Here is a 115,343-nt window from a genome sequence, read left to right as displayed (position 1 = left end):
AAATGATACATTAATCTTTATAATTTAATGTATTGTTTTGTATAATAAGATCTTTGATATTAACAAATATAGGATATTATTCAAAAAGAATAATATCCTATATTTCTCATTAAATACTATAATAATTTCTTTACAAATTTATTATTAATATTTTTTATTGCAAATATAAATTATCAAGATTTATATTGAGGTTCTTGTTCCTCAATATATTTTTGTCTTCCTTTTAATACTTCTAGTGAACAATCAAGTTGTTCAGCTATTTGTTTGAAATCAGCTTTTGCTTGTTGATCTTCAGTTTCTAGAGAGAAAGTTTTCATTGTAGCAGCTGCACTTTGGATTCCGGCAATTGCTTTTTGCATTTGAGTTCCTACTGTCATATTTTTCACCTCCCTTCAAAGGTATCTTTATCAATTATATTAATAAATTCTTAGTTTGGTTCAGGCACATGAAAAGATGTATGGCAAATTGACTTGTTATTATTTTGAATGTGCCTTATATGTTTAACCTTTTGGTTTAAATATCATTGCAGCAATAAAGCCAAAGGTTACTGCCGCAGAAACACCTGGACTTACTGTTTTTAACATACCAGTAAATATTCCTATAAACCCTGTTTCTTCAGCACCATCTAATGCTGCTGTTACAAGAGTGTTTCCAAAACTACTTATAGGTATAAATGCACCAGCACCAGCAAATTTGACAAGTTTGTCATATAAACCAAATCCACCTAAGATTGCTCCGACTACTACTAATGTGCAAGTTGTATGAGCAGGTGTAATTTTTAATGTATCCATTATAAGCTGGCCAATAACACAAATTAAACCACCTATTATAAATGCAAAAATAATTTTTTCCATAAGTTAAATCATCCTTTTTTTACATTTCTATAGAAACAGCATGAGCGATACAAGGTATACTTTCTTTTTGTTGATAGGATATTGGAGACATTAAAGCACCTGTTGCTACAACTAATATTCTGCTTAATTCTCCTTTTCGCATTCGATTTAAAAGATGCCCATAAGTTACAGTTGCAGAACATCCGCAACCACTACCACCGCAAAAAGTGTGTTGTTCATCTTTATATATTAAAAGTCCACAATCTGTAAATATACGATGCGGCATTTTTATGCCATGTTTTTTTAATAAAGTATTAGCAAGTTCATGACCTAGCTTTCCTAAATCTCCAGTAGCAATAAGATCATAATGAGAAGCATTTATATTAAAATCTCTAAAATGAGCTTCAATTGTATCTACGGCAGCAGGTGCCATGGCAGCTCCGAAATTAGAAGGGTCTGAAATTCCCATGTCAACTACTTTCCCAATGGTAGCAGAAGTTACTTTAGGCCCATTACCATGTGCTCCTAGAACCACAGCACCAGCTCCTGTTACTGTCCATTGAGCAGTAGGTGGTCTTTGCACACCATAATCAGTTGGGTATCTAAATTGCCTTTCTGCAGCTGCATTATGACTGCTTGCAGCTGATAGTGTATATTTAGCACTGTTACTTTCGATTAGTTGTGCGGCAAGTGCTAAACCTTCCATTGAACTAGAGCAGGCTCCAAAGACTCCTAAGAATGGTATACCTAAAGTTCTTGCCGCAAAATTACTAGAAATGATTTGATTCATTAAATCTCCACTGAGAAAAAAGTTTATATCTTCTTTTTTTACTTTTGATTTTTGTATTGCTCGTTCACAAGCGTGCTCAAGGAGAACTTTTTCTGCTTTTTCGTAACTATCCTGCCCAAGCCATAAATCTTCATGAAGGATATCGAAATCATCAGCTAAGGCACCATTAGCTTCAAATGGACCTCCAACTGCAGCGGAACCTAATATTGTTGGTTTAGATTTAAAAATCCATGATTGATGTCCTTTAAGCATTTACATCGCCCCCAGCCATTTTATTGTCATTTTTATAGTAGCAATTACAAAAGCTGAAAAAATGCCATAAACAACAACTGCACCAGCAAGAGTAAACATATTTCCAGCTACACCAAGTACAAATCCTTCAGTTTTATGCTCAATTGAAGCAGAGGCTATTGAATTTGCAAAACCTGTTATTGGTACAGCAGTTCCAGCTCCAGCCCATTGGCTTATATGATCGTAAAATCCAAGTCCAGTAGATAAAGCTGCAACAAAAATTAAAACTATTGAAGTTGGTCCGACTGATGTTTTTTCATTAAAGTTAAAATAGTTCATAAATAAGAATTGTAGAATTTGACCAATAGCACATATAGTGCCTCCAGCCAAAAAAGCTCTAATACAATTTTTTAAAATAGGCCTTTTAGGCTCCATGCTAGTTGCCAATTTATTGTATTCAAGTTGAGCTTTGGTCATTTTTTTATTTTTCATATTTGACATTTATTCACCTTCTAACGCAATAAATATGGTTGTAATTTTTTCATGACATTTTTTAATTTTTCAGCATCTTTCAAGTACATATCTTTAGCTTCTTTATTTTCAGTTTCTAAAGAAAATGACATTAAATCGGCTTGAATTTTTTGAAGACTTGCATATAGCATTTCTTTAATCTGTGTTTTCGGAACTTGTATCATATCATCGAAAAGATCAACATATAAATCTCCAGAAGAATCTACCTGACCGACAAAAACATTTTGAAGATCAACACCTTTGATTTCTAATTGATCCTTAAGCCAGCGTTGATTTAATCCAGCATTGGTAAGTCCTTCGTTCAAAATATTACCGTCTAAGATAACTGTTATGCATTCAGCTTTAGATGCGACTTCTCTTCCTAAATCATGTGGTGTAATTGGTTTTTTATCAGCTTTTAGACTTACATTTATATCACCAGTTGTTTCCATGATTGCAAATTCAACATCAGCTAAATTAAATGCCTTTTTAGAACGTAATGCTTCTAAAAATTCTTGCCCAGTCATTCTTTCTTTTGACAAGTTATCTTCCATAATTTTGCCGCGTTTAATTAAAACTCTTTCTTTACCATGTATTAAGTTATAAATCCATTTACTTCTCATGCAAGCAAAGTCCAGAATTATAGGAGACGCCCCCCAAACAGCAAGTGTAATTAATCCGAAATAAATATTATCAAGTAAATTTAATGACATTAAAGCTATTATTATGGCAACAACGCAATAAGAAATAAAATCAAATGGGGTAGCCCTAGATAAAGTTTTCTTTTTCATATATCGAGATAAGACTAAAGCGACAAAAAATAAAAGTATTGAATTAAATAATAAAATTAACCAAGTATTCATAATCCACCTCACTTAGTTGCCTTTATATTGGGGTTCCTGAAACTCAATGAATCCTACTCTTTTTTCTAAATCTAGTTTTATTTTACCTATTTCTTTAAATGCTTCAGTATAAACATCTTTAGCTTTCTCATCACGTTCTTGCAATGAATACATTCTTAAAGTAGCCTCAGCCCCCTTTAAGGTGGCTAATGTTTGTTTTACCTTTGAGCCAACAGTCATAGTAAAATCTCCTTTATATTTTTTCTTAAATTGTTTACTCAGTTACTTTAACCAAGATGTTTAAATTTAATTCATTTTTTATAAAAGAAGTATTATCTTTTTCGTATGTTTAAAATATTTTTTACATGTAAGTAAAAGTGCAATATATTGGTTTGTGAAAAAATAGATAACGAGAATTAAAAATTGATAGGATACGTCATATTGAAATTTGCAAGAAAATTTTTTAAATATATAATTTAAGAGATTATATAGAAGATTAAGAAGTTAAAGATCAATAGTAATAGAAAACAAAAAAATAACATATTTCAAGAATAAAAGTAATTATTTATGATATAAAAATTAGCTAATTATGACGAGCATAGTCATCATAATTAGCTTTTTATTAATAAATACATAATTAAAATTTAAAAATTATCAATAAATATTTTTGAGATGTATGATAAACAATATAAACATTATTTTCCTAGATCATCCCAATGTTGACTAGCTTCACCTAACTCAACTAAGGCTGAAGTAGTATCTTTTGCAGCAATGGTAGCTTTTAATCTTGCTAAACTTACACTTAAATCGTTTATTTCACTTCTTTCACTGCTGTATTGAACTTTCTTAATAATAGATTTCCATGCTGTTTCTAATTCATTAGTGTCCTGTTCTGCTAATGTCCAATCACCTGATGATACTGCAGTTGTGATTGTATCTAAATGCATTGGAATGTTATCCCAATCTCCGGTACCTTTTTTAAAATAGGTACCACTAAGCATAATTAATATAGAAACTACTAAAATAGCAACAGGAGTAAAAATAACAAAAAATTTTCTCATGGCTATCCCTCCATTTATGAAATTTAAAATTAGATTTAAAAGTTGTTTTATATATAAATTTAAATTTTCATGTACCTAATATGGACCTTTAAAATCGCCCACAGCTACTGGCTCATGTATTTTATCTTTGAATTTATCTACGTAAAGAGAACCAGATGCTTCAAGAGTAGCTAAAAAGACTTCGGAATAATCTTTAATTCCTTGTTTTTTAAGTTCAGATTTTAACCACTTACGAGTACGCTTAACTTGTTTCAAATTAATGTCTACAATTATTCCGTCGTAAATTAAATCAATTCCTATGCCTGTATTAGTAGAAACGTTAATATTCATATCCTTTGGAGATAAAGGCTGTAATTCAGCTTTCTTTAGAACTGAAAGTTCTCCATTTGGTTCTAATACTGCAAATTGTACTTCGCTTAAATCAAATATATCTTTACTTCTTAATTGTTGTTGTAAATTTGTAGCATCATACCTTAGTTTGCGCATATTATCTTCTAAAATTTTGCCATTCATCATTATAATAGTAGGTTCTCCTTCTATATATCTTGATGCATATCTAGATTTAGTTGTAAGATAATCAATACCTAATCCAGCAGCTGCCCATGTAAGGAGTCCAACCCAATGAGGCCAAGCTCTACTTGATAAATCAGTTGTTAGAGTAGCTGCTATTGAGCCAATAGTAATTCCTAATGTATAGTCAAAAAGAGTAAGCTGACTTATTTGTTTCTTGCCTAAAAGTCGTGTAAATATTAATAATGATAAAAAACCAATAATCCCTCTTACAAATGCTACAATTCCTTCGTTCAATTAAATCACTCCCATTAAAAAATATAATAATGTTGTATTATTAGATGCTTCTTAGTTAGCATCTAGATTCTAATTATGTACTTTTTATTTTTATACTTACTAAATTGTTTACTAACATAATTTAACCAGGAGATTTAATTTTAATTCATTTTTTTATTAAAGAGCAAACAAAGAATATTTAATAAAAAATGGTTTATAAAGTTAGAATACTAAAGTTATCTAATGTAACTTTTAAATACTATTTTTGTTAACATTTGAATAGATTATATTTTAATATAATGGTTAATATAATAGTGTCCAATAAATTAATAACTAAAGGAGGATGATATATATGTCATCAAATAATAGTGGAAGAAACAGAACTTTAGTACCAGAAGCAAGACAAGGTTTAAACAGATTAAAAACTGAAGTTGCATCAGAAGTTGGATTAAACGATTATGAAAACCAAGATAAGGGCAACCTTACTTCAAGACAAAACGGAAGTGTTGGTGGTTATATGGTTAAGCACATGATAGAAAGTTATGAACAACAATTATAAGAAATATAAAATAATGAATATACTAAGTTTATTCTTAGGTATATGAAAGAAAATAACAAGTCCAAAATGTCATGATTATTTTTCATTAGGCAAGGAAGCAGATTAGTCTCATAGCGAGCTATTAGGACAATATGCTGACATGAGCAGTGAACCCAAATCTATGATTTGGTATGACTCGCTTACTCAACAAGCGCATGCGAGTCGAGCTTCCTATGATGAAGAATAGAATTGGCAGATGGACTTGTTATTTTTTGATTATGCCTTAGTGCATTTTAATTTGTAATTGAAATTTTTTTAAAGAAAATGAAAAAGTTTACAAAAATGTATTGACGAACAGAGAAAATGGAAGTAAAATTAACTTATCAAAACACATTTAAAAAGTCATTTTAAAACACAATATTGTAATTAATTATTTTAAAGTTAAGGGATAGATTTGAATTTAGGAGGTTTATTGATGAGGTATTTATTGGGATTAGATATTGGAACATCTGGAACTAAAACAGCTTTATTTGATGAAGATGGAAAGACAATACAAACTGCAACTTATGGGTATGAGTTATTTCAGCCACAAGTAGGCTGGGCAGAGCAAGATCCAGAAGATTGGTGGAAAGCTTGCGTTAAAGGAATAAAAGATGTTATTGAAAAAAGTGGTGTACAAGCCTCTGATATTAAAGGAATTGGATTAAGTGGTCAGATGCATGGGCTTGTTTTGGTAGATAAAGATCACAATGTTATTAGAAAATCTATAATTTGGTGTGATCAAAGGACAGAAAAAGAATGTGATTATATGACAAAGGTCATAGGAGCAAAAAGGTTAATTAAGATAACAGGAAACCCAGCTTTAACAGGATTCACTCTTTCAAAATTATTGTGGGTTAGAAATAATGAACCAAATAATTTTGAAAAAATATATAAAGTACTTCTTCCAAAGGATTATATAAGATTTAAACTAACAGATGTATTTGCAACCGAAGTTTCAGATGCTAGTGGTATGCAGATGTTAGATATAAATACTAGAAATTGGAGCGAAGAGCTACTTAATGATTTAAATATAGATAAAAATATATTACCTAATGTTTATGAGTCAGTTGTTGTAAGTGGACATGTAACAGAAGCAGCTGCAAAATTAACAAAATTACAAGTAAATACACCAGTGGTTGGTGGTGCAGGAGATCAAGCAGCCGGTGCAATAGGAAATGGAATAGTAAGTGAGGGAATAATATCAACTGTAATTGGTACATCAGGAGTTGTATTTGCAGCTACAGACACGCCAAGATTTGATGAAAAGGGCAGAGTCCATACTTTGTGCCATGCAGTACCTAACAAGTGGCATATAATGGGAGTTACCCAAGGTGCAGGTTTATCATTAAACTGGTTTAAGAGAACATTCTGCGCTAAAGAAGTAGAAGAAAGTGATAAAACAAAAGTTAATATATATGATATTTTAACTAAAAAAGCATCAAAATCAAAGCCTGGATCTAATGGAATAATTTATTTACCATATCTTATGGGAGAAAGAACACCTCATATTGATCCAAATGTAAAAGGAGCATTTTTAGGTGTATCTCTTATAAATAATCATGATGATTTTGTTCGCAGTATATTAGAAGGTGTTAGTTTTAGTTTAAAGAACTGCCTTGATATTATAGAAAATATGAATGTAAATATTAGTGAAATAAGAGTTAGTGGTGGTGGAGCAGAAAGTGATGTTTGGAGACAAATATTAGCTGATATTTTTCAACACTCATTAACTACAGTAAAAGCATCAGAGGGAGGAGCACTTGGAGTAGCAATACTCGCAGGAGTTGGAGCTGGTATATATGAATCTGTAGAGGATGCTTGTAATAGAATTGTAAAAGGAAAAGAAAAGGTAAATCCAAATACAGATTTAAAAGACTTATATTCAAAAATTTACGAAACATATAACTCAGCTTATCCTAGAATTAAAGATATCTAAAAATAATATAGATATTCAAATTAAGTCTTAGATTTGCATGTAAATAGCAAAATTCTCTGGAGTAACACTACACACATGCATGATATTTATTTTTAGTTTTGGGTATCATGCAAAGTGTAACTGTGATTTATAAATTGGATATCTATATTTGTTTACAATTTGATTTTTATATTGATAATACGCAGTTTAGAAAAAATATTTAGTAATGACTATTTAATTAATATAAGAAGTATTTATGTTATAGTAGAAATTCTTTAACTTAAATGATAATAATGGTATTATTTAAGAAAACAAATATTGTTCATATTATACATGAGAGGAGTATTATCAAATTTGATTGAGGTAAACCATAGTAAAATAAAAGAAACTAATAGAAAAAAGATAATAAAGTTATTACTAGAAAGAACTGAGATTACTAAATTAGATATCTCTAGAATATTAGGGATAAGTATAACTACTGTTTCCACCAATATTACTGAATTTAAAAGTGAAGGAATTGTAGAAGATGTGAGATCATTAGAGTCTACAGGTGGAAGAAAAGCAATTGCAATTAGGCTGAAAGAAGATTGTAAATTTTCAATTGGAATAGCATTGACACCAAATCATATTAAGATAGCGTTAGTTAATATAAAGAAAGAAATTATTGAAAATATACGAATTAGCCACAACAATGATGGAATAGAAAATTTAATAAGAATAATTAATGAAAAAATAGATTTCATGATGAAAAAATATAATCTAGACTCTGAAAAATTATTAGGAATAGGATTATCATTACCTGGAACTGTTGATTTTAAGGAAGGTATAATCAAATATTCATATCTACTTGGAGTTAAAGATTTTAATTTAAAGGAAAAATTTCAATATTTAAATGTACCTATATATGTAGATAATGAAGCCAATTTATCAGCTTATTATGAATTTTTAAGTAGAAAAGATGTATTAAAAAATTTACTTTATATATCAATAACGGATGGATTAGGTCTTGGAATAATTATAAATGGGAAGATATACAGAGGTGACAATAATTCATCGGGAGAATTTGGTCATATAAAAGTAGTTATAGATGGTAAAAAGTGCAAATGTGGAGCTAAAGGATGTTTAGAAGCATATGCATCTATGAATTCTTTAATAGAAAGTTACAATGAAGAAGTTTCAGAAAACATATTAGATATAGATGAATTTGAAAAATTATATATGCAAAATGATATAAAAACAAAAAAAGTATTAGATGATTATTTGAGAATTTTAGCAGTCGGTATATCTAATTTAATTATGATATTAGATCCTAATACAATAGTTATAGGTGGAGATATAAATAATTTATTAAATGATAAAATGGAAATTTTGAAAAAGAACATCTATAAAGATAATTTATTTACAGATGAAAGCAGTTGCAATATCAGCATAGCAGATTTTAAAGAATCATATATGTTAGGGGCAGCTATGATGCCTATAGAAGAATTTTTGGAAATTAAATAATGGAGTGGTGAAAGCTACTCTATTAATTTAAGACACAATCAAAAAAATAACAAGTCCATCTGTCAAGCCTATTTTCCAACATGCTGCGTCAGCAGATTGTCCTAATAGACTCGCTATGAGACCAATCTTCTTCCTTGCCTGATGAAAAATAATCTTGGCATTTTGGCTTTGTTATTTTATTTCATGTGTCTAAAAACTTGTTAAATAAATTTTAAAAACACATTTAATAAAGGAGAGGTTAGGAAAATGAGATTTTTTTTGGACACAGCAAATGTAGAACATATTAAAGAAGCAAATGAAATGGGAGTAATATGTGGTGTTACAACAAATCCATCATTAGTAGCTAAAGAAGGAAGAGATTTTAATGAAGTTATAAAAGAAATAACTGAAATAGTTGATGGACCAATAAGTGGAGAAGTAGTTGCAGAAGATGCAGCGGGAATGATAAAAGAAGGAAGAGAAATAGCAGCAATCCATAAGAATATGATTGTAAAAATTCCAATGACAGCAGAAGGACTTAAAGCAACTAAAGTATTATCTAAAGAAGGAATTAAAACAAATGTAACTTTAGTATTTTCAGCAACACAAGCATTACTTGCAGCAAATGCAGGAGCAACATATGTCAGTCCATTTTTAGGACGAGTAGATGATATATCAATGATAGGTATGGATCTAGTAAGGAGTATAGCAGAAATTTTTGCAATTCATGGAATACAAACTGAAATAATAGCAGCGAGTGTAAGAAATCCAATTCATGTGATAGAAGCAGCAAAAGCTGGAGCTAATATAGCAACAGTGCCTTATAACTTAGTTATGCAAATGGTAAAACATCCATTAACAGATCAAGGATTAGAAAAATTTAAAGCTGACTGGGCAGCAGCATTTGGAACATCTAAGAATTAATAGTTAAGAGTTAATAGTAATGTGACTTAAGCTATGATGCTAAAATTTTATTATGCAAAGCGAGGATGAACACATGAGTAGAGAATTAGATAAGTTATGTATAAATTCAATAAGAGTACTTTCAGCAGATGCTATTCAAAAAGCAAAGTCTGGACATCCAGGGTTACCACTTGGTTCAGCAACAATGGCATTTACATTATGGACAAAGATGAATCATAATGGAAAAAATCCAGCTTGGGAAAATAGAGATAGATTTATATTATCCGCAGGACATGGTTCAATGCTTGAATATTCATTATTACATTTATTTGGATATGGATTAACTGTAGAAGATATAAAGAATTTTAGACAAACTGGCAGTTTAACACCAGGACATCCTGAATATGGCCACACTAAAGGTGTTGAAATAACAACCGGTCCACTTGGACAAGGCATTAGTAATTCAGTAGGAATGGCTATTGCAGAGTCGTATCTTGCAGAAAGGTTTAATAAGCTAGATTACAATATAGTTGACCACTATACATATGCTATAGTTGGAGACGGATGTCTTATGGAAGGAATTTCAGGAGAAGCATCATCGCTTGCTGGAACATTAAAACTTGGAAAACTAATTGTGTTATATGATTCAAATAATATTTCAATTGAAGGAAATACAGATATTAGTTTTAGAGAAGATGTAGCAAAGAGATATGAAGCTTATGGATGGCAAGTATTAAAGGTTGCAGATGGAAATGATATAGATTCTATAGAAAAAGCAATAGATATAGCGAAATCAGAAGTATCTAAGCCATCAATTATAATAGTAAAAAATCAAATTGGATATGGATGCCCAGCAAAACAAGGAAAAGCTTCGGCTCATGGTGAACCTTTAGGGGATGAAAATATAAGAGCAATGAAGGAAAACTTAGGATGGAAGATGGAACCAAAATTTTATGTACCAAATGAAGTATATTCAAATATGAATCAATATATAGAAAAGGGAGTTTCAAAAGAGCACGATTGGAATGACTTATTTAATGAATATAAAAAAGCTTATCCAGATTTAGCACAAGAATATAATAAGTGGATGAGTGGTGAAATCGATAAAGAAAGTTTATTAAATAATGAAGAATTTTGGAGCTTTGATAAAGAAATGGCTACAAGACAATCTTCAGGAATAATGATAAATAGATTAGCCAAACTAATTCCTAATTTAATAGGAGGATCAGCAGATCTATCACCATCTAATAAAACATATATGAGTGATAGAGGGGATTTCTCAGCAGAAGACAGGAGTGGATCTAATCTTCACTTTGGAGTTAGAGAACATGCAATGGCAGCTATAGTTAATGGTATGTATGCACATGGTGGACTTAAGGTATTCTGTGGAACATTCTTTGTATTTAGTGATTATATGAAAGGTGCAATGAGATTATCAGCTTTAATGAAACTTCCTGTAACTTATGTATTGACTCATGATAGTATTGGAGTAGGAGAAGATGGGCCAACTCATCAACCTATTGAACAATTAGCATCACTTAGAAGTATGCCTAACATGACAGTGTTTAGACCAGCAGACTCAAAAGAAACAGCAGCCGCATGGTATTACGCTGTAACAAATGGAGCAACACCAACATCATTAGTTTTAACAAGACAAAGTTTACCACTATATGATGGATGTCCAAAGAGAGTATTAAAGGGTGGGTATATACTTAAAGATTCTAAGAAAGAAACTCCAGATGTATTACTAATGGCATCAGGTTCAGAAGTTGAATTGATCTTTAAGGCAGCAGATGAACTTGCAGCTAAAGGGATAGATGCAAGAGTAATAAGTATACCAAGTTTTGAATTATTTAACGCTCAAGATGAAGCATATAAAGAATCAGTTATGCCAAACAAAGTACGTGCAAGAGTTGCAGTTGAAGCATTAACATCATTTGGATGGCATAAATATGTAGGCCTTGATGGGGAAATAATCTCATTAGATACTTTTGGCGCATCAGGTAAAGCTGAAACATTATTCGAGAAATTTGGATTTACTGTAGAAAATGTTGTTAACAAGGCTGTTAAAGTATTAAATAAATAAAAAGTTTAATAATTAATCTATAAATATATTAAAACTAATACCTTAATACATTCTTAAAGTTATAAGAAGAAAATATGTATAAAGATGTGTGTAAAATAAAAGATTAATAAAAATAGAATAATAAGCAATTAGTTTGAAATATATTTATAGATTTTTAATATAAGCATATTTACAAATAAGGCACATGAAATTGTTATTTTTTTGAATGTGTCTAACATAAAGAAAGGAAGATCAAATTGGTTATTAAAAGTGTTACTGATAAGGAATTTAAAAAATATGGACAAGTGTTAAAAAACTACGACTGTTCAGAGATAATTGAAAAAATGAAAAATACACCATTACCAGAGGATGTAATATATGAACCATCAATAAAGGAGCTTGAAGAATTAACTATAGCAAAGCAATTAAGAGATAGAGAATTTGGAGAGTTGCCAATACAAATAGGATATTGTAATGGGAATAACTATATGTTAAATGCAGTTGAATATCATCGTTCATCTGAAATAAATATAGCAGTAACTGATCTTATATTACTTATAGGTTCTCAGCAAGACATTGAAGACGATTACTCATATGATACTTCTAAAATAGAAGGTTTCAAAGTTCCAGCTGGTACTATAATTGAAGTTTATGCGACAACTCTTCATTATGCACCTTGTAATGTAGAAAAAGAAGGATTTAAATGTGTTGTAGTTTTACCAAAGGATACAAATTTAAATTTAGAAAATAAGATTGAAAAGAATGGTGAAGATGCATTGTTATTTGCTAAAAATAAATGGTTAATTGGTCACAAGGATACTGATTTAGGTGAACAAGGAGCATTTATAGGATTAGTTGGAGAAAATATTTCAATAAAATAAGGTGATTAATTATATTAAATAAACTATAAGAAATAATTAATATATAAAAATAAATTAATAAAATTATAAAAAATGGGGGAATTTAAAATGAAAAATATGCCAGAAGTAAAATTAGGAATTGTTGCTGTAAGTAGAGATTGTTTTCCAATGGAATTATCAACAAATAGAAGAAAAGCAGTAGTAAAAGCTTATAAAGAATCTTATGGAGATATTTATGAATGTCCAACAGCTATAGAAAATGAAAAACACATGCAAAAAGCATTAGCAGAAGTAAAACAAGCAGGTGTAAATGCACTTGTAGTATACCTTGGAAATTTTGGACCAGAAACTCCAGAAACTTTACTTGCTAAAGAATTTGATGGACCAGTAATGTTTGCTGCAGCATCAGAAGAAAGCGGAGATAACTTAATTAATGGACGTGGAGATGCTTATTGTGGAATGCTTAACGCAAGTTATAATTTAGCACTTCGTAATATAAAAGCATATATTCCTGAATATCCAGTTGGGACTGCTAGTGAGGTTGCAGATATGATTTCAGAATTTGTACCAGTTGCTACAGCATTACTTGGATTAAAGAATTTAAAAATTATCTCATTTGGACCAAGACCTCAAGATTTCTTAGCTTGTAATGCACCTATCAAACAATTATACAATTTAGGTGTTGAGATAGAAGAAAATTCAGAACTAGATTTATATGCTGCATTTAATGAACATGCAGATGATAAGAGAATTCCAGAAGTAATTGCTAGCATGGAGAAAGAATTAGGCGAAGGAAATAAAATGCCTGGTATCTTACCAAAACTTGCTCAATATGAACTTACATTATTAGACTGGATGGAAGAGCATAAAGGATCAAGAGAATATGTCGTTTTTGCAAATAAATGCTGGCCATCATTCCAAACTCAATTTGGATTTGTACCATGTTATGTAAATAGCCGCTTGACTTCTATGGGAATTCCAGTATCATGTGAAGTTGATATTTATGGTGCATTAAGTGAATTTATAGGAACTTGCATTAGCAAAGATGTTGTAACATTACTTGATATAAACAATACAGTACCAGCTGATATGTATGACTCAAATATTAAAGGTAAATTCGATTATACATTAAAAGATACATTTATGGGATTCCATTGTGGTAATACAGCAGCCTGCAAATTAACTAGCGGAACTATGAAGAACCAAAAGATCATGGCTAGAGCATTAGAACCAAACCAAGAACCAAATATAACTAGAGGAACACTTGAAGGAGATATAGTTCCAGGAGATATTACATTCTTTAGATTGCAAAGTAATGCTGATGCAGAATTAACAGCATATGTGGCTGAAGGAGAAGTTTTACCAGTTGCAACACGTTCCTTTGGAGCTATTGGTGTATTTGCAATTCCTGAAATGGGTAGATTCTATCGCCATGTATTAGTAGAAAATAGATATCCACATCATGGAGCAGTTGCATTTGGACACTTTGGAAAAGCAATGTTCAATTTATTTAGATATTTAGGCGTAAAAGAGGTTGGATTTAATCAACCAAAAGGTATGCTTTATAAAACTGAAAATCCTTTTAAATAGTTTTTAGATATTTTAAAGGCTGAAAGCAGAATTTTTTCTAGCTTTCAGCCTTTATTTATAATTTCTCAATTATAGATAAATAACTTTGAGTTTGGAATTATGATGTAATTAACCGAAAGAAAGGGAACTATTTTACTCGGTTGCTAGATAATTTGGCTGTGGATTTCTAACAGCAGAAGTTGTCACCATTCCTGCATGCTCCCAAGGCAAGTGCTCACTGAGAAAGTTCGAAGAACGAAATGTAAAATTTCGATTCTCACTTTTGTGACAAGCAAGAGTGGAACAACTTCTACTGAAGAAATACCTACAGCAAAATTATCAACGCAACACTACGTAAAATAGTTCCCTTTCTTTCTAGTATTGAATATATTTTAAAGTTTGCTTATATATAGGAGGATGTGAAAAAGCCTATTTTATCCTTTAGGAAATTATAATGCAGTTAAATTGAGGACGACTTTTGGAAGCATTCTAATTATAACAGTAGTAAAGCTAATTTAAATATGAATAAAATGTTAACACAGAAAAGCATAGTCTGTGAAGCAGATTTTCTTGTTGCTTATTTATATGAAAAACAATATATTAAAGAACATTATATTTTAGAAGTTAAAAAATACTAGAATTTCTATATTTGATAGAATTTGTATTATGATTTTTCTTGGATTACATTGGAACAGAAGCTATAATAATCATTGAACGCGTTCATTTATTATGAAAATTATATAAGGGAGAAATGATAAATGAAAAATTACTTTAAAAAGTTTAGTATAATGTCATTATTTATATTTTTATTCTTATGCGCAATAGGAATATGTAATAGTAATAAAGCCTTCGCAGAGGAATATTTAATTACACCAACCAATATGACAGATAGTTCATCACCAAGTCCTTTTAGAGCAGATGCATCTAGCATTGATTACAGATATAAAGTTCAACCATGGGAAGCCTTTAATGGGACATCCGTTGATGCTTATGATACATGGCTTTCTCAAAGCGGTGAATCAAGTAATGTATGGTTGTCTATAGATATTGGTACGCGGAAGATACCTTCTTCTTATTCTTTTAGTACGTGGAATGACAGTGAAATGACAGCGGCTCCTAAGGATTGGAATTTTGAAGGTTCCAATGATGGAGTTAACTGGACAATATTAGATAAAAGAATTAACATTAGTGGTTGGAATAGAGGCGAAGAAAAAAAATTTAACATATCAAATAATAGTAGTTCATACTCAAGATTTAGAATCAATGTATTACAAAATAATGGAAGAAGCGATGTAGCGATTGATAATTTTAAAATATATTCTGATTCATCGTATGATTTAGAAAAAAATCTTTCATTAAATAAATATACAGATAACTTACAAGTAGGTCAAACTGACAATTTAGTCGTAACAACAATACCAGCAGCAATAGATGTAACATGGAAATCAAGTGATTCTTTAATAGCAACAGTAGATTCAAATGGTAAAGTTACAGGGATAAAAGAAGGACAAGCAGCAATTACAGCTACAACTGCTGATGGAGCAATTGCAACATGTACTGTAACAGTAACTAACAAATCTGGTACTAGTGGTGGAAATACTACACCAACTAATCCAACAGATAATACTGGTGGAACATCTACAGGAACAGATGAAACAAGCACTATAGTTAATATTGCTCATGCAAAAGGTGATAACACCAATAATGCTGGTGGCGAAGTTTCAATTATATTTCACGGAACAGCTGATACTACGTTAAGTGTTGTAAAAACAGCAGATGTAAAAGATGTATGGGTAGGAGATAAGTTTACGTATACTATAGTAGTTACTAATACTGGTTCAAAAACAGCAAAGGCAGTAGTAGTAAATGATAATGCTCCAAATCATATTCAATTTATACCTGGTGGAATAACAACAACTCAAGGTACAGTTGATTCAACTTCAACACCTTCAAATATTGTAGTTAATGTTGGTGATATTCCACCTTCAGGAACAGTTACAATTAAAGTACCTGTAACTGTAGTTCTTTAGATATAAAATAAATAAATTTGAAATAAGATAATAGAACATAAATATTTATTTAGGGCACTTGCAGAAATGTAGGTGTCTTTTGTTATACAAAAAATTTTAAACAAGGAAGGTGACTTATGAATGATAAATTAGTGAAGGTAAACTAGATATTAGGTAATTGAGAAACTCATTTATAAAACTGAATAAGAATTGATTAGAAATTGCAAAAACATCATTAATTGATGTAAAAGTTGCTTTTATGCAATTCCAATGGTTTGATTAGCTAAAAAGGGCGCACAAAATAAACAAAACGGGACTCTAGATAATTTTGTGTTATTAGTATATTTGTTATTTAAATATTACTGGAAATTTTATGGTCAGGTAATATTTTTAGTAAATACTGGAAAGATGGATAATATCCATTAGACATTTTTTATGTTGTATTTCCTGCCCTATTTGTTACCCAAGTATGAATATACCATGTTATACAATAAACATATACATATTAAAATGTTTATTGTTTTTTATTGATTTATTTTACTATCATGTATACAAGAGTATGTGATAGAGTGTATATATAAATGTATTTACAAGGTTACTAAATATTAAATAGAACTCAAAAATGTTTTTGTTTCATAGTGCTACGAAACAAAAACATTTTTGAGTTCAGTAAGTTACCACATCACTCTAAGGCATAAGTATGATTTATAGTTTGAATATCTATATCGATATTTAAATTATAAATTAGATTTAACCTTTGAAATGAACTCTAAACCAGAAAGTAAGGGTACTCTTTTGCGAGCATTGCATTTAGAATATGGCTATAGGTATCTCTTCAGTAAGAGTTGTTTAATTCTTGCTTGTAACCAGATTGTCTGGGGAACATGCAGGAATTGAGCAACTCTTACTGTTAGAAATCCATAGCCATGTTCTATAGCAATTGAGCAACAGAGTACCCTTACTTTCGGTTAGCCACTACATAAGTTTAAGCTAAATATCTATAATAGTATCGAAATTTTAAATTATAGTATTATCAGTATCCAATTTAGCATTTCTTTGAGCTAATAATTCAGGCAAAATAGATGAAAGCGAGCCAATAAGTATAAGTAAAATGCCCATAATCATATTAAATGGAATAATTTCATGCAATATAATTAACGCAAGAATTGGTGCTAATATTGGTTTGAAGAAGAATACTAATGAAGTAGTTTGAGCAGAAGTTTCTTCCATAGCTTTGAAATAACAAGCAAATCCAACTCCAGTGTTAATAATACAAATAAATGCAACTATAGGTAATGTATTCAAATTGTATCCTGTAAACAAAGGAATATTTGAGAAAGTCGCAAGTCCATTTGAATAAAACCAATTTGAAATCAAAGTAATATGGGTTAAGCCAATTAAAATCAACATTTCAAGACTGCCAAATATAAAACCAAAACAAGTTACAACTATTCCACCATATTTAGCACATTTCTTTTTACCAGAGACTCCATAAAGAGCAAAAGTTAAAGTTGATGCTATTGTAAGTATGACACCTAATACACTAAGTTTTGTGTTTAAAGGGTCTATAATTATTATTGTTCCAATAATTTCAAGAACTAAGGCGATAATATTGTTTTTAGTAATAGCTTCTTTTAAAAGAAAGAATGCTAAGATCGTAACAAAAACTGGATTGCAGCTAAATAACACAGCAACTACAGAAGCTTCAGTATTTTGTACTGCCAATTGATATAATCCCATACTTACAACAATGCCTAATAATCCTAATAAAGCAAAGTAGTATAAATCATTAATTGAAATAGAAAGATGTTTTTTATGAAGTGAACTTATAGCAAATGGTATTAAGCATAAGCCACCAATAAAGAATCTTGTAAAAGTAAGCTGTATTGGATTAAATGTTGTAGACACAAGTTTTAATGCAATTTCCATTGTACTAAAAATAACAGTTGTTAAAATAATATAAACATATCCTTTTTTCATAATAATTCCCCCAAACATATTTTATATTAGTCACATTCAAATAAATCACAAGTCCATTTGTCAGCTAATTTTCCATTATGAGAAGCTCGACTTGTATACATTCGCTGAGTAAGTGAGTTCATACAAAATCATAGATTGCACTGTGTGAAAGTTCTGATAGCCAAATATAAAATTTGGAGCATCACTTTTAGTTCACTTCGCATCGTCGAATTGGACTGGTTATTTATTTGCACGTGCATTAAAAGTAAGTAATTATTTTTTGCTTAACTTCAATTTATATACAGTTATAGTATATAATACTAATAAGTATGATGCTAATACATAATTTCTATGTTTTATATGCAGTAAAGCTATATTTTTGGAGGTATATTAAAATGGATTTCAAAGAATTACAATATGTTCTAAGTATTGCTAAAAATAACAGTATTTCGAAAGCTGCTAGAGAGTTATATATATCGCAGCCATCACTAAGTAAATATTTACAGAATCTTGAAAAAAATTTAGATATTAATATTTTTGAAAGGATAGGAAATAATTATAATTTAACTTATGCAGGAGAAAGATATATAAAATACGCAAGAGAAATACTAAGAATAAAGAAAGATTTAGATGATGAATTCTCTGACATTGTAAATAATAAAAAAGGAAGATTAAATGTAGCGTGTTCAATAATACGAAGTCCGTATCTTATTCCAGAAACCGTTCCGAAGTTTAAAGAGAAATATCCAAATGTTGATATAAATTTTTGGGAAGAAACAGGATCTAATAAGTTAGATGAACTTGTGACTAATGGGGATGTGGATATAGCAATATTTAATTATTCAGAAAATAATTCTATGCTATCTTGTGAACTTTTAAAAAATGAAGAAATTGCATTAGCGGTTAGTAAAAATCATCCATTAGCTAATGAAGGTAAGAAAATTGAAGGTTGTAAATTTCCTTGGATTGATATTAAAAGATTTAAAGATGATAATTTTATAATTAATTATACAGATCAAAAAAGTGGAGAGATAGAAGAAGATTTATTTGATAAGCTGAATATAAAGCCTAAAGTTATATTAAAAACAAGAAGTGTTGAGTGTGCTATTCGATTAGCAGCATGTGGATTTGGAGTTTCCTTTAGTTCAGAAACATACTTAAAATACGTGAACTTAGAAAAAAAACCAATATATTTTTCAATAGGAAATCCTAAAATAAAAGTTAAGCTTTTTGTTGTATACAGGAAGAATTGTTATTTGCCACAATATGTACAAGACTATATTAATATAGTAAAAGAAACAATATAAAAAATATATAGACAACTTGATTTATAGTATAGATGCTTCTTTAAGTTTAGTAAATATATATTCTAATTATATATAGATACAGTATAATGATTTTTAATAAATATATTCCGACTAGATATAAACTATTATGGTAAAATATATCTATAGGGGGGAGTGCATGAAAATTAAGAAGCAAACATATAACATGTCTAAAATAGTGTTAGTATCTATATTTTTAAATTTAATACAAGTAGTGTTTATAATTTTATTTGTTTATTATAAACATAAAAATCATTATATTATTGAAGGGAATTTTATTATTGATGTTATAGCGATAAGTATATGTATTAACAGTATTATTACAGGGGGGATATTTTATAATCTTTTATTTAAAAAGGGGAGTGATAATTTAATAGATACAATAAAATATCTTGAATCATTCAATAAAACTTTAAGAACTCAAAGACATGATTATTTGAATCATATTCAGGTTATTTATTCATTGATGGAACTTGAGGAGTTTGATGAAGCAAGAAATTATATAGAACCTGTCTATAAAGATATAGTAAGAGTTAGTAAAGCTTTAAAAACTTCGAAACCAGCAGTAAATGCACTGCTTCAAGCAAAACTTCAGATGGCAGAAAAAAATGAAATAGATATGGAATTAGAAATAAAAAGTAATTTAAAACATCTTAGTATGGAACCATGGGAGTTTTGCAGAGTGATAGGTAACATAATCGATAATGCTATATTTACTTTAAAATTAAAGCCTAATAATAGATATATGCTTGTTGAATTTGCAGAGGATTTACAAAATATAAAGATTAATATATCAAACAATGGTGAGAGCATACCAAAAGAAATTATATATAAGATATTTGAAGAGGGATTTACAACAAAAGAAGATAAAGGAGAAGGAATGGGGCTTGCTATAGTTAAAGAAATTGTTGAGTCATTTCATGGTACAGTGGGAGTTTCATCCAATGAACAAAGAACATCTTTTGAAATAATTATACCTAAAAAAGTTATTTAAGCACAATCAAAAAAATAACAAGTCAAAAGTTGAAATGAACATTTTTCATTTTTTTAATGTGCATAAATGACATTTGAACTTTAAAAATGTATAATTTAGAAATTTTGTGTTACTAAGTTTTATTATTAAGACTATTATATTTTTATAGTAAGGAGGGAGGGAGAAAAATATGAGTGTATTCTTACCAGATATAACAGTTCTAACAGTTTTACTTCTGATTATAGGCTTTGGACTGGTATTTTTGGAAATGCATATTCCAGGTTTTGGAGTGCCAGGTATTGCAGGAGCTATATCTTTAATATTAGCAGTAGTATTAACAGCTCAAAATTTTGCACAAGCATTAGTTATGACATTAGCAATCTTAGCTGTTTTAGGAATTATGCTCGGTGTGGTTTTAACGTTTTTCACAAAAGGAAAATTATTTAAGCCGCTGATATTATCAGATGAACAAAAAAAAGAGCATGGGTATATTAGTTCGTCAGATTTGGATTACTTGCTTGGGAAAAGAGGAATTGCAATTACTGACTTAAGACCAGCAGGGTCTGTAGATATAGACGGAGTCAAGTTTGATGTGATTTCTGATGGCGAGTACATTCCAGCTAATTCTAAAATTGAGATATTTAAGGTTAGCGGAGTAAAGTTAGTAGTAAAAAAAATTTAAATTTACAATTAGTATTTTGATTAAGAAATATAGTGTAGATGACTAAATGGTATTTAGAATATTCTATATAACAATTTACTATAGGAATATAACAATAAGGAGAGATTATTAATGATTATTAATTTAGTTATAGTAGCGATAGCAGTAGTATGTTTAATTTCAGTATTTATTACATTTGTGCCAATAGGGCTATGGGTATCATCATTAGCAGCCAATGTTCAAGTAAGTATATTTAATTTAATTGGAATGAGATTAAGAAGAGTTATACCTTCTAGAATAGTAATTCCACTTATAAAATCAACAAAGGCTGGTATGGGGCTTACTGTTAATCAATTAGAAGCTCACTATTTAGCAGGTGGTAATGTAGATAATGTAGTAAATGCATTAATTGCAGCACATAGAGCAGATATAGATTTACAATTCGAAAAAGCAGCTGCAATTGATTTAGCAGGTAGAGATGTTTTAGAAGCTGTTAAAATGAGTGTTAATCCAAGAGTAATTGAAACACCAAATGTTTCAGCTGTTGCAAAGGATGGTATAGAACTTTTAGTTAAAGCAAGAGTTACAGTTAGAGCTAATCTTGAAAGATTGGTAGGTGGTGCTGGAGAGGCAACCATTTTAGCGAGAGTTGGTGAAGGTATAGTAACTACAGTTGGTTCTTCTACTAGCCATAAGATAGTATTAGAAAATCCAGATGCCATTTCAAAAACAGTACTAAATAAAGGGTTAGATGCAGGTACAGCATTTGAAATTCTATCAATTGATATTGCAGATGTAGATGTTGGAAGAAATATAGGAGCTCAACTTCAAACTTTACAAGCAGAAGCTGATAAGAATATAGCACAAGCTAAGGCAGAAGAAAGAAGGGCAATGGCTGTAGCTAAAGAACATGAAATGAGAGCTGCTGTTGTAGAAGCAGAAGCAGAAGTGCCAAAAGCAATGGCTTACGCATTAAGAGAGGGAAAGCTTGGAATTATGGATTATTATGATATGCAAAATGTTATTGCAGATACAAGCATGAGAAGTTCAATTTCTAGTGCTGGAAAGAAGAACGAATCATTGACTGCTGGCGATAAAGAAAATAGTGATAAATAAATAGTATCACGGGAGAGTGAGAAATATGAAATATGATATTACTACTGATCCATTAAAGATTTTTGCAACTGCTATTTTTGAGTCTACATCATCGACAAGAAATAATAGAAAAAATCTAATTTCAAAAGATTCACGAAATGTTGATTTAGATATAAGTAATAGCACAAATAATAATATGAACAATAATAATTATACAGAATCAGAGGAAAGCAATGCAGAATCTAATGAAAGCAGCGATAAACAATGTAATGAAATTATTTCAAGTAAAGATAGTAAGCATAATAATAATAATAACAAAGTTAATGATTGCTATAATAAAAAACAAGATGTTTACTTGAATTCACAAGGCATGATAGATTCTATCGTTCAAGAGTTAACACCAGTTAAACTTCAGCAGACAATTCTACTTTCTGAAATAGTTGGAAAGCCAAGAAGTAAAACTAGGAGAAAAAGAAGATTTTAAAATTAGGAGAATTTTGCTATGAATATAAAAGTGCTTATAGTTGATGATGAAAAGGGAATTAGAACTATAATAAAAAAGATATTAGATAAGTCTGGTGGATTTGAAGTTATAGGGGATACAGATAATGGTGAAGATGCTATAGGCATATTCAAGGAAAAACGTCCTGAGGTGGTATTCTTTGATATTGAAATGCCTGGATGTAGTGGGATAGAATGTGCCAAAATATTAACAGACATAGATCCAAAGACTATAATTATTTTTGCAACAGCGCATCAGGAGTATATGTCAGATGCATTTCAGTTATATGCTTTTGATTATTTGATTAAACCATTTAAAGTCGAGAGAGTATTGCAAACTTTAGATAGAATAAAGAAGATAAATAAGCCTAGTTATGGAGATGGTATAGACAAGATAATAAAACATGAAAAAGGCTTAGATAAAATCGGCTTAGATAAAATCATGATAAAAAATAAAGAAGGAATAAGTTTTGTAGATACTAAGGAAATTGTTTTAGTTCAAAGAGAAGAAAGCAATACTGTTATATATACAAAAACAGATAGTTTTACTACATCTATTTCTTTATCTGATATAGAAGAAAAACTAGATAATGCTCAATTCTTTAGAAGCCATAAATCATATATTATTAATTTATCATTAATAACAAAAATCTATCCATATGGAAGATGGACGTATGTGGTTAAACTTAAGAATACAGAAAAAGATGCGTTATTAACTCATGAAAAGTATGAAGAAATTAAAAAACTTTTTAGTTTGTAAATAAGTTATTCATCTATAGAGATAAACAATTTGGGATTTAGATATAATTTACCGAAAGAAGCTGTATTCTTTTTCTCGGTTGCTATATAATTTAGCTGTGGATTTCTATCAGCATAAGTTGTCTAATTCATGCATGCTCCTCAAGCAAGTTGAGGACAGTCAAGAATTAGACAACTTATATTGAAGAAATTCCTACAACTAAATTATAAATGCAACACTCCGAAAAAGAATACAGCTTCTTTCTAGTATATAATATATTTCAAAGTTTAAGCCCAATTCATAGTTTGCTTATCTATAGGAAGATGTGATTAAACAAAATTTTACGGTTGGCAAATGAGTATAAAACAATATATTAAGCAATTAGTTTTTCCATAATTTATTCTATAAGATAGACTTTATTCAATAACTTATATAGGAAATAACCACTGACAATATTGATTTATAACAATTTACTCACTACAAAATTTTGTTCAATCATAATCTTATAAATATCCAATTTAAGAATTAGACTTATAATTAAAATTTGTTTCCATACTAGAAATTGCATACATTTTTGTGAAACAGGCATTGAAATTGAACTGTGAAGGTTCTTAGTACAAGGTTGTACCATTTTTGCTTGTCATAATTTCATATTAGGAACATGCAAAAATGGGCACAACCTTGTACTTAGAACCTTTTAGTGAAAATTTCATGGTCCTGTGGAACAAAAATGTATGCAATTTCGGTTATTCACCACATAATTATAAGCTAAAAGTTATTTTGTTATTTTAATGATGCAGCACTTTCAGAGAGTAATGTTAAATCATCATTTATTTTAGAAACTTTATCTTCGTTAGTAAGTACAATTAAATAATCACCAGGAAAAATGACAGTATCTCCTTTAGGAAGTATTTCATCATCTCCTCGTTTAACAGCTACTAATAAGCAACCAGCTGGCCATTTTATTTCTTTAATTTGTTTATTATCTAAATTTGATCCCATACATACTGCAAATTCTAATATAGACTTAATTCTTTTATTGCCTATACATATTTTTTTACCTTGATTTTGTAGAAACTTTTCTAATAGCGATTCATAAACCGGTTTTGAACCTAAAATATCTGCAATTATATATGAAACTATAGATACAACTGCCAAAGAAAGCAGATGATTAAAAGAGCCTGTCATTTCTGTAATTAATATTGTTCCTGTAATGGGAGACTTAACAACTGAAGCAAAATATCCAGCCATGCCAAGTATTATAAAATTGGTAATATACATGTTATCAAAATGAACGAAATTTACTAATATTAGTCCATACAAATTACCGATTAAAGCTCCAACTGTAAGTAGTGGAAGAAAAATTCCACCAGGAGCACCTGATCCAAAGCTTGCCATTGTAAATAAAAATTTTACAATAAGAACAATGATTAAGACTGCTAAAGAAAAATTTTCTATAGCCAATGAACTTATAAGTTCGTGTCCACCACCTAAAACTTGTGGTAATAGAATTCCAAGAATAACTGAAATTAATAGAGGAATAATGGTTCTGAATTCTTTTTTGAGCCAATTTTGTCTTGCATATAAATTTTGAGTTCCTAAAAGAGTTTTATTAAAAACTACTCCTAGAATTCCTAAAATAATACCTAATAAAATTATGTAAAGATAAAATTGAAGTGGTAATGAAGCAAGATTTCCAAAATTAAAAACTGGTTTTAAACCAAAGAAACCACTAGCTATAAAGTCAGCTGATAGTGCTGAAGATAATGCTGAAAGTAAAATTAAAGGTGAAAAATTCTTATGAACTTCTTCTAATGCAAACATTGCTCCAGCTAGAGGGGCGTTAAATGCAGCAGCTAATCCTGCACTAGCTCCACTTGTAATAAGATATTTCTCTTCAACGTTAATTCGTTTGAATATTTTACTAAATCCTTGTCCAATTGCAGAACCTAATTGAACTGATGGGCCTTCTCGTCCAAGTGAAAGTCCAGAACCTATTGAAAGTACTCCACCTAAGAATTTACCGGTTATTACTTTCCACCATGTCATATCAAGTTTTCTAAGTAAAACTCCCTCAACTTGAGGTATTCCACTTCCGCTAATCATTGGCTCAGCTTTTACCATCAATCCAACAATGTACCCAATAATAATTAAAGATATAATCCATGGAAGTATAAGTATAGGTTTTATAGATATAACACTATAAATGTAATTTAAAAGTAGTCCAGCTTTTTCTAGTGCAACACGGTATAACACAATTAATAAGCCAGTAGCAATACCTATACTTATACCTTCAAAAACAAGTTTTAATTTAAAACTATGCCAATGAAACAGGGTATTATATGTATTTTGTTTGCTTTTAGTTTTCACTTTTATGCCTCCAATCCTTTATGTAATAAAAATATAATGATTATGTTAACAATATATATGGTATCATACATAATAAATTATGTTAATATTTACGATTAATGTTAATGATTTAATGATAAAATTATCAAAAATAATAAATGTCTTTTGGAAACGCATTGAGAAAATGATTCATGAAATTCAGGTATAATAAAGTTTTTATAAAAAGAGAACCTATGTTAACTTCATGAAGAAAGAAATTAACATAGGTTAGTTATCATTTTGTAAAATTTAATAAGGACTAATTTAAAAAAATTTATGCTTAAGCTTATTTCATATTATTAGAGACACTACTTGAACTTGTCATCGTTCCTTGACCTGAAGTCCCCATTTGTTTATTATATTCTTTGGCTTTTTGTATATCACCATCAAAACCATTTTTGTATGAATTTTGTTCAGAAATGCTAGAAGAAACAGCAGGATTTGTCATAGTTGATTGGCCTGGAGTTCCCATTTGTTTATTATATTCTTTAGCCTTTTGAATATCGCCATCAAAACCATTTTTATATGAGTTTTGTTCTGAAATACTAGAAGAAACAGATGAATTTTTCATGTTTGTTTGATTTAAGGTTGTATTTACCATTCCTGAACTTTGCATAGTTTGATTGTTTGAATTCATAATTTTGTTCTCCTTTCAATTTTAATTATTATTAATATCTGAGAAGTTAGTTTTTCTAAGTTTGACTAACAAATATATTTTGTGCTCATTGACTATGTTTATTACAGGTAATTTATCACTTTAAATGATTATAATAGAATGATTAAATGAAGTTGTTAAGTAAAGATAAAAATTATAAATTACAAACTAGGAATTCGTAATTTGTAGTTTTTTACAAAAAGTTATGTATTGGGCTATTTAAATAAAATAATAAAGAACAAATTTTAAATGTGAGTATACTTATTAAATCTTGGGTATATTAATAGGGTAATATAAAAAAGTTGTAGAAACAGGAAACAAAGGAGGAGAAATATGAGCAGTGGAATGACTATTTCAGCAGAACATAAGTTACAGCATAAAGATAACAATGCGTTAATAACAAATTCTACAGCAGAAACTTTTATTGTATATGGTCCAAGGAGAGAAACAGATGGAGGAAATTATGAAAATTCATGGTATGTTCTTCATTCTGGAGAAACAATTCCAAGCGATTGGCAATGTGATGGACTTTTTATACCAAAGGATAGAGAATTGGTACAAATGAATGGCGAAATTATACAAGGACCAGCCGCTATAAAGTATGGAAGTCTAATGCATGTCACAATAGCACAAGATGGAAGCAAATATATAGAAAAAGATAATCATAATGAGGGGGTATTTCATAAAACTGACATAGCTTGGGATGTACCTGATTTTGATGCTGAATATTGCCAAAATATTAGTATGGAAAAATACCAAATTTCATAAGGTTTTGCTAAAGTTACTCTTAAAATATAAAATCCACAGCTTATTATTTTTAATAATCTGTGGATTTTATATTTTAAGAGTTTGTTCATCATAATTTAGCTTATGATATTAACATTGAATAAATTAACAGTATTATAATATTATTTTAAGCCAGCTTAATACTATAAGTTAGCATTCAATAAGAACGCCTCATGTTGAAAATAGCTTACAACAATGAGGCGTTCTTTATATTATTAAGATTCTATAACTATATTTTTGTATTCTATAAAAATATAGTAAACATGATTTAAGATGATAGAATTTGAATTATATTTGTAATAAACTTAGTTTGCAATTTATATAACGTATTTAAATAAGAAGCTTAGGATAAATTGTAAATTTGTATTTAAATATTAGGTTAAATCTTGTGAGTCATCATAATCCTTTTGAAGCTGATCTACTGGTTGATCTTGTGCTGGATACCAACCTTTGTTTATAACCATATCAGACAACTCAAAATGTTCAGTTAAGGCTTTATCTAATTGTTTACGTAACATTGCTCTTATTTCAGGGTTTACAGCTTCAGCTGCTGCAGCAGACAAAGAAGTTGCACTGAATTTTGAATCTTTAATCATATCTTGGGCAATGTCTTTCTCTGTTAATGAATTATTATTTCCTAATAAATTATCTAAAAAAGACATAATTACTACCTCCTATTGCATACTTATATTATTTTCAATAAAAGTTTGCATTGAATTTATATTTTCTTTTTTACAGTCTAGGCATTTTTCCATAAAAGATTTTAATTCATCGTCTTTTATCATTGGAATGCTGGCTTGCATTTTTTTAACACCTATAATATTATTATCCATCAATTCTCTTAATTCAAGAATTTCATGTGGTGTTAAGTTATTTTTTTTACTCATAATATTACCTCCGAGCCATTTTAAAATTAAATAAGTATAGTCTAAGATTTAAATAATTTTATTGAACTATTGAATTAATAGATGACAAATCTTGCTGAAGTTGTTGCTCAGGAGTTGCTTGTGCATTATACCAACCTTTATTAATTGATAAATCTGATAGTCTATAATGAGAATTAATACATGTAGTTAATTCACTTTTAAGGGTATCTCTTAGTTGTGGATTTGTTGTTTCTGTTAATACTTTTGTTAATGTTGCTATTGAAGCTTTTGAACTTGTTAATAGATCAAGAGCAATATCTTTTTCTGTTAATTGAGAATTTTGTACCATTAATCATTTCTCCTTTCTATAATGTTTGTAATGTAGATTGTATATTTCTTAAAGCATTTTTTTTAGAAGATAACGTATCTTGCATATAATTTTTTAATTCGCTATCATTAACCATATTTATACTTGCACTAACTTTTTTTATACCTAACATTTCCTGACTTATAAGTTCACGAACTTCAATAGTTTCATGTGGTGCCAACTTCATATGTATCACCTCCCAACCTTAATAGTATTAAACTAAAGAAGTTATTAATGTCTAGAAAATAAATCCATATACTTAAAGTTATTGTTAATTTAAATGTATGTTTTTAGTCAAATCTGCTTATATTAAAAATATTGTTTCATGTAAATATGCAATTAAAAATATATGAGAAGGAGCGATTAAATTGAAAATAACTTTGTTAAAAGATGGTATTGTGTATGATTTAGAAAAAGATAGATATGATAAAAAAGATATAATTATAAAAGAAGGAAAAATAGCAGAGATAGCTGAAAATCTATCAGACAAGTATGAAAACATGGAAATTATTGAGTTAAACGAGAAATTTGTATTTCCAGGATTTATTGATTGCCATACTCATCTTGGGATTATTGAAGAGTGTACTGGGAAAATAGGTGTTGATAATAATGAAACATCAGATCCTGTTACCCCTCATTTAAATGGTATAGATGCTATAAATCCGTTTGATATAGCATTTAAGGACGCCGTGAAATCTGGTATAACCTGTGTTATGAGTGGACCTGGAAGTAATAATGTTGTTGGAGGAAGAAATGTTGTTATAAAAACAGTTGGAACAATTATTGATAAAATGATAGTAAAGAATCCAGCAGGTTTTAAAGTTTCTCTTGGAGAAAATCCATTAAGTACATATGGAATTAATGATAAGTGTCCAGTAACAAGGATGGGCAGTGCAGCATTAATAAGAGAGTTATTTATGAGAACAGAGGATTATATAGTTCGTAAAGAAAATAATAATATCAAAGAAAGAGATATAAGATTAGAAGCGGTTATTCCTTTATTAAAAGGAGAAATTCCACTAAGAGTTCATGCTCATAGAGCGGATGATATAGTTACAGCCATAAGAATTGCTGATGAATTTAATATCAGTAAAATGGTAATTGAACATGGTACCGAGGCACATTTAGTAAAATCTTATTTAAAGGAAAAGAATGTTCCAGTAGCCTATGGCCCTCTTCTTACTCCACGAATAAAAATGGAGTTAAAGGGAAGAAGATATGCTTCTATTGTGGAGCTTTTTAAAGAAGGAGTTAAAACTGCTATTATAACAGACCATCCATATAATTCAATAGATTGTTTGAGAACAGTTGCAGCTATAGCTATGGCGCAAGGATTATCATTTAAAGATGCAATGAAATCAATTACAATAAACGCTGCAGAAATACTGAATTGTCAAGATAGAATAGGAAAGTTAGAAATTGGTTATGATGCAGATATTGTAGTATATGATGGTAATCCACTTGATATAAAATCTAAAGCTGATCTTACAATAATAGATGGTGAAATAGTATTTAAAAGAGAGTAAGTTAAATTATTTTTGTAACTTTCATGAAAAAAGCTCCTATTTAAAGGAGCTAATAATAAAGGTTTTGTATAAAAAAGTCACCAGTATTAATTATACAATAGTATTATTTGAAAATATATGAGGAAGTATTCAATGTATCATGTAGCAAGTTATACCAGGTTAACTTAATAATATATAGTTAAGGAAGTTTTATGAAACTTTTTACTGAATACATTATTTGTAATATACTAGTACATTGTTTAAGTACACTTTTTCAGAAAATTAGCATTATTAAAAATTAGGATAATTATATCAATCACATTATATGATAGGAGTTTGTGAAAGAAATATATTTAAAATTATTATTGAATGTATTAGAATTTATAGATATGTTAATTGATTTTTATGATAAATAATGTTATGGTATAATGGAAAAAAATTTAATAATAAAATGTAGGTTTAATCAATTTGATTATAATTTGTATATTAAAAATTGATTGATTAAAAGGGAAACAGGTGAGATTCCTGAACTATCCCGTAGCTGTATTAGAGGAGTTTAAATACATTATGCCACTTTTAAACAGGGAAGGCGCATTTAAATATCGATTCTTAAGTCAGAAGACCTGCCTATATTTTGCACTATAAGACACATTAAAAAGTAACAAGTCTAAGAGATAATTTACATTTATTAATGTGACTGAACTCTACGAGTGATGGAGTGGGCGTTTTAATGAACATTTATTTGCGGATTTTAAATTAATAAGTGGGTTTTATTATTATGTCTTTTTAACACTTTTGTTAAAAGGGCTTTTTTTAATGCCTAGGAGATTATAAAAATTTTGATTTTTAAACTTAGTGACATTAAATGCTTATCAGATTGTTAAATCGTAAAAAATAAATAATGAATAATGGAGGAAGAAAAGCTTAGGGCTTTTTAGAAAATAAAAATAATTAAATTTCAAGGGAGATGTTATATGGACAAAATTATTATTTTATGTGTTATGTTTTGGATGATTGTCTTTTTCTTTATATTGAAACATAAAAGTAAGCATACTCATAGGGATGGGGTACATCATCATAAACATAAAATAGGACATAAACATGGGGAAGGATATTCAATTGATTTTTATGCTTATGCCTCAAAAATCAGACAGTGGAATGCTGCCTTTAAAGTATACTTATCAGTTTTGACATTGATTCTCTGCATTGTATTGGACAATCCATATGTATCTGTTGCAGTAATAATTGCAATGGCGTATCTAACGGTTATCAAAGGAGGGATTCCATTAACTGAATACTTGTCAATACTGGCAATTCCAATTACTTTTATTTTGATTAGTACTTTTACTGTTGCAATTGATTTTTCTAAGCAGTCAATAGGACAGTATAACATGCATCTTGGTTTATTTTATATTTTTACATCTCAGGAACAGCTTAAGAAAATGGCATTTTTGATTTTAAAAATTTTTGCAGCAATTAGTGCTCTACAAATGATGACACTGTCAACTCCATCTTCGGAAATTATTTATGTGCTTCGAAATCTGCATGTGCCAAAGATTATCGTAGAATTGATGAGTCTTATTTATCGTTATATATTTATTTTAATGAATGTATGTACGAAAATGAAGAATTCCGCAAGATCACGCCAGGGCTACTGTGATTTTAAAACATCCTGCTATACATTTGGACGTATTGCAAGCAATATGCTTATTATTTCTCTTAAGAAAGCAAATGATTATTATGATGCTATGGAGGCTCGATGCTATGATGGAGATCTCGTATTTTTGGAGGAAGATAAAAAGATAAAAATGATACAGATTGCTTTTGCAGCAGCATTCATAATTTTTTTGATTTTTCTTTGGAACTTTACAAGATAAGGCACATTCAAAAAAATAACAAGTCAATTTGCCTCTTTGTGTGGAGAAAAATATTCATGGCAACTTTGAAATTGTTATTTATTTTCATATGCCAAGAAAGGAACGATTATGAAAAAATTAATATTAAAAATTGAGGATCTTCACTACATATATGGAAATGGAAAGTCTGCATTGAATGGAGTAAATGTAGATATTTATGAAGGTGAGAAAATCGCTGTCATTGGTTCTAATGGATCAGGGAAATCTACATTTTTCTTGAATGTGGATGGCGTGCTTACACCAGAACAAGGGAAAATTATTTATAGAGATAAAGTTATAAATAAAAAGAATTTAAAGGAACTTAGAAAAAACATTGGAATAGTATTTCAGGATGCTGATAATCAAATTATTGCATCAACAGTTATGGCAGAAGTTGGATTCGGACCTATGAATTTAAAGTTTCCCAAAGAAGAAGTATTGAAGCGTGTTGATGAAGCACTGGAATACATGAATATTTCACATTTGAAAGATCGCCCACCTCATTATTTGAGTGGTGGAGAAAAGAAACGCGTTAGTATTGCGGATATTATTGCGATGAAATCAGAGATTATAATATTTGATGAACCAACAGCAGCATTAGATCCGTTAAATGCAATGATGTTAGAAGAAGTTTTGATGAAGCTTGGATCTGAAGGAAAGACAATGCTTATTTCTACACATGATGTAGATTTTACATATAGATGGGCTGAAAGAGTTCTTGTGTTTAGTGAAGGAAAAATCATTGCAGATGGAACACCTCTAGAAATTTTTAAAAATAAAGAAATTTTAAAACAGGCAAATTTGAAACAGCCAACATTGTTAGAGGTTTATGAATCTCTTGTAGAAAAACATCTTCTAGAAGATATAAAATCTTATCCTAAAAGTATACAGGAATTTAAGAAAATACTTGGAGAATAAGAATTATATATATACCAATAAAAAAGTGCATACGCACAACCAAGAACTTATCGTTTATAAAAACGCAATCATGCTGCAAATAAGAAGTTAAATTATTAAATATTTATCATTAATTAAAGAAAATTTTGTTTGTTAAAAATCAACATAACGATTTATTTTATTTATTATTTAGCTTTTAAGGATGTAAATATCAAAGCTTATCGAGGGGGAGAAAAATGAATAAAAAAGAAAAGAAAATTATAACTTTTGCAATATCATTTGCTTTAGCTTTTGGAGTAGCTCCAGCAGCAAATGCAATGCACATTATGGAAGGATATCTTCCACCAAAATTTTGTATTATGTGGGGAGTTATTTGTCTTCCATTTATAATAGCAGGTTATTTATCAATTAAGAAAACATTGTCCGAGTACCGTAGATCAATCACTATTTTAGCTATGGCAGGCGCATTTGTTTTTGTACTTTCATCTTTAAAAATTCCATCAGTAACAGGAAGTTGTTCACACATGACAGGTACAGGACTTGGGGCAATTTTATTTGGACCAAGTCCAGTTAGTATATTGGGAATTATTGTACTTATTTTTCAAGCAATTTTACTTGCTCATGGAGGACTAACTACTCTTGGTGCAAATACATTTTCTATGGCTATTGCAGGTCCATTCGTCTCTTATGCAATATATAAATTGTGTAAAATTTTAAAAGTCAATAAATATTTAGGTATTTTCTTAGCAGCATCAATTGGTGATTTATTTACTTATTGTATAACAAGCATTCAGCTTGCACTTGCATATCCATCTGAAAATGGTGGGGTTATGGTATCTGCAATTAAATTTCTTGCAGTATTCGCACCTACGCAGGTTCCCTTAGCAATTATAGAAGGCATTTTGACAGTTGTTATTATAATTGGTCTTGAAACATATGCAAAACCTGAATTGAAAGGTCTTGGATTAATGAATGGAGGCGAAAATTAATGTCAAAAACAAAAAAGACAGTTGTAACTTTATTAATTATTGCTGCACTGATTGCTGTAATACCATTATTTACATTAAAAGGTGCTGAATTTGGTGGATCTGATGATGCAGGAAGTGAAGTAGTTTCTCAAATTACAGGCGGTGAGTATAAACCTTGGGTTAAGCCAGTTATGGAAACTTGGATTGGTGGAGAATTACCTGGAGAAGTAGAGAGCTTGATTTTCTGCGTGCAGACAGGTATTGGAGTTGGCGTTATTGCTTTTTTTATGGGAAGATTCGTAGAAAGAAAGAAAATAGAAAATGAAAAGAATAAAAACAAATAATATTTTTTACATGATTGAAGCATAAAAAAGAAACAGTGCTGAAAAAGCAGTGTGTAACTTAGAATTTTGTCCAGTATTAAACTGGACATTTTTTATATAGCAATTTAATATTAGCTTATTATGATAATATAATAAGTTAAGCGAAGATAAACAATACATAAGAAAATAAATAGAAATTATTTTGTGTTTATATTTTTAACTAATAAAAAATAAGAAAAAACAAATATATAAATTAGATTGAAGGTGAACATTAATGACATTACAACAATTAAAATATGCAGTTGAAATAGCTAGATGTGGATCTATTACAAAAGCAACAAGGCAACTTTTTATTAGCCAACCAAGTCTTTCTAATGCAATCATGGAACTTGAAACTGAAATTGGAATTACTATTTTTAATAGAACTAATAGAGGGATTACAGTTTCTGCTCACGGTGCTGAATTTTTAGGTTATGCAAAACAAGTAATTGAACAAGTTGAATTACTGGAAAGTCGTTATTCTAATAAAAAAATAACTAAACAAAGTTTTTCTGTTTCTACCCAACATTATGCATTTGCAGTTAGTGCTTTTGTAAATCTTATAAAGGGATATGATTTAGATGAATATGAATTTTCTTTACGTGAAACAAGAACTTATGAAATTATAGAAGATGTGAAAAATCTTCGAAGTGAAATAGGAATTCTTTATTTAAATGAATTTAATTCTAAAGTTCTCAATAAATTTTTAAGAGAAAATAATTTGATTTTTAAAGAATTATTCAAAGCAAATCCTCATATTTTTATTAGTTCTGAAAATCCACTTGCAAATAAAAAATATGTTACGTTAAAAGAATTAGAATCATATCCATACCTTTCCTTCGAACAAGGTGAATTTAATTCTTTTTATTTTTCAGAAGAAATTCAAAGTACTCTTACTCATAAGAAAAGTATTACTGTAAGTGATAGAGCAACATTATTCAATTTACTTATTGGATTAAATGGTTATACTATTTCAACTGGAGTTATTAGCCATGATTTAAATGGAAATAATATAATTTCTGTTCCTCTAGAATTGGAAGAAGAGATTACTATTGGATATATTATTCATGAGAATATATCTTTAAGTAAAATAGCTTTAGATTATGTTCAATTATTAAAAGAAACATTGATGGAAGAATTGAATCAGGTATAGTTTGAAACTATGTTTGGCCATACAATTTAGGAATTATTTTATACATAAAAAAATGTATTATACTTATCTCACTGAAGCACATTAAAAAATAAAAACTTTAATTAAATAAGCTAAAAATAAAAGGGGGATACAAGTATGATACAATTTGAAAATGCAAAGAAAAGAGGAGTAACACCATTTAGATATGATATTGTTGGAAGTTTTCTTCGTCCAAAAGCATTAAAAGAAGAAAGAGCAAAATTTGCAAAAGGAATAATTTCTAGTGAGGAATTAAAAAAAATTGAAGATATTGAAATTAAAAAATTAATTGAAAATCAAAAAAGAGTTGGATTAAAAGTAATAACAGATGGAGAATTCCGTCGCTCTTGGTGGCACCTTGATTTTATGTGGGGATTAAATGGTGTTGAAAAGGTAGAAATAGATAATGGATATAAATTTAATGGCTTGGAAACAAGACCAGAAACTGCGAGATTGTCAGGAAAAATTACTGGTGAAAATCATCCATTTATTAATCATTTTAAATTTATTCAACAATTTGCAGAGAATGGAATTACAGCTAGACAAACAATTCCAGCACCAGCACAATTTTTAGCAGAATTGCAACGTGCAGAAAATAAGGATGCTACTAATAAATTTTATAATAATATGAATGAATTAATAAACGATATTGCCAATGCATATCAAACTATAATTCAAGATTTATATGATGTTGGATGCAGAAGTTTACAACTTGATGATTGTACTTGGGGAATGTTTTGTGATAAAAAATACTGGGAAGCTCGCCAAGATGCTGGAGTTGATTTAAAAAAACTTGCAGAGACGTATTTAAAAGTTAATAATCTAGCAATTTCAAAGCATCCAGATGACATGATTGTTACAACCCATGTTTGCAGAGGAAATTATCATTCAACCTTTGCAGCTTCAGGTGGATATGAGCCAATTGCAGAAATTCTGTTTGGAAAAGAAAATGTAGATGGATTTTATCTTGAATTTGATACAGATAGAGCAGGCGATTTTTCACCACTTCGTTTCTTAGGTGATGGAAAACAAGTTGTTTTAGGACTTGTATCTTCAAAAATCGGAGAATTAGAAGATAAGACTGCTATAATTAATAGAATTAAAGAAGCTAATCAATATGTTAATATTAACAACATTTGTATTAGTCCACAATGTGGATTTGCTTCTACTGAAGAAGGGAATATTCTTACAGACGATGAACAGTGGAATAAAATTCTTTTCCTTAAAGAAATTGCGAATGAAATCTGGAAATAAAATAATATAAATTAAAACAATTAGAAAATATTTAAAAAAGTAAAATTAATGTATAAGCAATAAACATAATAAAGTAAAGAGAAGGTTTAAAGAAGAGCTGACAAACGTAAATTAGTCAGCTCTTTTATCAATTTATATTAATAAAAAAGTTGAATTGACATAAATTGATAAATAAAAAATCAATTATTATGCTATTATTAGGGGATGTAGCTAGATTTGTGTAAAACAAATCTACTACATTCTTTTTTTGTATTGTTTGATGGTAGATTTGGAATAATATACTTGAAAATAATAAGGGAGGATTCCAAATGAAAGTACCAGATATTAATTATCAAGAAGAAATTAAAAAGTGTAAAAGCATGGATGATGTTGTAGGTAAGAATGGATTGATGCAAAAGCTATTAAAAGATGTTATGCAACAATTGCTTGAAGCGGAAATGGATGAACATTTAGGCAGAGAGAAGTATGAAAGAGCCGATAACGAAAGTGAAAAGAATTATCGAAATGGTTATTCTAAAAAAGATGTTAGAAGTAGTTACGGGGAGGTACCTTTAGATATTCCACGAGACAGAAAATCAGAGTTTGAGCCAAGAGCAATTCGAAAGTATGAAACAGAATGTAGTGAACTGGATAAAAAAATAATTGGTTTGTATGCACGTGGAATGTCTACAAGAGATATTCAATCCGAACTCGAAGAGCTCTATGGTATAGATGTCTCTCCATCAATGATATCGAAAATAACAGATAAAGTGATGGACGCAGCAGCAGAATGGCAAAACAGAATGTTAGACCCAGTATATCCTATAGTATATATGGATGCGGTTCATTTTAAGGTAAGAGATGAACATAGAATTGTTTCTAAAGCAGCATATATTTGTATGGGAGTTGATATGAATGGCTATAAAGATATTTTAGGAATTTGGATAGGCGAAGCTGAAGGTGCAAAATTTTGGTTAAGTGTATGCAATGATTTAAATAATCGTGGCGTTAAAGACATCTTAATTGCATGTATGGATGGATTAAGAGGCTTACCAGACGCAATTAGAGCTGTTTTTCCAAAGGTATGTATTCAAAATTGTATAATACATCAAATAAGAAATTCGATAAAATATGTCTCTTATAAAAACAGAAAAGAATTTATGAAAGATTTGAAGCTTGTTTATAAAGCAGATACAGAGGAAATTGCGCTAGCGCAGCTCGATGAGTTGAAGAAAAAATGGGATAATCTTTATGATTCTGTAGTGGATTCATGGTATGAAAACTGGGATAAATTATCTACATATTTTTCTTATACTAAAGAAATTAGAAAGATGATTTATACTACCAATACACTTGAAGGTTTTAATAGGCAACTAAGAAAATTCACTAAGATTAGAACTGTATTTCCAACTGATGATTCATTACGAAAGTCATTGTATTTAGCAACAGATCAAGTTATGAAAAAATGGACTTCACCACTTCCAAACTGGGGTGTTACACTTTTAAAATTTGAAATAATGTTTAAAGAAAGAATCAACGAAGCGTTAGCTGTATAGTTTGTCCATTTTATGAAATTATGCATATATTATCTTTTTTGGCACAAACTAAAAATATAATAATATCCAGTTTTAGTATTTCAAAAGAAAGATAAAAATATAACTGGAAATAAAATTTCCAGTTATATAACATATCAAATATTCAATTTACACAAGTTATTCTACATTCTCTATTATTAACTTTTTTAAGTATTTATCAAATATATTTTACTGCCACTGTTTTAAAGCATTAATCATGAAATTTTTTACATCTATATTATATACATTTTTTAAGTTATCTTTTAGAAATACTTCTTTAGGTGTACCTTTGCTGATTATTTCACCTTTACTTAGTAATATAACTTTTTCACCAAATAAATTAACTAAGTTTAAATCATGTAATACAGCTATTATAATTTTATTATTTTCTTTTGCCCATAAACTCAAATATTCTAAAATTTCAATTTGGCACTTTAAATCAAGGTGGTTTGTTGGTTCATCTAATAGAATAACTTCTGGATTTTGAGCAAATGATTTTGCTAAGAATACACGTTGAAGCTGACCACCAGATAATTCATTTATAAGCTTATCTTTTAAATCTATAAGTCCAACACTTTTTATAGATTTCATTACAATTAAGTTATCTTCTTTACTTAATGAGGATAAAATTCCTTTTAAATAAGCATATCTTCCTAAAGCAACAGTTTCATAAACTGTGTAAGGAAAGTAGATATTGTTGCTTTGAGTCATTAGTGCAATGTTTTTAGCAAATTCTTTTACAGATAAATTTTTTATATCATTTGAATCTAATGCTATTTTTCCTTTATATTCAATGAGTTTACCTATTGCTTTTAAAAGCGTACTTTTTCCACATCCATTTGGACCAACTATACAAAGAACTTCGCCTCTTTTAGCTTGAAATGTAGCATCTTTTATAATATCTATTTTGTCATAGCCACAGGAAATATTCTTAACCTCTAACAATATTATCACCTACCTTGATTTTTTGAAATATATGTATGCAAAGAACGGGGCACCAATAAGAGCTGTAATAGCACCAACTGGTAATTCTGATGGTATTATAATGGTTCTTGCTACTAAATCAGTAATTACCATAAAACATCCTCCTAAAATTATGCAGAAGGGAATTACAAACTTATGTTTTGCTCCAATAATTTTTCTTACAAGATGAGGGATAATTAAATCAACAAAACCAATAATTCCACTCAATGCTACAGCAGATCCTGTTAATATAGCAGAGAAAATAAGAAGACGTATTTTTGTCATATTTGTATCTACTCCAACTGATTTTGCTTGATCTTCACCAAAAGATAATATATCCATTTCAGTACAGTAACGCATAATACCTATTACTCCGATTATAAAAAATGGAACTCCAATTTGTACATATGACCATCCCTTCATAGAAAAAGACCCCATCTGCCAAAGGGCTATACTTTTTATATCTTCGCTGTATAATGCTGCTATAGTTGTAAGTATTGCATTACAAAATAAAGAAAAAACCATACCACATAAAATTATAGTCGAAGTTGACATGCTTTTATCAACTCTGCATGCAAATTTAATAATAATCAGCACAGTTAAAAGTCCGCATAAAAATCCTGTTAAGGGAAGTGTAAGTCTGCCTAATACAGGCATTGATAATCCAGAGATTATAAGAAATCCAACTCCAAGAGAAGCACCGGAAGATACACCCAAGGTATATGGTGAAGCTAATGGATTTCTAAGTAATGATTGAACTACAGCACCACTAACTGATAATGAACCACCTACTATAAATGCTAAAAAAACCCTAGGTAATCTTAAATTCCAAATTATAGCTACAGCATTAGCATTTATATGTTTAGGTAATGGAATGCTAAAAGCCTTATATCCAATTATTGAAATAATATCGACAAAGCTGGTATCAGAACTTCCGATAGAAGTTCCAATACATAAAATTAAAAACGTTAATGGGATTAATAATATAACAGCTTTTTTATACATTTGAATATTCCTCAGGATAAATAGCTTTTGCCATTTGTTTAAGTGCTTTTATTATATTTTGTGATGGTCTGGAAGACGAATTGTTATCAATAGCAAAGACATTATTTTCTTTAACTGCAGTAACATCTTTAAAACCTTCACGATTCTTTATATTAATAACAGCATTGCCAGTAGGTTCATTTGTAAGTATCACGTCAGGATTAGCTTTAACTATATATTCAGGATTTGGAGATATCCATGAATTTTCATTTGCAAAGATATTCTTTGCACCTACAATTTCAATCATTTCATTTAAAAATGTATTATTGCCAAAACTATATAAAGATGAAGTTGATCCTATTTCAAAATATACATTTTTCTTATTAGTAATAGTATCTCCGATTTTCTTTATGGAGCTTATATCATCTTTCATATTAGTAATCATCTCATTACCTTTTTTTTCAGTTCCAGTGATTTTAGATATAAAGTCAATATCTTTATAAAGGTCTTCTATGCTTGAACTTGTAGGTATGTATACAACAGGTATTCCAGCTTCTTTAACAGCAGCAAATGGATCTTCACTTCCAGTTTTATTATGTCCTGAAGCTATTATTAAATCAGGCTTTAAGCTAACAAGAGTTTCAGCATCTGGATTTTTAAAATCAATTTTAGGTAAATCTTTATTAACACCATCTACATCTGTGGAATATTTATCTATAGCTGCTAACTTATCTGAAAGTCCGAGTCCAACTAATATTTCAGTATTTGAAGGTGCTGTAGATATTATAGTATTTATTTTTTGAGGCAGCTTAAAGCTGTTACCTTCTCTATCTGTCATTGTTTCAGTTTTATTACCACAACCTACTAGTGTACTAATAGCGAATATAACTATCAAAAAGAGTGATAAAAATTTGTTTTTTAGTTTCATGATGTCCTCCCAAAATATTGTATTTAGCCATATGAAAATAAATAACAAGTCCAAAGTTACCATGTATATTTTTCATCATGCAAGAATGTGAATCGCCATTATAGATGGTCTATTATGTCAATTTGCCGTTGTAGCATGATCGAAAATTGGATGGCAAATCGACTTGTTATTTTTTCAATGAGCCTTAGGGTAATAAAAAAAGGCATACCCCTTTGAGAGTATGCCATAGAAGCATAATAAACATATTTATAAAAATTAGACTAAAGCGTAAAAGTCTTATCTTCATTAAAATATGAATAATTATCTAATATCCCACCCTCAGAGGATATTAGTATTGCATAAAAATAAGGTATCCCGACTTAACTTCATCCTACTTTCAAGCCTTCCCAATTTCTCAGTGGCATATTAGGCACAATCAAAAAAATAACATTATTTCATGTGCATTAGATTTCGTCAGTTTCACGGTTACTGGGGTAGTTGAAGAATTTCACTCCATTCCCTTTTTATTAAAATGCAGATTAAATTATATATAATTTACATTTAACACAAAAAGATTATACTAGTCATAGTAATTTTTATCAATTGAATTTAAAGATATTATTTATTTATTACTTTTTTTAAAACATCTATCGTGATTACAATTCTTGTCACAAGATTCTAAGTGAATCATAATTTGAGTATAATGTAGCGATTTTTCTATATTATCTTCAATTTTATCACATATATCATGAGCTTCTTTGATTGTCATATTTTCTGGAAATACCAAATGCAAATCTACATATTTCATTCTTCCAGATTTTCTGGTTTTTAAATCATGATAATTACAATATACAGTTGAAAATTTATTTATATTATCTTTAATAATTTTAATTTCATCATTAGATAATTTAACATCTAAAAGTGGGTTAAATGCAGATATTAATAGCTCAATAGCTTCTTTTAATATAAAGATAGCAACAGAAATTGCAACAACGGGATCTAGATAATTTAATTTAGTAATCCATATAAGAAATAATCCAATTCCAACACCTAATGAGGTATAAACATCAGCCTTTAAATGTAATGCGTCAGCTTCTAATGCTATAGAATCTTCTTGTTTAGCTACTTTATACAACTTTTTTGAAACTATAAAATTTATTGCAGAAGAAATAAACATAACTATGAAACCAAGACCAATGGATTCTATTTCTCCAGGGGTTATTAATTTTTTTATTGCTTCAACTATTATCCAAATAGAAGCTGCTAATATAAGAAGTGCTTCAATTACACCAGAAATATTTTCTACTTTTCCATGTCCATAAGGATGTGCTTCATCAGCTGGTTTGTCAGATATTTTCACAGAAAAAAATGCTATTATAGCGGCTAATAAATCCATAGTTGAATGTATAGCTTCGGATAGGATACTTACTGAACCAGTAGTAAGTCCAACAAATAACTTAAGAATTATTAAAATGCTATTTGAAAGAACAGATAATCTAGCAACTTTAACTTTTGCATTCATATAAAATACCTCCATATTCAATCATTGTTTTATCATTTGAAAAAAATAAATTAACTCTATAATATAGATAAACATAATAAAAGTCAAAAAATAATAGTTTTAATTATATTATCAATTAATAATTAAATGTAGTTATTATTGTAAGTAATAAGAATTTATTAAGATTAAATATACTTGCTATTATTTAACGTTTTTAGTTTTTGCTAAATTTATTAAAATATTAAATGATTTTGTAAATATTGCACTAAGATTTTTTACATTATGTCGTGAATTATTAATTAAATACGTTTTTTTATTATAGTATAAATATCAGTTTTTATTTCATACAATTTTTACTGTTGAAAATGAATAAAGGCGTCATCAATCAATAGTATAAAATATCCTATCTTTGGGATATAATTTTATTAAAGATAAAATAGTCTAGCATGACGTGATTTTAGATTACGGATACTGTATTTGCGGGTGTAAATCATGTTGAAAAAACATCAATATATGAGTTTGCTTATTATTAAAAAAAATAAAAGCGAGAAAATTAATTTACATATGTTGCAGTATTAGGTAGAGGAATTTGAAAGGAGAAGAAATGAATTATTTAGCTCATGTATATCTTGCAGACAATAGCGAAGAAAATATGCTTGGAAATTTTCTGGGTGATTTTGTGAATAAGTCTTTGGAAAATGAATTTGAATACTCAATAAGACAGGGGATTTTTATGCATAAAAAACTTGATACTTTTACAGATTCACATCCAGATTTTTTAAACAGTAGAAAAAGAATTTCTAAAACAAATAGACGCCTTGCAGGTGTATTAATTGACATATTTTATGATCATTTCTTAGCTAAGAATTGGTATGAATATTCTTCAATATCCTTAGAAGAATATTCAGAAAACTTTTATAACATACTTAAAAAGTTTTCTTACTGTCTGCCAGATAAATTAATAAAAAGAATGCCTTTTATAATCGAAGAAAACTGGCTTGTTTCATATAGGAATATAAGTGGTATTGAAATAACAGTAGAGCGAATTGCTAAAAGATTTTCCAATACAAAACATCCCTTAGTAAATCCAATAGATGAATTAATTAATAATTATGAAAGTCTTGAAAATGACTTTAAATGTTTTTATCCCCATGCAATTGAGTATGCAAATGAAGTTAAAAGAATGCTTTAGTGGCATACTTACTGAAATATGAAACTCACGGTAATTTATTATTAGCGTGAGTTTATTTTTTAGGTAATGGACAGAAAATAATTAGGACTAGTTTGTATAAACACAATACTTTTTTGAATATAAATGTTATAATGTAATAAAAAATGGAATTAATGTAATTTTATATTATATATTGAAATGATTTGTTATATATAGGGAGAATTGTAAAATGCTTAAACTTAAGGAATTAATAAATATTGATTTATTGAAAAGAATTGCTGATAATATTTATGCAATTGCAGGAATTCATATGTCAATTTGCGATATAGATGGAAGTCTTGAATTTGCGGTAGGACAGGTAGATATATGCAGGAAGTTTCATAGGGTAAATCCAATCACTTGCAATCGCTGCAAAATTAGTGATAAATATTCTAATGAACATATTATGGAAGGTAAAGCTATAGCATATAAATGCCTAAACAATATATGGGATATCGCAATGCCCGTTGTTATCTCAGGGATGCATATTGCAACAATTTTTTTTGGACAATTTTTTTATGAAAATGAAATAGTAGATATAGAATATTTTCGTGCTCAAGCCTTAGAATTTGGATTCGATGAAAAGGAATATTTGGATTCTCTAAGTAGGATACCTGTTTTATCTAAAGAAAAGATTAACTATATAATGGAATACTATCAAGCACTTATTATGACACTCGCTGAAAGTGGATTAAGACAGTTAGAATATAAAAATTCTCAGAAGGAGCTTGAAAAGAATCGAAAATATTTAAATACAATTTTTAATTCAGTAAATGATGCTATATTAGTTCGAAATTTTGAGGGTAAGATATTAGATGTAAATGAAACTGCCATCTCTATGTTTGGATATTCTCGAAATGAATTTATAAATATGAATATGCAGGATATTATTTCTCCAAATTCACCTAAACATTATCTTCAAAAACAAGATTTATTAAATGAAATAAAGAAAACAGATCCACTTATTGTTGAAGCAATTTATATAGACAAGAATAATAATGAATTTTGGGGTGAAGCAAATATTCGCATTGCAAATATTGATGGAGATGAAAGGATTATAATGGTTTCACGTAACATTGAGGTAAGAAAACAAGCTGAACTAGCATTGCAAAATGAAGCTTTTGAATTAGAAAAATTAAGAACAGAGTTTTTTGCTAATATTTCTCATGAACTAAGAACTCCACTAAACATAATATTAGGTGTAATAAAAATTAACAGCATAAATCTTCAAAAAGAAAATATACAAAAAGAAAAAATTATTAATAATACTAATATAGAGAAACAAAATTGCTTAAGATTAATAAGGTTAGTTAATAATCTTATTGATTCTACTAAGTTAGATACAGAATATTTTGAGATGAATATGATTAATTGCAATATTATTAATGTAGTAGAGGAAATTACTTTATCGGCTGCTGAATATATAAATAGTAATAATTTAACTCTTACATTTGATACTGATATAGAAGAGAAGATAATAGCTTGTGATTTAGATAAAATTGAAAGGATAATGCTTAATATCCTATCTAATGCTGTAAAATTTACTGATCCTGGTGGGAATATATTTGTAAATATATTTGATGGTGAAGAATTTATAACCATATTAATTGAAGATACTGGCATAGGAATGCCAAAGGACAAGTTAGATACAATATTTGATAGGTTTAGACAGATTGATAAATCATTTACAAGAAATCATGAGGGAAGTGGAATTGGATTATCTCTTGTAAAATCATTTGTGGAAATGCAAGGAGGTAAGATATCTGTAGAAAGTAAATGCGGAGTTGGAACTAAGTTTTGTATAAAACTTCCGGTTAGAGTAGTAGATGATAATAATAGTGAACAAAATGTTAAGTTGCTTAATAGCAATTTAAGTAATTATGTAGAAAGAATAAAAGTTGAATTTTCAGATATATATAAGTTCTAATTTAGTAGTTTAATTTTGAAATCAAAATTAGTTTGACTAGGTATTTTGTTACACTATACTATTATGAATTGTTCTATAATATCATATATAAAAAAATTTACTGGGGGATTTTACATGTCTGGATACCAAAAGAAGATTCTGCAAACTATTATCGTATTATTTATTGCAGTAGTATTATACTTAACTAGCCTTTATGATTACTTGTTGTTTCATAGTTTTGCTGAACTATTTAGTATAACAATAGGATTTACTCTATTTGTAATAGCATGGAATTCAAGGAATTTTTCACAACAACATTTTGATTACCTAATATTTATAGGGATTGTATATATGTTTGGCTCATTTTTAGACTTATTACATACATTATCATACAATGGTATGAATATTTTTAAAGATTATAGGTTTTATGCTAATCAATTATGTACAGGAGCACGTTATCTTGAAAGTATTTCTCTATTAGTACCATTTATATGTATGCATTTCAAGAAACACTTAAGACCGTATTTGATTTTTATAATTTATACTATAATTACTTCAACTATTATAGCTTCAATCTTTTATTTTAAAGTGTTTCCAATATGTTTTATTGATGGAAAAGGACAAACACAATTTAAGATAATCAGTGAGTATTTGATATGCTTAATATTAATATTAGATGCTATATTATTGATAAAGAACAAGCATAAATTTGATGGTAAAGTTTATAAATATTTATTCTGGTCTCTTGTTTTTGCTATAGTCTCTGAGTTGGAGTTTACTTTATATATAAGTAGTTATGGCTTTTCAAATTTATTAGGTCATTATTTTAAAATATTATCATTTTACTTTATTTATAAAGCAGTTGTAGTAACTTGTATTACAGAACCATATCAAACCATATTTAAGGAACTAATATATAAAGAAAAATCTATCAATGATCAAAAGGAAGAATTAGAAGCTATTATGGAAAATATGTCTGATGAATTAATTATTTGTGATAAAAATGGAGAACCTACCATGATTAACAAAGCATTAAAGAAGCAACCTTTCTTTAATTGTACAGAATTAACAAATTTAAAGAACACCTTGAAAGAATTTAAGTATTTTGATATAGATGGCAATTTAATATCGTTTAAAAATTTACCATTACTAAGAGTTGGAAGGGGTGAAAGAATTTCAAACTATAGAATTGATTGTAAAACTAATAATTATATAGTTCACAGAGAAGTAAGTGGCACACCCATATATGATAATGAAGGTAATTTTATAGCTGGTGTAATGGTCGGTCGTGATATAGGCGACAGATTAAAAAATGAAGAAAACTTATTATTAAAAGCTCAATACGATTTGCTAAATAGAACAATAGAAAATCTTGACCTTAGCTATGAAATAATTTCATATCCTGATTTTAAAATTAAATATATGAACAGTAAATGTTATAATGATTTAAAGCAAATTAATCAGAATATAATATCACTATCCTGTAGTATAGGAAAAAATATTTTTGAAGTCTTTAAGTTTAATATGGATGAAAAAGCTGAAGTATTAAGTAACATCAAATATTTAATAGAGAAAAACCGTAATTACTATTTCTTAAATAGAAAACATATTATGGCGGGAGAAGAAAAGTTTTTTAGAGTTATATTTCAACCTTTGTTTGATATAAACAAGAAGATTAGTGAAATAGTTGTTATTGCAATAGATATAACTGAAGAAACGAAAGCCAAAAATAAAATAGAAGAAGTACTTAAGATTCAGGATGAAATATTTGCCAATGTATCACATGAGCTTAAAACTCCTTTAAATGTAATTTTCAGTACCAACCAATTAATGGAGCTCTACTCTAGAGATGACTCGCTTGAAGATAATAAAGAAAAGATTTCTAAAAGTATAAATATCATTAAGCAAAATTGTTACAGATTTACAAAACTTATTAACAACATAGTGGATATATCAAAAATGAATTCGGGATTTTTTAAATTAAATCTATCAAATGAGAATATAGTTGAGATTATAGAAGATATTGTTCAATCTGTATCAGAATATATTAAAGGGAAGGGGTTAAATATTATTTTTGATACAAATACAGAGGAAAAAATTATTGCCTTTGATCCTGAAAAGATTGAGAGAATTATACTAAATCTTATCTCGAATGCAATTAAGTTTACAAATCTAGGTGGTATGATATTCATAGAATTAATTGATAAAGGTGACACTATTGAAATATTAGTAAAAGATACGGGTATAGGAATGGACAAAAAACACCTAAATAATATTTTTAAAAGGTTTCATCAGATAGATAAGTCCCTTTCACGTAATGCTGAAGGAAGTGGAATTGGATTGTCTTTGGTAAAATCCTTAGTTAAGCTTCATGGAGGGAAAATAAGTGTTGATAGTGAAGTTGGTAAGGGGAGTACATTTAAAATAGAATTGCCTGCAAAGACTATAGAAGATGTAGAAGTTATTGATAAAATTAAACCTACGAATAATAAAATTGAAATGATTAACATTGAGTTTTCTGATATATATTCAATATAAATTGTTGAATTATTTAATGTTACTGAGCACAATCAAAAGATATTAATTAGTTCAAGCTGAAAGAAATATAGGAGAGGGAAAAAGTTTATTAAATGTAACTCTTAAAATGTAGATTTTCTTTTGCTTGAAGTATATTAATATCTTTCTTTTAAAAAATACAAATAAATTTAAAGGCGATAAACACTTAAAATGAAATGTTTATCGCCTTTTCTCAAGCTATTTTATGAAAAATCCTCATTTATGTAGATTAAGATTTTTTGACAATATGTATATTCATTTGATAAAAATGTGAAATTATGTACAATATATCTTATTAAACAATTTAGGGGGAAAATAAAATGAAAAACTTTAAAAAACTTATTGCTAGTTTTGTTACATTAATAACATTTTTAGCAATTACTCCGGTAGCAGCACATGCAGAATGGAGACAATCAGGCAATAGTTGGTGGTATGCAGAAGGAAGTTCTTATGCTACAGGATGGACGCAAATTGATGCACAATGGTATTATTTTGATTCAAACGGTTATATGAAAACTGGCTGGTTATGTGATGGTGGAAATTGGTACTATTTTTATGGTGATGGTACTATGGCTCATGACTGTTATATAGGCAATTATTATTTAAACAGTGCAGGATCATGGACAACTAGTGTTCCAAGTACTAGTGGAAGTAGTAGTTCAAATTATAGTACTTATGGTACAAGTTCAACAAATGATCAAAGTCAAACAGTATATGTATCAAATAATGGAATATATCATTCAAGTCCACACGCACATGGAATGAAATATTATACTGCTATGTCATTAACTGAAGCTAAAGAAAAAGGATATAAAGCTTGTAAAAAATGTTAATAACAAAATGGTAAAAAATATATAAGACCTTAGAAATATAATAATAAATATTGGGACTATTTTATTATGGATAGTCCTTTTATTATGTTGCAAAACAGAATAATTAAGATTTTAGGTATTAAGGATAAAACTTTATGTATGCAGATAGAAGACAAAGATCATTATACATAGGTGAGAATCCTTTTAATACTTAATCCAATAATAGTGTGGGAAAATAATAAAAACATCAAGGTTTTAAATATAATAATTTTAGGATATAATTTTATTAAAGATAAAACTGTTTAATATGAGGTGAATTTATATGGAATTAAAAAAAGAAAATGCAAATTTATATGATCAATTTTTAAAATATTCATATACAGAATTAAAGGAATTATTTGATAAGGCAAAAACAAAAGATGAACAAGATTTCTATATGAATATGGCTAATCTAGTTCTTCAAAGAGAACAAAAAAGAGTTATAAAGGAAATGCCAGTGTAATGAAGCAATATACATTGTTTGCTGGAGTGAATGGCGCAGGAAAAACATCAATATATAAATCTGTATTCTATAATGAAGAATACATTGGAAAAAGAATTAATACTGATGAAATGGTTGCAAGAATTGGATCATGGAAGGATAATAATCTTCAAATTAAAGCTGGTAGAGAGGCTGTTAAAATGATTGATTATTATATAAAAAATGATATTTAATTTCATCAAGAAACTACTTTATCTGGTAAGAGTATAATAAAAAATATAAAGAAGGCTAAAGAAAAGGGCTTTTTTGTAGTTATGAATTATATAGGACTTGAAAATTCTCAAATAGCAAAAGAAAGAGTTAAGTTTAGGGTATCTAAAGGCGGTCATGGCATACCGGATGAAGTAATAGAAAAGAGATATACTGAATCATTATTAAATTTAAAAGATGTTATTAATATTTGTGATGAAGTTAATATTTATGATAATACCAATGAATTTATACAACTTATAAGTATTAAGAATGGAATATTGATTTGGAGAGATAAGATTATGCCTCAATGGGCAAACACAATATTACAACAATTACAATTTTAAAGCAATAAAAAGGCTGTATTATTCACAAAAATGGATTGGTATAGCCTTTTTATTGAGCTAATTTGAAAATGAATTATGGTTGACTGATTATGTTCCAATAAAATATTTTAATAAAGAGTTAGGTGAAAAATAAATTTTTAGGAGAATGTTATGAGTTTTGTTGAGCAAATTGAAGTAAATAGACTGGCAGTCTTGTGTGGGATTTTTTCAAAAGAAGAACTGATTAAATTTCTTGATAAAATTATAGCTAATCTAGATGAACCGCCTTATGAAATTATTGAAGCATCTTTAGTTTTTAATAGTAATATGCAGGATGCTTTGCATATTTTAAGAGACTATTTTTATAGAAGAAATGGTGATGATTTAAATATACACAAAGAATTACTGCATATTATATCCGATAAATATCAAGCAAATGAAATAAACATAAATGATTCTATATACTATTTAGATAATCTAATGAAAGAAGCAAATTTAGATAATGAAATAACATCTATAATAAACTATTTATCAGATGGATTATACTTAGCAGAACAAAAGATTTATGGAGATTTAGAAACTATTGAAGATGAATTTATTAAATTTATATTGAAGTATTGATAGATGAAGCGCAGCAACAGAAAATTATCTCAAGTAGTTGTGCTGATATTGGATTAAAAAGTTTTAAGATAGATTTTGGTGAAATTGATCCAAATGAAAGAGTTAATGGGCCATTAGGATTAGATTTTCTAAGGGAAGCAAAAATAACTTTAGATTTAGCTGAATTAATTATATATACCCAATAAAGTTAAATAAAATATATAAAAAACTTAGTCGGGAAAAAATCGGGAAAATAGAAAAAACACCAACAATTTAGAAGTTTAAATGCTGATGTTTCCTTGATTGGTGACCCATACGGGAATCGAACCCATGATTTCACCGTGAGAGGGTGGCGTCTTAACCGCTTGACCAATGGGCCATGTAACAAAATAAAGTATACGCTTATTTTACTATTATGTCAATATATTCATTTGAAAAAATTAAAAAAATTTCATAAGTCAAAGTTTCTGTTTAAATTGTAAGTTGCTTATAGCGTTCATAATTGAGAATTTAATATATCACAAACAGAGAAATTGGACACATGTTTGTGTAATAGACCTTTGAAAATACGACAACTTTAGCGAAATTTTCATGATACTATGGAACAAATATGTATCTAATTTCGGCTAGGATTCACTAAGATTTATTCTTATTGCGTAACACTATATTTATATTGTTTAATAAATTTAACAAATCATAATTTTCTAAATATTTAAAAAATACTCTTGTTTTTAAATGAAAATCTGTTAAACTATTATGTAGTAAGTAATTTTTAAAAGAGGTTTATATTTTTAATATACTCATCGCGCCTCTTATGTAACTTATAGTTATATAAAAATTACGACTCCTTTTTAATATTTTGTGGGATATCCATTGAGATTTGAGTAACAATTAGCTTGAATTTTAATGGATATTATTTTTTTGCTTAAATATAAAAAGATTATAACAGTAGAACAGAAAAGTAATTTATAGTTGAATTTATTAAGTTATAAAAATAAATTAACATATAGGTAATTTTGTATAACTTTATAGAATATATAATTAAGAGGAAGATTAAGTTAAAGAGGTGTTGCTCTTATGGATAATAATGCATTGTTTGCATTAATGCTTTCTTTTTTAGCAGGAATATCTACGGTATTTGGAGCTGTTGTTGTACTTGTTTCAAAAAGAAAGAATGAAAAGGCTATTACAGCTGCATTAGGGTTTTCGGCAGGAGTTATGATTTGCGTATCATTTACAGATTTATTTCCTTATGCTGAAACAACTTTAATGAATTGTTATGGAAAGCTATATGGTGTATTGTTGACCATGTTTTATATGTTAACAGGCATGATATTTGCGATGCTAATTGATAAATTGATACCACATGAATCACATAAGATAAATACAACAGATAAGAAACATTCAAGATTATTTAGAGTAGGAATTGTATCTATGATTGCAATTACACTACATAATTTCCCAGAGGGAGTGGCAACATTTATGTCTAGTTATCAAAATGTAAAGTTAGGAGCATCGATAGCGTTGGCTATTGCAATGCATAATATACCAGAAGGAATAGCAGTAGCCATGCCTATATATTATTCAACAGGTAAAAAATTTAAAGCATTAAGATATACATTGTATTCAGGTCTATCAGAACCATTAGGTGCGATTTTAGCATATTTTATTTTAAAACCATTTATAAATGAATTTTTACTTGGATTAATATTTTCATTTGTTATGGGAATAATGCTTTATATATCTTTTGAAGAACTAATTCCTACATCGAGAGAGTATGGATATAAAACCTTATCTTTATATTCTATTTTTTTAGGAATATGTTTGATGCCGTTAACTCATGTATTTATGTAGTAACATCTAATTAATAAAATTCATAATTAGTAATCTTGCTAATTGAATATTTATAAAAGTAGCAATTCAGGTTTGATGAATAATATTTTTTACAACTTATGTAATATATTTGGATTAAGAAAAATTTGATATCACACATTAAAAAATAATAGATCAGAATTTTGGTCTATTATTTTTTATGCCTATAATAATACAGAACCAATCTTAAATGAAAATAACATAAAATAATTTATTTATTTTAACAAAAATGTAATAAAATATTTACATTTACATAAAATGGTGATAATATTTTAATATAGAGTTCTTAAAATACATTTAAAAAGTCCTTGTATAATGGCTGCTTTAAAAGATTTTAAAACGAAGGGAGAGAAATAATAAATTATAGGGGTATTTGAAAACGTATACTAAAAGGGAATTCTATAATAATGAAATTAGGGGAGGGGAAACATAATGAAAAAAAAGTATCTATCAATTCTTATTGCAACTTTTTTTAGTATTACTACTGTATTAGGTTATTGTGGTGCGTCAGCAAGTGAAATCGGAGGTGATGATGCATATACTTTAAATGTAAATACAGACCAAAAATTGTTTGATGTAAGTGATGTATTGACAGGATTATTTTTTGAAGATATTAATCATGGTGCGGATGGAGGGCTGTATGCTGAGCTAGTTGAAAACCGCTCATTTGAATATGAGAAATCCTTAGATTCTTGGAAAATAGAAAAAAGCAATACAACTGGTCCAGCTGTTGAGATTAGGGAAGAGAGCACTACTGATTCACAAGTAAAAGTATGTAGTGATAATCCTTTAAATAGCAACAATCCAAATTATGTTGAATTAAATAGTAAAGATAAAAATGAAACATTAAAGTTAGTGAATGATGGATATAAAGGCATAACTGTTAAAGAAGGCGATAAGTATGATTTTTCATTTTGGGCACGTAGTACAGAAAAAAGAAACAAAGTAACAGTGCAAATAGAAGATGAGGATGGGAATGTTATTTCAGAAGCTAAAACAGTAGATAAAATCGGAAATGAGTGGAAAAAGTATGAAGGTCATTTAAGAGCTGAAAAGAGTACTTCTAATGCTAAGTTTGCAGTATCTGTAAAAGGTGAGGAAAAAATAGATTTAGATATGATTTCCTTATTTCCACAAGATACTTGGAAAAACAGAAAATATGGTTTAAGAGAGGACTTAGTAAAAAGGATTTCAGATTTAAAACCAAAATTTTTAAGATTTCCGGGTGGATGTGTTATTGAAGGTGCTAATAAAGAAGGAATGTATAACTGGAAAGATACTATAGGAAATGTGGAAGAAAGAAAAGAAATTAGGAACGTATGGGGATATGATCAATCTTATGGACTTGGATTTTATGAATATTTTCAATTATGTGAGGATATTGGAGCGGTTCCAGTACCAGTTTTAAATTGTGGAATGACTTGCCAATTTAGAGGCCCCAAAAGTGGAGTATCAACTTATATGGCAGATGTTGGAGGAGACCTTGATTCATATATTCAAGATGCAGTTGATTTAGTTGAATATGCGAATGGTGATGAATCTACTACTTGGGGGAAGAAGAGAGTAGAGGCGGGACATAAGAAGCCATTTAACTTAAAATATTTAGCTATAGGTAATGAACAATGGGGAAATGAGTATCATAAAAGATTTGAAGCGTTCCAGAAAGTTTTAAATGAAAAGTGTCCAGGCATAACATTAATATCAACATCAGGTCCATCTGCTGATGGCTCTCAGTTTGATGATGCTTGGAAATGGATAAATGAAAAGGCAAAAAATACAATGGTAGATGAACATTATTATATGAATCCAGACTGGTTTTTAAAGAATACTGATAGATATAGTAAATATGATAGAAATGGACCTAAAGTATTTGTTGGTGAATATGCATCAAAAAGTAATACTTTAAAATCAGCATTAGCAGAAGGTGCTTATTTAACAGGTCTTGAGGAAAATTCAGATATAGTAAAAATGGCGTCTTATGCACCTCTATTTGCTAAGAATGATGATTACCAATGGTCTACTAATATGATTTGGTTTAACGGTAAGACTAATTATGCAACTCCAAATTATTATGTTCAAAAGCTGTTTAGTACTAATTTAGGAACACAAATGCTTAAACAAGAACTTGTTAAACCAAAGATATCAGAAGGCAATAATATTAAAGGCGGAATAATCCTTGGTAGCTGGAATACTAAAGTTCAATATGACAATGTAAAGGTAACTAACAATGATACAGGAAAAGAGATATTTACTGATAACTTTGATAGTGACAATAGTGAATGGAATAAAGTAAAGGGAAATTGGACTGTTAAAGATGGAAAACTTATATTAGATGAAATTAGTGAGGACTGCAGAGTACAAACGAATAGTACTGATTGGAGTAATTATACTTTAGAGTTAAATGCTAAGAAAACTGGCGGTAATGAAGGTTTCTTAGTTGGATTTGGAGCAAAGGATACTTCAAATTATTATTGGCTTAATGTAGGTGGTTGGAATAATACCAAAACTGTAATAGAAAAAGCAGTAGATGGTGAAAAATCAACTATAAGTACTGCTGATTCAGCTTATGGAAAAGTAAATACTGGTGAAGAATATAAGATAAAGATAGTTGTTAGCGGAAATAAGATTAGCTGCTATATAAATGGACAATTAACTAATGAAGTAACAGAACAAGGTAGAGATAGTGATGTATATACATCTACTAGCTATGATTCAAAGACAAATGATTTAATAGTTAAAGTTGTAAATGTAGCTGGAGAAGATAAGAAGGTTAAAATAAACATTAATGGGAATCAAGATGTACAATCAAAGGCAACAGTACAATATGTAACTGGTGAAGATGAAAGTGTTAAAAATTCATTTGAAAATCCAGATAAAGTTTCTATTAAGACTAAAAATTTAAACCATGTTTCAAAGAGTTTTGATTATAATGCTGATAAATATTCAGTATCTGTAATAAGACTTAAATTAAAATAAGGCACATGAAAAAATAATAGACTAAAGATGCGATGCATATTTAGTGTTAGACAAGAAAGTAAAATCAGCTCATAGTAGGTTTACTAGGTGATTTTACTGGCGTAGTATGACACAAAATAGGTAAGCATACTGGTCTATTATTTTTTTGAATGTGTTTAATTCATAATGATATTAAATTTGTATCACAAATCTTATTTTTAAGCATATGATGAAGAAAATAACAAGCTAAATATGTAATGTGTGTTATCATATTTGCTTGTTGTTTTTTGCATATTTATAAAATTCATAGAAATTTTGAAACAAAGTTTTACATAAAGCATATAACATAATAAGGATGATTTTTATTTGAAGGGAGGTGGCTTTATGGATTTTACTCAATATATAACACAAAATGCTTTAATTTTGATTCCTGCTTTATATATACTCGGAATGATTATAAAAAATACAGAGAGAATACCAAATAAGGATATACCACTTATATTGTTAGCGGCAGGAATAGCAGGAACTGTTGGAATAATGGGATTTAATGTACAAGCTATAGTTCAAGGTATATTGGTTACAGGCGCGTCAGTATATGCTAATCAATTATTTAAGCAGTGTAATAAAAAGGATGAATAGTAATAAATATATTTTGTGATTAAAGATTACTGTCTTTTAGGGTGCCAGCAAAAAATAAAAAGTTCAAATAAAAAATTCATAATTTATAGGTACCCTGAAAGGAATTTCTATAAATTATGTGACTTGAGTATTCATAGTTAATAAGTATAAGACATAGTCTAAAGTGTATATTTATTTTAGTGAAATTTTATGTGATTTATAATCAGTTGATTTTTATGAGAATATATAGGAGAATAAACAATGCGGGATTTTTAATTTTATAATTTATATTATTGAGTAATTAATTTATAATAATGAAAATGGCAAAATTATTATAATTTCAGATTATACAAGTAAAAAGGAGAAAAATATGGAAAACTTATATGAAAAAGTAGAAGAGTCAGTTGCTTACTTAAAAAGTAAAATAACCAAGAAACCTACAATAGGAATAATTTTAGGAAGTGGCTTAGGAGGTCTTGTTGATCAATTTGAAGATAAAGAAGAAATACTGTATAGTGACATTCCTAATTTTCCACTTGTTAGTGTAGAGGGGCATAAAGGAAGCCTTCTTGTTGGAACTATTGGAGATAAAACAGTTTTAGCAATGCAAGGTAGATTTCATTATTATGAAGGGTATACAATGAAGGAAGTAACATATCCAATCTTTGTTATGAAATTATTGGGGATTGAAAAAATCATAGTTACAAATGCATGTGGTGGAATTAATACAGATTTTAATCCAGGAACACTGATGATAATAAATGATTTTATTAACTTAACAGCGAATAATCCTTTAATAGGCAGTAATGATGAACGTTTTGGACCAAGATTCCCAGATATGTCAGAACCATATAAGCATTATTTAATAGACAAGGCAAAGGGAATTGCAGATAAGAAGAATATAAGCTACAAGGAAGGTGTTTATGCACACTTTACAGGTCCTTATTATGAAACTGCAGCAGAAATCAGAGCATATGGAAGAATGGGTGCAGATGCAATTGGAATGTCAACAGTTCCAGAAACAATTGTAGCAAACTATTTAGGTATAGATGTTTTAGGAATTGCATGTATAACTAATATGGCTACAGGAATTCAAAAAGGAAAGCATTCTCATGCTAATGTAGTGGATGTTGCTAATAAAGCTTCAGCAGCTTTGTGTGATTGGGTTACTGATATTGTAAAAGAAATGTAATGATAATTTGGAATCTAATTAAAATTATTAACTATTTAAGTTATAAATTTTATAAGTTCTAAGAAGAATTTATACATAGTTATAGTTATGTATATTGAATTTGAATATATAATTAATATTTATATTTTTAAAAATAAGAGTTTTATGACTAACAGTAAAAAGTTACAAGTTATAAGACTCTTATTTTTCTTTTTATAATTTAATGTAATATATAATTATAAAATTTATAAAAATCAGTATCGAAAAGTAGAAAAATATCATAATATATGATTTAATAGAACGTAATAGTATGAAAAAGAAATAAAAAAGGGGGGGAATTATGAATCGCGATTTCAAAGATATTCCAACGGAATATTTAGCAAAGATATTTGATACTGTGAGAATAATTGATTTTAAAAATAATAGAGTTGTAATAGAAAATGTAAAGAACATAAATTCATCTGTTGATAAAAATTGCTATAGCATTTTATGTAAAGATAGTATTTGTAAAAATTGTATAGCTTCTAGAGCATATTATGAAAATGAAACTGTTACAAAATTAGAAAATAGTAACGATAAAGTATTTTTGGTAATGGCAACTCCGATTACCGATGGAGAAGAAAAATATATCTTAGAAACTTTAAAAGATATAAGTAGTAGTATAATTTTTGATGACCAAAACCTTCCCCAAAAAGAAGTTTTAGTTGATCATATGAAAAGAATAGATGAATTAGTAGTTAAAGATGAATTGACAGATGTATATAATAGAAGATATTTAAATGAAAGATTAGATATAGATATAAAAAGCAGCATAATGAATAATTTCGAGTTATCACTGGTAATGATAGATGTTGATTACTTTAAAAAGATAAATGATAGATATCATCATATTGTTGGAGACTATGTATTAAAAGAATTTGTTAATGTAATTTTGAATAACATAAGATCAGATTATGATTGGATTGCAAGATATGGAGGAGAGGAGTTTGCTATAGTATTCAGAAATACTGATATTAAAGAAGCAACTTTATATTCAGAAAGAATTAGAAAAGCTATAGAGAATCATAATTTTAAATATGATAATATAAATATAAGTGTAACAGCAAGTTTTGGGGTTAGTAGCATATCAGAAGAAATAAATAATAGTGGTTTGCTTTTGCAGAAAGCAGATGAACAATTATATGTGGCAAAGAGAAAAGGAAGAAACAGAGTAGAAAATGCTTAGATTTAGTTCCAATGTAAGCTGAATTTGTTTTATGTATTCTTATATAAAGCATATTTCAAAAAAGAATTTGTTGAATAAAATAAAATAGTATCTTATAATTTAGAGATAAATAATAAATGATTTCAGGTTCTTAGGCATAAGCAAGAAAATAATAGAACTAATATTCAAGCAGTCTGATCTATTATTTTTTTAATTGTGCCTCATAAGTTAAGTTAAACTTTAAGATTAAAAGGGAAAGTAGTGAAAATCTACTACAGCCCCCGCTACTGTAATGGAGGACTAAGCTTTAGGCACATGAAAGAAAATAACAAGTCCAATCTGGCATGAATATTTTTTTGATTGTGTTTTAGATACCACTGAGTATTTAAGAATATAAATTCAAACATATTAGTTTGTTATTTTATGATTAAACTTGGGAAGGAAAAGCATTGGGATGATGCCAGAGTCAGGAGACCTGCCTAGAAATTGATTGAGGCATATACATAATAATAGTAAATTTGCCTTAAATGCTACCTTCGGTGGGAAGGATGATGGCAAATAGCAGAATGTATACTTAAGAAAAATTATATATTCTTAATTTGTTATATTTTTCCTCTTTACTGTGGTTTGGTAAAGGGGATTTTTGTTATTGTTTAGAGGAAAGTTTAATAATACGAAATCTATGGATAACTTTTTAAGGTAGCAGAAACATACAAGTAGAATTTTCAGTAATGATCTTTTTAATCTGCAAATTAAACATTTTTTTAGGTACTTGAAAATAAATAACAAATTCAATTTGCAGTTTAGCCAATAGTATAAATTATGGAGGAATACATGATGAAGAAGGCAATATTAGTAGTTAGTTTTGGAACGAGTCATTTAGATGCGTTAAAAAGTTCAATAGATAAAATTGAAAATAGAATTAAAGATGAGTTTAAAGGATATGATGTATTTAGAGCGTTCACAGCTCACATGATTATAAAAAAATTAAAAGTTACACACGATATGGTGATTTTTACACCTGAAGAAGCATTAGAAGATTTAAAAAATAAAGGTTATGAAGAAGTTGTGGTTCAGCCTTTACATATAATTCCTGGTGAAGAGTTTGACTATATAAAAGGAATAGTTAGAAGATATAATAAGAACTTTGAATCAATTAAATTAGGTCGTCCCATATTTTTTTATCAAGGAATGGATGAGCTGCCAAAAGATTATTCGTTATTTATAGAAAGTATTAAAGATGTATTAAATAATGAAGAAAGTGTAGTATTATTTGGTCATGGTACAGCACATAGTGGAAATGCAGTATATGGCATGCTACAAACTGTTTTAGAAGATGAAGGTTATGATAATGTTTTTGTAGCAACTGTAGAAGGATATCCTACTATTCAAAGCTGCTTAAATAGAATGAAGAAGAAGGGCGTAACTAAAACTAAATTAGTTCCATTATTACTTGTAGCAGGAGATCATGCTAAAAATGACATGGCATCAGATGAAGAAGATTCCTTAAAGAGTGTGTTACAAAGAAACGATATTGAAGTTAAATTACATATTCATGGACTTGGAGAAATAGATAGCTTTGGAGATCTTTATATAACTAGAATTTATGATACTATTGAAGATAGATATTTAAATGCAGGAAAAACAAAAAAGTTAAGAAAACATTAATGTTATTTGTTAAGTCATTATTTTTAGGTACTTGAACGAAAATAACAAATTTAAAACGTTATGATTATTTTTCATGAGGTTTTGTAGATAAAACTGTTATTTTTTGAATGTGCCTTAGTAAGCAACAACGTAAAAATTAGGCGGTGTTTTATGAAATCTATAATTATAGCTTCAAATTGCAGTGGAGGAGGAAAGACTACCTTTACTCTTGGACTTATGAAAGCATTTAAAAATAGAAATTTAAAGGTTCAAGGATATAAAGTGGGACCTGATTACATAGATCCAGCATTTCATAGAGAAGTAACGCATGTTTATTCTAGAAATCTTGATGCTTTTTTAATGGGAGAAGAAGGTGTTAAGAGAAGTTATCTTAAAGGAAATGGTGATGTAGGTGTAATTGAAGGTGTTATGGGACTGTATGATGGAATTGGGGCAGGAGAAAAAGCTTCAACATATGACGTTTCAAGAATCTTAGGGAATATGCCAATAGTTTTAGTAATGTCTCCTAAAGGTCAGAGTTCAACTTTATGTGCAGAAATTAATGGACTTAAGGATTATAGAAATGCTAACATTGTTGGAGTTGTTTTAAACTCAGTTAGTCAGAAATATTATGATTTGTTAAAATATGCGATTGAACAAAATTGCAATGTTAAGGTTCTTGGATATGTTCCCAAAGAAGAAAGAATAAGTTTAAGCAGTAGGCATTTAGGGCTTGTGCAGAGCAGTGAAGTTGAAAATGTTGAAGAAAAGATAGATATATGTGGGAAACTAATTGAAGAGTACATAAATTTAGATGAGCTTATAAGTGAAATGAAAGAGTTTAATTGTGAGGATAAGTTAAAAGTTTGCAAGGAAGAGTTTAACTTGAATAATAAAAATTTTAAAATTGGAGTAGCCTTAGATAGAGCATTTAGTTTTTATTATAAAGATAATTTAGAACTTTTAGAATCTTTGGGAGAAATAATTTATTTTAGTCCAATTAAGGATAAGACTTTACCAGAGAATTTAGATTTTTTATATATAGGTGGAGGATATCCAGAAGTATTTAAAGAGGAATTAGAAAATAATATTTTAATGCGAAATAGTATAAAAAAGGCTTTAGATAATGGATTAAGGTGCTATGCAGAATGTGGTGGACTAATGTATCTAACTAAAGAAATTGATGGATCAAAAATGGTTGGTTTCTTTGAAGGAACGAGCAATATGACAAAGAGATTGCAGAGATTTGGATATTGTAGTGTTAATATAAATGAAAAATGTTTTGATAGAAAATTAAGAATAAATGCTCATGAATTTCATAAATCACATGTAGACTTAAGACAAGAAAAAGTATATAAGGTAGAAAAAACGCAATATGATGGGAAAACAATTGAGTGGGAGTGCGGTTATTTTAAGAAAAATACATTAGCAGGATATGCTCATGTGAATTTCCTGGGAAATATTGAAATCTTAAAAGCATTAGTAGATTATAATTAATATTTTGGAAGCGAGAATGTGGCATCTAACAAAAACATATTTGATTTCGGTAAATTATCACTTAACTTTGAGTTACAAGTTGTTTATCCATAATCAGTTTTGATTGCATATTCTTAATCTAAATTAAAAAGTTTGGAGTTGATAAAATGGATTATTTAAAGAACCCTATGGGAATTGAAGCAAGAAGTTTTGAAATTATTGGTGAGGAAATGGGACCACACTCTTTTTCAGAAGAAGAGTTACTTATAATTAAAAGAACAATACATACTACAGCTGATTTTGAATATAAAGATTTAGTTGAAATAAGCAAAGATGCTATTGAAACTGGAAAGAATCTTTTAAGAAATGGTGCTAAAATATATACAGATACTAATATGGCCTTAAACGGAATAAATAAAATGTCATTAGCTAAGACAAATAGCAGCGTAATTTGTTATGTTAATGAGCCTGAGGTTCATAAGGAGGCTAAAGAAAAGGGAATAACTAGAAGCATGGCAGCAGTTGAAAAAGCTTGTACAGACAATGTGGATATATTTGTTTTTGGAAATGCACCAACAGCTCTTTTTAGACTCAAAGAATTGATAAAGGAAGGCAAAGCAACTCCAAAATTAATAATAGCAGTACCAGTTGGATTTGTTGGAGCAGCTGAAAGTAAGGAAAATATGGATGAACTTAATATACCTTATATAAGAGTTAAAGGAAGAAAAGGTGGAAGTACAGTTGCAGCATCAATAATCAATGCACTTATGTATATGGTTGTAGAAAGATAGTAGTGTTTATAGGATAAAAGAATTTAGGCACTTGTTATTTTTTGAATGTGCCTTAATTAAGTCGGCTTTAAGAGATAAATGCCTCTCCATCACCAAGAATTACAATTCTATAATTGTTCTTTAGTGGTACTAAATTAAATTTATCTGAGTTTGGTTTTAATCTTACATATTGTAGTCCGATTTGATTTTCATCAAAAATTAATACATATATGCCATCTTTAGAGGAGGTGTTTTGAACAGCATAATTTTTATTATCTGTAAGATTAAAATCATTTGTTTTATAGACGCCTTCTTTAAAGATATTTGTTGCAGCAGCGTAAGTTGGTACGATTATATTAAATAACAAATATATTAAAATTAATAATGACGTAATAAATTTTTTCATTGCACAGCCACCTTTCGAATTTATTATGTGTAATAAGTATTACAATATTCAGGTGGATACTAAAAATATAGTGATATGTCAAAATTTAAGTTGTTAGTGAAATAACATAAGATGTAAGATATTTTGAATTGACAGTAATTTGAATTTGAGCTGAAATGATCGGAAAAATTTGTATTGATAAGAAAAAGTAAAAAGGAGACAATTATGTTTGAGATGTATGTTGAAAATGAAGGCAAAAAGTTAAGGTGTGGATATACAACTGGTTCGTGTAGTGCAGGAGCAGCTAAAGCAGCAACAATACTTTTGTTCAATAAAGAAGAGAACTTGAGCGTAATAGAAATAGATACTCCTAAGAAGATTAACATAACAATGCCAATAGAGTCTGTGACTAGGGAAGAGGATTTTGTTGAATGCACTATTATAAAATTTAGTGGTGATGATCCTGATGCTACAAGTGGGATTGAAATAAAAGCTAAGGTCCGTAAGTTAAAAGATGATGAGGATATAATACATCTTAAGGATTTTAATGATCCTGAAGGTTCGGATTTGATTTCACTTAAAGGTGGGATTGGAGTAGGTGTTGTAACTAAGGATGGACTTTTTATACAAAAAGGAGAACCAGCCATTAATCCGGTTCCAAGAATGATGATAAGAGATGAAGTAATGAAGGTTTTACCTAATGGAGAAAGAGTTGAAGTAACAATTTCAGTACCTCAGGGAATAGAAGTATCAAAAAAAACTTTTAATCCTAGATTAGGAATTCAAGGTGGGATTTCTATTCTGGGTACAACTGGAATAGTTTATCCAATGTCAGAAGATGCATTAAAAGCATCTATAAAATTGGAGATTAATCAAAGGGCATTAAATAGTAAAAGATTAATTTTAACCTTTGGAAATTTGGGAGAGAATTATTGCAAAGAGTTGGGCTTTAAGGGAGAGGAAATCATTATATGTTCAAATTATATTGGTTTTGCTTTAGAGTGTTGTATTTCGTCTAAGGTTAAATCAGTCGTTATAGTTGGACATATAGGGAAAATGAGCAAAATAGCTTATGGTTGTTTTAATACTCATAGCAGAATAAATGGAGTTAGACTTGAAGTATTAGGTTTAGAACTTGCATTACTTGGTTATGATATTTCTCTAGTTGAAAAAGTCCTTGAAGAAAAGACATGTGAAGGAGCGGTTAAGCTTTTAGGAGATGGATATTATAAGCTATATGAGAATATTGGAAACAAGATTGTTGAAAAAGTAAAACAATATGTTTACGGAGAACTCGAAGTAGATGCTGTGATGTATTATGGAGCCTCCAATCCAACACTTCTTTGGAAATCAAAAGATAACTTTATAGATAGATAAACTTGAGACTTCGAGTTATGTAGTAACTTACCGAAAGTAAGGAAACTCTTTTGTTCGATTGCTATAAAATAAGACTGTGGATTTCTAAAAGCAGAAGTTGTTCCATTATCGCATGTTCCTAAGACAAGCTGAGGACAAGCAAAAATGGAACAACTTCTACTTAAGAAATACCTACAGACTTATTTTAAACGCAATGCTACACAAAAGAGTATCCTTACTTTCTGGGGAATAATACATTTCAAAGTATAGTTATAGTAATGCATTAATTTCTTTCATGTGCCTAAAGTGTATCTTGTATGCAAATTATGTAAGAAAGACTATTAACATATTAATCTGTAGAGATTTGTTGACTATGAAATTCTGTTTAATAACAATCTCATATGCAGATAAATAAATTATATGTTTGATTTCGGTTAGTTGCCACATAACTTTAATTTTAAAGCTGTTTATCAAGGTGAGTTACTATATGTGGAGGTGAGTGAATGATTTATATAGTAGGACTTGGACCTGGGCATAGGGATTATATATTACCTAAGGCTTTAAAGGTTATGGAAGAATCTGATATTATTATTGGATTTAAGAGAGCATTGGATTCATTGGATTTTGTTCATAATAAAAAGGTATATATGAAAACACTATCAGATTTAGATAAATATATATTGAAAAATGTAAATAAAGATAATTCATCAAGTGAAAATGAGAATACACAAGTGAAGAAAGAATTTAATATATCAATTGTTGCTTCTGGTGATCCTACTTTTTATGGAATAACTAATTATATAAAAAGTAAAGCTGAATTAGAATTTGCGATTGTTCCTGGAATAAGTTCATTTCAATATTTGACTTCAAAAGTTAAGCTTCCATGGAATAATGCTTATTTAGGAAGTTTGCATGGAAGAAATGAAGAATTTTTAGAAGCTGTTAATAAAAATGAGATGAGTATTTGGCTTACAGATAAAGAAAACAATCCAGCTGTATTGTGTGATATTCTAATTAAAGGTAAGGTTAATTGTAAAGTTATAATTGGAGAAAATTTATCTTATGAAGATGAAATTATAAGTGCAGGCACTCCAGAAGAATGTTCAAATAGAGAATATGCTGCACTTAGCATTTTTATAGTAGATAAATCTAGTTTGTAATTGAGAATTAAGGCACGTAAAAATAAATAGCAAGTCCAATTTGCCAATTCAGCATGATGAAAATATGCTGACAAATGGACTTGTTATTAATACCTTGAGGAAAGGGGGAAGTAAGATGATCTTTATAAAAGATGAAGAGTTTATAAGAGGAAAATGTCCTATGACTAAGGAGGATATAAGAATACTTTCAATTGCTAAGATGAATTTAGATGAAAATTCTAAAGTTTTAGATATTGGAAGCGGAACTGGAAGTATTACAGTTCAAGCAGCTAAGATAGCTAGGAATGGTAAGGTAGTTTCAATAGAAAAAGAAGATGAACCTTTCGAAGTCACTAAGAGGAATATCGAAAAATTCAATTGTGATAATATAGAGCAAATAAAAGATGATGCAAGTAATACATTAGAAAATATAATAAATAAACAGATAAAATTTGATTCTATATTTGTTGGAGGAAGTGGTGGAACATTAGAGGATATAATATTTAAGGCTACATCTTGTCTTAATGATAATGGAGTATTAGTTATGAATTTTATTACCTTAGATAATGTATACAAAGCAATCGAATCAGCAAAAAAATTAAATTATAAGGTAGATATATCTTTAATTAATGTTAGTAAAAATAAGGAAAATACGTTGATGATGATAGCAAATAACCCTATATATATAATTCAATGCATAAAGAAAGATAGTTTTTAATTTAAATTGTGTAATTTATATGGTTATATTATATATTCATTGGCTAGAAATAAAAGTGTGGGATGAAAAATATTAAATCTAAATATATAAGGCAAAGTCCCCAAAATAAAACATTGTATATATGTGCTGAAGTTTTAATTTTTCAATAATATTATGGTACTATTACTAATTTTATTGGAAATTGTTTTGGTAATATATATAATTAAGAAGAAGTACACAAGTTAGCAAAAGAGAGGAAATTTAAGAATGGGAATATTATATGGAATAGGCGTAGGACCAGGAGATTCAGAATTATTAACAGTTAAGGCAGTGAGAACTATAGAAAAATGTGATGTTATAGTTGCACCATCTGCACAAGAAGATGGTGCAAGTATTGCACTTGAAACTGCTAGAGAATACATAAAAGAAGGAACAGAAGTATGTATTAAACATTTTCCAATGGGAGGAAAGGAAAGACTTAAAAAGTCTTTAGAAGCTTATGAATTTATAGAAGCAAGATTACGTGAAGGAAAAAATGTTGCTTTTTTAACTATAGGTGATCCATATGTTTATAGTACATACATTCACATGTTAAGTCATGTTGAAGAACATGGATTTCAGGTTAAGACAATTCCAGGAATAACTTCATTTTGTGCAGCTGCTAGTCTTGCAAATAAAACTTTGGTTATTGGAAATGAGAATTTATTAATACTTCCTGCATCTAAAGTTGATACAATAAGAGATGAAAAGTTTGTAGTTATTATGAAAGTATATAAGCGTGAAGAAGAAGTACTTAATATATTAGAAGAAAAGGGCTTTAAGTATGTATATGCTAGTAGAGTTGGAAGAGATGGAGAAGTTCTGCTAACAGATAGAGAAGAGATATTAAAACTTAGAGATTATATGTCATTAATAATAGCAAGCAGAGATGAAATATAAGGATAATAAATGTTAATAATATAAAATAGAGAATTAAGGATAAGATTTTTATGAGTTTTTAAAAGGTTCTTTATAGAGTTTTTTATAATCTCATTCGTAATTATAAAATTTAAGTGAGGAGTGTTTGAAGATGGTTTATTTTATAGGTGCAGGTCCAGGAGCAGCAGATTTAATTACTGTTAGAGGCAGGGATTTATTAGAAAGAGCTGATGTTGTTATATATGCAGGTTCTTTAGTTTCTAAGGAACATTTAGAATATTGTAGGCGTGATGCTCAAATTTATAATTCTGCGAATATGACGTTAGAGGATGTTATGGAAATCATGACTATGGAAGAACAAATGGGAAAATTAGTTGTAAGATTGCATACAGGTGATCCATCAATCTATGGTGCTATAAGAGAACAAATGATTGAGCTTGATAGAGTTAGTATTCCATATGAAGTTGTTCCAGGGGTTAGCTCATTTACTGGTGCAGCAGCTGCAATAAATAGAGAATTTACATTGCCTGGAGTAAGTCAAACTGTAATTTTAACAAGGGTTGAAGGAAGAACTCCAGTTCCAGAAAGTGAAGATCTTGAGGTGCTAGCTTCAGTGGGAGCATCTATGGCTATATTCCTTTCAATTTCAATGATTGATAAAGTGGTTGAAAAATTAAGAAAAGGATATAAAAAGAATGTTGCAATAGCAGTAATTGAAAGAGCAACATGGTCCGATCAAAAAATAATCATGGGACATTTAGATGATATAGCTGAGAAAGTTAAGGAAAACAATATTACTAAATGTGCTCAAATATTAGTTGGAGATTTTATTGATAGTGATTTTGAAAAGAGTTTATTATATGATAAAAACTTTTCACATATGTTTAGAGATGCTGAGGATACAAAATAGTGAATAAAGATAGTTCTATTGATATAGAAGAAAAAAATATGATAAGTATAATTTGTCCATCTCCTAAAGGGATAGATATAGCTTTAAAGCTTCAGAAATATTTTAGTGGAAGACTTTATATAAAACAAGCTAATAAAGATTCAGAGATAAGAAATGTGACAAAGTTAAAAAATCAAAAAAATGAAGAGAATGATTTAGAAACTCAAGAATTTCATAATGAAAAATTTAACTATGAAGAAGTTAATTGTTATGAGAAGTTTAATTTAAATGATATATCAAAAGAAACAATGAAAAATTCAAAAGGCATTATCTTTATATCTTCAACTGGAATTGCTGTTAGAGCAATTGCACAATTTTTAGAAGGTAAGGATAAAGATCCTGGTGTTGTAGTTGTTGATTTATGTGGAAAATATGCTATTAATATTTTAAGTGGACATTTGGGCGGTGGAAATGATCTTACAATAGAGGTTTCAAAAGTTATAAATGCAAAGCCAATTATAACTACAGCCACAGATAACTTGGAAATAATTGCTCCAGATGTTATAGCAAAAAATAATAACTTAATTATTGAAGATTTAAAAAAAGCTAAATATATATCTTCACTTTTGGTTGATGGAAAAATTATTGGAATAAAAGATGAATATAACATTGTTAAAATTACAAATGGATATAAAAAAATAGAAGAGTTAAAGGAAGATTCTATTTGGATAACTAATAATTTGAGTTTTAACAATGATAAGCTGAATTGTAATAATATTAACAATCTGAATTATTCTAAAATATTAAGACTTATAAAAAGAGATATAGTTTTAGGGATAGGCTGTAGAAGAGGTACTTCTTATGAAAAATTAAAAGAATTTATAGAGAGCAGCTTAATAAAATATAATCTTGATATAAGATCAGTAAAGTATATAGTTTCTGTGGATGTAAAAAAAGATGAAGAAGGAATTATTAAATTAGCACAAAATATTAATTGTGAATTTAAAACTTTCGAAAGATGTGAAATAAAAACTGTTCAAGATAAGTATGAAAAAAGTGATTTTGTATTAAAAACTTTAGGTATAACAGGAGTTTGTGAACCATGTGTAGATCTTATGGGAGCAAAAGTTATAATAAGTAAAGTAAAACATGAAGGCATGACTTTAGCAATTGGGGTGTTATTAAATGTTGATTAATTATTAATATTTAATAACTAATTAATGCCCTTTATAGAATACAGTTCATAATGAATGATGAATTTTTAAGGTATTAAGGCACAATCAAAAAAATAACAAGTCCATCTGCCAAGCCTATTTTGCATCATGCTGCGTTAGCGGATTCATCTAATAGCCCGCTATGAGACAAATCCACTTCCTTGCCTGATGCAAAATAATCATGGCATTTTGGACTTGTTATTTTCTTTCATGTGCCTAATATTCACTTGTTATTTTTTATGTGATTTATAAAGGGCGTTAATTTGAGTTTTAAATTTGTAGGCATGGAGTAATTTTTTTATATTATATTTTATGTTAATTGATATAAATTGGTGAAAATAATTATAGGCATTCAAAAAATAATATATAGGTGAAAGTGAAAATTATACGTTATATATGAGCTAATAATTTTTTGTAATAATTTTAGATAGGAAAAAATTATTCTCTTATTTGATAAAAATAAATAAAGTATTTTTAAATATTGAAAAAAGGTGATTAACAATGATATATTCTCTAAGCAACGATGCTTTGAATGAAGAATCTATAGATAATTTGAATCAAGATGATAATAAGCTTATTGTTGCTACCATTGAATTTAATGAATTAGAGTCAATAGCTAAAAAGCTAAATATTAATGAAAAGATATTATATGAATGTTTAAATGGAAAAAGTACCAAGTTTGAAAGCTATGAAGGATTTGATTACATAGCTATGAAAGCGCCTAATATTAGAGATATGTCGAAACCATCAAGAAGGATGTGTATATTTTTTAGAAAAAATTTGATAGTATTTATAGGCGATAAAAGTTTTATTACAAATGATATAATTAATAAAATTCAATCTAAAGAAATTAAATGCACAAGCCTTGGTAAAATGTTATATCTTTTTTTTGATAAACTTACATGTGAAGATACAGAGTTAATTGAGAATGTTGAAAAAGAAATTGTAGAACTTGAAGAATCATTAATAACTTCAAAAAGTGATGATTATTTAAATAAAATAATCATTCTTAGAAAGAAATTATTAAGGTTAAAGCGCTATTACGAAAGATTTTTAAATATTGCAGAAAATATTGAAGAGAATGAAAATGGACTTATAGATAAAAAAACTGGTAAATACTTCAGAATGTTTACTAATAGGATAAATAGACTATATCAAAGTGTAAATAACTTAAGAGATTATGTTACACAAGTGAGAGAGGCATATCAAGCTCAAGTAGATATAGATCAAAATAAGTTGATGAAATTATTTACAGTTGTTACAACTATATTCTTACCACTTACGCTTATAGTAGGTTGGTATGGAATGAATTTTACTATGCCAGAATATAATTTACCTTATGCATATCCAGTAGTTATAATAATAAGTATTTCTATAGTTGTTTCGTGCATAGTTTGGTTTAAGAAAAATAAATGGTTCTAGTGGCTTTTACCAATTGCCACTAGAACCGCCGCCACCAGAAGAACCACCGCCAAACCCTCCGAAGCCGCCACCAGAAGAACCACCTCTAGGACCATGTCCTCGAAATATACTATTGATAAGAAATATCTGCAGTATTGTAGACGAAATTCTACCTCTATTAAATATAAAGTCTAATAACAATAAACCTATTAGTGCTATTCCAAAAAATTTAAAGTTATTATTATAAACAGCGGTATTATTTGGTACTGATATATTTAAAGATTTATCTAAGGTAACATTATATTCAGAAGCTATATAATCACAAAAGGCACTATACGAGTTTAAAAGGCCTTCACCATATTTACCTTCCATAAAGCTTGGTTTTGCAACTGATTCCATTACCCTGTTACTTAAAACATCTGGAATAGCACCCTCAAGTCCACGTCCAACTTCTACTCTCCAAGTTCTATCATTTATTGCTAAAAGTATCAATAAACCGTTATCTTTATTTTTTTGTCCAATTCCCCAATTTCTAAAAAGATTAATAGCATAATCTTCAATTGGAACATTGTTAGTTGAATTAATTACAGCTACAACAGCCTGTGCACCTGTCTTATCCTCTAATTCTTTACCTATAGATATAATTTTATTTACTTCTGCTTCGTTTATTACATTAACATAATCATTTACATATTTATATGATGTTGGAGATGGTATTTTAATTTCAGCATTTACTGAAATTAATAAAAGTGAACTTACCAAAAGAAGAAAACATATAAATAAATTTAAAAATCTAATTTTAGTATTTGTTCTCATTTTGTAAAGTCCACAGGAGGAACTTCTTTTGCACCCTCACTTGCTTTATAAAGTGTTTTCTCTTGAAAACCAAATAATGAGGCTATTATATTACTAGGGAATCTTCTTCTTTTAGTATTATAATTGTTTACAGCAGTGTTATAATCTTGTCTAGCAATTGCAATCCTATTTTCTGTACCCTCTAATTGAATTGATAGATCCTTAAAATTTTGATTTGATTTCAAATCAGGATAATTTTCAACAACAACTAGCAATCTAGAAAGAGCACCAGAAAGTTCATTATCAGCATTGGCTTTGTCTGAAACGTTTGCAGCTCCGGCTAATTTACTTCTTGCATTAGCTATATCGGTGAAAATAGTTTTTTCTTGAGTTGCATACCCTTTAACAGTATTGACTAAATTGGGTATTAAATCAGATCTTCTTTGCAATTGAGTGTCAATATTTGATGATGATGTATTCACATTTTGTTCAAGAGAAACAAGATTGTTATAACTACCAATTGGAATACCTAATATTATTAAAATACCAACTATAATTAATGCTATCTTCATAGGCTTATTCATAAAACAATCCTCCTTTCTATAAATTTAGTATGTGCAGTATATTTAAATTAAAACATTTGTTATTTAGAAAAAATTAATTTTATTTAATAATAAAGTTATAAAACTTTTCATATAAATAAAAACTTAAGAATTTAATAAGCTATAAAAAAAATAGAAAAATTTTGTTGAATTTTATCAATAATGGTATAAAATAAAGATATAAGAAGTTTAGATTAAAAAGTGCTTTGATTATGATAATTTATTTGGATGATAATATTTAAATTTGTTTTGACCAGCTTGAGTGTAATTATAAGGAAGGAATTAGGGGCTATGAATGATGAAGAAAAGATTAAAGATATATTAAAAAAGGTCAAAAATCATATATGTGATGAAAAAGCTTTTGAAAGTATAAATATGACAAAACAAACTTTGGAAGTTTTAATCAATATATTTTATGAAAAAAATAAAAAAGAAGGACAGCATTGTTATAGAGTTTCTAAATTATGTGAAAAAATGGGTAAAGCGCTTGAATTATCAAAGGATACAGTTGATGAACTTAGAATTGTTGGTTTATTACATGATATAGGTAAAATAAGAATAAAAGAAAGTATATTAAATAAGAAAGAAAAATTAACAAATGACGAATGGAATCATTTAAAAAGACATCCGGAAATAGGATGCGAAATACTTCTCATGGTTGATGGAATGATTGAGGTAGCAGAATATGTTTTAGCTCATCATGAAAGATATGATGGGCTTGGATATCCTAAAGGTACAAGTGGAAAAGAAATACCTATACAGTCAAGAATTATTTCAATAGTTGACAGTTATGATGCTATAGTTAGTGAAAGATGTTATCGTAAAGCTTTACCAGAAGAGTTTGCAATTGAAGAGCTTAGGATAAATTCAGGGCTACAATTTGATCCGGATTTAACAAAGATATTTATTGAAAAGGTATTAAATAAACAATTTAATTAAAATAATTTATTTTAATTGGTTTTATATTTTTATTATAACAACAATATTAATTAAAGTTATTATATAATTAAGATGATATTAGTTATATTATTATATCAATAAATATTAAATCTAAGAAGGTGTAGTAATGGAAATAAAAATTCTTATAGCAGAAGATGATGCAATATTTAGAGAGCTTGTGTGCGATATAATAAGAAAAGAAGGTTATATACCAATCGAAGCATGTGATGGAAAAGAAGCTATTGATGTCTTTTTTAATTTAAAAGACATTGATATTATAATATTAGATGTAATGATGCCAGTGTATGATGGATGGGAAGTTCTTAAAGAGATTAGGGAACATTCAGACATCCCGGTAATAATGCTTACAGCATTAGGTGATGAAAAGCATGAAGTTATTGGATTAAATAAAGGGGCAGATGATTATATTTCAAAACCTTTTAGCTATGAAGTGTTCATTGCTCGGATAAATAACATGGTAAGAAAGTTAAAGAAGGAACACTTTAAAGAGCTAATAATGGGGAAGATAAAGATAAATCAAGAAACTCATAAGGTAAGCGTAGATGATTTTGAGGTTGAATTAAATAATAAAGAATATAGTCTTTTAACATACTTTTTAAAAAATTGTAATAGGGTGCTAACGCGTGAACAAATATTATGCAATATATGGGGATATGATTTTAATGGAGATATACGCACAATAGATACACATATAAAAACTTTAAGAGCAAAACTATTAAACTGTGGCAATTATATAAAAACAGTAAGAGGAAGTGGTTATATGTTTGAGGTAAGTAGTATATGAAAACCATAAAAACAAAATTGTTTTTTATATTTACAATATTTATGGTTGCGTTAGTAGCATGTGGGATATTTTTAAATTCAATATTTCTAGAGTCGTACTATATTTACAAAAATAAAAATACGCTTGCATTAATAAACAAAAAAATTAGTAGTGAGTATATCAACGATAAAGAGAACAGTTATGAGAATATTGATATGGTTGAAAGTATTGATAATGTAAATACTGTAATTACTGATAATGACATGAATATAGAATATAATTCTGGGCGTCAAAAAAGAACAGATAATAACGATAAGCATTTATCTAAAGAAATTAAGCAATATATCTTAGATAATGAAAGTAAGCTTTCAAAGAAAGAAATATATTATATTGAAGATAAAAACAAAGCTCAAACTAATAAATTAGTCTTTATATCCAAAATGAGTAATGGAGGATATGTTATTTTAAGAAAGCCTATAAAAAATATACATGATAGTGTTGTTATAGCAAATGAGTTTTATATGTTCTCAGCCTTAATAGTAATTTTAATTGGTGGAATCTTTATACTTATTTTTTCAAAAAGAGTAACTAAACCTATTGTAGAAATGAGCAATGTTGCAGAGAATATATGTAATCTAGAATTTGATAGACGTGTAGAAATCAATTCAAAAGATGAAATTGGAAAACTTGGTGAAAGTATTAATAAAATTTCTGAAAAGTTGTGTGTTAGTATAAATGAACTTAAGAATGATGTAGAACGTAGAAAACAACTTGTGCGGGATATGTCTCACGAATTAAAAACTCCTTTAGGAATAATTAAGGGGTATGCGGAAGGTTTAAAGTATGGAGTAGTTGACGATAAAGAAAAAGTGGATAAATATTGTTCTGTTTTAGTGGAAGAATGTGATAGAATGGATAAATTAGTGCGCGAACTTCTAGAACATTCTGCTATGGAATCTGGAAATGTTGAAATGAATATTACATGTTTTGAAATTAGAGAATTTATATCTAAAGTAGTACAACGATTTGATTCAATATTTACGGAGAAAAAAATTACTTTTGATTTATTATGTATAAATGATTGTTTAGTTAAAGCTGATAGGAACATGATTGAGAAGGCGGTAAATAATTTTATTACCAATGCCATTAATCATATAGGTGGAAGAAAACTTATTCAGTTAATCGTTGAAGAAAAAGAAAATAAAGTAGAAATAAGTGTTTTTAATACAGGAAATCATATACCAGATAAAGATATAGGAAGAGTTTGGGATGTATATTATAAGGTTGATAAATCGAGAACTAGGGAATATGGTGGACACGGTATTGGATTATCAATTGTGAAGTTAATAGCTGAGCTTCATAATGGTGCTACTAAAGTAAAAAATGTAGATGAGGGTGTAATTTTTTCTATTGAAGTGCCTAAAAATTTCACATAAATTTCACATAAGGATTTTATTATGTACTTGTAAGCAGTGTTACTGCATTACAAGTACATTTTTTAATGTGTAGCAAAATATAAAAAATCCATTTTTGAAACCTAGTGATATCAATACTTAATTCACTATTCATCATTGATTAAAAGTGGCACAGCCACTTTTGTTATAAAATATTATCCATAAATGAAGGAGAGGATATATCATGAAAAAGAATAAAATATTAGGAATAGTAGTTGCGTCTATAATTGCGATGTCTAGTGTAGTACCAGCATTTGCTGATGATAACACTTCACAAAATTCAGCTACTAATGTAACAACAATTCAAGCAAAATTTACTAAAAAAGCTGCAAAATTAGGAGTAGACATTACAGGATTATCAGCTAAAGATGCAAAAGGAAAAATAGAAGCAGCAGAAGCATCAAAACTTGGAATAGACACTGCAGGTCTATCAAATAAAGAAATACAAGCAAAAATAAAATCAGCTATGGAAGCAAAAGAACTTGCAAAGCTTACTCAAAGGGCAACTAAACTAGGAGTTGATATTACAGGGCTATCAAATCAAGATGCAAAAGCAAAAATAGAAGTAGCAGAAGCATCAAAACTCGGAATAGACATTACAGGTTTATCAAATAAAGAAATACAAGCAAAAATAAAATCAGCTATGGAAGCAAAAGAACTTTCAAGACTTACTCAAAAGGCAAGTAAATTAGGAGTTGATATTACAGGGCTATCAAATCAAGATGCAAAAGCAAAAATAGAAGCAGCAGAAGCATCAAAATTAGGAATAGACACTACAGGTTTATCAAATAAAGAAATACAAGCAAAAATAAAATCAGCTATGGAAGCAAAAGGAATTGCAAGACTTACGGAGAAGGCAAGTAAACTAGGAGTGGATATCACAGGATTATCAAATCAAGATGCAAAAGTTAAGATAGAAGCAGCAGAAGCATCAAAACTAGGAATAGACACTACAGGTTTGTCAAATGAAGAAATACAAGCAAAAATAAAATCAGCTATGGAAGCAAAAGAGCTTGCAAATCTTACTGAGAAGGCAAGTAAATTAGGAATAGATATTACAGGGTTATCAAATCAAGATGCAAAGACTAAAATAGAAAATGCAGTAGCATCAAAGTTAGGAATAGATACTACAGGCCTTACTAATAAACAAATACAAGAAAAGATTAAAGAAATGAAATCAAATAAAATAACAAATGCAGATAATTAATTTGCGTTGTTGTTAACCGAAAGAAAGGGGATTACTTTTACTCGGTTGCTAGATAATTAAGCTGTGGATTTCTACCACTACAAGTTGTCACCATTTATGCATATTCCTCAAACAAGTTGAGGACAAGCAAAAAATGGAACAACTTCTACTGAAGAAATACCTAAAGCTAAATTATCAACGCAACACTACGTAAAAGTAATCCCCTTTCTTTCTAGTATCGAATATATTTCAAAACTTAATCTAATTCAGAGTTTGTTTATCAATAGAAGATGTGATTAAACAAAATTTTATATCTAACAAATAATTATAAATAAATATATTCAGTGATCCACTTTTATATAAAATAGACCTTAGATATATTTTCCTATAGACATTCAATTTATAAATTACACTTATGTTTTGAATATATATCCAAAAGTAGAAATAGAGGTCATGCATTTGTGGAGCGTTACCTTAAAAGATTTTGATAGCTATGCTTCTTAAGTGAAATTCCAAATCTATGATTTGGCTAATTGAACTTACTCAGCGAACGAATGTGAGTCGAGTTTCCTTGCAATATTGTTGCGCATATGCTTGTTCACAGCATGTCTGTGAAGCAAGCATTGCGGGTACAACTTGCAGTCTTAGAAGCATCTATCAAAATTTTCAGTAACCGGAACAAATGCATGACCTCTATTTCGGTTAGTTATCACATAACCTTAAGTCTTAATTTGTTTATCTATATTTTATGACAGCTTTCTCTTATTTTAAATTCAGTTGGTATTATTACTTTTTTATTGTATTCCCTATTTCCATTTATATTTTCTAACAACAAATCAACAGCTGCATTTCCTAAATATTCGCTTGGAATTCTAACAGTTGTTAATGATGGAACCATATATTTAGCACTAGGTTGGTCATTAAAGCCAATAATGCTTATATCATTTGGCACTGATAATCCAGCTTCTGAGATTGCTTTATAGGCCCCAATAGCCATTGCATCGTTAGCTATAAAAAAAGCAGTAGGTCTATTTTTATTTTTTAATGCTTTAATCATAAGATTATATCCTGTTTTAAATGTATATTTTTCTCCCGGATATATATATTCAGGATTATATATTTTTTTTCTCTCCATAAATTCTTTGTATTTAATATCTCTTTCATCAATATACAAATTTTTCTCATCTGTATTATCTGATTTTTGACCACCAATAAAACCTATTCTTCTATGTCCCAATTTATATAAATAATTTAATATTTCTGTTGTAGCTTTTCCTATATCCGCCATTACAGAATCAAATTTATTATCATTAGGTGAAAAATCTACAAAAACAATATTTTCATTTGCGGATTCTAATTTTTCAATTGTGCTAGAAGCAAATTTTCCTATTGCAATTACTCCATTAACATTTTTTATATCTTCAATGCTACTATCATCATTCAATTTTACTAAATTGAACTTATTTTCATTACATTTTTTTTCAGCTGCTAATCTTATTGATAAATAGTATGGATCATCTAGCTCTTCTTCATAATTATACCAATAGATAATTCCTATATCTCTGCATTTTTTGTTTTTAACTTTTCTAGTTTTTGATGATACATAATCAAGCTCATCTGCAATTCTTAATATTTTTTCTCTTGTTGCATTGCTTACATTTAAAGCTTCATCAAAATTTAAAACTCTAGAAACTGTTGATATAGAAACTTCTGCAATGGATGCTATCTCTTTAATTGTAGCCAACTGAAAACCCTCCCTGTTGTATGTTATTTAGAAATTTAAAAATTAATTATAAATTTTACTAATTATAATATTATAAAAGTTTTATTTTAAAATCAACATCTTAATATTTTAAAATAAAATTATTAGTTACAATAAATGATAGCATAAAATCCAATATTATCTTATAATTTTGAGTGTATTGCATTTATATGCGTATATAATAATTTGATTAAATTATGGAAAGCATAATTTAATAAGGAGGTAAGAATTTTATGAAGGTATTAAAGTATATGCTTATATTTATACCAATAAGCTTTATAGCAGAATTTATGCATGCATCATCATCTATAATGTTTATATTAGCTGCACTATCAATAGTTCCGTTGGCTGGTCTTATGGGAGAAGGTACAGAGGAAATTTCTTTTTATTCTGGACCTAAAATAGGTGGCTTTTTAAATGGAACCTTTGGAAATGCCACTGAACTTATAATATCATTTTTTGCTCTTAAACAAGGTCTTTTTGAAGTTGTTAAATCATCAATAGCTGGTGCTGTAATAGGTAATGTATTATTAGTACTTGGCGCAAGTATGCTTGCTGGAGGGTTGAAACATAAAACTCAAACATTTAACAAGAAAGTTGTTGAAGTTTCTTCAAGTATGTTGTTATTTGCTGTTGTTGGCCTATGTATACCAGCATTATTTACACATACTGTAGATGTTGCACTTCTAAATACAAGATATGAAAGTTTAAGTATTTTTGTTGCTATAGTTATGATTGCGATATATATATTAAGTTTGATTTTTTCATTCTTTACTCATAAAGATATATATTCAGCTGATATTGAAGAGGAAGGTCTTACGGCTAAATGGTCATTAAAAAAGGCAATATCAGTATTAGTTATTTCTACAGTATTAATAGCTATAGAAAGTGAATTTTTAGTAAGCGGTATAGAATCTATAACTAAAAGTTTGGGGCTTAGTGAATTTTTTGTGGGTATAATAATAATACCTATAATAGGAAATGCAGCTGAGCATAGTACAGGTGTTGTTATGGCAATGAAAAACAAGATGGATGTAGCTTTAGAAATTGCTATAGGATCTAGTTTGCAAATAATATTATTTGTAGCTCCAGTGTTAATATTCTTAAGTTTACTGTTTACGCCTATGAGTATAATATTTAATCAATTTGAGTTAATAGCACTTATAGTAGCAGTGCTCATAGTTAACAGAGTGTCAAATGATGGAGAATCTAACTGGCTGGAGGGAGTACAACTTCTTGCGGTATATTTCATAATAGCAGCGTCTTTCTTTATTTTATAAAATTTACTTCGGTACTTCAAAATAAAATTAATGCATAAGCAAAAAATAATAGGTAAACATACTGGTCTATTATTTTTTGCTTATGTCTAGTATATGATAAAAGCATTTAATTATATGATTAGGTGCTTTTTATTATTTTATAATAGAATATTTTATAAAAATTATTATGTTAAGAATTTTAATTTCAAAATAGTTGTCAAATGATAACTATTTTGGTATAATGTTTTTTAAATAGTAATCATTATCAAAGGAGATTTATTATGAATAAGGAAGATTTTCAAAAATTAATACTAAATATAGTCAATTTTTATACAATTTTTAATATAGAATTTACAGATCTTATACCAGATCTTAGTAATTCTGAAATTAGTCCTTTGCTTTCAAAAATTTTAAATGTTATTCATTTAGAAGGTACTACTACATCATCAAAGTTAAGTAAAAGACTAAATATTCCAATTTCTAATATAAGTAGAAGTGTAAATACACTTAATAATCTTGGATACTTAATAAAAAAACAAGATTCAAAAGATAAGAGAATAGTTTATTTATCACTATCGCCAAAAGCTTTAGAATTTATTTCAACTATTCTTACAGAGTCTGAAGAAACTTTTTTAGAGAGATTCAATGTACTATCATTAGAAGAGATAGTAACTATATCTATGTCATTAGCTACATTGAAAGGTTTGTTTATTAAAATGCGAGATTTAAATTTAAATAAGAAAAGTGATATTTAAGGAACATTCAAATAAATAACAAAGGAGTTGAATAAAAATGAATATAAAAACTATAAAAGCAAAATTAATTATTACAATAAGTACAATATTGTTAGTTGTGAGTAGTGGACTTGGAATTGTTTCATATATAAATTCTTCTAAAGCTTTAGTTTCTAATATAACCAAAACATTACCTCAAATTGCTATTCAAGCTTCAAATACTGTACAAGCTAATTTAGATAAACAATTAGATTCCATGGAGGTGACTTCTGAAAGTATTTTGATTAACAATGATTCTTCAGACAAGATAGTTAATATATTAAAAATGGAATCAAAAAGAAATGGCAGTATAAAAATGGGATATGCAGATGCTAATGGTAATATCTCGTATAGTGATGGAGAAACAGGTAATATTAAAGATACGATTTATTTTAAAAAATCTATTTCAGGTGAAAATTATATAGATGATCCTGTAGTTAATGAAAATAAAACTACAATGACTATTACATATTCAGTACCAGTGAAATCTGATAATTCAATTGTAGGAGTATTGGTTTCTGTAAGAGATGGAATGGAACTAAGTGATATGATAAAAAAGATTGCATTTGGTAAAACTGGAAGTGCATATATGATAAATAGTAAGAGCAATAGTATTGCTTATATGGATCCAGGCATGCCGTTGAATCAATATAATTCAATAAAAGAAGCTGAAAAAAATCCAAGTCTTAATGATATAGCCGCTATGCAAAAGAGAATGATTGCTGGGGAAACAGGTTTAAGTTCATATACTTTTAATGGGAAAGAGGCATATGGAGGTTTTGCACCAGTACCAAAGGAAAATTGGTCGATAGTAGTTATATTAGATAAATCAGAACTTTTATCAGAACTTGATTCTTTAAAAATTTCTATAGCTATATATTCACTAATATTTTTAATTATTGGGATTTTCATAATTTATTTTATTGCTCATAAATTATCTAAAAGAATTAAATATTCATCAGAATCTTTAAATATATTATCTACTGGAGATTTTACTAGTGAAGTAAACGAAGAATATTTGAATTATAACGATGAAATTGGTGATACGATAAAGTCAATGCATACAATGCAAAATTCAATTAAAGATATGATTAAAATTTCTAAAGATAGTTCTGTGATAATAGATAATGATTCAACTAATTTATCAAATATTTCACAACAGATGGCATCTTCATCAAATAATATAGCTAATTCAATTGAGGAGGTTGCAAATGGAATAGGTTCACAAGCGAATGATTTGATAGAAATTACTTCAATTTTAAATATCTTTAATAATAAGCTTGAAGACATAGTAAATAATATTAAAGATGTAGATAAAAATGCTTTATCAATGAGTGAACTTGCAAACAATAGTAATTCTACTATGAAGTTATTAATGAATGCTGTAAATGGCATTGGTATATCATTTAAAAATTTATCAAATAAAATACTTAATTTTAGTAATAATATAAAAGAAGTAAATAATATTGTTAATATAATCAATTCAATTGCAGATCAAACTAATTTATTAGCATTAAATGCTTCTATAGAAGCAGCAAATGCTGGTGAAGCGGGAAAAGGATTTGCAGTAGTAGCAAATGAAGTAAGAACTTTAGCTGAACAAACAAAAATTTCATCAGATAATATTACTAATTTAATATGTGATATTTCTAAAGATACTAATATTATCACAGAAAATACTAATGATATGAAAACAGAACTTGAGAGTCAAGTTGAGATTATAAATAAAACGATGGAGTCTTTTGAAGAAATAATTAATGCAGTTACAATCATAATTCCAAAGGTACAATCTATAAATAGATCTGCTATAGAAGTTGGGAAAGATAAGAATGATATATTAGATAAGATAGAAAGTGCATCTGCCATAGCGGAGGAAATATCTGCATCGTCAGAAGAGATAACAGCTTCGACAGATGAGATGAATAATCTATCCAATGTAGTAGCATCAACAGCCATTGCTTTAACAGATATGACTAAAAAAATGATTGAGCAACAGAACAAGTTTAAAATATAAATGAATAGTTAGTAATTCAGACTTATATTGTTTTGGTCACTATAGAAAAAAATGTTCAGTTTAAGATCATATGAAACAATAGTATATTATATAGAATATTAATTAGTGTATTAATAGATAAATAAGCAAAAAACAGTTACAGAATAAAATGTAGCTGTTTTTTTGTTTGGTAAAATTTTAGTAAAATATATTGATTTTTTAGTAAAATACATATAAAATAAACATGAAAACGTTATACAGGACGAACTGTAAAAATTAAAGCAATAATATAAATACAAATTTAAAATATAAGTTTCAATATGAGAAAGCGAGTGGAAAAAATGAGAGAAATTAAACCAACATTAGATTGGCTGGAAGATCCAGAAGTTTTTAGAGTGAACAGAATAGATGCGCATTCAGATCATTGGTTTTATGAAAAGATGGAGCATGTTAAGTTAGAAGAAAATATGATTCTTAAACAAAATTTAAATGGCAATTGGAGATTTGCGTATAGTGAAAATCCATCTCTTAGAATTAAAGATTTTTATAAGGAAGACTTTGATGTAAGTGGTTTTAATTATATTGAAGTTCCAGGTCATATTCAACTTCAAGGCTATGATAAATGCCAATATATTAACACAATGTACCCTTGGGAAGGTCACGATGAATTAAGACCACCTCATGTTTCAAAGACTTATAATCCTGTAGGAAGTTATGTGAAGTTCTTTAATGTTAAAGAGGAACTTAAAAACAAGCAGACTTTTATATCATTTCAAGGTGTTGAAACAGCATTTTATGTATGGGTTAATGGTAAGTTTGTAGGGTATAGTGAAGATACTTTTACTCCATCAGAATTTGACATTACAGAATACTTAAAAGAAGGAGAAAACAAACTTGCAGTAGAGGTTTATAAAAGAAGTAGTGCAAGTTGGATTGAAGATCAAGATTTTTGGAGATTTTCAGGAATATTTAGAGATGTTTATTTATATGCAATTCCAGAAACTCATGTGAATGATATTTTTGCAAAGACAGATTTGTTTGATAATTTTACAAATGGAAAACTTAATGTAGACCTTAAAATGATAGGAAATGAAAATTCTAAAATAGAAGCCTATTTAGAAGATTCAGATGGAAATAAAGTTGCACAGGGATATTTAAAAGATAAAATGGGAGAAATTTTATTTGCTAATGAGTTAACTTTATCTTTTGATGTTAACAATGTTAAGTTGTGGAGTGCAGAAGAACCTAACTTGTATACTATGTATATTTTAGTTCATAAACACGATAATAGTTTAGTTGAAGTAGTTATGCAAAAGATAGGTTTTAGACAGTTTGAAATGAAAGATAAAATAATGTGTCTTAACGGAAAAAGAATAGTGTTTAAGGGTGTTAATCGTCATGAATTTAGTGCAAGACGTGGACGTTCTATTACAAAAGAGGACATGTTGTGGGATATTAAATTTATAAAACAAAATAATATTAATGCAGTCAGAACATCACATTATCCAAATCAAAGCTTATGGTATAGACTTTGTGATGAATATGGAATTTATTTAATAGATGAAACTAATTTAGAAAGTCATGGCTCTTGGCAAAAGATGGGCAAGTGTGATCCAGAGTGGAATGTACCAGGAAGTCTTCCAGAATGGCAGTCAGTAGTATTAGACCGTGCAAATTCAATGGTCGAACGTGATAAAAATCATCCATCTGTTCTTATTTGGTCATGTGGTAATGAATCTTACGGAGGAGAAGATATATTCCAAATGTCAGAATATTTTAGAAAGAAAGATCCTTCTCGTTTAGTTCATTATGAAGGAATATTTTGGAATAGAGAATATGAAAAAACAAGTGACATGGAGAGTAGAATGTATGCTAAGGCAGTTGAAATAGAAGAATACCTTAGCAATGATCCAAAGAAACCATACATTAGTTGTGAATATATGCATTCAATGGGGAATTCTACTGGTGGAATGATGAAATATACAGAACTAGAAGATAAATATCTAATGTATCAAGGTGGATTTATTTGGGATTATTGTGATCAAGCACTTTATAGAAAAGCACCAAGTGGAAAAGAAGTTTTATCTTATGGAGGAGATTTTACTGACCGTCCAACAGATTATAATTTTTCAGGAAATGGACTAGTATATGCAAATAGAGTACCATCACCTAAAGTTATGGAAGTGAAATATTTGTATCAAAATATAAAGCTAATTCCAGATAAAAATGGTGTGACAATTAAAAATAAAACTCTTTTCACTAATACAGATAAGTATGATTTATATTATACAATTGAAAAAGAGGGGCAGTTATTGCAACAAGGAAAAATAAATGTATCTGTAGTACCAGGAGAAGACAAGTATGTAGAATTACCATTTGAGGATTTCAAGGCATTAAAAGAAAAGTATATAAATGAAGATTTTATAAATGAATTTGTATTTACAGTTTCACTAAGATTAAAAGAGGATACTCTTTGGGCAAATAAAGGTCATGAAATTGCTTTTGGGCAATCAGTTATTAAAGAAGATAAAAATAATGTAGTAAGAAAATCAACATCTAAGATAAAAGTTATACATGGTGATGTAAATATAGGTGTTCATGGAAAAGACTTTAAAGTTATATTCTCTAAACAAGAAGGTGGAATTGTATCTTTAAGATATGGTAAAAAGGAATTTATAACAAGAACTCCTAAAACATTTTATTGGAGAGCAACTACTGATAATGATAGAGGAAATAAACATGAATTTAGATGTGCTCAATGGCTTAGCGCTACAATGTGCCAAAAATATGTGGATTTTTCAATGGATGAACAGGAAGATAAAGTTTTACTTTACTATACTTACGAACTTCCAACAGTTCCATCTACTAGCGTTAAAATAATTTATGAAATTGCTGAGGATGGAATAATAAAAGTTAATATAGCTTATAAGGGTGTAAAGGGATTACCAGAGCTTCCTGTATTAGGAATGAATTTTAGACTTTTAGCTGAATTTAATTCTTTTGTTTGGTATGGAATGGGGCCAGATGAAAATTATATAGATCGCTCAGAAGGTGCTAAGTTAGGTGTTTTTAAGAGTACACATTTAGAAAATTTATCTAAATATTTAGTTCCACAAGAATGCGGTAATAGGACAGGCACCAGATGGGTAAAGGTTCAAAACGAAAAAGGAGAAGGTCTTAAATTTAGTTATAATAAAGCACCATTTGAATTTAGTGTTTTGCCTTACAATAATATAGAACTTGAAAATGCTCTTCATGAGGAAGAATTACCACCTGTTAATTATACAAATGTGAACATAATTGGTAAGCAGATGGGTGTTGGAGGAGATGATAGCTGGGGAGCACCTGTATTAAATGAATTTTGTATAGATTCTAGTAAGGATTTAGAATATAGCTTTATTATTTCTAATGTAAATTAATGGTTAACCGAAATAAGTAACATGTTGTGTTTCGGTTTCTAAGGAATTTAGATGGGAGATTCTAAGAACAGAAGTTGTGCCCAAAAAGCTTGCCTCAAAAACGAGTTTTTAACAAGCTTTTTAGAACAACTTTTGTTCAAGAATCACAACCAGCTAAATTCCTAATGAAACACTGCACACAACATGTTACTTATTTCTGCTGTATCTATTTACTTAAATTTAGTTATGATTTCTATTTAGGTCAGCTATTGCATAAGTCTAAGTCTTGATCTGAAGATCTATACGAGGATGTGAAAAAATCTATTTTATACAAGAAACAACTACTTAATATATTGATTTATAACGATTTGGTAGCTGTGAAGTTTTTTAAAATCACATTCTCTTATACATAAACAAACAATTAATTAGATTTATGTTTTGTAATGTATCCCAACCAGAAAGAAGCTGTATTTTTTTCGGAGTGTTGCATTTATAATTGGGCTGTAAGTATTTCTTCAGCAGAAGTTGTTCCATTCTTGCTTGTCATCAACTTGTTTGAGGAGCACGCAGGAATAGCACAACTTCTGCTGGTAGAAATCTATAGCCTAATTATATAGCAACCGAGAAAAAGAATACAGCTTCTTTCGGTTAGTTATCATACAAGTGTAAGTCATTTATCTATAATTGTTGTTAATTCAAATAAATTATTTTTCAGTTCTTTTTAAAGTTGTATGGCATTGATAATTTAAAAATAATGGGACATTTTCAATATCAACATCACTAGTCTCAAGTCCAAACCATTTTGCAGGAGAAACAGTAAATCTTTTTATAAATAATTTAGATCTAAGTATAAATTCATCCCAAGAATTTAAAGTTGTTTCATAGGAAAGTTGCTCCTGAATTAAAATGAAACGGAAATCACCAACTTTTCTATCAGGGAGAATTGTATAACTTCTAGATTGATTTTTTATTTCACCATTTTCAACCAATTCAGTTGAAATCTGACGTAAGAAAACATTTAGTTTTTGTTCTACTCTGAATCCTAGGCGTATTTGAACTTTTACAATGTATAATGTATCCAAAGTATCTACTGTATATTCTGCATCATAAGGTTCATCAGTAACTTTAATATTAACAAACCAGTAAACATCTGCTCTCTTAGGTCTTTTATCTAATATTGAGTACATTATTTTTCTTTCAATTTGGTCAGGTTCCTCACAATTAGTTAAACATACTAGGTTTGTTGTATATTTATCACGATCGGTATCTAGACGTAATTGATTTAATTGATTCTTATAATCATTAATCGACACATTTTCCAATAACCCCATTTTGATATAGTGACCTTTAATCCAAATATACATAATAAATAAAATTGCCAAAGCAATTAAGACAGCAACAAATCCTCCATGCATAAACTTAACAATATTTGCTATAAAGAAGCAAAATTCAATAGTACCGAAGAAAATAAGCATCAATAAAGCAATAGGAAATGGAGTTTTGTTCTTTAATAAATAATTAAATAACAAAATAGTTGTCATCAACATTGTAACTGTAATTGATAATCCATAAGCTGCTTCCATATGTTGTGAACTTTGGAAATAAAGAACAATACCGATACAAGCAATTGCTAATATTCTATTTACTGCGGGTAAATACAGTTGTCCTTTAGTGCTAGATGGATACATAGTATGTAATCTAGGAAACAAATTCAATTTAATTGCTTCAGAAACAAGAGTGAAAGATCCTGATATTAAAGCTTGAGAAGCAATAATTGTTGCTAATGTTGAAATTATAATACCAAAAATTAAAAGAGCAGGTGGAATCATTTGGAAGAAGGGATTTAAATCTTTTATTCCAAAGAAACTTGGATTATTCTTTGCTGATAATAACCAAGCACCTTGCCCAAAATAATTTAATATTAAACATATTTTAACAAAAGGCCAAGAACCATATATATTATTTTTTCCAACATGGCCAAGATCTGAATAAAGAGCTTCGGCACCTGTTGATGATAAAAATGCACTACCAAGAATAAATAATCCTGCTTTATTTTCACTGCTAAAAAGAGTGTTAACTGCATAATATGGAGATAGTGCACGTAATAATGTCCAATCATGAGAAAGATTAATAATTCCAAAGAATGCTAAAGTACAAAACCAAATAAGCATAATTGGACCAAATACTTTTCCAATTAAATCAGTTCCAAAATGTTGAATAAAAAATAGAAAAAATAAAATAGCTATTACAATCGTAATAATTATATTTTGATTATTTCCAAAAAGAATATTAAAACTTGGAATTAATTCTAGACCTTCAACAGCTGATGTTATACTTACAGCTGGTGTTAACATTCCATCAGCAAGTAATGCAGATCCACCAAGCATTGCTGGTATTATAAGCCACTTTGCTCGATTACGAACTAACGTAAAAAGTGAAAAGATTCCACCTTCACCGTTATTATCAGCTTTTAAAGTGATAAGAACATACTTTACTGTTGTTAAAAGTGTGATTGTCCAAAAGACTAGAGATAATGATCCAAGGATAAAATCATCAGATACATGCTCCAAGCCTCCATTACCGTTTATAAATGATTTCATTGCATAAAGTGGTGAAGTTCCAATGTCACCATAAACTACTCCTAATGCTACTAGAAGTCCAGCTGCGCTAAACTTGGTAACATCAGTATGCTTGTTAGTTGATTTCATGTTTATTCTCCCTTTTCATTTTAATTGTTTTATATTTTGAATTTATTTATAGTAGTATTTGCATATTTTAAAGATAATATCATAATTAATACCAACTAAAATAAAATACTTAATAAGTGGTTGTACTCTCATTTGAATATTATATACCAAAATGAAATATTTTGTAATAAAAATGAAATGTGGATTTAATATTTTATTTTTAGTGCTTGTTAGAATAACAAATATATTTTAAGAAATAATAAAAAGAAAGTATTAACTTATAAATACATAATTTTTAAAATATTAAGAAAAGGAGATATGAATTATGGATTATAAATCAGAAGATAAGAGTGATAGTGGAGATGTACTTCTAAGCAATCTTACCAGTGCTATTCAAAATTTTCATTATAGAGGAGAGATGCTTGGAAAAACAGATTATGAAAAAGTGAAAAGAGAAAAAAGATAAGATTTGTGCCTACGAATTATCGTAGGCAATAGTTTATTGTTTCCAGATATGCCACAATGAGTTGTTTGTACCTCTAGCAAATACATCGGTTCTATTAGGTCCCCAAGAAACAGCAGATGGATCAGAAGTAATTGTTCCATCAAGGTTCTGCCAGTTGGTCCAGCGAGATCCATTCCATGATTTTGTGATTAATTGATTATTTTGATTTCTTGAAAAGACTTCAAGTCTGTTAGATGTTCTAGACGATGCAGCAGGTGCTGAAGTGAGGCTATTACCAAGGTCTTCCCAATCGCTCCAACGAGAGCTATCCCACCATTTGTGATATAAATGATTTCCTTGACCAAGAGCAAAAACATCAATTCTATTAGGTCCCCAAGAAACAGCAGCTGGAGCTGATTTTAAATTTCCCCCAAGGCTTTCCCAATCATTCCAACGAGAACCATCCCACCATTTATGGTAAAGAGCATTATCAGTTCCTCGAACAAATGTATCAATTCTATTTGAACTCCATGAAGAAGCAGCAGGAGCAGAAGTTAAAACTCCACCAAGGTCTTCCCAATCGCTCCAGCGAGAACCATCCCACCACTTATGATACATTGAATTAGTAGTACCTCTACCAAAAACATCAATTCTATTAGGTCCCCAGGAAACAGCAGCAGGAGCGGAAGTTAAATTTCCACCGAGATTTTCATAATCGCTCCAACGAGAACCATCCCACCATTTATGGTAGAGGGCGTTATCACTTCCTGTTACAAACGTATCAAGTCTATTTGAAGCCCAAGAAGAAACGGTAGGAGAATATTTTAAAACTCCACCAAGGTCCTCCCATTGACTCCATCTATCGCCAGGTGAAGGAGGAGGAGATGGAGGAATATTATTATTTCTAAGAGTAAATTCAATTATATATTTAAAGGTACTATTAATTAAATTATTAGGGACACCAGCAACTCTAAGAGATGAGAAAATCATATCATATCTTCTCCTAAAATCATTAAATAAACGATTTGTTTCTTGATTTATATTTCCAGGATATCTTCCAGCGTTATCTAATGCAAATGAAATTGCTGTTCTAAAATAATTATCTATTAGAATTTGAAAATCATCATGAAGCTGAGGCTGTTCATTATTAAGTGTTGTAAGTATTCTATTTACATCCGTTTCGGAAGCTCGTGTGTAATTTAAGTAATCTTCTTCAAAAAATAAGTTATAATCTTCGAAACTATCAAAATTTTTATAATTATCAGGTTCCTGCAGCTCTTCATTTAAGAATGGGCAACTAGTGTTTTGCATACAAAAAGGACAATAGGAAGTATTTTTATCATTCATTACAAATCTCCTTGCATTTTGTTATGGTTATGAAACCCTTCAGTTTCATTCTATGACTACAGCTAAAGAGTGTTACACAAGTATTAAGCAATTATAATGAGATATTACTATTAATATATACTCAAGTTTAATTTTCTATGTTGTTAATAAATTGATTAATAGAGGGCAAACTATTAATAGTATATTAAACATTAATATAGTATTAATAAATATCATCATTTCTTTTTATTGATTGTCATGTTATTAAGAACATTAATTTAATAAGGAGGATTTTATTATGGGTAACCAAAATAAAGGAGATAAATATCGTGAAATTATGAGTATAGGGAATTTTACTAAGCATGCAATAGAAAATTTTGAACATAATATAGTCGAACAAAAAGATTATCTAGAAAAGGTTAAATCACATGAAGCATTTGAAAATTTAAAATAATTTATTTAGGAGGTGTAAATGATGGAAAATGTAATGGGATATTATTTAATGCCACATCCACCAATAATTATTCCAGATGTAGGTAAGGGCGAAGAGAAAAAGATAGAAAAAACAAGTTTGGCCTGTAATAGTATAGGAAAAGAAATAGGAGATATCAAACCAGAAACGATAATACTTATAACTCCACATGCTACAATGTTTTCAGATGCCATAGCTATATCAGATGAAGAAAGAATTTCAGGCGATTTAAGTCAATTTAGATGTTCTAACATAAAGATGGATATTCAAATAGATAAAGAGTTTAATATTAAGCTTGGTACAGCATGCCATCTAGAAGGAATACAATCAGTTCTTGTGGATTCAAAACTTTTAAAAAAATATAATTGTACTTATGGATTAGACCATGGAGCTATTGTTCCACTGTACTTTGTTAATAAATACTATAAGGATTACAAACTTGTTCATATTACTTATTCAGCTATAGGAGATATAAACTTATATAAGTTTGGAATGGAAATAAAAAAAGTAGCAGAATCATTAAATAGAAAAACTGTAGTAATAGCTAGTGGCGATTTATCTCATAAACTTAAAGAGGAAGGTCCATATTCTTATTCACCATATGGTGAAAAGTTTGATAATGAACTTTTAGAAAGCCTTCAAAAAGGTGATATTCTTAAAGCTTTTAGTATGGATAAAGTTATGATTGAAGAAGCTGGACAATGTGGATTAAGCTCAATATATATATTACTTGGAGCAATGGAAGGAAAACAAATAAAGGGCGAACTTTTATCTTATGAAGGGCCTTTTGGTGTAGGTTATGGCGTAATGAAACTTAGAAGGGAAGAAAACAATGTAAGTAATTTGGATTTATTAATAAAGAACAAAGAGGAGAAGTTCAAAGATAAATTAAATAATAACAATCCTTATGTAAAACTTGCAAGAGAAAATTTAGATCATTATTTTACTTATGGTAGAAGTATAAATGATATATCGAGTTTATCTAGTGAACTTTTAAATCAAAAACATGGAGTGTTTGTATCTTTAAAGAAGTTTGGTCATCTTAGAGGATGTATAGGAACAATAATGCCTACAACTAATTTTGTAGGAGAAGAAATAATAAGAAATTCAATAGAAGCAGCTATGCATGATCCAAGATTTCCAAGCGTTAAGAAAGAAGAATTAGATGATATTGATATATCTGTAGATGTACTAATGGATTCAGTTCCATGCGAAAAGGATGAATTAGATCCTAAGAAATATGGAGTAATTGTATCTTGTGGTATGCGACGTGGACTGCTATTACCAGATCTTGAGGGAGTAGATACAATTGAAGATCAATTAAGAATAGCTTGTGATAAGGCTGATATAGATTTTGATGAGGAATATAAAATAGAAAAATTTGAAGTTATAAGATATAAGGAAGAATAATCATAATATATAAAAGAGGTGATTTTTATTTTAAAATAAATTATTAAAATTGACACATCACCTCTTATAATATATAAAAAACAGATTCCAATTTAAAATAAAAATTACTGTAAAAATATTAGGTAATAATATTAATCAAAAAATTGAGATATACCTATTACAATCATTAATATACCAGCTATAATGTTAGGTTTATTTCCTACATTTAGTTTATTAATATATTTTAACATGTAGTTGCCGGAAAAGAATATAGCTAAACTAATTACAAAGTAAGGAAGAGAGACTATAAATGGGCTATATCCTATTAATCCAGAACTAATAGAACTACTTATATCATCAAGTGCTAAAGCTATTCCAACAGAAATTGATTCTTTATATTTTAGTTCTTTTATATTATTATGACTATCATTTTTTTCATTAGAAAATGATGAATATATCATTTTTATTCCCATTAAAACTAGAAGCGACATGCTAATAATTGAACACTCATTATCATTGAGATAATAGGATATAAATTGTCCACATAAACAAGCTAAATAAGAAACTGCAAAAGCAAGAAAAGCTATAAGTAGGTTTTTAGACAATTTAACTTTTATACCAGCAATGCTATAAGTAGCTCCTACCCCAATGTTATCTATACTATTGAGAATTGCTATGATAAATAAATATATTAATTGCATAGTTTTTACCTCCTTAAATAAATTAAGTAAGATAATAATTTATAAAAACAAAACTTGATTAAAATTTATAAGTTCTAATAAAAATTCACTTTAATCATTTTTAATTAAACTTATATTATTAATCTAAAAATACATTTTTCCGTGAACATTTATATTAAGGATATTAATCTATGCAATTTTATCTTTTCTACATTATATGCAATATAAAATATTATGTTATGAATATTGATTAACCTGGTTTGGCATATATTACATATTAAGGAGAGGTGAAAATTATGGATGCAAAAGTATTATTTAATGAAAAATTTAAAGATAATATTAAATGTAGAGTATGTCCACATAATTGTATGTTGAGCGAAGGTAAATTTGGAATATGTTCAGTTAGGACGTTGAAATCTGATATACCCATTGCCATAAATTATGGAGAAATTGCATCTTGTGGAGTTGATCCCATTGAAAAGAAACCATTATATCATTTTAAACCATCAAAGAATATTTTATCAGTCGGAACATTTGGATGTAATATGACTTGTACATTTTGCCAGAATCATGAGATATCTCAAAACAGACCTCAAACACAATATATAAGCACAAATAAATTAATTAATATTATTAATGAAGTAGAGAATAATGCAGGAATTGCATTTACTTATAATGAACCTTTTATGTGGTATGAATACATTTATGATGTAGCAAAAAGTATAAAAGAAGTGAATCCGAATACAAGTGTTGTCATTGTAACTAATGGTTATATAAATGAAGAACCACTTATGAAGCTGCTTCCTTATGTTGATGCTATGAATATTGATTTAAAGGGATATACAAATAAATATTATAATAAAATTTGTGGTGCGAAATTGGATCCTGTTTTGGAAACTATAAGAAGATGTAATGACCACTGCCATGTTGAAATAACAACTTTGCTTGTTAGAGATGAGAATGATTCTATAGAAGAAGCAAGTGAAATAGCTAAGTTTATAGCTAGTGTTAATGAAAATATTCCACTTCATTTAAGCAGATATTTTCCAAGATATAAAATGAATAATGCTGCAACAAAAGTAGAATGTATAATTGAAGCACAAAGAGAAGCTAAAAAATATTTAAAATATGTGTACGTAGGAAATGTAGATGGAATAGATAACAACACATATTGTCCAAAGTGTAATGAATTACTAATTAGAAGGAACGGATATAATACAGAAGTTATGATTGAAGATAATAGATGTAGAAAATGTGGTGAAGAGATAAATATAATTATTTAGTAATACCTTTTAAAAATATACTTACGAAATTATTATCAATTAATAAGAATAATTTCGGATTATAAACAATAAATTTTAGCTTTAAGCAAAAAAATGAAAATATGTATTCTATAACAAAATAATAATAAGTTCATCTGCCAGCCTATTTTCTATTAGAGGAAATTCGACTTTCATACGCTGACTGAGTACCCATAGAGTAAGAGAACACCATAAAACCGTACATTTGGGTTCTCTGTTCATTTGTAAAATAGGATAATAGTTCTGCTATGATAGTACTTTAATTTCTTGTCTTATGAAAAATAGTCATGGCAGTTTTGAACTTGTTATTTATTTTCAGTTATCTAAGAGAAAAAGGATTAAATTTAATAGCACTATTATATTGATAAGGGTAAAATTGCTTTAAGTGTGCAAGATAATCTGTCCATTGTAGTGTTAAAGCTTCGTATACTCTAGTAATATCAATTTTAAGATGAGCACAATCATCTCGTGTCAATACTTCCTTTTGATTCATAAATAATATTTCATCTCTTAAATGCATTAATGACATAAGTAAATCAGCAAAGGTTTCATGCTCTAAAATATTTTCATTACTTATGAGACTTGATAAAATATCTCTACCGCATATAACAAGCTCTTTAAGCTCATCATAATCGATTTTTTCAAAATCAATTTCATGTTTATAAGATTTTAATTTATTTTTACAAGACTTTAAATCATTAAAATCTAAACCTAAATGTTGAATTTTTTCATCTCCATAGGCTATTAACTTTAATAAAGTAAAACCAATATCACTAAAAAATAATCCAACCAACATATTTAATTTGCTTAATCGTTCAACTTTAGCACGTCTTTCTACAAGTTTTTCAAAAACAATAGTAACTGCAAGTATATTTATAGGAATAAAACAAAGATCCATTAAAGAATAATATTCTGTATTTTCTAATTGTCCAAATATTAAGTAATGTATTAAAAACATTATGGATGATAAAAAAATTAACGTAAACGAAACAAGTAAATAATGTTTTAAATTTTTCATATGTACTCCTTTAAAATTAAGTTTTAGACTTATGCAGTAATTTACCGAACTCAGAAATGTTTTTGTTTCGTAGGACTATGAAAATGTCGCTGAAGGTTCTAAGTCGCAGGTTGTGTCCACTTTAGCTTGCTCCCATTTTTAATGTGACAAGCTAAAGTGGAACAACCTACAACTAAGAACCTTTAACAGCTCATTTTCAAATGCCTACTGCACAAAAACATTTCTGAGTTCTAGTGTGGAAACACATCTTAATTATAAATCTAAGTCTTATACATGGATAAAGTATTAAATTTAATATATAACATTGTAACAGAAGTTACTTTAAGATGTAAATAAACCAAGTAAAATTCAGGATTATATGAGACTAACCGAAATCAGAAATATTTTGCGTAGTAGACATTTGAATGTGCCTAATATAAGATGTTAAATCTTCATGATTTTTAGTATAGATGTAAATTAAAGTTTTGTAAGGATACAGATATTGTAATCATAAGGATAGTGCTTTTAGGAGGATGTGATAAAGTACATTCATCATAGCTATAAATAATCGCTAAAAACATAAATTTATAAGGTTTTGTCAAATGTTAAATATTAGTTGATTACATCCATCTATTGATAAAAAACTATAAACTAAATTTAAACTTTGTAGTATATTCAATACTAGAAATAAGGGAGATTCTTTTGCGTAGCGTTGCATTTATAATATCGCTGTAGGTATTTCTTCAGCAGATGTTGTTCAATTCTTGCATGTACTTAACTTGTTTAAGGAGCATGCAGGAATTGGCACAACATCTGTTGTTAGAAATCCACAGCTATATTATATAGCAACCGAGCAAAAGAATCTCCCTTGTTTCGGTAAGTTACTACACAAGTCATAAGTGCTATTTATATATGTTAAAAAAAACACAAAGTATTCTTAATTTACAAAACTATATTTAAATTTGCTAAATATTTTAAATATTCAGAATAAATGCTATTATTTAATCACAGACAACAACAAGAAATTGAAAATATAAATATTCGAAGTATAAAAGGAGTGTTTTAAATGAATTATTTTGAAGAAAGCTTAAAATTACATGAAGAGAAAAAAGGAAAGATTTCGATAACATCTAAAATTAAAGTTGAAACAAGAGACGATTTAAGTCTTGCATATACACCAGGAGTTGCAGAACCTTGTAGAAAAATTCATGAGGACGAAGAAAACGTATACAAATATACTTCAAAGGGAAATTTAGTAGCTGTAGTTACAGATGGATCAGCAGTGCTTGGACTTGGTGATATAGGACCAATGGCAGGGATGCCTGTAATGGAAGGAAAATCAATATTATTTAAAGAATTTGCAAATGTTGATGCATTTCCTATATTAGTAAACTCAAAAGATGTAGATGAAATAGTTAATACAATTAGATTAATAGCTCCAACATTTGGAGGAATAAACTTAGAAGATATTGGAGCACCAAGATGCTTTGAGGTTGAAGAAAAATTAAAAAAATTAATTGACATTCCAGTATTTCATGATGATCAACACGGAACTGCAATAGTAGTACTTGCTGGTGTTATAAATGCATTAAAGGTAGTAGATAAGAAACTTGAAGATATAAAAGTAGTAGTGAATGGAGCTGGAGCTGCTGGAACTGCTATAGCTAAACTTCTATTATCTTCGGGAGTAAAGAATTTAATAGCTTGCGATAAAGTAGGAATATTATATAGAGGTATGGAAAAAATTGATGATGCAAAAGAAGCTTTGGCAGAAATCACAAATCCAGACAACGTAAAGGGAAGTCTTTCAGATGCTTTAGTTGATGCTGACTTATTTGTAGGGGTATCTGCTCCAGGAATATTAAAGCCTGAAATGGTTAAGTCAATGAATAGGGATGCAATAATTTTTGCAATGGCAAACCCAACACCAGAAATAATGCCTGATGAAGCAAAAGCTGCTGGCGCAAGAGTTATAGGTACAGGACGTTCAGATTTCCCAAATCAAGTAAATAACGTTTTAGCTTTCCCTGGAATATTTAGAGGAGCTTTAGACGTAAGAGCAAAAGAAATTAATGAAGAAATGAAACTTGCTGCAGCATATGCTATAGCTGGTTATATTAAGGATGAAGATTTAAATGAAAATAATGTAATTCCAAGTGCTTTAGATAAAAATGTTGCTATAAAGGTAGCAGAAGCAATTGCAAAAGCTGCAAGAGAAAGTGGAGTTGCTAGAAAATAAGTTAGTAATAATAATTATTGATAAATTAAGCAGTTTGTACATGTTTCTATGTTATCCGTTTTAAGGAGCTATAGAACATGTACAAGCTTCAATAAGAAAACTGAAAATTACAACAAATATAAACTGATTTAATTTATGATTCCCACAAGATAATGAAGGTATTATGTATAGGTATATTCGATTTTAATTACAGCAAAATGTAAAGGTTTAAATAAGCGATGGATTTTAAATTTTAGGAGGTATGAAAAATGCAAATTCCAATTAAGAAAACACTTGATAAAATTCCTGGCGGTATGATGGTTGTTCCACTTTTCTTAGGAGTATTGGTTAATACATTTTGTCCACAAGTTTTAAAAATTGGTGGCTTTACAACAGCATTATTTAGTTCTGCTGCATCATCAACAATTTTAGCATGCTTTATGTTTCTAATTGGTTCACAAATTAATTTCAAATTAGCACCAAAGGCATTAAAAAAAGGTGCACTACTAATAACAGGAAAATTTATAGTAGGTGCTGGTATTGGTATATTTGTAGGTAAAGTTTTTGGTCCTGCTGGAGTATTAGGTTTATCACCACTTGCTATCCTTGCAGCATTAACAAATTGTAATGGTGGATTGTATGCATCTCTTGCTTCACAGTATGGTGATGAAACTGATGTAGGTGCTTATGCTTTATTATCTTTAAAAGATGGTCCATTCTTTACACTAGTTGCTTTAGGTGCATCAGGACTTGCTCAAGTTCCTTTTATGGCACTTGTAGGAGTATTAGTTCCAATAATAATAGGAATGATACTTGGAAACATTGATTCAGATATGAGAAAATTCCTTGGAAGCAGTAAAATGTTATTAATACCATTCTTCTCGTTTCCATTGGGTGCAGGAATGAATCTTGGAACTATTATAAACGCTGGAGGTCCTGGTATATTATTAGGAATAATAGCTTCTTTTACAGGAATAGGAGCTTTTGTACTTTTAAAAATATTTAAAGAAGAGCCTATAATTGGCTTAGCAACAGGATCAACTGCAGGAAATGCTGTAGCGACACCAGCTGTTGTTGCAGCAGCAGATCCATCAATAGTAGCTATAGCAGCAATAGCTACTGCACAAGTTGCAGCAGCATGTGTAATATCTGCTATCCTTTGTCCATTCATTGTTTCATTTGTATTTAAAATGCTTCAGAAGAATAAAGTAAAAAAATTAAATAGTGAAGCTACTGCATAATAAAAAATGAATACAAGTCACCCCTTGTTATATAGATATTTAATGATCTAATATACAACAAGGGGAATTGTATATTTGCATAAAATTAAAATATTGGAATGAAATATATTTAATGTGGAATACTATGTTTAATATTCTAAAAATAAGGGAATATTTAAAATGCATATTATAAATACAAACGTAGGGGAGGAAAAGATGTGAAATATAAATTATTAATAATAAATCCAGGTTCTACATCAACAAAGATTTCCGTATATCATGATGAAAAGCAGATATTTCAAGAAACATTAAGGCATTCTTCAGATGAAATAGGAAACTTTAAACATGTAGTGGATCAACAAAATTTTAGAACAGAAGCTATATTGAAAATCTTAGAGAGTAAAAAAATAGATATACAAGAAATTGATGCTGTAGTTGGTAGGGGAGGGCTTTTGAAACCTATCATTAGTGGTACTTATAACATAAATGATAAGATGCTAGAGGATTTAAAAGATAACATAAGAGGAGAGCATGCATCTAATCTTGGAGCTATAATAGCAAGTAAAATTGCTACAGATATCCAAAAGCCTGCTTTTATAGTAGATCCAGTAGTTGTAGATGAGATGGAAGAAATAGCAAGAATATCAGGAATTTCAGAAATTCGGAGAAAAAGCATTTTTCATGCGTTAAATCAAAAAGCTGTAGCTAAGAGATATGCTAAAGAAAGGTCAAGAAATTACGAAGATGTAAACGTTATAGTAGCTCATATGGGTGGAGGAGTTTCAGTAGGAGCACATAGAAATGGAAAGATAATAGATGTGAATAATGCTCTTGATGGAGATGGCGCTTTTTCACCTGAAAGAAGTGGTGGAGTTCCAGCGGGTGATTTAGTTAGAATGTGCTTCAGTGGAAAACATACAATGCAAGAAGTGTTAAAGAAGATAACTGGAAAAGGAGGCTTTGTAGCATATCTTGATACTAATGACGCTAGAATTGTAGAAAATGCAGCACTAAAAGGAGATAGAAAAGCTAAATTAATACATGATGCTATGGGTTATCAAGTTGCAAAGGAAATAGGTGCAGCAGCAACAGTTTTAAATGGAAAAGTAGATGCTATAATTTTAACTGGAGGAATGGCTTATGGAAAGCCAATGGTGGATTTTATAAGTAAGAAAGTAGGCTTTATAGCACCTATAGTTGTTTATCCAGGGGAAGATGAAATGCTTGCTTTAGCACAAGGTGCTCTTAGAGTTTTAAATGGAGAGGAAAAGGTTAGGGAATACGAATAATTGAGACACATTGAGTTGTTATTTTTTAAATGTATTCTATTAAGAAAAGAGCGGATTCTTTAGAATTCGCTCTTAATTTTATGGTATAATAAAAAATGTGAAATTGATTTCATTATGATAATTATATTAATTTATCTAAAGAAACAGATAAATTAATAAGAGGAGAGAATTTATGAAGTTAAGAGAAAAAATAATTTCATTTGTAATAATTATTCTTATAATTTCAATTGGAAGTATAACCATACTTTCTTTTAAGCAAATGAAAACTTTATTAATGGAACAAATAGATAGAAATATGTTAAATATAGCCAACTCTTTTGCTTCAACTTATGAAGTCAAAGAATACTTAAAGGGAAACAGAAATATTTCAAATGAGTTGTTAAATTCTGAAATTGAAGAGGTGCGTTTAAAGAATAACGTAGAATTTATAGTTATTATGGATATGAATGGGACAAGATATTCGCATCCCGTAAAAAGTAATATAGGCGAAAAATTTGAGGGAGGTGATGAAGAAAGGGTATTAAAAAATGGTGAACAATATATATCAACTGCCATTGGGAGCCTTGGAGTTTCAGTAAGAGCTTTTACACCTATATATGATGAAAATAATAAGCAGATAGGTGCAGTGGCTGTGGGTATGTTATATAATAAGTTTGACAATGAATTGTATACAAAAATGTATAAATTCATTCCAATTATAGTACTTGGGTTAATTTTAGGTATTTCAGGTGCTATAGCTATCTCGTATAATATAAAAAAAGCTATATTTGGACTTGAACCAGAAGAAATAGCATTAATTTTAAAACAAAAGGAAATAGTAATCGAAAATATAAAAGAAGGTATAATTGCTTTAGATAATAATGGACGTATAACTCTGTTTAATAAAGAAGCGAGCAGAATTTTAGGCTTAGAAAAAGGTCATATAGGCTCTCCGATAACTGATTTTACATATGAAAGTATTGCAGATTCAGTTTTAAAAAGTGGTGAGCAAAAGAAAAATATAGAAATAAAAGTACGCCCAGGTCTAAATATTATGTGCAAATATAATCCTATAAAAGGTTTTAAAAATGAAAGCTTAGGATTGGTTATAACTTTTGAAGATTTAACAGAAGTACGTAAAATGGCAGAAGAACTTACTGGAATAAAAAAAATGGCATGGTCACTTAGAGCTCAAAACCATGAATTTATGAATAAACTGCATACGATTTCAGGGCTTGTTCAATTAGAAGAATATGATGAAGCAGTTAAATTTATTAATGTTATAGCTTCAAGTAAAAAAAATATAACTACTATAATATCAGATAAAATAAGGGATGTATCACTTGCGGCATTAATATTAGCGAAATATAGTAAATGTGAAGAAGCTAGAATAAATTTATTAGTAGATGAGAATTGTAAAATAACTAAATTACCGGAGTATATGACATCAGAAGAACTTGTATCAGTTGTTGGAAACTTAATTGAAAACTCTATAGATGCAGTTAAAAATGATGGGCAAGGCGAGATATATGTAAAAATATATGAAGAAGAACAGAAGTTGAAAATTATTGTAAAAGATAATGGTTGTGGGATTCCAGAAGATATAAGAGAATCAATTTACAATATAGGAATTACAAGTAAAAGTAGTGGACATGGATTTGGTATGTATATTGTTAAAAAAATTATTGATGAAGCTAAAGGAAGTATTAATTTCAAGGTTAATAATGGGACTGAATGGAATATATCTATACCTATGGAAAGGAGTTAATATATGATTAAAACTATGATTGTTGAAGATGATCCAATGGTTAGGCAAATAAATTCTAAATTTTTAGATAAAGTAGAAGGTTTTGCATTAAAAAAAGCTGTTGCAAATCTTACAGAAGCAAAAGATTTTATATCTAATAATACTGTTGATTTAATTCTTTTAGATGTTTTTCTGCCAAATGAGAATGGGATAGATTTTTTGAAATGGCTTAGAAAAGAAGAAATTTCATCAGATGTTATATTAATTACTGCTGATAAAAGTATGGAAAGAATAAGGGATGCTTTTAGATATGGGGTAGTTGATTATTTAATAAAGCCATTTACATTTGAAAGATTTAGAGAATCTCTAAACATTTTTAAAGAAAGACTTAATAGTTTTAAGCATCATGAAACTCTTGAACAGTGTGAGCTTGATAAGTTTATTTTAAATAGCAAAAATAATGCAATAAATAAGGAAAAATCAAATTATACTCTTGAAAAAGGATTTAATAAATATACATATAAATCAATAGTAGATGAGTTAAGTAATATTAACCAAGAATATTTTACAACAGAGGATTTATCTGAAAAGCTTGGTATAGCAAAAGTTACTGTTAGGAAATATCTTGATTATATGAGTAAGCAAGGACAGCTTGAAAAAATTATTGAATATGGCAAAGTTGGACGCCCATTATATAAATATAAAATAAATAATTAAGCCATATTAATTGTTATAAAAGTTTTTAAACATATTGCTTAATATAAGATTTAGAGTTACATTAAATAAGTATTAAATTCAAAGATGTACTACTTAAGATTAATAAGTTATTTTTAGATAACTTATAAAGTATTGTAACTTAAAGGAGAATAAAATATGAATAAAGATTTAATGGATTTTTGGAGAAGATGGGTAGATGGAGAAGAAGAAATTAATATAACTATTGATGGTGCTATTTTAAAATATTCTATGATTAATAAGAAAAGCAATGATGGTGTTAGAGATTGGGTTTGTTTTACATCTAAAGATAAGTTATATTCATTTATTAAGTATATACTATTGCCATCTATTCAAATTACTACTAACATAGGAATTAAAGACTCGATGGTATATTTTGATGTATGCGAATATGACCAAACAATTAAGTTATTAGAAACTTTTAAAATAAATACATATAAAGAGGATATAGAGGAATATAAATCTTGGCTTAAAGAATTAGAAATACTAGAGAATAATGATTATAATTTTAAAAATATAATAGATTTTATTAATAATATTAGTGCTAAAGTAAATAAAAATGAAAATTTAGAGTTGGAATTAAAGATATTTGAAAACATAAAGTCGGTTGGAAACTATATAACTAATGAATATGAAAAAGATAATAATATTGGTGAGCTAGAAAGTAAATTTGAATTAAATAAAAATGAAATTAAAGACTTATTTGATAATATAGATAGTAATAAATTTATGCAGAAAAAAATACTTACATTATTAAATGAAAAATCTATTTAAGTAAGAAGTGATAATTTAGAAGTTTATTTATTTAAGTTCTGAAAATAATTGAATCAGTATTTTAAATTTATCCAATTAAAATAAGTGTTAATAAAATACCAATTGTAATTGATATTGCAATTGGTATTAATTATATAATTATAGTGCATTATCACAACAATTTAATGTAACTTCTGTTGTTAAAAATAGATTCAAAGGAACATAAGCAAATACATCAGAATTATGTCCAGAAGAACTAGATAACTGTTCAGAATTAAAAACTTCTGATAGTATAAGCTTGGCAAATGATATGATTAACCTATATAATAAGTTTAATCTTAAAGTTTTTGGAGGATGCTGTGGTACTGATAATACACATATAGAAGAAATAACCAAAGATAAGATTAAGAAAGGTGGATTTTAAATGGGAAAATTAAGAGTTATAGGAATAGGACCTGGAAGTATAGAGAACATGAGTTTAAGAGCTTTAAAAGCAATTGAAGATAGTGATGTTATTGTTGGATACAATAAGTATATTGATATGATAAAAGAATTGGTAAAAGATAAAGAAGTATATTCAACGGGAATGAAAGCAGAAGAAGATAGATGCAAAGAAGCTTTAAGTTTATGTAAAAATAAAAATGTAGCATTAATTAGTACTGGTGATGCTGGAATTTATGGAATGGCTGGATTAATTCTTGAGCTTAGAAATGATGAAGATGTGGAAATTATTCCAGGAATAACAGCATCAAGTGCAGCCGGTTCAATAATTGGTGCACCACTTATGCATGATAATTGTAATATTAGTTTAAGTGATCTTATGACACCATATGAGGATATAAAGAAAAGAGTTAAGCTAGCAGCAGAAGGAGATTTTATAGTATCATTATATAATCCTAAGAGCAAAGGAAGACCACATTATTTAAGAGAATGCATAGATATAATAAAGGAATTTAGAGAAGATACTACACCTGTTGCAGTTGTGAGACATGCATTGAGAGAAGGTCAAAGTTATAAATTATTTACAATTAAAGATTTTGATACTGAAATAGTAGATATGATGTCAATTGTAATAATAGGAAATTCAAAAAGTTATTATAAAGATGGAAAATTTATAACACCTAGAGGTTATGAAAATAAAAGAAAGAACAGTTAGGAGATCTTTATGTTTGGGTTTATTTTAGGAACCTCAGAGGGAAGAAAAATTTTATCATTAATAAATAAGTATACTGATGATATTGCAGTTACAACGGCTACATCATATGGCGGACAGCTTCTTAAAGAATTTAGAATTAAGAACTTAAACACAAAACCCTTGAATAAAGAAGAAATGATAAATTGGATAAAGTGCAATGAAATTAATATTTTGGTTGATGCGTCACATCCGTATGCACAGGAAGTTACTAAGACGGCTTTGGAATGTGCAAATGAGCTTAATATCAAATATGTGAGATATGAAAGACAAGGAGCTTTAGAAGATATTTCTGGCGAAGATATAATAAGAGTTAAAAATTATGATGAAGCAATTAATATTATAAAAAATATCGAAGGGAATATTCTAAACACTACAGGTGGAAATAATGTTTCTAAGTTTTTAAATTTAGATTTTGAATATAGAGTAATACATAGAATTTTACCATCTCCAAGTGTGTTGGCTAAAATAGTAGAAGCAGGAATTAAGCTTAAAGATATTATAGCACTTCAGGGACCAATATCTTATGAATTAGAAAAAGCATTTATAAAACAATATAATGTTAAGGCTGTTTTGACCAAGGATAGTGGAATTGAAGGTGGAGTTTTAGAAAAGCTTAAAGCTGTACGACATTCTAAAATTAAATTAATAGTGATTGAAAAGCCGAGATTTAATTATGATTTAGAATTTAATGATGAAGAGAAATTAGTAAAATTTTTAGTGAAACATAAATTATAGAAAAATGCTGGTATAGGTTAAAGAAATTTATAAAAAGCATGTTAAATAAGTAAAATAGGTTATTTTATAATTGATTGCATTCTATGATGAATTTAGTTCATTTTTGAATGTAGTCAATTATTTTTATTTTGCTACAGAATAATTTTTGTTCTTTGAATTGTTATTAAATTAATTATTTATTAAATATTTATATTTAAACTTTAATATTAAGATTATTTATTATAGTATAATTAGTGGAGAAATAAAATGAAAAATTTTAACCTATAGTAAAGTATTTAGGAAAGTGCAAAAAATTAATTTTTTGACGAAAGCTATATAAATGCTTATACGCGTATTAAATGGTGAAAAATTAATAATGAATGATTAATTATTAGGAATGAAAAGCTTGCAACTTTTCAAAAAAAACGATTAAAGGAAATTACCTAGTAAAAAGTGATGCTTCAACTTCAATTATTAATTATTAATTAAAAGTGGTGTAGTTACTTTTGTTCTTAAGTATATGGGGGAATTTATAGTTATTAGAGGACTGCTTACAAGAGATGAAGGAGAGTTATAAGAATGAGTATAAGAAAAGAAAAAAAAAGTTTTTTCAGGTTTATGACTAACATTATAGGTTTGATTTTTGTAATAATTGTTGGGTTAGCAATTTATATGTCATATGAAGCAAAGTACAAAAATATTAATTTAAATCAATTAAATACAAAACTTTATATACAAGCCGCAGATGATGCTAGCAAGGGAAAACTTCAAGTTAATTGGAAGTATATGGCTGCAATTGATGGAGTTAGATATAAAAATGATTTTTCTAATATCAGTGACCAAAGTTTAAATGAATTAGCAAATATGTTTTTAGAAAAAAATAGTACAAGCAGCAAGATTAAAAATAGTGAATATGAGCTAGTGGATTTAGATGTAGTATTAGGTAAATTATCATTGGATGAGAAGCAAAAAAAGAAAGTATATAATTATATAGATGATTTAAAATATACAGGATCTAAAAAGAATAACTTAAAGGATAATTCCAAAGAGCAATTTATTCAACAATTATATCCTCAAGCAGCTGAAATATATGATAAATACGGCGTCCTTCCATCTGTAATAATTTCTCAAGCTATACTAGAAAGTGGATGGGGAAAATCTGACTTAAGCATCCAAGCGAATAACTTATTTGGAATAAAAGCAGATTCCAGCTGGAAAGGTAAAAAGATTAAAATGAATACATCGGAATATTACAATCAAAAGATTAAGGATGATTTTAGAGTATATAACAGTGAAGAAGAATCTATGAAAGATTATGGTGAATTTCTTAAAAATAACAAAAGGTATAAGCAAAGTGGAGTTTTTGATGCTACGGAGTATTTGGATCAAGCAAAGGCTATAGAAAAAGCGGGATATAGTACTGTACAGAATGATAAGGGAGAGGAAATTTATTCAAAATTATTAATTGATATTATTCAAGAACAAAATCTTCAACTTTTAGATTATGAGTGTGAGATGAATTATAAAAAAACATCTTGATATAGTTTGTTTTTTTATAATTGTATTCCAAAGGAATAGAGAGAAATGTATTGTATTAGGCACAATACGTTAATACACATTGAAATGGTTACTTGTTTTCACGTGTTTAAGTTAGAGGAGGAGTATATATGAAAGTAAATGATTTAACACATATTATATCTTCAAATATGCCTGTTTTTCCAGGAACTGAACAGCCAATTTTAGAAAAAGTAAGTACGATTGAAAAGGATGGTTTTCGAGAATCTAAGATTACTATGTGCTCACATACAGGAACACATGTGGATTCACCAGCGCACATGCTTGATGATGGAAATTATCTAGATGAGTTAAGCATAGAGAATTTTATTGGAAGTGCTATTATCGTGGATTTTTCAAATCAAAATAAAAATTTAATAGAAATTAGTGATTTTAAACTTTATGATGAAAAAATAAATCAAGTTGATTTTATCATATTAAAAACAGGGTGGAGTAAATATTGGGGGCAAAGTAATTATTATAAGGGATTCCCGAGTTTAAGTGAAGAATGTGCAAAATGGTTATCAAAATTTAATTTGAAAGGCATTGGTATTGATGCTATATCAATTGATAGTATAGAGTCAACAACATTTCCAATTCATAAAATATTGATGAAGAAGAATATAATAATTATTGAAAACCTAACAAATATAGATTCTATCATTAATGAAAGTTTTATTTTAAGTATTATGCCATTAAAAAATAAAGATGCTGATGGATCACCAGTTAGAGCTATTTCAATAGAAAATATATAAGGCACAATCAAAAAGATAATAGACCAGTATGCTTACCTATTTTGCGTCATACTGCGTCAGTAAGTTTTGCCAATAGGCTCGCTATTACCAAAACTTACTTCCTTGCCTGACACCAAATATGTATCGCATCTTTGGTCTATTATTTTCTTTCATGTGCCTAAAATTATAGACGATGCAAGTGAAAATAGGTTGGCAAATGGAATTGCTATTTTTTTGAATGTGCCTAAACAACTTATAATAGAACTTACAGAAAGAAAGGGGGAATATTTTATTTTGTTGCTAGATAATTTCGTTGTGGATTTCTAGCGGCAGAAGTTGTACTCAATAAATTACATTTTAAATAATGTTGATTGTTAAAAAATGAAAAGAATTATAGTAAATATAGTGAAAAGGATGCGATTATAATATGATGATTGATTCCAACGCAGCTAAAAAGTATCTTAAAGATATACGGAAGGCTATTTTAGATGCTAGAAATGCGCTATATACTGAGGAAGAAATGCAATCAGGCATTGATGCATTATATAATGAACTTCAACCAGAATTTAAAGGGAAATTTTTTTTGGTAAATTCATATTGGGATGAATCAGCAAAGAGAATGACTGTACAATGTTATATAGAGGGTATTATAAAACCTGCTATAAAGCAGTTAAATAAGGAATTAAATTGGGATTTAAAAATAAAGGGCGATATAGAGGCATAATGAAACAAAATTAAATAATATTAGGGCAAGTTTATTCATTATGTAGATATTAAATTATGAAAAAGTATAGCTAATATTTAATAAGTTTGTTTTGTATGTACGTAGAGAAAATATATGTTAATTTTTAGTGCAAAAATATAGTGAATTTTGCACTATTTTTTTATTTGAAAATACAATAAAGCTAAATTAATTGATGAGAAATAGATAAAAAGATTTATATTTTTTAGGTTAGTTTAGTAGTATAATTTATAAGGCACATGGACTTGTTATTTATTTGATTGTGCCTAATTATAAATAAAAAGAGATTTGGGGAGATAAAGATGGACAAGAATTTAAATCAATTAAGAAACATAATTCAAGGCATAGAAGATTTACATAAAGATTCTATACTACAAGCTACTGATAGAATGACTTCACTTGCTAAACCATTAAAAAGTTTAGGAAAGCTTGAAGAAATAGCTATAAAGCTTTCTGGAATTACAGGAGAAATAAAGAATAACATCAATAAAAAAATTGTAATAATTATGTGTTCTGATAATGGAGTTGTAGAAGAAGGTGTTGCCTCAGCTCCACAGTCTGTAACTTTAGCGCAAACTATTAATTTTACAAAGGGATTAACAGGGGTTGCAGTTTTAGCTAAGGCTAATAATACAGATCTTATGGTTATTGATGTAGGGATAAACTGTGATTTTAATCATCCAAAGGTTATTAACAAAAAAATAAGGAAATCAACTAATAACATTGCAAAAGGCCAAGCTATGAGTTACGAAGAAGCTATAAAAGCTATTTTAGTTGGTATAGAAGCTGTTAAAAAAGCAAAAGAAGAAGGATATGAAATTCTTGGGGTTGGAGAAATGGGAATAGGAAATACCTCAACAAGTAGTGCAGTCTTATCAGTTTTAACAGGAGCTAAGGTGGAAAATGTTGTAGGCAGAGGGGGAGGAGTAACTGATGAAGCATTTTTACGAAAAATAAATGTAATAAAAAAAGCAATAAAAATAAATGCACCACTTAAAGAAGATCCAATAGATGTTGTTTCGAAAGTAGGTGGATTTGATATTGCAGCTATGGCAGGGGTATTTATAGGAGCGGCTTATTATAAAGTTCCTGTTGTTATTGATGGATTCATATCAGTAGTAGCAGCATTAATTGCTTTTAGATTAAATAACAAAACTAGAGACTATATGTTTACATCTCATGGTTCAAGAGAAATAGGATTTAAAGTTGCTATGAAAGAGTTAGAATTAAGTCCAATCTTAAATTTAGATATGGCACTAGGAGAAGGTAGTGGATGTCCATTATCATTTTCGATAATAGATTCAGCATGTGCAGTAATGAATAATATGGCTACATTTGAGGAAGCGGAAATTAATGATAGTTATTTAGATGAACTTAAGATTATGGATAAGAGGAGTATTTTTTAATTAATCTGATTGAAAATTAAAATTTAGGCGAATGAAAGAAAACAATCATGCCAAATTGGACTTGTTATTTATTTTCACGGTCTAAAGGTCATGTTTGGAATAAATGAGAAAATATATTGATTATAAATTAGTTCTATTCTATAATAATGTAATGTCATTTTACTTAAACATTAAATAATATAATTATGAATTTATTAGAGTTAAATTTACAAATATTAGAAGGTAGAATTGGCATTAGGACGCACTTGAAAAATAAGAGATTAGTATTTTGGTGAGTCTGAAGTTATAGGGGAGGGACAAAGTATGAAAAAAGAGATTTTTGGCATCAAGACAATTGTTGCTATTGGTATTGGATCAGCTGTATTTATGATTTTAGCACGTTTTGCATCAATTCCAACTGGTATTCCTAATACAGAAATTCAAACTGCATATGCATTTTTAGCATTAATGGCAGTAATTTATGGACCAATTGCAGGAATAGCTATAGGATTTATTGGACATGCAATAAAAGATTTAACTGTGTATGGTTCACCATGGCTTAGCTGGGTAATAGCTTCTGCTGTAGTAGGATTAATTATTGGACTTTCATGGAATAAACTTAATATAAGTGAAGGTAATTTTGGAAAAAAGAAAATAATTGGATTTAATATTTGTCAAGTGTTAGCAAATGTAATTTCATGGTTTATAATTGCACCAAGCTTAGACAGATTAATTTATGCAGAGCCATCCAATAAAGTTTATTTACAAGGAGCTGTAGCTGGAATTACCAATATAATTACAGTCGGAATTATAGGAACAATTTTAATATTTTTATATTCTAAGACTAGAATTAAGAAAGATAGTTTAAATAAGGAATAATTTTAATTGAGTACATATGAACAAGGTTATTTTTAATTATATATTAAGTAACCTTGTTTTTTTATATGTAATAATCTTTATGGCAATGTTCTTAAGAATATAGATAATTTGGAATATTATCATATACATATTAAAAAAAATAGTTTATCATATTGTAGTATTATATTTTATATTAAGAAGAGAAGGAGATTTGTATGAAAAAACCTGTAATTGAGTTCGTAAATTTTAGTTTTAAGTACAGAGCTCAAGCAAAACCTACATTGAATAATATAAATTTAACTATATATGAGGGTGAAAAGGTACTTATTGTTGGGCCATCAGGTTCAGGTAAGAGTACTATTTCTAATGCGATTAATGGATTAATACCTTTTAAGTATGAAGGGGATGTAAGCGGAAGCTTAAAAGTTAATGGCAAGGAAACTAAAGATCTTAGTATATTTGAACTTTCTAATATGGTTGGAACTGTTCTTCAAGATCCAGATGGACAATTCATTGGACTCACAGTTGGCGAAGATATAGCTTTTAAATTAGAAAATGATTGTGTAGAGCAAGAGCAAATGAAAGAAATTGTTAGAGAAGCAGCTAAAGTTGTTGATATAGATAATAGGATTGATTCATCGCCACACAGACTTTCAGGAGGACAAAAGCAAAGAGTATCACTTGCGGGAGTTATGGTTGGAGATGCGAATATATTATTATTTGATGAGCCATTAGCTAGTTTGGATCCTGCAACAGGTAAAACTGCAATAGAGCTTATTGATAAAATACAAAAATCAAGCAATAAAACAGTTGTTATTGTAGAACATCGTTTAGAAGATGTTCTTTATTCAAGTGTAGATAGAATTGTAGTAGTTGACAATGGAATGATTATTGAAGATTCTAGTCCAAATAAATTGCTATGTTCAAATATATTAAGTGAAACCGGAATAAGAGAGCCTTTATACATAACTGCGTTAAAATATGCAGGTTGTGAAATTAAGCCAGAGCTAAAGCCAGAACATATTACTTCTTTAGAAATAAATAAATGCAAAGATGACCTTAATAAATGGTTTGAAGATAGAGAAGAAGAGAAGATTAAAGATAACGATGAAATTATTCTTGAACTTAAAAATATTAATTTTACATATAACAATAAGAAAGATACTTTAAAGGATGTATCTTTTAAAATACATAAAGGTGAAATGGTAAGCATAATTGGAAGAAATGGTGCAGGCAAATCAACAATATCTAAGTTGATATGTGGATTTTATAAGCCTTCTAGCGGAGAGATATTATTTAAAGGAAGAAATATAGATAAGGATACTATAAAAGAACGTGCAGAAAAAATAGGCATAGTTATGCAAAATCCTAATCAAATGATATCTAAAACTATGATTTTTGATGAAGTAGCATTGGGATTGAAGGTAAGAGGTGTACCAGAAGAAGAAATTAAAGAAAAAGTTTTTGAAACTCTAAAAATATGTGGATTGTATGAATTACGTAATTGGCCAATTTCAGCTTTGAGCTTTGGTCAAAAGAAGAGAGTAACTATAGCTTCTATATTAGTAATTAATCCAGAAGTTATAATATTGGACGAGCCAACAGCAGGTCAAGATTTTAAACACTATACTGAAATCATGGAATTTCTTTGTGAGCTAAATAAAAAAGGTGTAACAATAATAATGATTACCCATGATATGCATTTAATGCTTGAATATACAAATAGAGCTATTGTACTTTCAGAAGGAATGAAACTAATGGATGATAGTGCAGCTAATGTTCTTACTGATGAAAAAATAATTAAAGAGGCAAATCTTAAGGAAACATCATTATATCAATTAGCAGTTAGAGCACATTTAAGTAATCCAAGAGAATTTGTAAAAAGATTTATAGATTGTGATAGGAGGATAAGAAAAATATGAATGAAGCAATGCTTGAGTATTCAGAAATAGATTCACCTATTCATAAATTAACAGGGGCAACAAAGCTTATATGTTTGATATTATGGTCATTAACATCAATGTTAACTTATAATACGTATATTCTTGTCTTTATGGTTATATTTGGTGGATTCGTATTTAAGTTATCTAAAGTGAAATTTAAACAAATATCTTTTGTAGTTTATTTTATATTATTATTTTTACTTATAAATAATATAACTATTTTTATATTTGCTCCATATCAAGGTGTTGAGATATATAAAAGCAGAACAGATTTATTACATTTAATTGGTCCATATACAATAACGGTTGAGGAACTTTTTTATCAATTTAATATTACTATAAAGTATTTTTCCATAATCCCTATAGCATTATTATTTATGGTTGCAACAAATCCAAGTGAATTTGCAGCATCATTGAATAAAATTGGTGTTAATTATAAAATAGCATACTCAGTAGCTATAGCATTAAGATATATACCAGATGTACAACATGAATATATGGATATATCATTTGCACAACAAGCTAGAGGAATAGATATGTCAAAGAAAGCAAATTTATCAGCTCGTATTAAAAATTCTGTTTCAATACTTATGCCACTTATATTTTCTAGTTTGGAAAGAATAGAAACAGTAAGCTGTGCTATGGAGCTTAGAGCTTTTGGTAATAAGAAAAAACGTACATGGTATAGTGAGAGGAAATTTAAAAAAAATGATTATATATCAATGATAGTACTATTGTTATTATTTTTTATATCTATAATAATTACATTTAAAAATGGAAGTAGATTCTATAATCCTTTTATATGAACATAATAAGGCACAATCAAATAAATAACAAGTCCATTTGCCAGTCTATTTTCCATCATAGGAAGCTCGACTCGCATACGCTCACTGAGTGCTCTCTGAGTAAGCGACCATCATCAAATCATAAATTTTGGTTCACTGCTCACGTTGGCAAAATACCATAATAGGCCCGCTATGATAGCACTTTGTCTCCTTGCCTGATAAAAAATACCCATGGTAAATTGGACTTCTTATTTATTTTCATGTGCCTAAGTTACATTCAAAAAAATAAGCACTATACATATATAAGGCGTTGAAAAATATATTTTTGATGATTTGTTATAATTTGAATATGGATGAAAAGCAATGAATTAAGATATTATTTCATTTTTTATACGATTACATTGAGTTTTGTGATATACTTTAAATAAATACAATAGGAATTACCAACCACAATATGAAAATCTTTACAACTGAAAAAAGAGAAAAATAAATTTATTTTAATAAGAATTTATAGAAGAACAAAAGAAATATTAATATTTGTTAACTAGAAATATATGAATGAATATTGATATCGTAAAGCAATTTTATATTGGGTGTATTAAAGAAAATATGTTAGGATGCTGACGTATTGTTTGTTTAATATGCCGTATATATTAATAAACTTTTTTAAATAACATACAATTTAATAAGTAAATAAATAGTATGTTAAATACAGTAAACACGAAAGGACTGATTTTATGGAATTAGGATTAATTCATATTTATTGTGGTGATGGTAAAGGAAAAACAACTGCAGCTATGGGGCTTGCCTTGAGAGCTGTAGGTCATAACAAAAAGGTGTTATTAACTCAATTTCTAAAAGACAATGAAACTGGTGAATTAAATTCCATTAAAAAACTTGGAGACAACTTTGAAGTTTTTAAAGGAATTCCAGTAAAGAAGTTTTTTAAATTTATGAGTCCAGAAGAACAAATGGTAACTAGAAAAGAGCATGAAGAAAGATTTAGAGAAGTAATCAAAAAAGCTAAAGATAAAAATGTTGATTTGCTTATATTGGATGAAATAATGGCAGCAATTAATTTGAAATTAGTGCCTTTAGATGAAGTGATGGAATTTCTTAAAAATAAACCAAAGGGATTAGAAGTTGTTTTGACAGGTAGAAATCCAGATAAGAAATTAATTGATATTGCAAATTATGTGTCAGAAATAAAAGCAGTGAAGCACCCATATGAACAAGGAATAACTTCAAGAATAGGAATAGAAAAATAAGTTTTACAAATATTAAATTTAAGTGGAAACTTACCGAAAGAAGCTGTATTCTTTTTCGGAGTGTTGCATTTATAATTTGGCTGTGGATTTCTAACAGCAGAAGTTGTACCAATTCCTGCATGCTCCTCAAACAAGTCGAGGACAAGCAAGAATGGAACAATTTCTACTGAAGAAATACCTACAGCCAAATTATATAGCAATCGAGAAAAAGAATACAGCTTCTTTCTAGTTTAGATACATTACAAAGCAAGAGCATAAATTTAATTAGTAATTTGTCTATCTGAAAGAGGATGTTATTAACTTATAAATTAATGATAGCTTCACATATTTAGAACATTGTGAACTACTGAAAATAATATTCTCACAATACACACTAATTCAAATAAATATAAACTGAACAAGTAACATATAAAATATTGTACCCCCACAAATGCTAAGTAGTGTATTTATCTTCCATATATGAATAATTGCATATGACAGTACGCTACCTAAGTATACTATGTATTTAGGAGTTTCCTTATTAGCTGGAAATAATATAAATGGAATTAATCCTCCTAATTTAAAAATCATTATGCACAGTTATATGTGCTTTTATTCTGCCAATACACAAATAATAAAATTAATAGCCTAAATTTTCTCCTACAATAATTACTTTGATTTTATCTTTTGGATTACAAAGCCTTAATGTAACCATAGATCTACATATAGAATCTGGTGATTTACAGTCTGCACATTCTCCAGTTATTCTACATGGTGTTTTTGCATTACCAAAGCGTTGGCAGTTTATTGGAGCAGCAACATTTCTGACGCGCTTCATTGCATCTTCAGCTGTTTTAACCACTTTATTTATTCCAACAATTACAATAATATTTTTAGGCCCAAAAATAAGTGAAGCTGCTCGATTTCCTGTTCCATCAATTAGGCAGAGCTGACCATCCTCACTTACTGCATTTACACTTGTTAAATATGTGTCCGAAAAATAATGTTCTTTTTCATAATCAGATCGACTTTCAAATGGAACTGTATCTCTATCATAGACTATGTAATTTCCTTCTTTCACCTTTTGAGTTAAGCCAATTGCACGAATAGTATCAGAACCGCCCCAAGTAATACTGTCACCATCAGGTATCAATGCTAATGCCTGTTGCAGTGCATCTTCTTTATTTGGACAATAGCATGCAGAAAAATGACGACTATTCAATTCCTTTACCAAACTTTGTCCTAATTTTTGATTTCTTTCCTGTTGTGGTGATTGCTTCATTTCTCATTTCTCCTTTTTCTTTTAATATATTTAGCGTTATAATTAGTATAAATACTAGGAAACAAGCATACAAGTACGCACATTTTTGTGCCTTAAACAGGAGGAGTTTATGCCAAAGAATGAAGAACAAGAAGTTATTAATGAGAGAAACTGCGTGA

104 protein-coding genes, 1 tRNA gene, 1 pseudogene and 3 riboswitches (1 of these 109 only partly in view) are annotated in these 115,343 nt (G+C 28.6%); of the genes and pseudogenes, 76 read left to right on the top strand and 30 right to left on the bottom strand.

Annotated features, from left to right (window positions below; translation table 11 throughout):
- Positions 1–173 precede the first annotated feature (173 nt).
- From CLSA_RS15870 to CLSA_RS15835, 8 genes are all read right to left on the bottom strand, one after another.
- On the bottom strand, positions 174–377 hold the full coding sequence (locus CLSA_RS15870; protein ID WP_022747414.1) for a DUF1657 domain-containing protein: 204 nt from the start codon (positions 375–377) through the stop codon (positions 174–176).
- Between the two features lie 123 nt (positions 378–500).
- Entirely contained in the window at positions 501–854 is a 354-nt protein-coding gene (gene spoVAE, locus CLSA_RS15865) for a stage V sporulation protein AE (RefSeq protein ID WP_022747413.1), read from the bottom strand.
- A gap of 19 nt (positions 855–873) precedes the next feature.
- Positions 874–1,875 (bottom strand): stage V sporulation protein AD, encoded by a 1,002-nt coding sequence (gene spoVAD, locus CLSA_RS15860; RefSeq protein WP_022747412.1) that lies wholly within the window; start codon positions 1,873–1,875, stop codon positions 874–876.
- Positions 1,876–2,355, bottom strand: a complete 480-nt coding sequence (spoVAC, locus tag CLSA_RS15855; protein ID WP_022747411.1) for a stage V sporulation protein AC — start codon at positions 2,353–2,355, stop codon at positions 1,876–1,878.
- Between the two features lie 11 nt (positions 2,356–2,366).
- On the bottom strand, positions 2,367–3,227 hold the full coding sequence (locus CLSA_RS15850) for a DUF421 domain-containing protein (RefSeq protein WP_022747410.1): 861 nt from the start codon (positions 3,225–3,227) through the stop codon (positions 2,367–2,369).
- Between the two features lie 12 nt (positions 3,228–3,239).
- Positions 3,240–3,446 (bottom strand): DUF1657 domain-containing protein, encoded by a 207-nt coding sequence (locus tag CLSA_RS15845; RefSeq protein ID WP_022747409.1) that lies wholly within the window; start codon positions 3,444–3,446, stop codon positions 3,240–3,242.
- 455 nt (positions 3,447–3,901) lie between these two features.
- A complete protein-coding gene (locus CLSA_RS15840) occupies positions 3,902–4,267 on the bottom strand; it encodes a DUF4363 family protein (RefSeq protein WP_022747408.1) in 366 nt (121 codons plus the stop codon).
- A gap of 75 nt (positions 4,268–4,342) precedes the next feature.
- Complete coding sequence (locus CLSA_RS15835) at positions 4,343–5,074, bottom strand: DUF421 domain-containing protein (protein WP_022747407.1); 732 nt, start codon at positions 5,072–5,074, stop codon at positions 4,343–4,345.
- Between the two features lie 331 nt (positions 5,075–5,405).
- Between CLSA_RS15835 and CLSA_RS15830 the strand changes: the two genes are divergently transcribed.
- From CLSA_RS15830 to CLSA_RS15795, 8 genes are all read left to right on the top strand, one after another.
- Positions 5,406–5,612, top strand: coding sequence for an alpha/beta-type small acid-soluble spore protein (locus CLSA_RS15830; RefSeq protein WP_022747406.1), 207 nt, complete (start codon positions 5,406–5,408; stop codon positions 5,610–5,612).
- Between the two features lie 454 nt (positions 5,613–6,066).
- The gene (gene xylB / locus CLSA_RS15825; protein ID WP_022747405.1) at positions 6,067–7,569 is read left to right on the top strand and encodes a xylulokinase; all 1,503 of its coding nucleotides are present in this window, start codon (positions 6,067–6,069) and stop codon (positions 7,567–7,569) included.
- 333 nt (positions 7,570–7,902) lie between these two features.
- A complete protein-coding gene (locus CLSA_RS15820) occupies positions 7,903–9,051 on the top strand; it encodes an ROK family transcriptional regulator (protein ID WP_041716300.1) in 1,149 nt (382 codons plus the stop codon).
- A 246-nt stretch (positions 9,052–9,297) separates the two neighbouring features.
- Positions 9,298–9,954 carry a fructose-6-phosphate aldolase gene (gene fsa, locus CLSA_RS15815; RefSeq protein ID WP_022747403.1) on the top strand — a complete coding sequence of 219 codons (657 nt, stop codon included), beginning with the start codon at positions 9,298–9,300 and terminating at the stop codon, positions 9,952–9,954.
- A 73-nt stretch (positions 9,955–10,027) separates the two neighbouring features.
- Positions 10,028–12,019: a transketolase gene (tkt, locus tag CLSA_RS15810; protein WP_022747402.1), complete on the top strand. Its 1,992-nt coding sequence runs from the start codon at positions 10,028–10,030 to the stop codon at positions 12,017–12,019.
- 236 nt (positions 12,020–12,255) lie between these two features.
- Positions 12,256–12,879, top strand: a complete 624-nt coding sequence (locus tag CLSA_RS15805) for a DUF4867 family protein (protein WP_022747401.1) — start codon at positions 12,256–12,258, stop codon at positions 12,877–12,879.
- 87 nt (positions 12,880–12,966) lie between these two features.
- Complete coding sequence (locus CLSA_RS15800) at positions 12,967–14,448, top strand: L-fucose/L-arabinose isomerase family protein (protein WP_022747400.1); 1,482 nt, start codon at positions 12,967–12,969, stop codon at positions 14,446–14,448.
- Positions 14,449–15,185: 737 nt separating this feature from the next.
- A complete protein-coding gene (locus tag CLSA_RS15795; protein ID WP_022747399.1) occupies positions 15,186–16,457 on the top strand; it encodes an Ig-like domain-containing protein in 1,272 nt (423 codons plus the stop codon).
- 996 nt (positions 16,458–17,453) lie between these two features.
- On the opposite strand, the gene CLSA_RS15790 is transcribed toward CLSA_RS15795, so the two are convergent.
- The gene (locus CLSA_RS15790) at positions 17,454–18,416 is read right to left on the bottom strand and encodes a DMT family transporter (protein WP_022747398.1); all 963 of its coding nucleotides are present in this window, start codon (positions 18,414–18,416) and stop codon (positions 17,454–17,456) included.
- Positions 18,417–18,790: 374 nt separating this feature from the next.
- Between CLSA_RS15790 and CLSA_RS15785 the strand changes: the two genes are divergently transcribed.
- From CLSA_RS15785 to CLSA_RS15760, 6 genes are all read left to right on the top strand, one after another.
- Entirely contained in the window at positions 18,791–19,702 is a 912-nt protein-coding gene (locus CLSA_RS15785; RefSeq protein WP_022747397.1) for a LysR family transcriptional regulator, read from the top strand.
- Between the two features lie 157 nt (positions 19,703–19,859).
- The gene (locus tag CLSA_RS15780; RefSeq protein WP_022747396.1) at positions 19,860–20,714 is read left to right on the top strand and encodes a sensor histidine kinase; all 855 of its coding nucleotides are present in this window, start codon (positions 19,860–19,862) and stop codon (positions 20,712–20,714) included.
- Between the two features lie 169 nt (positions 20,715–20,883).
- Positions 20,884–21,375 (top strand): NfeD family protein, encoded by a 492-nt coding sequence (locus CLSA_RS15775; RefSeq protein ID WP_022747395.1) that lies wholly within the window; start codon positions 20,884–20,886, stop codon positions 21,373–21,375.
- 111 nt (positions 21,376–21,486) lie between these two features.
- Positions 21,487–22,470 carry a flotillin-like protein FloA gene (floA, locus tag CLSA_RS15770; protein ID WP_022747394.1) on the top strand — a complete coding sequence of 328 codons (984 nt, stop codon included), beginning with the start codon at positions 21,487–21,489 and terminating at the stop codon, positions 22,468–22,470.
- Positions 22,471–22,495: 25 nt separating this feature from the next.
- Positions 22,496–22,933, top strand: coding sequence for a hypothetical protein (locus CLSA_RS15765; RefSeq protein WP_022747393.1), 438 nt, complete (start codon positions 22,496–22,498; stop codon positions 22,931–22,933).
- A gap of 18 nt (positions 22,934–22,951) precedes the next feature.
- Positions 22,952–23,710, top strand: coding sequence for a LytR/AlgR family response regulator transcription factor (locus tag CLSA_RS15760; RefSeq protein ID WP_022747392.1), 759 nt, complete (start codon positions 22,952–22,954; stop codon positions 23,708–23,710).
- A 762-nt stretch (positions 23,711–24,472) separates the two neighbouring features.
- On the opposite strand, the gene CLSA_RS15755 is transcribed toward CLSA_RS15760, so the two are convergent.
- Both CLSA_RS15755 and CLSA_RS15750 read right to left on the bottom strand, forming a co-directional pair.
- Entirely contained in the window at positions 24,473–26,059 is a 1,587-nt protein-coding gene (locus CLSA_RS15755) for a ClC family H(+)/Cl(-) exchange transporter (protein ID WP_022747391.1), read from the bottom strand.
- A 304-nt stretch (positions 26,060–26,363) separates the two neighbouring features.
- A complete protein-coding gene (locus CLSA_RS15750; protein WP_022747390.1) occupies positions 26,364–26,714 on the bottom strand; it encodes a hypothetical protein in 351 nt (116 codons plus the stop codon).
- Between the two features lie 351 nt (positions 26,715–27,065).
- Here CLSA_RS15750 and CLSA_RS15745 point away from each other — a divergent pair, with 351 nt between their 5' ends.
- A complete protein-coding gene (locus tag CLSA_RS15745) occupies positions 27,066–27,500 on the top strand; it encodes a hypothetical protein (protein WP_022747389.1) in 435 nt (144 codons plus the stop codon).
- Between the two features lie 392 nt (positions 27,501–27,892).
- Here the strand turns inward: CLSA_RS15745 and CLSA_RS15740 are convergent, their stop codons facing one another.
- From CLSA_RS15740 to CLSA_RS15725, 4 genes are read right to left on the bottom strand one after another with little or no spacing between them, the layout of a single operon-like run.
- A complete protein-coding gene (locus CLSA_RS15740) occupies positions 27,893–28,180 on the bottom strand; it encodes a spore coat protein (protein WP_022747388.1) in 288 nt (95 codons plus the stop codon).
- Between the two features lie 12 nt (positions 28,181–28,192).
- Positions 28,193–28,405 (bottom strand): hypothetical protein, encoded by a 213-nt coding sequence (locus tag CLSA_RS15735; RefSeq protein WP_022747387.1) that lies wholly within the window; start codon positions 28,403–28,405, stop codon positions 28,193–28,195.
- 58 nt (positions 28,406–28,463) lie between these two features.
- Entirely contained in the window at positions 28,464–28,733 is a 270-nt protein-coding gene (locus CLSA_RS15730; RefSeq protein ID WP_022747386.1) for a spore coat protein, read from the bottom strand.
- Positions 28,734–28,749: 16 nt separating this feature from the next.
- Positions 28,750–28,938: a hypothetical protein gene (locus tag CLSA_RS15725; RefSeq protein ID WP_022747385.1), complete on the bottom strand. Its 189-nt coding sequence runs from the start codon at positions 28,936–28,938 to the stop codon at positions 28,750–28,752.
- 181 nt (positions 28,939–29,119) lie between these two features.
- On the opposite strand from CLSA_RS15725, the gene CLSA_RS15720 reads away from it, so the two are divergent.
- The 8 genes from CLSA_RS15720 (at position 29,120) to CLSA_RS15685 (ending at position 38,338) form a co-directional block, all read left to right on the top strand.
- Positions 29,120–30,277, top strand: a complete 1,158-nt coding sequence (locus CLSA_RS15720) for an amidohydrolase (RefSeq protein WP_022747384.1) — start codon at positions 29,120–29,122, stop codon at positions 30,275–30,277.
- A gap of 422 nt (positions 30,278–30,699) precedes the next feature.
- Positions 30,700–30,901: riboswitch (cobalamin riboswitch) on the top strand.
- A gap of 329 nt (positions 30,902–31,230) precedes the next feature.
- The gene (cbiQ, locus tag CLSA_RS15715; RefSeq protein ID WP_022747383.1) at positions 31,231–32,133 is read left to right on the top strand and encodes a cobalt ECF transporter T component CbiQ; all 903 of its coding nucleotides are present in this window, start codon (positions 31,231–31,233) and stop codon (positions 32,131–32,133) included.
- Between the two features lie 108 nt (positions 32,134–32,241).
- On the top strand, positions 32,242–33,069 hold the full coding sequence (locus tag CLSA_RS15710; RefSeq protein WP_022747382.1) for an energy-coupling factor ABC transporter ATP-binding protein: 828 nt from the start codon (positions 32,242–32,244) through the stop codon (positions 33,067–33,069).
- A 215-nt stretch (positions 33,070–33,284) separates the two neighbouring features.
- Complete coding sequence (locus CLSA_RS15705) at positions 33,285–34,037, top strand: energy-coupling factor ABC transporter permease (RefSeq protein WP_022747381.1); 753 nt, start codon at positions 33,285–33,287, stop codon at positions 34,035–34,037.
- On the top strand, positions 34,037–34,360 hold the full coding sequence (locus tag CLSA_RS15700; protein ID WP_022747380.1) for an energy-coupling factor ABC transporter substrate-binding protein: 324 nt from the start codon (positions 34,037–34,039) through the stop codon (positions 34,358–34,360). Before CLSA_RS15705 ends, CLSA_RS15700 begins: the two co-directional genes overlap by 1 nt.
- A gap of 253 nt (positions 34,361–34,613) precedes the next feature.
- A complete protein-coding gene (locus CLSA_RS15695; RefSeq protein WP_022747379.1) occupies positions 34,614–35,531 on the top strand; it encodes a LysR family transcriptional regulator in 918 nt (305 codons plus the stop codon).
- Positions 35,532–35,666: 135 nt separating this feature from the next.
- Positions 35,667–36,803, top strand: a complete 1,137-nt coding sequence (locus CLSA_RS15690; protein ID WP_022747378.1) for a 5-methyltetrahydropteroyltriglutamate--homocysteine S-methyltransferase — start codon at positions 35,667–35,669, stop codon at positions 36,801–36,803.
- A gap of 308 nt (positions 36,804–37,111) precedes the next feature.
- A complete protein-coding gene (locus CLSA_RS15685; RefSeq protein ID WP_022746146.1) occupies positions 37,112–38,338 on the top strand; it encodes an IS256 family transposase in 1,227 nt (408 codons plus the stop codon).
- A gap of 207 nt (positions 38,339–38,545) precedes the next feature.
- On the opposite strand, the gene CLSA_RS15680 is transcribed toward CLSA_RS15685, so the two are convergent.
- The 4 genes from CLSA_RS15680 to CLSA_RS15665 form a co-directional block, all read right to left on the bottom strand.
- On the bottom strand, positions 38,546–39,301 hold the full coding sequence (locus CLSA_RS15680; protein WP_022747377.1) for an ABC transporter ATP-binding protein: 756 nt from the start codon (positions 39,299–39,301) through the stop codon (positions 38,546–38,548).
- Between the two features lie 9 nt (positions 39,302–39,310).
- Complete coding sequence (locus tag CLSA_RS15675) at positions 39,311–40,324, bottom strand: FecCD family ABC transporter permease (RefSeq protein ID WP_022747376.1); 1,014 nt, start codon at positions 40,322–40,324, stop codon at positions 39,311–39,313.
- Positions 40,317–41,231, bottom strand: a complete 915-nt coding sequence (locus CLSA_RS15670) for an ABC transporter substrate-binding protein (protein ID WP_022747375.1) — start codon at positions 41,229–41,231, stop codon at positions 40,317–40,319. The genes CLSA_RS15675 and CLSA_RS15670 overlap by 8 nt, the downstream gene beginning before the upstream one ends.
- 331 nt (positions 41,232–41,562) lie before the next feature.
- Positions 41,563–41,766, bottom strand: a riboswitch (cobalamin riboswitch).
- Positions 41,767–41,832: 66 nt separating this feature from the next.
- Positions 41,833–42,732, bottom strand: coding sequence for a cation diffusion facilitator family transporter (locus tag CLSA_RS15665; protein ID WP_022747374.1), 900 nt, complete (start codon positions 42,730–42,732; stop codon positions 41,833–41,835).
- Positions 42,733–43,315: 583 nt separating this feature from the next.
- Between CLSA_RS15665 and CLSA_RS15660 the strand changes: the two genes are divergently transcribed.
- From CLSA_RS15660 to CLSA_RS15625, 8 genes and pseudogenes are all read left to right on the top strand, one after another.
- Positions 43,316–43,903, top strand: a complete 588-nt coding sequence (locus tag CLSA_RS15660) for an acyl carrier protein phosphodiesterase (protein WP_022747373.1) — start codon at positions 43,316–43,318, stop codon at positions 43,901–43,903.
- A 208-nt stretch (positions 43,904–44,111) separates the two neighbouring features.
- On the top strand, positions 44,112–45,848 hold the full coding sequence (locus CLSA_RS15655; RefSeq protein WP_022747372.1) for a sensor histidine kinase: 1,737 nt from the start codon (positions 44,112–44,114) through the stop codon (positions 45,846–45,848).
- Positions 45,849–45,962: 114 nt separating this feature from the next.
- A complete protein-coding gene (locus CLSA_RS15650; protein WP_022747371.1) occupies positions 45,963–48,365 on the top strand; it encodes an MASE3 domain-containing protein in 2,403 nt (800 codons plus the stop codon).
- 338 nt (positions 48,366–48,703) lie between these two features.
- Positions 48,704–49,216, top strand: a complete 513-nt coding sequence (locus CLSA_RS15645; protein ID WP_022747370.1) for a surface protein PspC — start codon at positions 48,704–48,706, stop codon at positions 49,214–49,216.
- Positions 49,217–49,517: 301 nt separating this feature from the next.
- Positions 49,518–49,697 (top strand): hypothetical protein, encoded by a 180-nt coding sequence (locus CLSA_RS15640; RefSeq protein WP_022747368.1) that lies wholly within the window; start codon positions 49,518–49,520, stop codon positions 49,695–49,697.
- Positions 49,697–50,272, top strand: a pseudogene (locus CLSA_RS15635) (ATPase). Before CLSA_RS15640 ends, CLSA_RS15635 begins: the two are co-directional and overlap by 1 nt.
- A gap of 150 nt (positions 50,273–50,422) precedes the next feature.
- Positions 50,423–50,872, top strand: coding sequence for a hypothetical protein (locus CLSA_RS15630; protein WP_022747367.1), 450 nt, complete (start codon positions 50,423–50,425; stop codon positions 50,870–50,872).
- Complete coding sequence (locus tag CLSA_RS15625) at positions 50,869–51,057, top strand: hypothetical protein (RefSeq protein WP_022747366.1); 189 nt, start codon at positions 50,869–50,871, stop codon at positions 51,055–51,057. Before CLSA_RS15630 ends, CLSA_RS15625 begins: the two co-directional genes overlap by 4 nt.
- 98 nt (positions 51,058–51,155) lie before the next feature.
- Here the strand turns inward: CLSA_RS15625 and CLSA_RS15620 are convergent.
- Positions 51,156–51,230 (bottom strand) — tRNA-Glu (locus tag CLSA_RS15620).
- Positions 51,231–51,928: 698 nt separating this feature from the next.
- On the opposite strand from CLSA_RS15620, the gene zupT reads away from it, so the two are divergent.
- The 8 genes from zupT to CLSA_RS15580 all read left to right on the top strand — a co-directional run bounded on the left by zupT (position 51,929) and on the right by CLSA_RS15580 (position 62,585).
- Positions 51,929–52,705, top strand: coding sequence for a zinc transporter ZupT (gene zupT, locus CLSA_RS15615; protein ID WP_022747365.1), 777 nt, complete (start codon positions 51,929–51,931; stop codon positions 52,703–52,705).
- A 450-nt stretch (positions 52,706–53,155) separates the two neighbouring features.
- Positions 53,156–55,699, top strand: a complete 2,544-nt coding sequence (locus tag CLSA_RS15610) for an alpha-L-arabinofuranosidase C-terminal domain-containing protein (protein ID WP_022747364.1) — start codon at positions 53,156–53,158, stop codon at positions 55,697–55,699.
- A gap of 363 nt (positions 55,700–56,062) precedes the next feature.
- Positions 56,063–56,317, top strand: a complete 255-nt coding sequence (locus CLSA_RS15605; protein WP_022747363.1) for a phage holin family protein — start codon at positions 56,063–56,065, stop codon at positions 56,315–56,317.
- A gap of 349 nt (positions 56,318–56,666) precedes the next feature.
- Positions 56,667–57,488, top strand: coding sequence for a purine-nucleoside phosphorylase (locus tag CLSA_RS15600; RefSeq protein WP_022747362.1), 822 nt, complete (start codon positions 56,667–56,669; stop codon positions 57,486–57,488).
- Positions 57,489–57,807: 319 nt separating this feature from the next.
- Complete coding sequence (locus tag CLSA_RS15595) at positions 57,808–58,692, top strand: GGDEF domain-containing protein (RefSeq protein ID WP_022747361.1); 885 nt, start codon at positions 57,808–57,810, stop codon at positions 58,690–58,692.
- Positions 58,693–58,884: 192 nt separating this feature from the next.
- A riboswitch (cobalamin riboswitch) is annotated at positions 58,885–59,168 on the top strand.
- Positions 59,169–59,508: 340 nt separating this feature from the next.
- On the top strand, positions 59,509–60,339 hold the full coding sequence (locus tag CLSA_RS15590; RefSeq protein WP_041716299.1) for a sirohydrochlorin cobaltochelatase: 831 nt from the start codon (positions 59,509–59,511) through the stop codon (positions 60,337–60,339).
- Positions 60,340–60,489: 150 nt separating this feature from the next.
- Positions 60,490–61,815 (top strand): cobyrinic acid a,c-diamide synthase CobB, encoded by a 1,326-nt coding sequence (locus CLSA_RS15585; protein ID WP_022747359.1) that lies wholly within the window; start codon positions 60,490–60,492, stop codon positions 61,813–61,815.
- Between the two features lie 146 nt (positions 61,816–61,961).
- Positions 61,962–62,585, top strand: a complete 624-nt coding sequence (locus CLSA_RS15580; protein WP_022747358.1) for a precorrin-8X methylmutase — start codon at positions 61,962–61,964, stop codon at positions 62,583–62,585.
- Positions 62,586–62,652: 67 nt separating this feature from the next.
- Here CLSA_RS15580 and CLSA_RS15575 read toward each other — a convergent pair whose 3' ends face one another.
- Positions 62,653–62,970, bottom strand: coding sequence for a hypothetical protein (locus tag CLSA_RS15575; protein ID WP_022747357.1), 318 nt, complete (start codon positions 62,968–62,970; stop codon positions 62,653–62,655).
- 204 nt (positions 62,971–63,174) lie between these two features.
- On the opposite strand from CLSA_RS15575, the gene cbiD reads away from it, so the two are divergent.
- From cbiD to CLSA_RS15540, 7 genes are all read left to right on the top strand, one after another.
- Positions 63,175–64,326 (top strand): cobalt-precorrin-5B (C(1))-methyltransferase CbiD, encoded by a 1,152-nt coding sequence (gene cbiD / locus CLSA_RS15570; protein ID WP_022747356.1) that lies wholly within the window; start codon positions 63,175–63,177, stop codon positions 64,324–64,326.
- Between the two features lie 482 nt (positions 64,327–64,808).
- Positions 64,809–65,465, top strand: a complete 657-nt coding sequence (gene cbiE, locus CLSA_RS15565) for a precorrin-6y C5,15-methyltransferase (decarboxylating) subunit CbiE (RefSeq protein WP_022747355.1) — start codon at positions 64,809–64,811, stop codon at positions 65,463–65,465.
- Positions 65,466–65,580: 115 nt separating this feature from the next.
- Positions 65,581–66,162, top strand: a complete 582-nt coding sequence (gene cbiT, locus CLSA_RS15560) for a precorrin-6Y C5,15-methyltransferase (decarboxylating) subunit CbiT (protein ID WP_022747354.1) — start codon at positions 65,581–65,583, stop codon at positions 66,160–66,162.
- A 246-nt stretch (positions 66,163–66,408) separates the two neighbouring features.
- A complete protein-coding gene (locus CLSA_RS15555) occupies positions 66,409–67,080 on the top strand; it encodes a cobalt-factor II C(20)-methyltransferase (RefSeq protein WP_022747353.1) in 672 nt (223 codons plus the stop codon).
- 130 nt (positions 67,081–67,210) lie between these two features.
- A complete protein-coding gene (gene cobM, locus CLSA_RS15550) occupies positions 67,211–67,969 on the top strand; it encodes a precorrin-4 C(11)-methyltransferase (RefSeq protein ID WP_022747352.1) in 759 nt (252 codons plus the stop codon).
- A gap of 38 nt (positions 67,970–68,007) precedes the next feature.
- Entirely contained in the window at positions 68,008–69,144 is a 1,137-nt protein-coding gene (gene cbiG, locus CLSA_RS15545) for a cobalt-precorrin 5A hydrolase (protein WP_041716687.1), read from the top strand.
- A 519-nt stretch (positions 69,145–69,663) separates the two neighbouring features.
- Positions 69,664–70,584 (top strand): magnesium transporter CorA family protein, encoded by a 921-nt coding sequence (locus CLSA_RS15540; protein WP_022747350.1) that lies wholly within the window; start codon positions 69,664–69,666, stop codon positions 70,582–70,584.
- Positions 70,585–70,590: 6 nt separating this feature from the next.
- Here the strand turns inward: CLSA_RS15540 and CLSA_RS15535 are convergent, their stop codons facing one another.
- Both CLSA_RS15535 and CLSA_RS15530 read right to left on the bottom strand, forming a co-directional pair.
- Positions 70,591–71,379, bottom strand: a complete 789-nt coding sequence (locus CLSA_RS15535) for a TPM domain-containing protein (protein WP_022747349.1) — start codon at positions 71,377–71,379, stop codon at positions 70,591–70,593.
- The gene (locus CLSA_RS15530; protein WP_022747348.1) at positions 71,376–71,942 is read right to left on the bottom strand and encodes a LemA family protein; all 567 of its coding nucleotides are present in this window, start codon (positions 71,940–71,942) and stop codon (positions 71,376–71,378) included. The genes CLSA_RS15535 and CLSA_RS15530 overlap by 4 nt, the downstream gene beginning before the upstream one ends.
- Before the next feature lie 309 nt (positions 71,943–72,251).
- Here CLSA_RS15530 and CLSA_RS15525 point away from each other — a divergent pair, with 309 nt between their 5' ends.
- From CLSA_RS15525 to CLSA_RS15510, 4 genes are all read left to right on the top strand, one after another.
- A complete protein-coding gene (locus CLSA_RS15525) occupies positions 72,252–72,899 on the top strand; it encodes an HD-GYP domain-containing protein (protein ID WP_052334811.1) in 648 nt (215 codons plus the stop codon).
- Between the two features lie 127 nt (positions 72,900–73,026).
- Positions 73,027–73,704, top strand: coding sequence for a response regulator transcription factor (locus CLSA_RS15520; protein ID WP_022747346.1), 678 nt, complete (start codon positions 73,027–73,029; stop codon positions 73,702–73,704).
- Complete coding sequence (locus CLSA_RS15515; RefSeq protein WP_022747345.1) at positions 73,701–75,119, top strand: HAMP domain-containing sensor histidine kinase; 1,419 nt, start codon at positions 73,701–73,703, stop codon at positions 75,117–75,119. Before CLSA_RS15520 ends, CLSA_RS15515 begins: the two co-directional genes overlap by 4 nt.
- A gap of 202 nt (positions 75,120–75,321) precedes the next feature.
- Positions 75,322–76,344, top strand: coding sequence for a hypothetical protein (locus CLSA_RS15510; protein WP_022747344.1), 1,023 nt, complete (start codon positions 75,322–75,324; stop codon positions 76,342–76,344).
- Between the two features lie 718 nt (positions 76,345–77,062).
- Here CLSA_RS15510 and CLSA_RS15505 read toward each other — a convergent pair.
- A complete protein-coding gene (locus CLSA_RS15505) occupies positions 77,063–78,067 on the bottom strand; it encodes a LacI family DNA-binding transcriptional regulator (RefSeq protein ID WP_022747343.1) in 1,005 nt (334 codons plus the stop codon).
- A 251-nt stretch (positions 78,068–78,318) separates the two neighbouring features.
- Here CLSA_RS15505 and cax point away from each other — a divergent pair, with 251 nt between their 5' ends.
- From cax to lacZ, 4 genes are all read left to right on the top strand, one after another.
- Positions 78,319–79,365: a calcium/proton exchanger gene (gene cax, locus CLSA_RS15500; RefSeq protein ID WP_022747342.1), complete on the top strand. Its 1,047-nt coding sequence runs from the start codon at positions 78,319–78,321 to the stop codon at positions 79,363–79,365.
- A 260-nt stretch (positions 79,366–79,625) separates the two neighbouring features.
- Positions 79,626–80,099 (top strand): MarR family winged helix-turn-helix transcriptional regulator, encoded by a 474-nt coding sequence (locus tag CLSA_RS15495; RefSeq protein WP_022747341.1) that lies wholly within the window; start codon positions 79,626–79,628, stop codon positions 80,097–80,099.
- Positions 80,100–80,136: 37 nt separating this feature from the next.
- Positions 80,137–82,131 carry a methyl-accepting chemotaxis protein gene (locus tag CLSA_RS15490; RefSeq protein ID WP_022747340.1) on the top strand — a complete coding sequence of 665 codons (1,995 nt, stop codon included), beginning with the start codon at positions 80,137–80,139 and terminating at the stop codon, positions 82,129–82,131.
- Positions 82,132–82,451: 320 nt separating this feature from the next.
- Positions 82,452–85,529: a beta-galactosidase, LacZ type gene (gene lacZ, locus CLSA_RS15485; RefSeq protein WP_041716681.1), complete on the top strand. Its 3,078-nt coding sequence runs from the start codon at positions 82,452–82,454 to the stop codon at positions 85,527–85,529.
- Between the two features lie 683 nt (positions 85,530–86,212).
- Here the strand turns inward: lacZ and CLSA_RS15480 are convergent.
- The gene (locus CLSA_RS15480) at positions 86,213–88,216 is read right to left on the bottom strand and encodes a KUP/HAK/KT family potassium transporter (protein ID WP_022747338.1); all 2,004 of its coding nucleotides are present in this window, start codon (positions 88,214–88,216) and stop codon (positions 86,213–86,215) included.
- A gap of 304 nt (positions 88,217–88,520) precedes the next feature.
- On the opposite strand from CLSA_RS15480, the gene CLSA_RS23510 reads away from it, so the two are divergent.
- The gene (locus CLSA_RS23510) at positions 88,521–88,661 is read left to right on the top strand and encodes a hypothetical protein (RefSeq protein ID WP_022747337.1); all 141 of its coding nucleotides are present in this window, start codon (positions 88,521–88,523) and stop codon (positions 88,659–88,661) included.
- 33 nt (positions 88,662–88,694) lie between these two features.
- On the opposite strand, the gene CLSA_RS15475 is transcribed toward CLSA_RS23510, so the two are convergent.
- Positions 88,695–89,564: a PLL family lectin gene (locus tag CLSA_RS15475; protein WP_472298010.1), complete on the bottom strand. Its 870-nt coding sequence runs from the start codon at positions 89,562–89,564 to the stop codon at positions 88,695–88,697.
- Positions 89,565–90,264: 700 nt separating this feature from the next.
- Between CLSA_RS15475 and CLSA_RS23505 the strand changes: the two genes are divergently transcribed.
- On the top strand, positions 90,265–90,420 hold the full coding sequence (locus CLSA_RS23505; protein ID WP_022747335.1) for a hypothetical protein: 156 nt from the start codon (positions 90,265–90,267) through the stop codon (positions 90,418–90,420).
- 21 nt (positions 90,421–90,441) lie between these two features.
- Complete coding sequence (gene amrA, locus CLSA_RS15470; RefSeq protein WP_022747334.1) at positions 90,442–91,848, top strand: AmmeMemoRadiSam system protein A; 1,407 nt, start codon at positions 90,442–90,444, stop codon at positions 91,846–91,848.
- Between the two features lie 131 nt (positions 91,849–91,979).
- On the opposite strand, the gene CLSA_RS15465 is transcribed toward amrA, so the two are convergent.
- Positions 91,980–92,528 carry a manganese efflux pump gene (locus CLSA_RS15465; RefSeq protein ID WP_022747333.1) on the bottom strand — a complete coding sequence of 183 codons (549 nt, stop codon included), beginning with the start codon at positions 92,526–92,528 and terminating at the stop codon, positions 91,980–91,982.
- A 275-nt stretch (positions 92,529–92,803) separates the two neighbouring features.
- On the opposite strand from CLSA_RS15465, the gene amrS reads away from it, so the two are divergent.
- Positions 92,804–93,790, top strand: coding sequence for an AmmeMemoRadiSam system radical SAM enzyme (amrS, locus tag CLSA_RS15460; RefSeq protein WP_022747332.1), 987 nt, complete (start codon positions 92,804–92,806; stop codon positions 93,788–93,790).
- Between the two features lie 337 nt (positions 93,791–94,127).
- Here amrS and CLSA_RS15455 read toward each other — a convergent pair whose 3' ends face one another.
- Positions 94,128–94,826, bottom strand: coding sequence for a hypothetical protein (locus CLSA_RS15455; RefSeq protein ID WP_022747331.1), 699 nt, complete (start codon positions 94,824–94,826; stop codon positions 94,128–94,130).
- A gap of 1,045 nt (positions 94,827–95,871) precedes the next feature.
- Between CLSA_RS15455 and CLSA_RS15450 the strand changes: the two genes are divergently transcribed.
- From CLSA_RS15450 to CLSA_RS15375, 17 genes are all read left to right on the top strand, one after another.
- Positions 95,872–97,044 carry an NAD(P)-dependent malic enzyme gene (locus CLSA_RS15450; RefSeq protein ID WP_022747330.1) on the top strand — a complete coding sequence of 391 codons (1,173 nt, stop codon included), beginning with the start codon at positions 95,872–95,874 and terminating at the stop codon, positions 97,042–97,044.
- 248 nt (positions 97,045–97,292) lie between these two features.
- Positions 97,293–98,264 (top strand): 2-keto-3-deoxygluconate permease, encoded by a 972-nt coding sequence (locus CLSA_RS15445; protein WP_022747329.1) that lies wholly within the window; start codon positions 97,293–97,295, stop codon positions 98,262–98,264.
- Between the two features lie 197 nt (positions 98,265–98,461).
- Positions 98,462–99,532, top strand: coding sequence for a butyrate kinase (gene buk, locus CLSA_RS15440; RefSeq protein ID WP_022747328.1), 1,071 nt, complete (start codon positions 98,462–98,464; stop codon positions 99,530–99,532).
- A gap of 172 nt (positions 99,533–99,704) precedes the next feature.
- On the top strand, positions 99,705–101,279 hold the full coding sequence (locus tag CLSA_RS15435; RefSeq protein WP_022747327.1) for an ATP-binding protein: 1,575 nt from the start codon (positions 99,705–99,707) through the stop codon (positions 101,277–101,279).
- 3 nt (positions 101,280–101,282) lie between these two features.
- On the top strand, positions 101,283–101,975 hold the full coding sequence (locus CLSA_RS15430; protein WP_022747326.1) for a response regulator: 693 nt from the start codon (positions 101,283–101,285) through the stop codon (positions 101,973–101,975).
- Between the two features lie 156 nt (positions 101,976–102,131).
- A complete protein-coding gene (locus CLSA_RS15425) occupies positions 102,132–102,767 on the top strand; it encodes a hypothetical protein (protein ID WP_022747325.1) in 636 nt (211 codons plus the stop codon).
- A 277-nt stretch (positions 102,768–103,044) separates the two neighbouring features.
- Positions 103,045–103,170 carry a homocysteine S-methyltransferase family protein gene (locus CLSA_RS24480; RefSeq protein WP_335618161.1) on the top strand — a complete coding sequence of 42 codons (126 nt, stop codon included), beginning with the start codon at positions 103,045–103,047 and terminating at the stop codon, positions 103,168–103,170.
- Entirely contained in the window at positions 103,171–103,902 is a 732-nt protein-coding gene (gene cobJ / locus CLSA_RS15420) for a precorrin-3B C(17)-methyltransferase (RefSeq protein WP_022747323.1), read from the top strand.
- 9 nt (positions 103,903–103,911) lie between these two features.
- A complete protein-coding gene (locus CLSA_RS15415; RefSeq protein WP_022747322.1) occupies positions 103,912–104,676 on the top strand; it encodes a cobalt-precorrin-6A reductase in 765 nt (254 codons plus the stop codon).
- Positions 104,677–105,234: 558 nt separating this feature from the next.
- Positions 105,235–106,194, top strand: a complete 960-nt coding sequence (locus CLSA_RS15410) for a glycoside hydrolase family 73 protein (RefSeq protein ID WP_022747321.1) — start codon at positions 105,235–105,237, stop codon at positions 106,192–106,194.
- 128 nt (positions 106,195–106,322) lie between these two features.
- On the top strand, positions 106,323–106,964 hold the full coding sequence (locus tag CLSA_RS15405; RefSeq protein WP_022747320.1) for a cyclase family protein: 642 nt from the start codon (positions 106,323–106,325) through the stop codon (positions 106,962–106,964).
- A 406-nt stretch (positions 106,965–107,370) separates the two neighbouring features.
- Positions 107,371–107,667: a hypothetical protein gene (locus CLSA_RS15400; RefSeq protein ID WP_022747318.1), complete on the top strand. Its 297-nt coding sequence runs from the start codon at positions 107,371–107,373 to the stop codon at positions 107,665–107,667.
- A 320-nt stretch (positions 107,668–107,987) separates the two neighbouring features.
- Positions 107,988–109,091, top strand: coding sequence for a nicotinate-nucleotide--dimethylbenzimidazole phosphoribosyltransferase (cobT, locus tag CLSA_RS15395; protein ID WP_022747317.1), 1,104 nt, complete (start codon positions 107,988–107,990; stop codon positions 109,089–109,091).
- Positions 109,092–109,394: 303 nt separating this feature from the next.
- Positions 109,395–109,949 (top strand): ECF-type riboflavin transporter substrate-binding protein, encoded by a 555-nt coding sequence (locus CLSA_RS15390; RefSeq protein WP_022747316.1) that lies wholly within the window; start codon positions 109,395–109,397, stop codon positions 109,947–109,949.
- A 194-nt stretch (positions 109,950–110,143) separates the two neighbouring features.
- A complete protein-coding gene (locus tag CLSA_RS15385; protein ID WP_022747315.1) occupies positions 110,144–111,850 on the top strand; it encodes an ABC transporter ATP-binding protein in 1,707 nt (568 codons plus the stop codon).
- Positions 111,847–112,677, top strand: coding sequence for an energy-coupling factor transporter transmembrane component T family protein (locus CLSA_RS15380; protein WP_022747314.1), 831 nt, complete (start codon positions 111,847–111,849; stop codon positions 112,675–112,677). The genes CLSA_RS15385 and CLSA_RS15380 overlap by 4 nt, the downstream gene beginning before the upstream one ends.
- A gap of 716 nt (positions 112,678–113,393) precedes the next feature.
- The gene (locus CLSA_RS15375) at positions 113,394–113,924 is read left to right on the top strand and encodes a cob(I)yrinic acid a,c-diamide adenosyltransferase (protein WP_022747313.1); all 531 of its coding nucleotides are present in this window, start codon (positions 113,394–113,396) and stop codon (positions 113,922–113,924) included.
- Positions 113,925–114,302: 378 nt separating this feature from the next.
- Here the strand turns inward: CLSA_RS15375 and CLSA_RS23185 are convergent, their stop codons facing one another.
- Together CLSA_RS23185 and CLSA_RS15370 are read right to left on the bottom strand one after the other, a co-directional pair.
- A complete protein-coding gene (locus CLSA_RS23185; protein ID WP_077866945.1) occupies positions 114,303–114,494 on the bottom strand; it encodes an AzlD domain-containing protein in 192 nt (63 codons plus the stop codon).
- Positions 114,495–114,543: 49 nt separating this feature from the next.
- Positions 114,544–115,185, bottom strand: a complete 642-nt coding sequence (locus CLSA_RS15370) for a lactate utilization protein (protein ID WP_022747312.1) — start codon at positions 115,183–115,185, stop codon at positions 114,544–114,546.
- Positions 115,186–115,294: 109 nt separating this feature from the next.
- Here CLSA_RS15370 and CLSA_RS15365 point away from each other — a divergent pair, with 109 nt between their 5' ends.
- Positions 115,295–115,343, top strand: the 5' portion of a protein-coding gene (locus tag CLSA_RS15365) for a winged helix-turn-helix transcriptional regulator (RefSeq protein WP_052334810.1). Its footprint extends 296 nt past the window's final position; 49 of the gene's 345 nt are visible here — the first part of the coding sequence; the start codon lies at positions 115,295–115,297; its stop codon lies off the right edge, out of view.

It is taken from the genome of Clostridium saccharobutylicum DSM 13864 (assembly GCF_000473995.1).
Lineage (GTDB): Bacteria > Bacillota > Clostridia > Clostridiales > Clostridiaceae > Clostridium > Clostridium saccharobutylicum.
This window is presented reverse-complemented; position numbering and strand designations above follow the sequence as displayed.

What these genes read in the sequence shown, in the direction of transcription:
- CLSA_RS15870 (WP_022747414.1), bottom strand. Translation starts at nt 377, where the DNA reads ATGACAGTAGGAACTCAAATGCAAAAAGCAATTGCCGGAATCCAAAGT.
- spoVAE (WP_022747413.1), bottom strand. Translation starts at nt 854, where the DNA reads ATGGAAAAAATTATTTTTGCATTTATAATAGGTGGTTTAATTTGTGTT.
- spoVAD (WP_022747412.1), bottom strand. Translation starts at nt 1,875, where the DNA reads ATGCTTAAAGGACATCAATCATGGATTTTTAAATCTAAACCAACAATA.
- spoVAC (WP_022747411.1), bottom strand. Translation starts at nt 2,355, where the DNA reads ATGTCAAATATGAAAAATAAAAAAATGACCAAAGCTCAACTTGAATAC.
- CLSA_RS15850 (WP_022747410.1), bottom strand. Translation starts at nt 3,227, where the DNA reads ATGAATACTTGGTTAATTTTATTATTTAATTCAATACTTTTATTTTTT.
- CLSA_RS15845 (WP_022747409.1), bottom strand. Translation starts at nt 3,446, where the DNA reads ATGACTGTTGGCTCAAAGGTAAAACAAACATTAGCCACCTTAAAGGGG.
- CLSA_RS15840 (WP_022747408.1), bottom strand. Translation starts at nt 4,267, where the DNA reads ATGAGAAAATTTTTTGTTATTTTTACTCCTGTTGCTATTTTAGTAGTT.
- CLSA_RS15830 (WP_022747406.1), top strand. Translation starts at nt 5,406, where the DNA reads ATGTCATCAAATAATAGTGGAAGAAACAGAACTTTAGTACCAGAAGCA.
- xylB (WP_022747405.1), top strand. Translation starts at nt 6,067, where the DNA reads ATGAGGTATTTATTGGGATTAGATATTGGAACATCTGGAACTAAAACA.
- fsa (WP_022747403.1), top strand. Translation starts at nt 9,298, where the DNA reads ATGAGATTTTTTTTGGACACAGCAAATGTAGAACATATTAAAGAAGCA.
- tkt (WP_022747402.1), top strand. Translation starts at nt 10,028, where the DNA reads ATGAGTAGAGAATTAGATAAGTTATGTATAAATTCAATAAGAGTACTT.
- CLSA_RS15800 (WP_022747400.1), top strand. Translation starts at nt 12,967, where the DNA reads ATGAAAAATATGCCAGAAGTAAAATTAGGAATTGTTGCTGTAAGTAGA.
- CLSA_RS15795 (WP_022747399.1), top strand. Translation starts at nt 15,186, where the DNA reads ATGAAAAATTACTTTAAAAAGTTTAGTATAATGTCATTATTTATATTT.
- CLSA_RS15790 (WP_022747398.1), bottom strand. Translation starts at nt 18,416, where the DNA reads ATGAAAAAAGGATATGTTTATATTATTTTAACAACTGTTATTTTTAGT.
- CLSA_RS15785 (WP_022747397.1), top strand. Translation starts at nt 18,791, where the DNA reads ATGGATTTCAAAGAATTACAATATGTTCTAAGTATTGCTAAAAATAAC.
- CLSA_RS15780 (WP_022747396.1), top strand. Translation starts at nt 19,860, where the DNA reads ATGAAAATTAAGAAGCAAACATATAACATGTCTAAAATAGTGTTAGTA.
- CLSA_RS15775 (WP_022747395.1), top strand. Translation starts at nt 20,884, where the DNA reads ATGAGTGTATTCTTACCAGATATAACAGTTCTAACAGTTTTACTTCTG.
- floA (WP_022747394.1), top strand. Translation starts at nt 21,487, where the DNA reads ATGATTATTAATTTAGTTATAGTAGCGATAGCAGTAGTATGTTTAATT.
- CLSA_RS15765 (WP_022747393.1), top strand. Translation starts at nt 22,496, where the DNA reads ATGAAATATGATATTACTACTGATCCATTAAAGATTTTTGCAACTGCT.
- CLSA_RS15760 (WP_022747392.1), top strand. Translation starts at nt 22,952, where the DNA reads ATGAATATAAAAGTGCTTATAGTTGATGATGAAAAGGGAATTAGAACT.
- CLSA_RS15750 (WP_022747390.1), bottom strand. Translation starts at nt 26,714, where the DNA reads ATGAATTCAAACAATCAAACTATGCAAAGTTCAGGAATGGTAAATACA.
- CLSA_RS15745 (WP_022747389.1), top strand. Translation starts at nt 27,066, where the DNA reads ATGAGCAGTGGAATGACTATTTCAGCAGAACATAAGTTACAGCATAAA.
- CLSA_RS15740 (WP_022747388.1), bottom strand. Translation starts at nt 28,180, where the DNA reads ATGTCTTTTTTAGATAATTTATTAGGAAATAATAATTCATTAACAGAG.
- CLSA_RS15735 (WP_022747387.1), bottom strand. Translation starts at nt 28,405, where the DNA reads ATGAGTAAAAAAAATAACTTAACACCACATGAAATTCTTGAATTAAGA.
- CLSA_RS15730 (WP_022747386.1), bottom strand. Translation starts at nt 28,733, where the DNA reads ATGGTACAAAATTCTCAATTAACAGAAAAAGATATTGCTCTTGATCTA.
- CLSA_RS15725 (WP_022747385.1), bottom strand. Translation starts at nt 28,938, where the DNA reads ATGAAGTTGGCACCACATGAAACTATTGAAGTTCGTGAACTTATAAGT.
- cbiQ (WP_022747383.1), top strand. Translation starts at nt 31,231, where the DNA reads ATGGACAAAATTATTATTTTATGTGTTATGTTTTGGATGATTGTCTTT.
- CLSA_RS15710 (WP_022747382.1), top strand. Translation starts at nt 32,242, where the DNA reads ATGAAAAAATTAATATTAAAAATTGAGGATCTTCACTACATATATGGA.
- CLSA_RS15705 (WP_022747381.1), top strand. Translation starts at nt 33,285, where the DNA reads ATGAATAAAAAAGAAAAGAAAATTATAACTTTTGCAATATCATTTGCT.
- CLSA_RS15700 (WP_022747380.1), top strand. Translation starts at nt 34,037, where the DNA reads ATGTCAAAAACAAAAAAGACAGTTGTAACTTTATTAATTATTGCTGCA.
- CLSA_RS15695 (WP_022747379.1), top strand. Translation starts at nt 34,614, where the DNA reads ATGACATTACAACAATTAAAATATGCAGTTGAAATAGCTAGATGTGGA.
- CLSA_RS15690 (WP_022747378.1), top strand. Translation starts at nt 35,667, where the DNA reads ATGATACAATTTGAAAATGCAAAGAAAAGAGGAGTAACACCATTTAGA.
- CLSA_RS15685 (WP_022746146.1), top strand. Translation starts at nt 37,112, where the DNA reads ATGAAAGTACCAGATATTAATTATCAAGAAGAAATTAAAAAGTGTAAA.
- CLSA_RS15675 (WP_022747376.1), bottom strand. Translation starts at nt 40,324, where the DNA reads ATGTATAAAAAAGCTGTTATATTATTAATCCCATTAACGTTTTTAATT.
- CLSA_RS15670 (WP_022747375.1), bottom strand. Translation starts at nt 41,231, where the DNA reads ATGAAACTAAAAAACAAATTTTTATCACTCTTTTTGATAGTTATATTC.
- CLSA_RS15665 (WP_022747374.1), bottom strand. Translation starts at nt 42,732, where the DNA reads ATGAATGCAAAAGTTAAAGTTGCTAGATTATCTGTTCTTTCAAATAGC.
- CLSA_RS15660 (WP_022747373.1), top strand. Translation starts at nt 43,316, where the DNA reads ATGAATTATTTAGCTCATGTATATCTTGCAGACAATAGCGAAGAAAAT.
- CLSA_RS15655 (WP_022747372.1), top strand. Translation starts at nt 44,112, where the DNA reads ATGCTTAAACTTAAGGAATTAATAAATATTGATTTATTGAAAAGAATT.
- CLSA_RS15650 (WP_022747371.1), top strand. Translation starts at nt 45,963, where the DNA reads ATGTCTGGATACCAAAAGAAGATTCTGCAAACTATTATCGTATTATTT.
- CLSA_RS15645 (WP_022747370.1), top strand. Translation starts at nt 48,704, where the DNA reads ATGAAAAACTTTAAAAAACTTATTGCTAGTTTTGTTACATTAATAACA.
- CLSA_RS15640 (WP_022747368.1), top strand. Translation starts at nt 49,518, where the DNA reads ATGGAATTAAAAAAAGAAAATGCAAATTTATATGATCAATTTTTAAAA.
- CLSA_RS15630 (WP_022747367.1), top strand. Translation starts at nt 50,423, where the DNA reads ATGAGTTTTGTTGAGCAAATTGAAGTAAATAGACTGGCAGTCTTGTGT.
- zupT (WP_022747365.1), top strand. Translation starts at nt 51,929, where the DNA reads ATGGATAATAATGCATTGTTTGCATTAATGCTTTCTTTTTTAGCAGGA.
- CLSA_RS15610 (WP_022747364.1), top strand. Translation starts at nt 53,156, where the DNA reads ATGAAAAAAAAGTATCTATCAATTCTTATTGCAACTTTTTTTAGTATT.
- CLSA_RS15605 (WP_022747363.1), top strand. Translation starts at nt 56,063, where the DNA reads ATGGATTTTACTCAATATATAACACAAAATGCTTTAATTTTGATTCCT.
- CLSA_RS15600 (WP_022747362.1), top strand. Translation starts at nt 56,667, where the DNA reads ATGGAAAACTTATATGAAAAAGTAGAAGAGTCAGTTGCTTACTTAAAA.
- CLSA_RS15595 (WP_022747361.1), top strand. Translation starts at nt 57,808, where the DNA reads ATGAATCGCGATTTCAAAGATATTCCAACGGAATATTTAGCAAAGATA.
- CLSA_RS15590 (WP_041716299.1), top strand. Translation starts at nt 59,509, where the DNA reads ATGAAGAAGGCAATATTAGTAGTTAGTTTTGGAACGAGTCATTTAGAT.
- CLSA_RS15585 (WP_022747359.1), top strand. Translation starts at nt 60,490, where the DNA reads ATGAAATCTATAATTATAGCTTCAAATTGCAGTGGAGGAGGAAAGACT.
- CLSA_RS15580 (WP_022747358.1), top strand. Translation starts at nt 61,962, where the DNA reads ATGGATTATTTAAAGAACCCTATGGGAATTGAAGCAAGAAGTTTTGAA.
- CLSA_RS15575 (WP_022747357.1), bottom strand. Translation starts at nt 62,970, where the DNA reads ATGAAAAAATTTATTACGTCATTATTAATTTTAATATATTTGTTATTT.
- cbiD (WP_022747356.1), top strand. Translation starts at nt 63,175, where the DNA reads ATGTTTGAGATGTATGTTGAAAATGAAGGCAAAAAGTTAAGGTGTGGA.
- cbiE (WP_022747355.1), top strand. Translation starts at nt 64,809, where the DNA reads ATGATTTATATAGTAGGACTTGGACCTGGGCATAGGGATTATATATTA.
- cbiT (WP_022747354.1), top strand. Translation starts at nt 65,581, where the DNA reads ATGATCTTTATAAAAGATGAAGAGTTTATAAGAGGAAAATGTCCTATG.
- CLSA_RS15555 (WP_022747353.1), top strand. Translation starts at nt 66,409, where the DNA reads ATGGGAATATTATATGGAATAGGCGTAGGACCAGGAGATTCAGAATTA.
- cobM (WP_022747352.1), top strand. Translation starts at nt 67,211, where the DNA reads ATGGTTTATTTTATAGGTGCAGGTCCAGGAGCAGCAGATTTAATTACT.
- cbiG (WP_041716687.1), top strand. Translation starts at nt 68,008, where the DNA reads ATGATAAGTATAATTTGTCCATCTCCTAAAGGGATAGATATAGCTTTA.
- CLSA_RS15540 (WP_022747350.1), top strand. Translation starts at nt 69,664, where the DNA reads ATGATATATTCTCTAAGCAACGATGCTTTGAATGAAGAATCTATAGAT.
- CLSA_RS15535 (WP_022747349.1), bottom strand. Translation starts at nt 71,379, where the DNA reads ATGAGAACAAATACTAAAATTAGATTTTTAAATTTATTTATATGTTTT.
- CLSA_RS15530 (WP_022747348.1), bottom strand. Translation starts at nt 71,942, where the DNA reads ATGAATAAGCCTATGAAGATAGCATTAATTATAGTTGGTATTTTAATA.
- CLSA_RS15525 (WP_052334811.1), top strand. Translation starts at nt 72,252, where the DNA reads ATGAATGATGAAGAAAAGATTAAAGATATATTAAAAAAGGTCAAAAAT.
- CLSA_RS15520 (WP_022747346.1), top strand. Translation starts at nt 73,027, where the DNA reads ATGGAAATAAAAATTCTTATAGCAGAAGATGATGCAATATTTAGAGAG.
- CLSA_RS15515 (WP_022747345.1), top strand. Translation starts at nt 73,701, where the DNA reads ATGAAAACCATAAAAACAAAATTGTTTTTTATATTTACAATATTTATG.
- CLSA_RS15510 (WP_022747344.1), top strand. Translation starts at nt 75,322, where the DNA reads ATGAAAAAGAATAAAATATTAGGAATAGTAGTTGCGTCTATAATTGCG.
- cax (WP_022747342.1), top strand. Translation starts at nt 78,319, where the DNA reads ATGAAGGTATTAAAGTATATGCTTATATTTATACCAATAAGCTTTATA.
- CLSA_RS15495 (WP_022747341.1), top strand. Translation starts at nt 79,626, where the DNA reads ATGAATAAGGAAGATTTTCAAAAATTAATACTAAATATAGTCAATTTT.
- CLSA_RS15490 (WP_022747340.1), top strand. Translation starts at nt 80,137, where the DNA reads ATGAATATAAAAACTATAAAAGCAAAATTAATTATTACAATAAGTACA.
- lacZ (WP_041716681.1), top strand. Translation starts at nt 82,452, where the DNA reads ATGAGAGAAATTAAACCAACATTAGATTGGCTGGAAGATCCAGAAGTT.
- CLSA_RS15480 (WP_022747338.1), bottom strand. Translation starts at nt 88,216, where the DNA reads ATGAAATCAACTAACAAGCATACTGATGTTACCAAGTTTAGCGCAGCT.
- CLSA_RS23510 (WP_022747337.1), top strand. Translation starts at nt 88,521, where the DNA reads ATGGATTATAAATCAGAAGATAAGAGTGATAGTGGAGATGTACTTCTA.
- CLSA_RS23505 (WP_022747335.1), top strand. Translation starts at nt 90,265, where the DNA reads ATGGGTAACCAAAATAAAGGAGATAAATATCGTGAAATTATGAGTATA.
- amrA (WP_022747334.1), top strand. Translation starts at nt 90,442, where the DNA reads ATGGAAAATGTAATGGGATATTATTTAATGCCACATCCACCAATAATT.
- CLSA_RS15465 (WP_022747333.1), bottom strand. Translation starts at nt 92,528, where the DNA reads ATGCAATTAATATATTTATTTATCATAGCAATTCTCAATAGTATAGAT.
- amrS (WP_022747332.1), top strand. Translation starts at nt 92,804, where the DNA reads ATGGATGCAAAAGTATTATTTAATGAAAAATTTAAAGATAATATTAAA.
- CLSA_RS15455 (WP_022747331.1), bottom strand. Translation starts at nt 94,826, where the DNA reads ATGAAAAATTTAAAACATTATTTACTTGTTTCGTTTACGTTAATTTTT.
- CLSA_RS15450 (WP_022747330.1), top strand. Translation starts at nt 95,872, where the DNA reads ATGAATTATTTTGAAGAAAGCTTAAAATTACATGAAGAGAAAAAAGGA.
- CLSA_RS15445 (WP_022747329.1), top strand. Translation starts at nt 97,293, where the DNA reads ATGCAAATTCCAATTAAGAAAACACTTGATAAAATTCCTGGCGGTATG.
- CLSA_RS15435 (WP_022747327.1), top strand. Translation starts at nt 99,705, where the DNA reads ATGAAGTTAAGAGAAAAAATAATTTCATTTGTAATAATTATTCTTATA.
- CLSA_RS15430 (WP_022747326.1), top strand. Translation starts at nt 101,283, where the DNA reads ATGATTAAAACTATGATTGTTGAAGATGATCCAATGGTTAGGCAAATA.
- CLSA_RS15425 (WP_022747325.1), top strand. Translation starts at nt 102,132, where the DNA reads ATGAATAAAGATTTAATGGATTTTTGGAGAAGATGGGTAGATGGAGAA.
- cobJ (WP_022747323.1), top strand. Translation starts at nt 103,171, where the DNA reads ATGGGAAAATTAAGAGTTATAGGAATAGGACCTGGAAGTATAGAGAAC.
- CLSA_RS15415 (WP_022747322.1), top strand. Translation starts at nt 103,912, where the DNA reads ATGTTTGGGTTTATTTTAGGAACCTCAGAGGGAAGAAAAATTTTATCA.
- CLSA_RS15410 (WP_022747321.1), top strand. Translation starts at nt 105,235, where the DNA reads ATGAGTATAAGAAAAGAAAAAAAAAGTTTTTTCAGGTTTATGACTAAC.
- CLSA_RS15405 (WP_022747320.1), top strand. Translation starts at nt 106,323, where the DNA reads ATGAAAGTAAATGATTTAACACATATTATATCTTCAAATATGCCTGTT.
- CLSA_RS15400 (WP_022747318.1), top strand. Translation starts at nt 107,371, where the DNA reads ATGATGATTGATTCCAACGCAGCTAAAAAGTATCTTAAAGATATACGG.
- cobT (WP_022747317.1), top strand. Translation starts at nt 107,988, where the DNA reads ATGGACAAGAATTTAAATCAATTAAGAAACATAATTCAAGGCATAGAA.
- CLSA_RS15390 (WP_022747316.1), top strand. Translation starts at nt 109,395, where the DNA reads ATGAAAAAAGAGATTTTTGGCATCAAGACAATTGTTGCTATTGGTATT.
- CLSA_RS15385 (WP_022747315.1), top strand. Translation starts at nt 110,144, where the DNA reads ATGAAAAAACCTGTAATTGAGTTCGTAAATTTTAGTTTTAAGTACAGA.
- CLSA_RS15380 (WP_022747314.1), top strand. Translation starts at nt 111,847, where the DNA reads ATGAATGAAGCAATGCTTGAGTATTCAGAAATAGATTCACCTATTCAT.
- CLSA_RS15375 (WP_022747313.1), top strand. Translation starts at nt 113,394, where the DNA reads ATGGAATTAGGATTAATTCATATTTATTGTGGTGATGGTAAAGGAAAA.
- CLSA_RS23185 (WP_077866945.1), bottom strand. Translation starts at nt 114,494, where the DNA reads ATGATTTTTAAATTAGGAGGATTAATTCCATTTATATTATTTCCAGCT.
- CLSA_RS15370 (WP_022747312.1), bottom strand. Translation starts at nt 115,185, where the DNA reads ATGAAGCAATCACCACAACAGGAAAGAAATCAAAAATTAGGACAAAGT.